104 protein-coding genes, 1 tRNA gene and 1 pseudogene are annotated in these 115,343 nt (G+C 42.5%); 73 read left to right on the plus strand and 33 right to left on the minus strand.

The features are described from left to right. Positions 1-73 precede the first annotated feature (73 nt). Positions 74-448 carry a type II toxin-antitoxin system RelE/ParE family toxin gene (locus OS173_RS02560; RefSeq protein WP_267182710.1) on the minus strand — a complete coding sequence of 125 codons (375 nt, stop codon included), beginning with the start codon at positions 446-448 and terminating at the stop codon, positions 74-76. A gap of 200 nt (positions 449-648) precedes the next feature. On the opposite strand from OS173_RS02560, the gene OS173_RS02565 reads away from it, so the two are divergent. Then, a complete protein-coding gene (locus OS173_RS02565) occupies positions 649-1,026 on the plus strand; it encodes a hypothetical protein (protein WP_267182711.1) in 378 nt (125 codons plus the stop codon). A gap of 89 nt (positions 1,027-1,115) precedes the next feature. Here the strand turns inward: OS173_RS02565 and metF are convergent, their stop codons facing one another. The 3 genes from metF to metK all read right to left on the minus strand — a co-directional run bounded on the left by metF (position 1,116) and on the right by metK (position 4,649). Then, positions 1,116-1,955, minus strand: coding sequence for a methylenetetrahydrofolate reductase [NAD(P)H] (gene metF, locus OS173_RS02570; protein ID WP_267182712.1), 840 nt, complete (start codon positions 1,953-1,955; stop codon positions 1,116-1,118). 85 nt (positions 1,956-2,040) lie between these two features. Continuing rightward, a complete protein-coding gene (gene ahcY, locus OS173_RS02575) occupies positions 2,041-3,462 on the minus strand; it encodes an adenosylhomocysteinase (RefSeq protein ID WP_267182713.1) in 1,422 nt (473 codons plus the stop codon). A 29-nt stretch (positions 3,463-3,491) separates the two neighbouring features. After that, the gene (gene metK / locus OS173_RS02580) at positions 3,492-4,649 is read right to left on the minus strand and encodes a methionine adenosyltransferase (protein ID WP_267182714.1); all 1,158 of its coding nucleotides are present in this window, start codon (positions 4,647-4,649) and stop codon (positions 3,492-3,494) included. Positions 4,650-4,829: 180 nt separating this feature from the next. Here metK and OS173_RS02585 point away from each other — a divergent pair, with 180 nt between their 5' ends. Beyond that, entirely contained in the window at positions 4,830-5,732 is a 903-nt protein-coding gene (locus OS173_RS02585) for an acyltransferase (RefSeq protein WP_267182715.1), read from the plus strand. Next, on the plus strand, positions 5,713-6,378 hold the full coding sequence (locus tag OS173_RS02590; protein ID WP_267182716.1) for a hypothetical protein: 666 nt from the start codon (positions 5,713-5,715) through the stop codon (positions 6,376-6,378). Before OS173_RS02585 ends, OS173_RS02590 begins: the two co-directional genes overlap by 20 nt. Before the next feature lie 6 nt (positions 6,379-6,384). Here OS173_RS02590 and OS173_RS02595 read toward each other — a convergent pair whose 3' ends face one another. Then, positions 6,385-7,110 (minus strand): sulfotransferase-like domain-containing protein, encoded by a 726-nt coding sequence (locus OS173_RS02595; protein ID WP_267182717.1) that lies wholly within the window; start codon positions 7,108-7,110, stop codon positions 6,385-6,387. Next, positions 7,107-8,033, minus strand: coding sequence for an aminotransferase class IV (locus OS173_RS02600; RefSeq protein WP_267182718.1), 927 nt, complete (start codon positions 8,031-8,033; stop codon positions 7,107-7,109). Before OS173_RS02600 ends, OS173_RS02595 begins: the two co-directional genes overlap by 4 nt. 170 nt (positions 8,034-8,203) lie before the next feature. Here OS173_RS02600 and OS173_RS02605 point away from each other — a divergent pair, with 170 nt between their 5' ends. Then, complete coding sequence (locus tag OS173_RS02605) at positions 8,204-8,776, plus strand: transposase (protein WP_267182719.1); 573 nt, start codon at positions 8,204-8,206, stop codon at positions 8,774-8,776. 92 nt (positions 8,777-8,868) lie between these two features. Beyond that, positions 8,869-9,477 carry a DUF2238 domain-containing protein gene (locus OS173_RS02610; protein WP_267182720.1) on the plus strand — a complete coding sequence of 203 codons (609 nt, stop codon included), beginning with the start codon at positions 8,869-8,871 and terminating at the stop codon, positions 9,475-9,477. On the opposite strand, the gene OS173_RS02615 is transcribed toward OS173_RS02610, so the two are convergent. Genes OS173_RS02615 through gshB form a run of 5 tightly spaced genes read right to left on the minus strand, consistent with a single transcriptional unit; the run spans position 9,466 to position 13,104 of the window. Beyond that, the gene (locus OS173_RS02615; protein ID WP_267182721.1) at positions 9,466-10,362 is read right to left on the minus strand and encodes an aspartate carbamoyltransferase catalytic subunit; all 897 of its coding nucleotides are present in this window, start codon (positions 10,360-10,362) and stop codon (positions 9,466-9,468) included. The two genes, OS173_RS02610 and OS173_RS02615, sit on opposite strands and share 12 nt — an antisense overlap. Position 10,363: 1 nt before the next feature. Continuing rightward, the gene (ruvX, locus tag OS173_RS02620) at positions 10,364-10,783 is read right to left on the minus strand and encodes a Holliday junction resolvase RuvX (protein WP_267182722.1); all 420 of its coding nucleotides are present in this window, start codon (positions 10,781-10,783) and stop codon (positions 10,364-10,366) included. Next, on the minus strand, positions 10,776-11,321 hold the full coding sequence (locus tag OS173_RS02625) for a YqgE/AlgH family protein (RefSeq protein ID WP_267182723.1): 546 nt from the start codon (positions 11,319-11,321) through the stop codon (positions 10,776-10,778). The genes ruvX and OS173_RS02625 overlap by 8 nt, the downstream gene beginning before the upstream one ends. Beyond that, positions 11,318-12,169 carry an energy transducer TonB family protein gene (locus OS173_RS02630; protein ID WP_267182724.1) on the minus strand — a complete coding sequence of 284 codons (852 nt, stop codon included), beginning with the start codon at positions 12,167-12,169 and terminating at the stop codon, positions 11,318-11,320. Before OS173_RS02630 ends, OS173_RS02625 begins: the two co-directional genes overlap by 4 nt. Continuing rightward, the gene (gene gshB / locus OS173_RS02635) at positions 12,166-13,104 is read right to left on the minus strand and encodes a glutathione synthase (protein WP_267182725.1); all 939 of its coding nucleotides are present in this window, start codon (positions 13,102-13,104) and stop codon (positions 12,166-12,168) included. The genes OS173_RS02630 and gshB overlap by 4 nt, the downstream gene beginning before the upstream one ends. 375 nt (positions 13,105-13,479) lie before the next feature. On the opposite strand from gshB, the gene pilG reads away from it, so the two are divergent. From pilG to OS173_RS02670, 7 genes and pseudogenes are all read left to right on the plus strand, one after another. Then, positions 13,480-13,860, plus strand: a complete 381-nt coding sequence (pilG, locus tag OS173_RS02640; RefSeq protein WP_267182726.1) for a twitching motility response regulator PilG — start codon at positions 13,480-13,482, stop codon at positions 13,858-13,860. A 5-nt stretch (positions 13,861-13,865) separates the two neighbouring features. After that, positions 13,866-14,408 (plus strand): chemotaxis protein CheW, encoded by a 543-nt coding sequence (locus OS173_RS02645; RefSeq protein ID WP_267182727.1) that lies wholly within the window; start codon positions 13,866-13,868, stop codon positions 14,406-14,408. A 1,023-nt stretch (positions 14,409-15,431) separates the two neighbouring features. Continuing rightward, a pseudogene (locus OS173_RS13380) lies at positions 15,432-16,448 on the plus strand (methyl-accepting chemotaxis protein); the annotation flags it as partial. A 53-nt stretch (positions 16,449-16,501) separates the two neighbouring features. Further along, positions 16,502-17,350 carry a CheR family methyltransferase gene (locus OS173_RS02655; RefSeq protein ID WP_267182729.1) on the plus strand — a complete coding sequence of 283 codons (849 nt, stop codon included), beginning with the start codon at positions 16,502-16,504 and terminating at the stop codon, positions 17,348-17,350. A gap of 2 nt (positions 17,351-17,352) precedes the next feature. Continuing rightward, a complete protein-coding gene (locus tag OS173_RS02660; RefSeq protein ID WP_267182730.1) occupies positions 17,353-23,601 on the plus strand; it encodes an Hpt domain-containing protein in 6,249 nt (2,082 codons plus the stop codon). Beyond that, complete coding sequence (locus OS173_RS02665; RefSeq protein ID WP_267182731.1) at positions 23,594-24,541, plus strand: chemotaxis protein CheB; 948 nt, start codon at positions 23,594-23,596, stop codon at positions 24,539-24,541. Before OS173_RS02660 ends, OS173_RS02665 begins: the two co-directional genes overlap by 8 nt. Then, positions 24,542-25,015 (plus strand): chemotaxis protein CheW, encoded by a 474-nt coding sequence (locus tag OS173_RS02670; protein ID WP_267182732.1) that lies wholly within the window; start codon positions 24,542-24,544, stop codon positions 25,013-25,015. A 37-nt stretch (positions 25,016-25,052) separates the two neighbouring features. On the opposite strand, the gene OS173_RS02675 is transcribed toward OS173_RS02670, so the two are convergent. Next, positions 25,053-25,805, minus strand: coding sequence for a 16S rRNA (uracil(1498)-N(3))-methyltransferase (locus OS173_RS02675; protein ID WP_267182733.1), 753 nt, complete (start codon positions 25,803-25,805; stop codon positions 25,053-25,055). A 70-nt stretch (positions 25,806-25,875) separates the two neighbouring features. Between OS173_RS02675 and gspG the strand changes: the two genes are divergently transcribed. From gspG to OS173_RS02715, 8 genes are read left to right on the plus strand one after another with little or no spacing between them, the layout of a single operon-like run. Further along, complete coding sequence (gene gspG, locus OS173_RS02680) at positions 25,876-26,322, plus strand: type II secretion system major pseudopilin GspG (RefSeq protein ID WP_323373165.1); 447 nt, start codon at positions 25,876-25,878, stop codon at positions 26,320-26,322. Further along, positions 26,316-26,822, plus strand: coding sequence for a type II secretion system protein (locus OS173_RS02685; RefSeq protein ID WP_267182734.1), 507 nt, complete (start codon positions 26,316-26,318; stop codon positions 26,820-26,822). Before gspG ends, OS173_RS02685 begins: the two co-directional genes overlap by 7 nt. After that, complete coding sequence (gene gspI, locus OS173_RS02690) at positions 26,815-27,174, plus strand: type II secretion system minor pseudopilin GspI (protein WP_267182735.1); 360 nt, start codon at positions 26,815-26,817, stop codon at positions 27,172-27,174. The genes OS173_RS02685 and gspI overlap by 8 nt, the downstream gene beginning before the upstream one ends. Continuing rightward, positions 27,167-27,796 carry a prepilin-type N-terminal cleavage/methylation domain-containing protein gene (locus OS173_RS02695; protein ID WP_267182736.1) on the plus strand — a complete coding sequence of 210 codons (630 nt, stop codon included), beginning with the start codon at positions 27,167-27,169 and terminating at the stop codon, positions 27,794-27,796. Before gspI ends, OS173_RS02695 begins: the two co-directional genes overlap by 8 nt. Continuing rightward, positions 27,790-28,767: a type II secretion system minor pseudopilin GspK gene (gene gspK, locus OS173_RS02700; RefSeq protein ID WP_267182737.1), complete on the plus strand. Its 978-nt coding sequence runs from the start codon at positions 27,790-27,792 to the stop codon at positions 28,765-28,767. Before OS173_RS02695 ends, gspK begins: the two co-directional genes overlap by 7 nt. A 4-nt stretch (positions 28,768-28,771) precedes the next feature. Beyond that, a complete protein-coding gene (locus tag OS173_RS02705) occupies positions 28,772-29,527 on the plus strand; it encodes an NAD kinase (protein ID WP_267182738.1) in 756 nt (251 codons plus the stop codon). Positions 29,528-29,530: 3 nt separating this feature from the next. Then, the gene (locus tag OS173_RS02710) at positions 29,531-30,445 is read left to right on the plus strand and encodes a 5'-nucleotidase (protein WP_267182739.1); all 915 of its coding nucleotides are present in this window, start codon (positions 29,531-29,533) and stop codon (positions 30,443-30,445) included. Continuing rightward, a complete protein-coding gene (locus OS173_RS02715; RefSeq protein ID WP_267182740.1) occupies positions 30,432-31,490 on the plus strand; it encodes a peptidylprolyl isomerase in 1,059 nt (352 codons plus the stop codon). Before OS173_RS02710 ends, OS173_RS02715 begins: the two co-directional genes overlap by 14 nt. Here OS173_RS02715 and gluQRS read toward each other — a convergent pair. From gluQRS to epmB, 3 genes are all read right to left on the minus strand, one after another. Continuing rightward, positions 31,472-32,368 (minus strand): tRNA glutamyl-Q(34) synthetase GluQRS, encoded by an 897-nt coding sequence (gluQRS, locus tag OS173_RS02720; protein WP_267182741.1) that lies wholly within the window; start codon positions 32,366-32,368, stop codon positions 31,472-31,474. The genes OS173_RS02715 and gluQRS overlap by 19 nt on opposite strands. After that, positions 32,358-34,415, minus strand: a complete 2,058-nt coding sequence (locus OS173_RS02725) for an EAL domain-containing response regulator (RefSeq protein WP_267182742.1) — start codon at positions 34,413-34,415, stop codon at positions 32,358-32,360. The genes gluQRS and OS173_RS02725 overlap by 11 nt, the downstream gene beginning before the upstream one ends. Positions 34,416-34,540: 125 nt before the next feature. After that, on the minus strand, positions 34,541-35,506 hold the full coding sequence (gene epmB, locus OS173_RS02730) for an EF-P beta-lysylation protein EpmB (protein ID WP_267182743.1): 966 nt from the start codon (positions 35,504-35,506) through the stop codon (positions 34,541-34,543). A 133-nt stretch (positions 35,507-35,639) separates the two neighbouring features. Between epmB and efp the strand changes: the two genes are divergently transcribed. From efp to gspN, 10 genes are all read left to right on the plus strand, one after another. Next, on the plus strand, positions 35,640-36,212 hold the full coding sequence (gene efp, locus OS173_RS02735; protein ID WP_267182744.1) for an elongation factor P: 573 nt from the start codon (positions 35,640-35,642) through the stop codon (positions 36,210-36,212). Between the two features lie 3 nt (positions 36,213-36,215). Then, a complete protein-coding gene (epmA, locus tag OS173_RS02740; protein ID WP_267182745.1) occupies positions 36,216-37,181 on the plus strand; it encodes an EF-P lysine aminoacylase EpmA in 966 nt (321 codons plus the stop codon). A 159-nt stretch (positions 37,182-37,340) separates the two neighbouring features. Continuing rightward, on the plus strand, positions 37,341-39,458 hold the full coding sequence (locus OS173_RS02745; protein ID WP_267182746.1) for an Ig-like domain-containing protein: 2,118 nt from the start codon (positions 37,341-37,343) through the stop codon (positions 39,456-39,458). A 45-nt stretch (positions 39,459-39,503) separates the two neighbouring features. Beyond that, positions 39,504-41,387: a DUF1302 domain-containing protein gene (locus tag OS173_RS02750; protein WP_267182747.1), complete on the plus strand. Its 1,884-nt coding sequence runs from the start codon at positions 39,504-39,506 to the stop codon at positions 41,385-41,387. 15 nt (positions 41,388-41,402) lie between these two features. Then, a complete protein-coding gene (locus OS173_RS02755) occupies positions 41,403-42,767 on the plus strand; it encodes a DUF1329 domain-containing protein (protein ID WP_267182748.1) in 1,365 nt (454 codons plus the stop codon). A gap of 87 nt (positions 42,768-42,854) precedes the next feature. Beyond that, a complete protein-coding gene (locus OS173_RS02760; RefSeq protein WP_267182749.1) occupies positions 42,855-43,805 on the plus strand; it encodes a WD40/YVTN/BNR-like repeat-containing protein in 951 nt (316 codons plus the stop codon). A gap of 12 nt (positions 43,806-43,817) precedes the next feature. Continuing rightward, a complete protein-coding gene (locus tag OS173_RS02765) occupies positions 43,818-46,187 on the plus strand; it encodes an efflux RND transporter permease subunit (protein ID WP_267182750.1) in 2,370 nt (789 codons plus the stop codon). Positions 46,188-46,263: 76 nt separating this feature from the next. Then, positions 46,264-47,433 carry a type II secretion system protein GspL gene (gene gspL / locus OS173_RS02770; RefSeq protein ID WP_267182751.1) on the plus strand — a complete coding sequence of 390 codons (1,170 nt, stop codon included), beginning with the start codon at positions 46,264-46,266 and terminating at the stop codon, positions 47,431-47,433. Continuing rightward, a complete protein-coding gene (gene gspM, locus OS173_RS02775) occupies positions 47,430-47,912 on the plus strand; it encodes a type II secretion system protein GspM (RefSeq protein WP_267182752.1) in 483 nt (160 codons plus the stop codon). Before gspL ends, gspM begins: the two co-directional genes overlap by 4 nt. Beyond that, the gene (gene gspN / locus OS173_RS02780) at positions 47,909-48,670 is read left to right on the plus strand and encodes a type II secretion system protein N (protein ID WP_267182753.1); all 762 of its coding nucleotides are present in this window, start codon (positions 47,909-47,911) and stop codon (positions 48,668-48,670) included. Before gspM ends, gspN begins: the two co-directional genes overlap by 4 nt. Here the strand turns inward: gspN and lgt are convergent. After that, on the minus strand, positions 48,667-49,560 hold the full coding sequence (lgt, locus tag OS173_RS02785; protein ID WP_267182754.1) for a prolipoprotein diacylglyceryl transferase: 894 nt from the start codon (positions 49,558-49,560) through the stop codon (positions 48,667-48,669). The two genes, gspN and lgt, sit on opposite strands and share 4 nt — an antisense overlap. A gap of 326 nt (positions 49,561-49,886) precedes the next feature. Between lgt and OS173_RS02790 the strand changes: the two genes are divergently transcribed. The 3 genes from OS173_RS02790 (at position 49,887) to OS173_RS02800 (ending at position 53,927) form a co-directional block, all read left to right on the plus strand. Then, on the plus strand, positions 49,887-51,932 hold the full coding sequence (locus OS173_RS02790) for a sodium-translocating pyrophosphatase (protein WP_267182755.1): 2,046 nt from the start codon (positions 49,887-49,889) through the stop codon (positions 51,930-51,932). 78 nt (positions 51,933-52,010) lie between these two features. Beyond that, the gene (locus tag OS173_RS02795) at positions 52,011-53,165 is read left to right on the plus strand and encodes an EAL domain-containing protein (RefSeq protein WP_267182756.1); all 1,155 of its coding nucleotides are present in this window, start codon (positions 52,011-52,013) and stop codon (positions 53,163-53,165) included. Between the two features lie 279 nt (positions 53,166-53,444). Further along, positions 53,445-53,927, plus strand: coding sequence for a glycine zipper 2TM domain-containing protein (locus tag OS173_RS02800; RefSeq protein ID WP_267182757.1), 483 nt, complete (start codon positions 53,445-53,447; stop codon positions 53,925-53,927). Between the two features lie 67 nt (positions 53,928-53,994). Here the strand turns inward: OS173_RS02800 and tkt are convergent, their stop codons facing one another. Together tkt and OS173_RS02810 are read right to left on the minus strand one after the other, a co-directional pair. After that, positions 53,995-55,992: a transketolase gene (tkt, locus tag OS173_RS02805; protein WP_267182758.1), complete on the minus strand. Its 1,998-nt coding sequence runs from the start codon at positions 55,990-55,992 to the stop codon at positions 53,995-53,997. A gap of 191 nt (positions 55,993-56,183) precedes the next feature. Continuing rightward, entirely contained in the window at positions 56,184-56,702 is a 519-nt protein-coding gene (locus OS173_RS02810) for a hypothetical protein (protein ID WP_267182759.1), read from the minus strand. A gap of 89 nt (positions 56,703-56,791) precedes the next feature. Between OS173_RS02810 and OS173_RS02815 the strand changes: the two genes are divergently transcribed. Both OS173_RS02815 and OS173_RS02820 read left to right on the plus strand, forming a co-directional pair. Further along, a complete protein-coding gene (locus OS173_RS02815) occupies positions 56,792-57,106 on the plus strand; it encodes a hypothetical protein (RefSeq protein ID WP_267182760.1) in 315 nt (104 codons plus the stop codon). Between the two features lie 120 nt (positions 57,107-57,226). Next, the gene (locus tag OS173_RS02820) at positions 57,227-57,859 is read left to right on the plus strand and encodes a phasin family protein (RefSeq protein WP_267182761.1); all 633 of its coding nucleotides are present in this window, start codon (positions 57,227-57,229) and stop codon (positions 57,857-57,859) included. A 31-nt stretch (positions 57,860-57,890) separates the two neighbouring features. Here the strand turns inward: OS173_RS02820 and OS173_RS02825 are convergent, their stop codons facing one another. Continuing rightward, the gene (locus OS173_RS02825) at positions 57,891-59,099 is read right to left on the minus strand and encodes a patatin-like phospholipase family protein (protein WP_267182762.1); all 1,209 of its coding nucleotides are present in this window, start codon (positions 59,097-59,099) and stop codon (positions 57,891-57,893) included. A 103-nt stretch (positions 59,100-59,202) separates the two neighbouring features. Between OS173_RS02825 and OS173_RS02830 the strand changes: the two genes are divergently transcribed. From OS173_RS02830 to dnaE, 23 genes are all read left to right on the plus strand, one after another. Then, on the plus strand, positions 59,203-59,865 hold the full coding sequence (locus tag OS173_RS02830) for a response regulator (RefSeq protein ID WP_267182763.1): 663 nt from the start codon (positions 59,203-59,205) through the stop codon (positions 59,863-59,865). Between the two features lie 341 nt (positions 59,866-60,206). Beyond that, on the plus strand, positions 60,207-60,455 hold the full coding sequence (gene rpsP / locus OS173_RS02835) for a 30S ribosomal protein S16 (RefSeq protein ID WP_267182764.1): 249 nt from the start codon (positions 60,207-60,209) through the stop codon (positions 60,453-60,455). Between the two features lie 3 nt (positions 60,456-60,458). Next, the gene (rimM, locus tag OS173_RS02840) at positions 60,459-60,965 is read left to right on the plus strand and encodes a ribosome maturation factor RimM (RefSeq protein WP_267182765.1); all 507 of its coding nucleotides are present in this window, start codon (positions 60,459-60,461) and stop codon (positions 60,963-60,965) included. After that, positions 60,965-61,657: a tRNA (guanosine(37)-N1)-methyltransferase TrmD gene (trmD, locus tag OS173_RS02845; RefSeq protein WP_267182766.1), complete on the plus strand. Its 693-nt coding sequence runs from the start codon at positions 60,965-60,967 to the stop codon at positions 61,655-61,657. The genes rimM and trmD overlap by 1 nt, the downstream gene beginning before the upstream one ends. 73 nt (positions 61,658-61,730) lie before the next feature. Then, complete coding sequence (rplS, locus tag OS173_RS02850; RefSeq protein ID WP_267182767.1) at positions 61,731-62,087, plus strand: 50S ribosomal protein L19; 357 nt, start codon at positions 61,731-61,733, stop codon at positions 62,085-62,087. A gap of 22 nt (positions 62,088-62,109) precedes the next feature. After that, positions 62,110-62,346 carry a 50S ribosomal protein L28 gene (gene rpmB, locus OS173_RS02855; RefSeq protein ID WP_267182768.1) on the plus strand — a complete coding sequence of 79 codons (237 nt, stop codon included), beginning with the start codon at positions 62,110-62,112 and terminating at the stop codon, positions 62,344-62,346. 2 nt (positions 62,347-62,348) lie between these two features. After that, positions 62,349-62,504 carry a 50S ribosomal protein L33 gene (gene rpmG / locus OS173_RS02860; protein WP_267182769.1) on the plus strand — a complete coding sequence of 52 codons (156 nt, stop codon included), beginning with the start codon at positions 62,349-62,351 and terminating at the stop codon, positions 62,502-62,504. Positions 62,505-62,665: 161 nt separating this feature from the next. Further along, positions 62,666-63,649: a 30S ribosomal protein S2 gene (gene rpsB / locus OS173_RS02865; RefSeq protein ID WP_407659806.1), complete on the plus strand. Its 984-nt coding sequence runs from the start codon at positions 62,666-62,668 to the stop codon at positions 63,647-63,649. Between the two features lie 103 nt (positions 63,650-63,752). Further along, a complete protein-coding gene (gene tsf, locus OS173_RS02870; protein WP_267182770.1) occupies positions 63,753-64,631 on the plus strand; it encodes a translation elongation factor Ts in 879 nt (292 codons plus the stop codon). Beyond that, a complete protein-coding gene (pyrH, locus tag OS173_RS02875) occupies positions 64,621-65,343 on the plus strand; it encodes a UMP kinase (protein ID WP_267182771.1) in 723 nt (240 codons plus the stop codon). The genes tsf and pyrH overlap by 11 nt, the downstream gene beginning before the upstream one ends. A 14-nt stretch (positions 65,344-65,357) precedes the next feature. Further along, complete coding sequence (frr, locus tag OS173_RS02880; RefSeq protein ID WP_267182772.1) at positions 65,358-65,915, plus strand: ribosome recycling factor; 558 nt, start codon at positions 65,358-65,360, stop codon at positions 65,913-65,915. A 25-nt stretch (positions 65,916-65,940) separates the two neighbouring features. Next, on the plus strand, positions 65,941-66,654 hold the full coding sequence (gene uppS, locus OS173_RS02885) for a polyprenyl diphosphate synthase (RefSeq protein WP_267182773.1): 714 nt from the start codon (positions 65,941-65,943) through the stop codon (positions 66,652-66,654). Continuing rightward, entirely contained in the window at positions 66,623-67,441 is an 819-nt protein-coding gene (locus OS173_RS02890) for a phosphatidate cytidylyltransferase (RefSeq protein ID WP_267182774.1), read from the plus strand. Before uppS ends, OS173_RS02890 begins: the two co-directional genes overlap by 32 nt. After that, positions 67,438-68,610 (plus strand): 1-deoxy-D-xylulose-5-phosphate reductoisomerase, encoded by a 1,173-nt coding sequence (gene dxr, locus OS173_RS02895; RefSeq protein WP_267182775.1) that lies wholly within the window; start codon positions 67,438-67,440, stop codon positions 68,608-68,610. Before OS173_RS02890 ends, dxr begins: the two co-directional genes overlap by 4 nt. Before the next feature lie 4 nt (positions 68,611-68,614). After that, on the plus strand, positions 68,615-69,979 hold the full coding sequence (gene rseP / locus OS173_RS02900) for an RIP metalloprotease RseP (RefSeq protein ID WP_267182776.1): 1,365 nt from the start codon (positions 68,615-68,617) through the stop codon (positions 69,977-69,979). Positions 69,980-69,996: 17 nt separating this feature from the next. Then, a complete protein-coding gene (bamA, locus tag OS173_RS02905) occupies positions 69,997-72,468 on the plus strand; it encodes an outer membrane protein assembly factor BamA (protein WP_267182777.1) in 2,472 nt (823 codons plus the stop codon). Between the two features lie 45 nt (positions 72,469-72,513). After that, positions 72,514-72,996: an OmpH family outer membrane protein gene (locus OS173_RS02910; protein ID WP_267182868.1), complete on the plus strand. Its 483-nt coding sequence runs from the start codon at positions 72,514-72,516 to the stop codon at positions 72,994-72,996. An 8-nt stretch (positions 72,997-73,004) separates the two neighbouring features. Then, entirely contained in the window at positions 73,005-74,018 is a 1,014-nt protein-coding gene (gene lpxD / locus OS173_RS02915) for a UDP-3-O-(3-hydroxymyristoyl)glucosamine N-acyltransferase (RefSeq protein ID WP_267182778.1), read from the plus strand. After that, entirely contained in the window at positions 74,011-74,469 is a 459-nt protein-coding gene (fabZ, locus tag OS173_RS02920; protein ID WP_267182779.1) for a 3-hydroxyacyl-ACP dehydratase FabZ, read from the plus strand. Before lpxD ends, fabZ begins: the two co-directional genes overlap by 8 nt. Further along, entirely contained in the window at positions 74,466-75,236 is a 771-nt protein-coding gene (gene lpxA / locus OS173_RS02925) for an acyl-ACP--UDP-N-acetylglucosamine O-acyltransferase (RefSeq protein ID WP_267182780.1), read from the plus strand. Before fabZ ends, lpxA begins: the two co-directional genes overlap by 4 nt. Further along, positions 75,236-76,375 carry a lipid-A-disaccharide synthase gene (gene lpxB / locus OS173_RS02930; RefSeq protein WP_267182781.1) on the plus strand — a complete coding sequence of 380 codons (1,140 nt, stop codon included), beginning with the start codon at positions 75,236-75,238 and terminating at the stop codon, positions 76,373-76,375. The genes lpxA and lpxB overlap by 1 nt, the downstream gene beginning before the upstream one ends. Further along, positions 76,372-76,938, plus strand: a complete 567-nt coding sequence (locus tag OS173_RS02935) for a ribonuclease HII (protein ID WP_267182782.1) — start codon at positions 76,372-76,374, stop codon at positions 76,936-76,938. Before lpxB ends, OS173_RS02935 begins: the two co-directional genes overlap by 4 nt. Beyond that, entirely contained in the window at positions 76,935-80,393 is a 3,459-nt protein-coding gene (dnaE, locus tag OS173_RS02940) for a DNA polymerase III subunit alpha (protein ID WP_267182783.1), read from the plus strand. The genes OS173_RS02935 and dnaE overlap by 4 nt, the downstream gene beginning before the upstream one ends. 1 nt (position 80,394) lies before the next feature. Here dnaE and OS173_RS02945 read toward each other — a convergent pair whose 3' ends face one another. Both OS173_RS02945 and hemH read right to left on the minus strand, forming a co-directional pair. Then, positions 80,395-80,973 (minus strand): hypothetical protein, encoded by a 579-nt coding sequence (locus OS173_RS02945; protein WP_267182784.1) that lies wholly within the window; start codon positions 80,971-80,973, stop codon positions 80,395-80,397. A gap of 3 nt (positions 80,974-80,976) precedes the next feature. Beyond that, complete coding sequence (gene hemH, locus OS173_RS02950; RefSeq protein ID WP_267182785.1) at positions 80,977-82,068, minus strand: ferrochelatase; 1,092 nt, start codon at positions 82,066-82,068, stop codon at positions 80,977-80,979. Positions 82,069-82,204: 136 nt separating this feature from the next. On the opposite strand from hemH, the gene OS173_RS02955 reads away from it, so the two are divergent. From OS173_RS02955 to OS173_RS02980, 6 genes are all read left to right on the plus strand, one after another. Continuing rightward, positions 82,205-82,882: an arylesterase gene (locus OS173_RS02955; protein ID WP_267182786.1), complete on the plus strand. Its 678-nt coding sequence runs from the start codon at positions 82,205-82,207 to the stop codon at positions 82,880-82,882. Continuing rightward, positions 82,879-83,553 carry an ABC transporter ATP-binding protein gene (locus tag OS173_RS02960; RefSeq protein ID WP_267182787.1) on the plus strand — a complete coding sequence of 225 codons (675 nt, stop codon included), beginning with the start codon at positions 82,879-82,881 and terminating at the stop codon, positions 83,551-83,553. Before OS173_RS02955 ends, OS173_RS02960 begins: the two co-directional genes overlap by 4 nt. Further along, the gene (locus OS173_RS02965; RefSeq protein ID WP_267182788.1) at positions 83,550-86,057 is read left to right on the plus strand and encodes an ABC transporter permease; all 2,508 of its coding nucleotides are present in this window, start codon (positions 83,550-83,552) and stop codon (positions 86,055-86,057) included. Before OS173_RS02960 ends, OS173_RS02965 begins: the two co-directional genes overlap by 4 nt. Positions 86,058-86,135: 78 nt before the next feature. Further along, entirely contained in the window at positions 86,136-87,128 is a 993-nt protein-coding gene (locus OS173_RS02970) for a branched-chain amino acid aminotransferase (RefSeq protein WP_267182789.1), read from the plus strand. A gap of 132 nt (positions 87,129-87,260) precedes the next feature. Further along, positions 87,261-90,473, plus strand: a complete 3,213-nt coding sequence (locus tag OS173_RS02975; RefSeq protein WP_267182790.1) for a TonB-dependent receptor domain-containing protein — start codon at positions 87,261-87,263, stop codon at positions 90,471-90,473. Between the two features lie 124 nt (positions 90,474-90,597). Continuing rightward, positions 90,598-92,556 carry an alpha/beta hydrolase family protein gene (locus tag OS173_RS02980; protein WP_267182791.1) on the plus strand — a complete coding sequence of 653 codons (1,959 nt, stop codon included), beginning with the start codon at positions 90,598-90,600 and terminating at the stop codon, positions 92,554-92,556. A gap of 60 nt (positions 92,557-92,616) precedes the next feature. Here the strand turns inward: OS173_RS02980 and OS173_RS02985 are convergent, their stop codons facing one another. Continuing rightward, positions 92,617-93,117 carry a fasciclin domain-containing protein gene (locus tag OS173_RS02985; protein WP_267182792.1) on the minus strand — a complete coding sequence of 167 codons (501 nt, stop codon included), beginning with the start codon at positions 93,115-93,117 and terminating at the stop codon, positions 92,617-92,619. 403 nt (positions 93,118-93,520) lie between these two features. Between OS173_RS02985 and OS173_RS02990 the strand changes: the two genes are divergently transcribed. After that, positions 93,521-94,006, plus strand: a complete 486-nt coding sequence (locus OS173_RS02990; RefSeq protein WP_267182793.1) for a CIA30 family protein — start codon at positions 93,521-93,523, stop codon at positions 94,004-94,006. On the opposite strand, the gene OS173_RS02995 is transcribed toward OS173_RS02990, so the two are convergent. Next, positions 94,003-94,539 (minus strand): hypothetical protein, encoded by a 537-nt coding sequence (locus OS173_RS02995; RefSeq protein WP_267182794.1) that lies wholly within the window; start codon positions 94,537-94,539, stop codon positions 94,003-94,005. The two genes, OS173_RS02990 and OS173_RS02995, sit on opposite strands and share 4 nt — an antisense overlap. A 33-nt stretch (positions 94,540-94,572) precedes the next feature. Continuing rightward, complete coding sequence (locus OS173_RS03000; protein ID WP_267182795.1) at positions 94,573-95,829, minus strand: MFS transporter; 1,257 nt, start codon at positions 95,827-95,829, stop codon at positions 94,573-94,575. 81 nt (positions 95,830-95,910) lie between these two features. Between OS173_RS03000 and OS173_RS03005 the strand changes: the two genes are divergently transcribed. Next, positions 95,911-96,807: a cation diffusion facilitator family transporter gene (locus tag OS173_RS03005; RefSeq protein WP_267182796.1), complete on the plus strand. Its 897-nt coding sequence runs from the start codon at positions 95,911-95,913 to the stop codon at positions 96,805-96,807. A 32-nt stretch (positions 96,808-96,839) separates the two neighbouring features. Here OS173_RS03005 and OS173_RS03010 read toward each other — a convergent pair whose 3' ends face one another. Then, positions 96,840-98,324, minus strand: a complete 1,485-nt coding sequence (locus OS173_RS03010) for a potassium/proton antiporter (RefSeq protein ID WP_267182797.1) — start codon at positions 98,322-98,324, stop codon at positions 96,840-96,842. A gap of 109 nt (positions 98,325-98,433) precedes the next feature. Continuing rightward, positions 98,434-99,882 carry a bifunctional 2-methylcitrate dehydratase/aconitate hydratase gene (locus OS173_RS03015; protein WP_267182798.1) on the minus strand — a complete coding sequence of 483 codons (1,449 nt, stop codon included), beginning with the start codon at positions 99,880-99,882 and terminating at the stop codon, positions 98,434-98,436. A 173-nt stretch (positions 99,883-100,055) separates the two neighbouring features. Between OS173_RS03015 and acnD the strand changes: the two genes are divergently transcribed. From acnD to prpF, 3 genes are all read left to right on the plus strand, one after another. Then, a complete protein-coding gene (gene acnD, locus OS173_RS03020; protein ID WP_267182869.1) occupies positions 100,056-102,647 on the plus strand; it encodes a Fe/S-dependent 2-methylisocitrate dehydratase AcnD in 2,592 nt (863 codons plus the stop codon). A 142-nt stretch (positions 102,648-102,789) separates the two neighbouring features. Continuing rightward, complete coding sequence (locus OS173_RS03025; RefSeq protein WP_267182799.1) at positions 102,790-103,629, plus strand: hypothetical protein; 840 nt, start codon at positions 102,790-102,792, stop codon at positions 103,627-103,629. 232 nt (positions 103,630-103,861) lie between these two features. Further along, the gene (gene prpF, locus OS173_RS03030; RefSeq protein ID WP_267182800.1) at positions 103,862-105,037 is read left to right on the plus strand and encodes a 2-methylaconitate cis-trans isomerase PrpF; all 1,176 of its coding nucleotides are present in this window, start codon (positions 103,862-103,864) and stop codon (positions 105,035-105,037) included. A gap of 272 nt (positions 105,038-105,309) precedes the next feature. On the opposite strand, the gene OS173_RS03035 is transcribed toward prpF, so the two are convergent. The 5 genes from OS173_RS03035 to OS173_RS03055 form a co-directional block, all read right to left on the minus strand. Then, positions 105,310-105,384, minus strand: a tRNA-Val gene (locus OS173_RS03035). A gap of 61 nt (positions 105,385-105,445) precedes the next feature. Continuing rightward, on the minus strand, positions 105,446-106,600 hold the full coding sequence (locus OS173_RS03040; protein WP_267182801.1) for a PDZ domain-containing protein: 1,155 nt from the start codon (positions 106,598-106,600) through the stop codon (positions 105,446-105,448). A 15-nt stretch (positions 106,601-106,615) separates the two neighbouring features. Continuing rightward, on the minus strand, positions 106,616-107,086 hold the full coding sequence (locus OS173_RS03045) for a hypothetical protein (protein ID WP_267182802.1): 471 nt from the start codon (positions 107,084-107,086) through the stop codon (positions 106,616-106,618). Next, positions 107,070-107,642 carry an RNA polymerase sigma factor gene (locus OS173_RS03050; RefSeq protein ID WP_267182803.1) on the minus strand — a complete coding sequence of 191 codons (573 nt, stop codon included), beginning with the start codon at positions 107,640-107,642 and terminating at the stop codon, positions 107,070-107,072. Before OS173_RS03050 ends, OS173_RS03045 begins: the two co-directional genes overlap by 17 nt. Positions 107,643-107,706: 64 nt before the next feature. Next, positions 107,707-108,786, minus strand: coding sequence for a glycosyltransferase (locus OS173_RS03055; protein ID WP_267182804.1), 1,080 nt, complete (start codon positions 108,784-108,786; stop codon positions 107,707-107,709). Positions 108,787-108,873: 87 nt separating this feature from the next. Between OS173_RS03055 and OS173_RS03060 the strand changes: the two genes are divergently transcribed. Genes OS173_RS03060 through OS173_RS03075 form a run of 4 tightly spaced genes read left to right on the plus strand, consistent with a single transcriptional unit; the run spans position 108,874 to position 112,786 of the window. Next, positions 108,874-109,554 carry a glycosyltransferase family 2 protein gene (locus tag OS173_RS03060; protein WP_267182805.1) on the plus strand — a complete coding sequence of 227 codons (681 nt, stop codon included), beginning with the start codon at positions 108,874-108,876 and terminating at the stop codon, positions 109,552-109,554. Next, positions 109,551-109,916, plus strand: coding sequence for a DUF2304 domain-containing protein (locus OS173_RS03065; protein ID WP_267182806.1), 366 nt, complete (start codon positions 109,551-109,553; stop codon positions 109,914-109,916). Before OS173_RS03060 ends, OS173_RS03065 begins: the two co-directional genes overlap by 4 nt. A 6-nt stretch (positions 109,917-109,922) precedes the next feature. Then, the gene (locus OS173_RS03070) at positions 109,923-111,062 is read left to right on the plus strand and encodes a glycosyltransferase (protein WP_267182807.1); all 1,140 of its coding nucleotides are present in this window, start codon (positions 109,923-109,925) and stop codon (positions 111,060-111,062) included. Then, positions 111,059-112,786: a dipeptidyl-peptidase 3 family protein gene (locus tag OS173_RS03075; RefSeq protein ID WP_267182808.1), complete on the plus strand. Its 1,728-nt coding sequence runs from the start codon at positions 111,059-111,061 to the stop codon at positions 112,784-112,786. Before OS173_RS03070 ends, OS173_RS03075 begins: the two co-directional genes overlap by 4 nt. A 9-nt stretch (positions 112,787-112,795) precedes the next feature. Here the strand turns inward: OS173_RS03075 and OS173_RS03080 are convergent, their stop codons facing one another. Both OS173_RS03080 and OS173_RS03085 read right to left on the minus strand, forming a co-directional pair. Beyond that, the gene (locus OS173_RS03080; RefSeq protein WP_267182809.1) at positions 112,796-114,208 is read right to left on the minus strand and encodes a hypothetical protein; all 1,413 of its coding nucleotides are present in this window, start codon (positions 114,206-114,208) and stop codon (positions 112,796-112,798) included. Further along, complete coding sequence (locus OS173_RS03085; RefSeq protein ID WP_267182810.1) at positions 114,205-115,227, minus strand: hypothetical protein; 1,023 nt, start codon at positions 115,225-115,227, stop codon at positions 114,205-114,207. Before OS173_RS03085 ends, OS173_RS03080 begins: the two co-directional genes overlap by 4 nt. Positions 115,228-115,343 lie beyond the last annotated feature (116 nt).

A 115,343-nucleotide genomic window follows, 5' to 3' on the forward strand; every position in this document is an offset into this window, starting at 1 on the left:
TGTAAATCTGATATCGTTCTGTTTCGGTTAACTGTTTATAGCTCATATTGCATTTTCCTTTTGGTGAGAAAAATCAGTAACTATACCAGTTAACCGACCTCCTCAGGAAATTGCACTTATTATCCGAATTGAGGATATATCTTTCTTTACAAAGGGCTATTATATTCTTTGGAGTCGACTGGGTTTTCTTTGCAAATACCTCAGCGATCACAATGGCGTCATCGTCAATCCGGTACATAATTCGCCAAGTCACATCCTCATCATTGATACGAAGCTCATGACAACGCTGACCAATCGTCTTCATTGGACGTGAGTGTGGCAGGCTTATTTTCTCACCTGTCTGAAGTCTGCAAAGCAAAAAACCCGCCTCCAATCTGGCTTCAGATGAAAACGGCGGTGTTTTCACTTCGCCATGCAACCAAACCAGTGACTTATCTTTTGGACTCATAACGGCTATTGTATGTCAGATATGACATATTATCAAGTGATTCTGCTTAACAGTCCTTGTTAAGATACCCACTAAATCCATTCAATTTGTCCCGTCGCGCAAGCGGTTCGTAACAACCTAAACCAGCAGACGTGGTCTATGCTAAAATTAAATTATTAACTCAGGCCAAGCTGTTTAACGTTTCCATTAGGTAGAAATATATGATTAATTGGCTAAAATCAGTTTTTTGCAATGTTGAAAACGCTAATGATTCAATAACAAAAATAAAGAAAACGACGAAAAAGATTGAGAAAGCCATTCATTCAGAAGTCGCAAAAGTAGCAAATGAGAAGTATTGGGTTTTTCATTATAGTGCAAACGACATTCATCCAAGGCACCTTGTATATTGGATCTGTGTAAATACAGACAAAGAAAAAGAAAGGTTATCTAAAAACCAAGAACTCTATAAAAAACTAAGAAATCTTCTCGTAGTTCACAAATATCCAATTTCGGGACGAGATGGTGTCTATATTGGATTTGAACCTCAGGAAACCGTTGATAGAGAAGCTGATGGAAATTGGTGGCAACACTGGAAGTAAAAAATTAGCAATTTTAGACAAGGTTGATCTCCTACCGTCACATACAATGCCCTTAATTTTTGATGGGCAGAGCCCATCCTACTAAAATCTCACTTATTCAAAGCACGCACCACATCCAAAGTCGCTTTAGCTCGATTCAGGGTGTAAAAATGAATGCCGGGGACGCCTTGGTCGAGGAGTTGTTGGCAGAGTCTAATGGTATATTCGGTGCCAAAGTCCTGGATGGCTTTGCGGTCGTCGCCGTAGCTTTCTAATTTATAGTGCAGCCATCTGGGCATGTCGGTGCCGCAGAAGCCACAGAAGCGTTTGATGTTACTGTAATTGGTGATGGGCATAATGCCCGGGGTGATGGGCACATCGATGCCGTTTTTCTGGCATAAATCCACGTATTGGAAATAGGCTTCGGGGTTGAAGAAAAACTGGGTGATGGCGCGGTCAACGCCGGCATCGACTTTTTGTTTAAAGTATTTGATTTCTGTGTCCAAAGACACTGACTCCGGGTGCACTTCAGGGTAGCAGCCGACTGTGATTGAAAAGGTGTCGGGGAATTCCTGGTGAATAAATTCAATCAGTTCGTTGGCATAACGGAAATAGCCCACCGATCCCATGCCTGAGGGCACATCGCCACGCAGTGCCAGGATATCGGTGATACCGTGTTCAAGGTATTTGTTGAGTAGGTTTCTGATGTCCTCAGGGGTGCCGCCCATGCAGGATAAATGCGGAATCACTTTCGGGGTGTCGTGCTGTTTTAGGCCAATCACGGTTTCGGTGGTGGCGGTTAAGGTGGAGCCACCGGCACCAAAAGTGACCGAGAAAAAATCCGGGTGGGTTTTGCGTAATTGTTTCTGGGTGTTTTCCAGGATAACTTTTTGCTCGGAACTTTTCGGCGGGAAAAATTCATAGCTCAGACCGAAATCAGGTTTATTCATGATTTATGCTCCAATAATACGGCAAAAAAAAGCCGAACAAAATGTCCGGCTCTTTTATTATCAGCTTGTAAAAAACAGGCCTGCATCAGTAGCGGTAGTGCTCAGGCTTGTATGGGCCTTCGACATCGACACCAATGTATTTGGCTTGTTTTTCAGTCAGTGTGGTGAGTTTGGCGCCAACACGCTCTAGGTGTAATTTGGCCACTTTTTCATCCAGGTGCTTCGGTAGGACGTACACTTGGTTGTCATACTTATCACCGTGACAATACAGTTCAATTTGCGCCAGCACTTGGTTAGTGAATGAATTGGACATCACGAAACTTGGGTGACCGGTACCACAGCCTAAGTTCACCAAGCGGCCTTTGGCCAATAAGATGATGCGCTTGCCGTCTTCGAAAATAACATGATCGACCTGGTCTTTGATGGACTCCCATTCGCAGTTTTTCTCTAAACCGGCGACATCAATTTCATTGTCAAAGTGACCAATATTACAAACGATGGCCTGATCTTTCATGGCTTTCATGTGATCGAAATTAATAATCTGGTAGTTACCGGTGGCGGTGACAAAAATGTCGGCTTTATCCACCACATCATTTAAGTCCACCACTTTAAATCCTTCCATGGCGGCTTGCAGGGCACAAATCGGATCGATTTCAGTGACCCAAACTATGGCACCCAAAGCACGCAGTGATTGCGCTGAGCCTTTACCGACATCACCAAAGCCACAAACCACGGCAGTTTTTCCGGCAATCATGACATCGGTGGCGCGTTTAATGGAATCCACCAAAGATTCACGACAACCATAGAGGTTATCGAATTTAGATTTGGTCACAGAATCGTTGACATTAATGGCCGGGAAGGGCAGTTCTTTGCCTTTGGCCATTTCGTATAAGCGTTTCACTCCGGTGGTGGTTTCTTCGGTGACACCTTGGATTGAGTCCAGGGTTTTTTGGTACCAGCCCGGCTTGGTTTGTAAGCGCTTTTTAATGGCGGCAAACATAAAGGTTTCTTCTTCTGATTCGGGGTTATCCAAAATAGAAGCATCTTTCTCGGCGCGGGCGCCTAAGATTAACAATAAAGTGGCATCACCACCGTCATCGAGAATCATATTCGGAGAACCACCGTCTGACCATTCCATGATTTTATGGGTGTATTCCCAGTATTGTTCCAAAGTTTCACCTTTAATGGCATAAACAGGAATGTCCTGATCCACCATGGCGGCTGCAGCGTGATCCTGGGTTGAGTAAATATTACAAGAGGCCCAGCGGACATCGGCACCTAAAGCGCGCAGGGTTTCAATCAATACCGCGGTTTGGATGGTCATGTGCAATGAACCGGCAATGCGGGCGCCTTTGAGAGGTTGCTCGCCTTTGAATTCTTCACGAATCGAGACCAAACCCGGCATTTCGGTTTCGGCAATACGGATTTCTTTGTGGCCCCAATCGGCTAAGCCTAAATCGGCAATGGCATAATCAGGTTGTAAGTTTTTTACGTTATCTGTAGTCATAATAATTTTTTGGTTGTGGTTATAAAAGTTTAAAGACCGGCGGCTGATTTTAACAGTTCGGCCTTGTCAGTGCGTTCCCAGGTTAAATCAATGTCCTCGCGACCCATGTGACCATAGATAGCGGTTTGCTGATAGATGGGCTTTAACAGGTCCAGTGAGGTGATGATGCCATAAGGACGCAGGTCAAAATGGTCTTTAATGAGTTGTTCAATAGTACTTTCGGGCACTTTACCGGTGCCGAATGTCGTGACGCTAATTGAAGTGGGTTCAGCCACACCGATGGCGTAGGACACTTGGATTTCACAACGATCAGCGAGTCCTGCAGCGACAATGTTTTTCGCCACATAACGACACGCATAGGCTGCAGAGCGATCCACTTTAGAGGGATCTTTACCGGAAAAGGCACCACCGCCATGACGGGCCATGCCACCATACGTATCGACAATAATCTTACGGCCGGTTAAGCCGCAATCACCCACCGGTCCGCCAATGACGAATTTTCCGGTTGGGTTAATATGGTATTTGGTGTCTTTGGTGAGCCATTCCGCCGGCAGGACCGGTTTGATGATGGTTTCCATGACTGCTTCACGCAGATCCGGTAAACGCACATCCTCATCATGTTGGGTGGACAACACTACGGCATCAATGGCCACCGGCTTGTCATTTTCATAACGGAAAGTGACCTGGGATTTGGCATCGGGGCGCAACCAGGGCACTTGTTTTGAGCGGCGCACATCGGATTGTTGTTTTACCAAACGATGGGCAAAGGTAATCGGTGCCGGCATCAGCACATCGGTTTCATTGGAGGCATAGCCAAACATCAGGCCCTGATCGCCGGCGCCTTGTTCTTCCGGAGATTTACGATCAACGCCGATATTAATGTCATAAGACTGTTTACCGATGAGTGACATCACGGCACAGGTTTTGCCATCAAATCCAACATCGGAGGAATCATAGCCGATACCGGTTATAACCTCACGAACCAGTTCATCCAGATCAATCCAGGTGTTGGTGGTGATTTCACCGGCAACAATGGCGGTGCCGGTTTTGACCATGGTTTCACAGGCCACACGGGCTTTGGGGTCGTCTTTAATGATGGCGTCGAGGACGGCATCGGAAATTTGATCGGCCACTTTATCCGGATGGCCTTCGGACACGGATTCCGAGGTAAACAGGTAGTTGCTCATGGCAATATATCTCTTAATGCGAATAAAGAGATATATTGTATTTTTTTTCCGGCTAATGTCCACCTTTAATGTCAACTTTTGGTTATTTTTCGTGATTATTCATAGGCTCAAAGGCACAAAACGGAATTAAACTTGCAAAAAATACACCAGCATATATATTAGTTAGTTCCAGAAGTTGAATTGAATTTAGAGATGGTTAAAAACCTGAAAGGTCTGTTGTCAGCGATTATTTTGATTGTAAATACCATTGTGATGGTGACTATTTTGCTGGTGTTTGCGGTGATTAAGTTAGTGATACCGATTGAATCCTTTCGGGTATTTATTTCAAAAATTTTAGTGGTTCTTGCCGAATTTTGGATTGCCGTGAATGCCAATGCTTTTCGTTGGGTGCATGGTGATAAAATCAAAGTCGAACCCTTGCCGGAATTGAGTCGCGATGAATGGTATCTGGTGGTGGCCAATCACCAAAGTGTCACCGACATTCCAATTTTACAGGCGGTATTTAATAAGCGTATTCCGTTTTTAAAGTTCTTTTTAAAACAAGAGCTCATTTGGGTACCGTTGTTAGGCTTGGCATGGTGGGCATTGGATTTCCCATTTATGAAACGTTACAGCCGAGAAACCTTAGAAAAAAAACCACATCTCAAAGGTAAAGACATTGAAGCCACCCGTAAATCATGTGAGCAGTTTAAATATTTTCCCACTTCAATTATCAATTTTGTTGAAGGTACACGGTTTACTCCTAAAAAACAGCAGCGGCAAGATTCTCCCTATCAACATTTGTTAAAGCCCAAAGCCGGTGGTGTGGGTTTTGTATTCGGTGCCATGGGTGAACAAGTGAAGACTTTGTTATTGGTGACTGTGGCTTATCAACCAAAACCGCCATCCATGTGGCAATATTTGAGTGGTGATTTTAAAAAAGCCCATGTTGTCGTCGAAAAAATTGCGATTCCTGACGCGCTTTTACACAAAAATTACATGACAGATGTTAAATTCAAACAAGAACTGTTTAACTGGCTACAACAATTGTGGTATAAACAGGACAGTAAGCTGACTGAGTACTATGGAAAATCAGACATTTAAAGTTGTTTTCAAAGGTAAGACCGTTCGTGATATCGACGCTGAAAAGGCGTGTGCGAATTTTGCTAAATTATTTAAGTTATCGCCTGAAAAAGCCAAATTGTTTTTTGACGGTAAAGCCAGGATTCTTAAAAAAGCGTTACCCATGGACAAGGCCAATCATTTTCGCAGTGTTTTGAAAAAAGCCGGCATCAAAGTATCCTTGGAAAAAAATGAAGTCACGGAGGATGCTAAATCCAACAAAGAATGGCAAGTCAGTGAACCCGGTGTGGTTATTTTACGGCCGATTGCTCCCCCACAGACCCACATTGAAACATCTCACATTAAATTATCAGTGGATTTGGGTCGGTTAACAGAAAAAGTTGAAATCGATCCGCCTGAAGTGGACATTGATCACATTCGAATTGATGAAAATGTGGATGATCCCATTGTTGAACCCAGAGAAGTTGAAGTACCGGATATCAATATTGATGATTTAACAACCGCCGAAGTGGGTGCCATAATGGTCGATGCCAAAAAGATAGAGCCACCTGATATTCCGGTTGATGACATAGCGTTTGATGATTCTGATGAACCTATTGTGAAAAAGGTCAAACAATTGGAACCCGAAGTCGATATTTCAGGTATTTCATTACAGGTTGATGAGTAATTTTTGTTAGATTTTAAAAGCTTTTAAAAATTCATAATCACTCCGACAAGCTTGGGCGACTTCATTTTCCCGTTTTGTTAATGGTTTATGTTTTTTCTGAAAGGGTTTAAAACCCGTGGATTCAATCACGCGGTTATACCAATGGCTGGCCCAGACGCCGTCTGATTCACGATAACCGGTTGGCCAACTCAACATCGCCTCATCAAATTTCACGTCTAAGGCATGACACAGTTTTTGTAAGGTCTCTTGCGGCTGATTGAGTACATCCACCGATTCAACCACCGGTGGGTTTTCACCGATGTGTTTTTTGACCAAATTAAAAATCTGCACCTGACGTTTATAACCCAGAGCCTCGGCCGTAATATTCGGATATTTGCGCACATAAGAACGCACCACGTCTTGAGGATTACGAATTAAAAAAGCATGGCTAAAAGGTGTAATCAAATGGTTTTCCACAAACGCGATATCCGGCATATGGTGGGCCATGTGCTTTTGATAAAAAATGTCTATATTGGCTGCTTGCGGTGCTAAAAGTTTTTTTAATACGGCATGGTAGTCGCTGCCTTGATCGGCAATAACCTGGTTCTTTAAGGGATGATTTTCGCCGCTGTGTGCTAAAAAGGGACCATAGAACGGCTCATCAATGACCACGGTATCGCTGCGATTTTCCCAGGATCGCATCATGGCGGTGGAGATATTGCGTGGCCCTGACCACATGGCGATGCGTTTCATGATTGTGATTGTTTTTTGACTTCAGCGGCAATTAAGTCACTGTATGCCTGTTGTAAAGATTTCATGACGCGGTAATTGTCCGACTGTCCAATGTCACGACCATCCACCGAAACCACCGGTGTGACACCGGCAAAGGTGCCGGTTATAAACACTTCATCGGCACTGTAGACATCGAACAGAGAAAAGTTCTTCTGCCGTATCGGGATATTCAAATCTCCGCATAAATCGATGATTTTACCGCGGGTGATACCACCCAAACAAAAATCACCGGTTGAAGTCCAAACTTCGCCATTCACCACAATAAAGAAGTGGGTTGAGTTACAGGTGGCCACAAATCCGTGCGGATCCAGCATTAAGGCCTCATCGGCACCGGCTGCGATGGCCTGAATACAGGCCTGAATGCAGTTATGCTTCGAATGTGAATTAATTTTATGGTCCTGAATATCCGGGTAACCGCGGCGTACATGGGCCGTGAACAGTTTAACTCCCTGGTTTTTCTTACGGTTTGAAGGGGTTTTATACTCCGGAATAATCACTACCGTGGTGCCGGGTTTGGTGGCTGCCGGTGATTGGTAGGGTGTGGTTTTTTCACCCCGGGTGACCATCATGCGTAAATGCACATGGTCATGCATGCCATTGGCTTTGACGGTTTGATAAAGCATTTGTTTAAAATCTTCGGCGTTGTATTCAAGGTCCATGGCCAAGGCTTTGGCGCCTTTAAACAAACGCTTTAAATGGTCATCAATAAATACCAGCACGCCGTTGTGTAAGCGCGCACTTTCCCAAATGCCGTCACCCATTAAAAAACCACTGTCAAACACCGAGATTTTGGCGTCTTTGCGCGGCACCATCTCACCGTTAACGTAAATAAGCACATCCTGGTTACGTGGGTCGTTCTCTGCTGCGTGGCTGCCTGTGGTCATGGTTTATTCAATGATTAAAAGGAATATGGTAGAATTTTTAGGTCAGATTGGCAAATGAATTTCTGGTCAGGAAGAAAACAACAAGGCATGCCTTGTCGCTACGATACAGATTAATTCCAATATGTAATGATTTCATGGAATAATAAATGAGGTGAAATAGGGAAATTAAAATGGAAGATCAATTTAAAAATAAATATCGTCGAGATTCAACCCGATTACAACATTGGGATTACGGTTCAAATGCAGCGTATTTTGTGACCCTATGTACAAAAAATAGAGTCTGTTCTCTGGGAGATGTAGTAGAGGGGGAGATACAATTATCTGAAACAGGGATTATAGCTAACATTCTGTGGTATGAAATAAAACACCATGCCATCAATATTGGATTGGATGCCTTTGTGGTGATGCCAAATCATGTTCATGGGATTATTTTTTTACACGGCAATATAGACACACAAATAAAAAAAGGTGCAGAGACAAGGCATGCCTTGTCTAAATCAGTACAAAAACAGACCACGGGACAGAATAGATTTCAGAACCAAGGTAAAAACACATTATCTTCGATTATGGGTGGTTATAAATCTGCTGTGACAAAGCATGCCAGAAGAATTGGATTTGAGCATAATTGGCAACCTCGGTTTTATGAACATATTATTCGGAATCAACAAGCTTTAGAAAAGATTCAGGCCTACATTATCGACAATCCTTTGAATTGGAAAGATGATCGTTTTTATCGAGGTTAATGATTTTAAAATATTTAAGACAGGATTGAAAAACGACAAGGCATGCCTTGTCGCTACGATAGCAATAATAATTAATAGGAGGAGGTTTGGTGATGTCAGTTCGGGTATTGTGGTTTTTATTGGCGGTATTTGTTGTTATTTTGGCCTGGTCAGCCTATCAGCCTTATGATTTGGCGACCTGGGCGCTGGAGGCGTTGCCGGCGATAGCGGCGGCTGTTTTGCTGTTGGTGACTTATCGGCGTTTTGAGTTGACCGGGGTTTTATATGTCCTGATATTTTTGCATGCCGTGGTTTTGGTGGTGGGCGCTCACTACACCTATGCCCGAGTGCCATATTTTGATGGCTTTATGTCGTTTATTTGGCCGGAGCGCAATAATTACGATAAGTTGGGCCATTTTATGCAAGGGTTGGTGCCTGCCATCGCGTGTCGCGAGATTGTACTGCGTTATGGCGTATTTAACTCACGGGCCTGGATGAACTTTTTTATTATCAGTTTTTGTTTGGGCTTTTCAGCCTTTTATGAGCTGATTGAATGGTGGGTGGCATTACTCAGTCGTGAGGCCAGTGAATCCTTTTTAGGTACCCAGGGTTATGTGTGGGATACCCAATCGGATATGTTTCTGGCTTTGATTGGTGCGGTGGTGGCTTTAGGGGTATTTTCGCGGTGGCATGATAGGCAGTTGGCAGCATTAAGACAATAAGGTGGCCATCACTGCCTGACGTATCAGGACACCATTACTGACTTGTTCTAAGATAACCGATTGGGGTCCGTCGGCCACCGCCGCGCTAATTTCGATGCCACGGTTCATGGGGCCGGGGTGCATAACGATGGCATCTTTTTGCGCCAGTTTTAATTTTTCGGAATTAAGACCATAATTTTGGTGCCATTGATTAACATTCAGAAATTCATTTTTTTCAAACCGTTCCTTTTGAATACGCAGCATCACCACCACATCGGCCTGATCCAGGGCTGCATTAATGGTCGGGGCTTTTTTGTCGCTGTATTGTTCGGGTATTAAATTATCCGGGCCAAATAGGCTAATGTCTGTTGTTTGCAGAATGTTTAAGCCATCGATGAGTGAGTTAGCCACCCGAGAATGTTTAATATCGCCGATAATGGTGACTTTTAAGTCTTTAAAATCAGGTTTATGCCGGCGGATGGTGTATAAGTCTAACAGCGCTTGTGTGGGGTGTTGGTTTTGTCCGTCGCCGGCATTGATTAAATGAATATTATCGGTGAGTAAATCTGCGATATTCCGATGGGCATAATCTTCCGGGTGGCGCATAATTACGGCATCCGGGGCCATGGCGGCGATGGTTTTTATGGTGTCATGAAAGCTTTCACCTTTTTGAACGGAAGAATGATCAACCGGCAAATTAAAAACTGAAGCACCGAGACCGGACGCAGCCAGCTGGAAAGATAACAAGGTGCGGGTGGAGTTTTCATAAAATAAACACACCACCTGACGCCCGATTAGATGCTTTAACCGTTCTGCTTTGGGCTGCGATTTAATGTTGTCAGCGCATTGAAATAGCTGTTCAATGCGGGTCTGGTTGAGGTCTTTGATGTCCAGTAGATGTTTCATATTACAGTTGTTGGTTGAACCAGGATTGCAGAATAATGGCAGCGGCTTCAGCATCCAGATTGTTTTTGTGTTTGGCTTTGCGGGTTTGCTGTTGCCGCTGTTGCTGAAAGCCGCGTTCGGCTTCATAGGAACTTAAGCGTTCGTCACTGAATGCCACAGGCAGTTGCGTTAAGTGGCGTAACTTTTTGGCAAAGTTTTTGACTTGGCGAGTAATCAGTTGTTCTTCACCATCCATGGTGAGTGGTAACCCCATAACGATGAGATCAATCTGCCATTCGTCGATAACTTGTTGTAACTGGTTGAGTGTGTCTTTGTTATTGCCGATAACTTTTAAGGGATTGGCGCTGGCGGTAAAGGTTTGTCCCACGGCCAATCCAATTCGTTTTTGACCATAATCAATGCCCAGTACCGTCTTAGGCATGGCCGTCGATATCGACCAGTTGATGGGGTTTAATACCGAGAAGTGCTAGGGCTTGAGACCATTTGTCTTCACTTAAATCAAACACCAGATTCTCATCCACAGGCCCTGATAACCAATCATTGTCAGCGATTTCTTGTTCTAATTGGCCGGCTTCCCAAGTGGCACAGCCTAAGGTCATAAACCATTCTCCTTTTAAGTTATTTTTTGCAATGGCCAATATGATGTCTTTAGATGTGGTTAATGCCAGTGATGGTGTCAACTGTAAGGAGCTGTCGTAGTTTTGCTTGCCACGGTGTAAGATAAAACCACATTCGGCATTGACCGGACCACCTGAAAAAATGGGTTGGTTATTGACACCATCGGCGGCTTCAATATCAAGGCCTTCTAATACTTCTTCAAAGTCAATGTCGCTCAGCTGATTAACACGGATACCCATGGCACCATGTTCGTTATGCTCGCAGATAAGAATCACCGCTTCGGTGAAGCGTTCATCGGGCATACCGGGTTGGGCGATCAGGAATTGATTGGTTAAATTCATTTTTGTCTCAATAAATGTCCGGGTAGGAACTGCCATGTGCGGGTAATATACAAAATATCAACCGGTTCTTTGGTTTCCGGTAAGGGTTCAAACGGTTGTGCTATCTCAACAATGTGTTTAGCCGCTTCATCTAAAAAACGGTATTTTGAAGGTTTAATGATTTTTATTTCATGGAGCGAGCCGTCTTTGTTAATACCAACGGTGAGCATCACTTCGCCTTTAAATGTTTTCTTTTTGGCTTTTTCAGGGTAGTTTAAATCACCGGTGCGTTCAATGGTTTTCACCCATTGATTAATATAAGGTGCATATTCGTAAGCTTTGGTGCTGCTGGAAATGTATTTGGTGCGTGGTTTTTTCGCATAACGTTGAATTTTTTTGGCGATTTCCTCCTTCATTTGCGCAAGTTTTTGCTGTTTAGAGTTACGTTGATTGTTTTGTTGGGTGTGTTGTTGAGTTTGTTGTTGCTTGGCGGATAATTGCTGTTGTTGGCTGGAAACAGATGTCAACACAGCAGTGTCCTGTTGTTGTCGGCTTTTTTGTTGTTTTTTGGTTTGTTGCTTAGAAACGCCGTCCGGTGTTACAGCCGGTCCACTGACTATGTCTGTAGGTCGACTTTTTTCTTCTAAATTGCCACCGCCCAATTGATTATTGGCTGCCAGATAATCGGCTTCTTCCGGGATTTCAGTGTGGGCTTTTTGTGTCAGTATCACGTCCATACTGTGAATAATTTTAGGAGATCGATCCTGATAAGAAAAAGACACACCTAAAATTATCATAGCCAGCACCAAAACTGCCAGCGTAAAAGTCATGACATTCTTATCTTTATTGGTGATGCGACGATCATTCATAGCATGGATTCAAGGGTCTCTATCAAATCACCGGCAATATCTAAACCATAAATTTGGTCCAGCTCACGAATACAAGTGGGACTCGTGACATTTATCTCAGTCAAATAGTCACCAATGACATCGATACCGGCAAATACAATGCCCATGGATTTTAATACCGGACCAACAGCTTCGCAAATGACGAAATCACGGTGACTGAGCGCCACCCCATGACCGGTACCACCTTTGGCTAAATTACCCCGAAAATCGTGATCGGAGGGTACCCGAGCCAAAGCATAGGGTACGGGTTCACCGTTAATCAATAAAATTCGTTTGTCGCCTTCACTGATTTCGGGAATAAATTTCTGCACAATGGTGGTTTGGGTGCCATTTTTCGTCACTGTTTCTAAAATTACATTTAAATTTTTATCATTCTTAGATGTTTTAAAAATAGATTGGCCGCCCATGCCATCCATGGGTTTGATGATAACCTCATCCAAATCATGAACTGCTTGACGGAGTAATTCAGGGTTGCGACTGATGCGATTAGGGGGAGTGAATTCAGTGAAGAATTCAGTAAAAAACTTTTCATTGGCATCTCGCAAAGCCTGTGGTTTATTGAACACCAGGACCCCTTGTTTTTCAGCCAATTCTAAAATGTAGGTATCCATGATGTATTCCATGTCAAAGGGCGGATCCTTACGCATTGCGATGCAATCAAAGTCTTTTAATAACTTGCTTTCACTGGAGCTTAAGGTGTAATAATTTTGGCTTTGGTCAACCACTTTAACTGATTGGCACATCGCGGCTGGCTGTCCGCCCGAAGTGTATAATCCTTCGGGTTTAATGTAGCTGATTTGGTGGCTGCGTTTTTGAGCCGCCAATATCATGGCAAATGTGGAGTCTTTTTTTGGATTAATGGATTCTATGGGATCCATGATGATGGCTATTTTCATTTTTTTTGTGGTTAATAATTTGTTAAATGAATCGAATTATAATATGCTAACGATGTGATTTTACCGTACCCGATAGAATCAGTCAGGAATTAAAGTCAAAAACAATGATGAAAAAAATTGTTTGTAACAGTTTACGCGCAAAATTGCCATAAGCGTGAACATTAATAATTATTGTCACTGTGGCTCGAACTTGTTTCGAATATGACCGCCATAATGTGAAAATAACAGATAAAATGGTTATTTTGGAAAAATTGTTTTGTAATCATAATAAGAATCGGTTATTTTCTTGAGAATGACATACTTAGAAGGTTTAGTTAACAATAAGTGTAAAATAACATCTACAAAAAAATTGTTGCTAATAAGCTTGGAGAGATTATGAATTTAGAAGGTCTAAAAGTGATGGTGATTGATGACAGCAAAACCATCCGTAGAACCGCCGAAACGCTCTTAAAAAAAGAAGGTTGTGACGTTATTTGTGTTGATAATGGTTATGAAGCCTTGTCACAGATTGCAGACCTGAATCCCGATATTATTTTTGTGGATATTATGATGCCTCGGTTGGATGGATATAAAACATGTGCGCTGATAAAAATGAATAGCGAGCACAAGTCAACACCCGTTATTATGTTATCCAGTAAAGATGGCTTGTTTGATAAGGCCAAAGGCCGTGTGGTCGGTGCCGAGGAATATTTGACCAAACCTTTTACCAAGGAAGAATTAATTGCCGCCATTGAAAACCATGTGAAACAGGATTAATCATCATGAGTAAACAAATCATTAAACCGTTTGAATTATTACTTCAGTATGAACAACGCAGTTTAGCCCATGCTTTAGGCGGTACCGTTGATGAGGGTGATCGTGGCGATTGGTCAGGCATTGGCTTTAGAGTCGGTGATTTTCATTTAGTGGCTGAAGTTGATGACGTTAATGAGGTGGTTATTTTACCTGAGTTAATTCGTATTCCCGGCATTGATAATTGGGTGTTGGGCTTGGTTAATATTCGCAGTAATTTAATTCCGGCCATTGATTTAAAGTATTTTTTAACCGGTGAACCCGCCAAAATTACTAAGCACAGCCGTATGATGGTCATTAATCAACCCGGTGGCCAAGCCGGATTGGTGGTGGATGAGGTATTTGGTCAGCGACATTTCAATGTCAGTGACCGGCAGGATGTCGAAGGTGACAACGACTCACGTGTGTATTTATATTGTGATAAGTATTTTAGTCACGAAGGGGTAACTTGGAATATGTTTGAAATTGAGCAATTGGTTTCAGATATTAAATTTCAAAACGCCGCCGTTTAGTTTAATAGAGGTAGTTGATTTATGAGCAGCACAACTGTAGATATGGACCAACGAACACGTACCCTGCCATTATGGCAGTTAATGGTGTTGGTTATTTTAGTCATGGCTTTCTTTGGCCATTCTGTGTGGTTGGCATCGGTTGAATCAAACCGGGCTGAGCAAATTCAAGAAGTTGATAAAATCAACATCAAGGCGCAGCAGTTATCACAATATGCCCAGCGAGCCAGTGGCGGAGATATCGATGCCTTTGATGTGTTAATCAACGAGCGAAGAATTATAAATGACACAGTAAGCTCTCTAAATAACGGTGGACCTAACTACCCGGCGTTGCCTGTTGATGTCAGTCCTCAGTTCAGTGCTTTAAAAGAGAATTGGCAAAGCATCAACAGCAATGCTTTGGTGATTATTGAGCAAAGAGATCGTATTGTTGAGCTGGCCACTATTTCTGATAAATTTGCCTCTGAAATTCCGATTCTACAAGCCAGTTCTGATGCGGTTGTTAAGCGTATTGTGGCCATCAATGGCGACCGGGATTTGATTTATTTAGCGTCACAGCAATTGGTTTTGGCCGATAGAATGCTGCGACGAATGAGTGAAATTTTAAAAGGTGGGGCAGCGTCCATTCAAGCGGCTGACAGTTTGGACCGAGATGCCAAACGGTTCCAAGAAGTCCTTAACATCATGTTTAACGGTTCAGATGACATAAATGCCATTACCGATGACCGTGCCATTGAGGCTTTAGGGGGTGTATTTAGTGCATTTAACAGTGTTCAGGAAGATATTTCTACGGTATTAGGTGCCATGGAACTTTTTGATGCCCAAACAGCGGCATCGGACATTGATATTGATACCGAATTATTTGTTACCAATGCGGAGCAATTGCGAAATGGTTTAGCCGGTATGAATCAAGCCGTGCCCTCTGACCTGATTGGTTGGGTGATTGCCGGTTTATCCTTCTTGTGGTTATTATGGATTTTCCGCACCTTGTCGCGAAATGATCGTGTTCGCGCGGTGGTGGCACAAGAACAAAACGAACGAAATCAACAAGCGATTCTGCGACTACTGGATGAGATGGGATCTCTGGCTGATGGTGACTTGACGGTGAATGCCACGGTTTCTGAGGACATTACCGGAGCCATTGCTGACTCTGTTAACTTCGCGATTGAAGCTTTACGTTCATTGGTAAAAACCATTAATGATGCATCCGTTGGTGTGACCTCAGCGGCACAAGAAGCGCAAGCAACAGCGATGCATTTAGCGGAAGCTTCTGAGCATCAAGCCACCCAGATCACCAATGCCTCAGCAGCCATTAACGAAATCGCAGTGTCCATTGATGAAGTATCTAAAAACTCTCTGGAATCTGCTGACGTGGCGCAACGTTCGGTACTGATTGCCCATAACGGCGCTGAAGTGGTACGTGACACCATTAAAGGTATGAATAATATTCGAACTCAGATTCAAGATACTTCGAAACGGATTAAACGACTGGGCGAAAGCTCACAAGAAATTGGTAGTATCGTTGAGTTGATTAACGACATTGCGGAGCAAACCAATATTTTGGCCTTAAACGCAGCGATTCAAGCCGCCTCATCCGGAGAATCGGGACGTGGCTTTGCGGTGGTTGCCGACGAGGTACAGCAACTAGCGGAACGCTCTTCAAGCGCCACCAGGCAGATTGAGGGTATTGTAAAAACCATTCAAACCGACACCAACGAGGCTGTTAAATCAATGGAACAAACCACCACCGAAGTGGTGGGTGGTGCCCGAAAAGCAGAGGATGCCGGTGAAGCCTTGACTGAAATTGAAACGGTATCCAATGATTTGGCGGAATTGATTCAAAATATTTCTGAAGCCGCGCGACAACAATCGGTGGCTGCGACCAATATTTCCGGCACCATGAACGTGATTCAAGAAATTACCACCCAAACATCAGCCGGTACTCAGCAAACTGCTGAGTCGATTGGTAACCTGGTGGAGCTGGCAACTGAATTAAGAAAATCAGTAGAAGACTTTAAGTTGCCGGATGATGAATTTTATTAATATTGAGACGCCAAAGAGCGTTTCTATACTGCCACTAAGTTGAAATGTACAAAATGTATAAACAACCGTTTGTTCAGATATCGCCACTGACCGAAGCCGAGTATCAGCGTTGGGCGGGTTTGTTGGCAGAGCGTTTGGGCATCATTGTGCCGAAAGAGCGCAAGATGTTTTTGCAATCCAAAATCTGGTCACGGATGCGTGAAATTGGTTATCAGCGCTACGATAAATACTGGGAATTTATCAACTCCGGTATTGAAGGCAACTTGGAATGGTCGCAGCTGGTGGATCGACTGACAGTTCACGAAACCTCCTTTTTTAGACACCAACCGTCTTTTGATTTGGTGGCAGAAGACATTAAGGCTCATCTTGAAGCGGCTGATGATGTTCTCAAATATAAAATGTGGTCAGTCAGTTGTGCCACCGGAGAAGAAGCGTATTCTTTGGCTATGGTGGCGCACCATTTATGTCAGCAGTCGGATAAAAAATGTTACTACGGCGTGACTGCCACGGATGTCAGTAGTCCCGCAATTGCCTTAGCAAAACAAGGCATATACGGTGTTGATAAAAAACCACAAATCAACGCCATGTATCATCCATACTTGGATGACTTGAATAAAGAAATGTTTACCATTTCAGCAGCGATAAAGCGGCGGTTGGCATTTGGGGTTTTTAATTTATTGGATGTTAAGCGACCTTCACAAGTTAAATATGATTTGATTTATTGTCAGCATGTTTTGATGTATTTTGAACGCCATGTTCGTCGACAAATATTAGACGGTTTGGTGACCTATTTAAATGGTGGTGGTTTATTGATTTTGGGTCAGACTGAAATTAATGCGTGGTCTCATCCGGCCATGCAACGGGTGGAAAAAGGGCGAACTTTGGCATTTAGGCTTAAATAATTATGAGTAATAAAGACAACATAGATTTCTCAACATTAACCTGGGTTAAATCAGAGTTAGATGAAACCTTAAATCGCGCCAAAGATGCGTTAATGGCGTACATTGATGAGCCTGAAGACAGTAATCAACTTCAGTTTTGCATCACCTATTTGCATCAAATCCAGGGCACCTTAAAAATGGTGGAGCTCTATGGTGCAGCAATGGTGGCTGAGGAAATGGAAGCAGTCGCCAAAGCGCTATTGGATGAAAAAATTGAAGACAAAGACCCCGCTTTTGATGTGTTGCTTCGCAGCATATTGCAATTACCCGATTATTTGGAGCGAATTGAATTAGGTCATAAGGATGTGCCCATTGTGCTGTTGCCTTTGGTTAATGACTTACGGGCGGTACGCAGCCAACGGTTGTTATCAGAAAGTGCTTTGTTTAATCCGGATTTAAACCTCGGTGTTCCAGAACATATTCAACAGCAAGACATCGCACTTCACGGTAATCAATTGAAAACAGCGTTAATGAAGTTAAGGTCAGCCTATCAAATGGCTTTGCTGAAATGGATTAAAAATGATCAAAACGACAAGGTCATTAAACAAATGCAACAAATCTTATCTAAGTTGCGTATGGTGCTGCCACAAACTGATTATAAACAGCTGTTTTGGGTGTACAGTGGTTTATTAGAGGGCTTGTCTGATGGTCGCGTTAAAGACAGTATTGCCATTAAATCGCTGGCAGCTAAAGTGGATTTATTTATTAAGGACTTAACAAATAAAGACAGCCAAACCAAATCCACTGGTCGTGCGCTCACCCGAAATTTTCTTTATTACATCGCTCTGGGTGAAGCCGGTTCCGAAAAAGTGGATGCCATTAAGGCCTATTTTCACTTGGATCAGTTTATGCCTGATGAGGCTGAAATTAAACATGCTCAGGGCAGCTTATCCGGCAAAAACAAGGAATTATTACAGACTGTTTCGGCAGCCATTAAAGATGATATTTTAGTTGTTCAAGAGTCTTTGGATTTATTTATTCGTAATAAATCTGCCCAATTAGAAGAGCTGTCGCCTTTATTAGGTAATTTACAGAAAATTGCAGATACCCTGGGTATTTTGGGTCTTGGCGTGGCGCGTGATGATGTATTAACACATCAAAGTGAGCTGAAACAGTTTATAGAAGATAACAACCGACCTAAAGATGGTGAGCTTTTAGAAGTGGCCCAAACTTTGTTGCGAGTTGAGTCTGATTTAGGTGATCATATTCAATCCTTAGGTATCACCTCAGAAAGGGATGCTGAGCAGGATCATAACATTCCACAATCAGAACAGAGAGAGATTGTTAAACAGCTGGCCAAAGAGTCAATTGTTAACTTGCAGCAAGTTAAAGCCAATTTCGTGGCCTTTATTGAAGCGCCTTGGGATAAGCATCAGGTGGAAGACAATCCATTGTTACTAAAACAAATTGCCGGTGCTTTAAATATTCTTGATTTAAAACAAGCCGGTGACCATATTCAGCAAATCATTACCTATGTAGATCAAGAGATACTGACTAAATCCGCGAAACCCTCGGCATCAGAATTGGAACAATTGGCGACGGTGGTGTCTTCGATTGAATATTATTTAGAAAACCTTGACCAAGGTCACCGCATTCGTGAAAACTTGATTAATGAAGTGGCGCGTCAAATTGATGCCTTGCAACAGCAAGTAAGTCAGGATGATCGAGCCGAAGAAACCGTTGCCGAAACTGATTTAGCGGAGCAGGAAAAACAAGCTGAATTGGCTAATGCCACCAAAGACGCAGAAGAAACTGATGCATCTGACACTGCAGAATCTGAGCGCGAAGAATCCGACGACCAAGACGCTCACAGGGAAGCGCAACAGGACTCCAAGGATCAGCCAAGTGCACATGAGCATCTCGCGGAAAGTGAGCTGGTCACGTTCGGTGAAGATGCGGATGATTTCATTAAAGAAGTGTTTATTGAAGAGTTTGAAGAAGAATTACCACATTTACAATCTCAGCATAAAACATGGCAATCTGACCCCGAAAATAGTGAACAAAACCTCGGTGAAATGCGTCGAATCTTTCATACCTTGAAAGGCAGTGGACGGTTAGTGGGTGCTGATGTCATTGGTGAGTTCGGCTGGAAATTAGAAAACATGTGTAATCGAGCCTTGGATGGCGCGATTGGTTATAACCAAAACTTTAAAACTGTTTTGGCTTCCGGTATCGAATTGGCTGAAGCGTTGTTAGAGGCACTGAAAAACCGAGGGCCGGTACCGGCGGCCTATCCGGTGGTGTTGCAAAATGCGGATAATGTTGCCAACGGCAGTGAACATTTGGTTGCCTTGGCTGAGGTTCAGCTTACTGAGGAAACACCGGATTTAGATGATCAAGATGTCGAAGACATGGCCATTGACAAAGACCTGATAATGGAAGATGCTGAGGATGATGCTGAAACCACGGAAAGTGTTGAAACGGCCGAAGTAGATGAGATTGAAACCACGGAAAGTGAACCTGAGTCTGAATCAGAGCAAGTCATGGATTTGTCAGAGGAAGACGCAGCAGAAGAAGATGTGGACGATATTGATAAGCCTCTTGAGTATGAACGGCCGTCAGAGTTATTAGATGATGTTGATTGGGGTGACTCAGAGGAACAAAAACTTGATAAAGATTCCGATGAAGATATTCTGGAACAAGATGAGGATGTGCCGCAAGAAGAGGAAGCGGTGGAACTGTCATGGGATGATGACGATGACATCACTGAAACTGAAGAGGATACCTTTGATTTTGCAGACAGTGAAGACTTAGAAGCGGTTTTGGCAAGTTTAGATGATGATTCTGAAGATGAGTCAGTGGATAGCGAAGATGTGGTGTCGATAGAATCTGAAGATAGTCAACAAGACCTTGAACAAGACCAAGATGACATGGTGACTGTCGGTAGTGACGAACAGGATCAGGATGGGGAATCTGATGATGATTGGGAACACGACACGGCATTTATCCAAATATTACAAAAAGAAGTGGGCGGTCATTTAGATGATATGGAAGAGCAGTTAAACCGCTATCGAAATGGTTCAACTGAAGCCGTCAACGATGACTTTGTACGCACTGTGCACACCCTGAACGGTGCGGCCAGTATGGCCAATGTAAAAGCCATCACAGATATGACCACACCACTGGAAAAGCTGGCATTGCATTTACATGATTCCGGTCAGCAATTTAATGACCAAGATATTGACAACATTGATGCCCTGATTCAGCACACCAAAGGCCAATTGGCCTCATTGGGTAACGGCGAAATGCCTAAGGATGATGAAATCAGTCACTATTTCAATGATCGGGTGGCAAATTTAAGTGACGAGCTTATGGAAACCGCAGCAGAGGACGCCCTGCTGGATGAGGCGTTGGCAGTGGAAGCTGACTCGGATGAATTTGATTTTGATTCCTTAGAGTTTGAAAGCGATACCACTGAACCCAATGAGCTTGAGACAGATGAGCTCGCAACCGATGATGTTGAAATAACTGAATCTGAATCGGACGATGAAGCTGTTATAAACGATGAGTCTGAATTGACCGCACTTGAGGATGAAAGTGAGGACAGCGATGAGGTTGAAATAAGTGAACTTGAGACGGACGAAGTCGATGAGGTCGAAACTGACGAATTTGATATGGTCTCACTTGAGGACATTACCGATGAGGGCGATGAACTTGAGACTGATGAGGTTGAGATAGACGCCGTTGAAACCGATGAGGATGAATTGTCTGCACTTGAGGATGATACTGATGACAGTGAAGAGCCTGAAGTCAGTGAAGTCGGGGAAGATAAACTTGAGACAGATGATTTTGAAGCCGGATATGCACTTAATAAAAAGGATGAAACACCAGTTGATGAGGTGGCCGCAGCCCAGGCTTATGAGTTAGAAGTTGATGAAGAGTTACTGGAAATATTTTCAGAAGAAGCATCAGAAATCTTTGATCGGGCTGAACATTTATTGGCAGAATTAGAGGATAATCCTGAAAAAGTTGATGCTGTTCAGGGCTTACAACGTGATTTGCATACCTTAAAAGGTGGTGCGCGGATGGCCGGATTGAATCAAATTGGTGATTTATCGCATCAGTTAGAGTCCTTGTTGGAGACCATAGCCGGCAAACAAGCCCAAGTGGACAGCCGACAGTTTCATGTGATTTCAACAACCATGGATCAATTGAATGACATGGTGAGTTCTGATGATTTCGGGCAGCTGACATCCATCGATGAAGCCACGCAAGTGATTGAACAGCTACTGACCTCTGAAGGCGGTGAGATTAAAGAACAGTCAGAGCTCGATCAAAGTTTCTTTGATCCGTTAACTCGCACTGACGATGAAAGCGATGAAGATGAAACTGAAGTCCTGGACAAAAAAGGCACAACACCAGCAAGAAGTAAAAAATCCAATGTCTTATCCGGTGGGCAAATTAAAGTTAACTCTGAATTACTGGATAAGTTGGTTAACTTTGCCGGTGAGGTGAGTATTTATCGCTCACGCATGGAGCAACAGTCGGTTGAGTTAAAGCTTAATATTGACGAATTGGAAAATACTGTAGAACGTTTAAGAAGACAGTTGCGTGATTTAGAGCATGAGACTGAAGCACAGATTATTTCTAATTATCAGTTACAAGAAGAGGAATTAGAGGAAGATTTTGATCCTTTAGAGCTTGATCAGTTTTCCACCATACAGCAACTATCACGATCATTATCAGAGTCTGTATCGGATTTGACCAACATTCAAAGTTATCTACAAGAATCGGTGCGGTCATCTGAAACATTGTTGATTCAGCAATCCCGGGTTAATACCGAATTGCAGGAAGGATTAATGGAAACCAGGCTGGTGACCTTTAATTCATTGGTACCGAGGTTAAGACGGGTATTGAGAACCGCTTCCCAAGAACTGGGTAAAAATGCCAAGTTGGTCATTCATGGTTCCGAAGGCGAGATGGATAAAACTGTACTGGAAGGTATTCAAGCGCCTTTAGAGCACATGATCAGAAATGCAGTGGTTCATGGGTTGGAATTAGACCGTGATGCGGTCAATAAACCGAAGCAAGGGGAAATTGAAATTGACATCTCACGTGAAGCAACAGAGGTGGTGATTACAGTTCAAGACGATGGGGCCGGTATTGATTTAGATGCGGTAAGAGCGAAGGCTTTAAAACGCGGTCTAATTAGTCAAGATGGTTCATATAATGACCATGACATTGCTCAATTAATCACCCACAGTGGTTTATCAGCGGCTGATACTGTCACGAAATTGGCTGGACGTGGTGTCGGTATGGACGTGGTCAATAACGAAATCAAACGTTTAGGTGGTAGTTTAGAAATTAGTTCAAAAAAAGGTGAAGGAACATTATTCACCATTCGCTTACCCTATACGTTGGCCTTAACCCAAGCATTAATCGTCCAAGTGGCCGATCACCGATACGCGATTCCCGCTTCTGGTGTTGAAGGCTTGGTTCGTATGTCAGTGGATGAATTTAAACGGCGAATTGATGACAATGATTTAGATTATGATTATGCCGGTGAGAAGTATCAGATTCAGGAGCTCAATAAGTTACTGAATGTGGATTCGGATATTATGGCAGAAGGCGACTTGGTACCGCTGGTGATGATTAAGTCTGGTGACCAAGGTGTTGCATTGCGTGTTGATCAAACCTTTGGCGGACGTGAGATTGTTGTTAAATCAGTGGGTATCCAAGTGGCATCAGTGCCCGGAATTTTTGGTGCCACCATTTTGGGTGATGGTGCGGTGGTATTGATTCTGGATATCATCCCAATGCAACGGGATTACATGCAAAAACTGGAACGCTTAAAAGCAGAAGGCGTTGAGGTGCAAGAGGTGCAAGAGGAAGAAGTTGCCACCACCATTATGGTTGTTGATGACTCCATCACCATGCGTCGAGCCGGAGAGCGTATATTGGCTCGGAATGACTTTGAGGTGATGACCGCTAAAGATGGTCTCGATGCCTTGAATAAATTGCAAGAACAGATCCCGGATTTAATGTTATTGGATATTGAAATGCCTCGAATGGATGGTTATGAGCTGGCAACCGCTATGAAGCAATCGGAAAAATTCAAAAATATACCAATTATTATGATTACTTCGCGGACCGGACAAAAACACAAAGACCGTGCTAAAGCCATAGGTGTTGATCGCTATTTAGGTAAGCCTTATCAGGAATTGGAATTGTTAGAAAACATTAAAGAGTTGCTGAATTTGGAAGATGTCTAATCACCCAATAATTGGTCTGGTTCATGTGGGAAAACCACAAGCATCCGCACTATATTTAGCTGATCAGTTAAAGACCAATAATTATCAGGTTATTGAAGTGGATGCTGAAGAATTCAGCATTGATGATGATGTTGATACGTATATTATTAATCTCAGTGATGATGATTTTAATATTGAGTCGGTGGTTGATAAGTTAACAGATGCGGGCATGAAAATTGTATTTAACGATACCCAGGTGGCCAATGATCTGGTGGGTTGGAATAAGAATCGCTGGTTACGACATATTCTTCACAAAATTGACGTTAAACATGATTTATTACCGGCGATAAATACAGAGCGTGATGTCGATAGTCTGGACCTGATTGACTTTGGGATTCAGCAAGTTTGGGTATTGGCCGCTTCAATTGGCGGTCCTGAAGCCATTGTTCGTTTTTTATCAGAGTTCGATGGCAAAGAGCCTGTGTTGTTTATTATTATCCAACACATGGACAGTGAATTTGTTGGTATGATGGTCAAGCAGTTAGAAAAAAACGGCCAAATCCCGGTTAAATTAGCCGGTTCAGGTGTTGCCGTTCAACCGGGAGAAGCTTTACTGGTTCCTGTGGATGAAAGTATTGTCTTTCAAAATAACGGACGCTTGGCTGTCAAAGATGTCAATCAAAATCGTGCGGCTACTCCATGTATAGACGATGTCTGTGCTGATTTAATCAGCCAGTTAAAGTTTATTAATTTAGCTGTATTTAGTGGTATGGCATCAGATGGGATTATGGGTGCCAGTAATGTTTTTGATAATGGCGGTACAATTATTACCCAAACTGCGGAAAGCAGCGTGGTGTCATCCATTTCTGACGAAGTGAGAAAAATGAAAATGTCTCGGTTTGACGGTACGCCGAATGAAATGGCACAATATATTAAAGAGAAATTAACGGTAGGTGATTAAATGGCCAACGAAATACGTGCGGTACTTATACCCATAGAAACCAACAGAAAATTGTTACTACCCAATGCCATGGTGGCGGAGGTAATGGCAATGCGGAGCATCGATGACATTGATGTGAATGAAGATTGGATACTTGGTACGGTTTCTTGGCGTGGTTGGGATATTCCGTTGATAGACTTCGGATTGTTAACCGGTTATCAAAGTGATGACGTGAAAGAAATGGCCACCACTGACAATATTGCGGTACTTAAATGCATTAATCACCCTGAAAATTTACCCTATTTTGCGGTTTTATCTCGCGGAATACCTAAATTACAGCTGGTGTCGCGTGGTGATATTCAGCTGCATGAAGAAAAAGAGGTGAATCATCATGCCATTGCTTCTCTGGTGTCCATTGAAGATGAAATGGCTGACATTCCCAACATGAATTATCTTGAAACACAACTAATCAGCCTAACCGGAGAGCCTGCTTAATCTGACTTTTGTGGTTGGTTGTTTTTTACCTAACTATTTATTGGCCAGTCATTTTTGGACTAAAGTCTCCGTATAAAGTATGCATGGCACTGAGTACCACCGGTGCCATGGTTTCTGTTCTCAACACCCGCTGCCCCATTTTGATACCGTAATGACCTTGCTGTTCAAATTGTGTTAATTCGGTTGGTGAAAAGCCACCTTCAGGCCCGATAAAAATATGACACTGTTGTTGTAAGGACTCGGGAATATCATGAATAAATTGATCTGCGGTGGGCTCTAAATAAATTCCTAAATGATTATTAGACATAATTTCAGTTAAGGATTTTATATCACTAACTTCCATAAGATCGGCGCGGCCAGATTGTTCACAGGCACTGATGGCCACAGCTTGCCAATGTTGTTGTTTTTTTTCGTATTTGTGAGACGCAATACGGTGTGAGCAAAACTCACTGAACACCGGTTGTATTTGTTTACAGCCCAATTCAGCCGCCTTTTGAATGGTGTAATCCATGCGATCGCTGCCGCTGATGGCTTGAACCAAGGTTATGTGTAAAGTGCTTTTTGGCGGCTCCTGTTGGCAAGCCACAATATCTTTAATCACCACCTCATGTTTGTTGACAGCTGCAATCACGGCATCATATTGTTGACCTGTTGCGGTAAAAAATTGCAGTGGGTGCCCCGGTTTGAGCCGCAATACATTACGAATATAGTGCGCTTTAGGCTGTTCAATAATCCAGGTGTCTTTCAAATTCAGGTGATTAATGGGTAAATAAATTCGTGAAACTCTCATAAAAATACGGGTTCTCTCTGGTCAATATTTTAAAATTGCCTATAATCAATAAAGTCTTCTTCGATATTAAATGATGAAACAACAAAAAATACAACAATCCATAAGTAATCAGTCGGGCTTCACTTTGATGGAAGTCTTGATTGTGGTGGTTATTTTAAGCATTTTAGCGGTGGCGGTGGTGCCACAGTTTCTAGATGCCCCTGATAAAGCCCGTCAAGCCCGTGCTCAGGCCGACGTTAAAAACATAGAAACGGCTTTAAGCATGTATAAACTGGATAATATTCAATACCCTTCAACTTCACAGGGGTTGCAGGCTCTGGTACAAAAACCCAGTGGCCGTCCGGAAGCAAAGAACTGGAAACCCGGTGGCTATTTAAAACAACTGCCAGATGATCCCTGGGGCAACCCTTATCAATATCTAAATCCCGGCAATCACAGTGATGTGGATATCTATTCATTGGGTGCAGATGGACAACCCGGTGGTGATGGGCTCAATAAAGACATTGGCAATTGGTAACTTTACAGCCTAACAAACGCATATCAGGTTTCACACTCATGGAAGTTTTGCTGGTGATTGTTATCATTGGCATTATGACAACCATAGGTGTGGGTTTAGTGACCAGTCAGTCAAGTGAACGCCAGTTACAACAACAAGGCCATCAATGGCAACAGATGCTGACTTATCTATGCCAACAAGCCGTACTTAATAACCAAGCCTATGGTGTTGAGTTATCACAAAAGGCCACTCAAGTACTGGTTTTTGAGCCACCACAATGGCAACCGCTCACGCAATTTACGGAGGCCTTACCAAATCAGGAATTATCATGGCTGGTGCAATTGGATGGTCGTGATATGCCGTTGGCGAATGACTTTGAAGCCTTGCCTCATATTGTCTGTTACAGTGATGGTCGCATCAACCCATTTAGTCTGAAACTTTGGTTAACCCAATTACCCGAGGTGACTTATGAAATTGCTTCTGAATCCCCTTGGCAAATAACCGGTCAATGGAATGAATAAGCGTTTATCTGGGTTTACATTGTTAGAGGTGTTGTTGGCCCTTTTAATCATTAGCGTGGCTTTGGTGGCAATGGTCGAAGCGGCCGGCTTTGCTCACAAACAGACCGTGGAACTGGATCAAAGACAACAAGCCTATCGCGTCGCCGATCAGGTTCTTATGCAACTCTATCAGCGTACAACTGTGGATGATGAGCAAGGCAGTCAACAACAAAAAGACCAAACCTATTATTGGTCAGTTGATGTTCAAAGTACTGATAATCCAAGAATTTTACGTCTCGATGTGCGGGTTGGACTTGATCGCAACTTAGAATACGCTTTGGCACAACTGACCGGTTTCAAAAGCAATGGTTAAGGTTGCTGATTCACATAAACAAAGTGGCATGACTTTATTGGAATTGTTGGTGGCGGTTGCGCTATTGTCTATCATCGCGGTGATGGCATTTGCCTCCATCAATACTTTGGTTGATGCAAAACAGCAAATGGATGATACGGCTCAGCGTTTAAATCAAGAAAATATGGTGTTGGAACTTTTTAGTGATGACATCCAAATGGCCACCAGTCAGACACTGATGACCGCAATCAGCAACAGCACTGATTTTACAGGGGAACCGCAAGCCATTCGTTTACAGCGTTTTAACCCATATCAAGCGGTGCCGAGACAAGGCTTGGTTAATCATTTAAAGGAACGAGTCGCCACCGTTTTAGATGTACGCTGGTTTGTGCGAGACAGTACCTGGTACCGAGCCACTCGTCCGGCTGTCAGCACCGAATATGCACCCTGGCAAGAACAAGCAATGTTGCCGATTCGACAAATACGTTGCCAATATCAGACAATCAGCGGCCAACTATTAGACCGTTGGCCACCAGATAGTCAACAGTTATCAGCCTTGCCGCGGTCGGTTCGTTGCCGACTCACTTCAGATTTAGATCGCCAGTCAGATTTGATCATTACGCCGTGGCAACAGATATGGTAAAACAACGACAACAAGGAATGGCTTTATTAATGGCTTTGGTGATGATGGCCATTGCGGTAACTTTGGTGGCCGGGATTTGGTACAGCAGTCGGTTAACACTGTTTCGAACCCATCATTTGCAACAAAAACTACAAGCTAAACATTTAAGCCAGGGTTTATTACTATGGGCCAGTGATTTGCTGGAAAAAGATTACACTGAATCTGATCAATTTTATGATAATAGTGCCGACCCTTGGCATCAGGGTATTCAAGGCATTATCGTCGAGCAGGCCGTGCTTTCAGGTGAATTAAACGGTATGAATCATTTATTTAACGTCAATAATTTAGTTATTAATGATGTGATTTCAGTAGAGCATGAGGCTTATTTCAGACGCTTATTAACAGCCCTTAATTTAGATGTCAATATAACCGATAAAATCATGGACTGGATAGACCAAGATCAAGAACCCCGGCAGGGTGGTGCTGAAGATTTTGCTTATGCGGCAGAAATCCCGCCTTATAAAACCGCCGGTGGCCCTTTTTCACACGTCAATGAATTACGTTTGATTGCCGGTATGGATGATTCACAATTTAATCAGTTATTACCTTATGTTACAGCTTTACCGGTCACTAATGGCGCCACACTCATGAACATCAATACCTTGCCGCCTGTCATGATTAAGGCGCTTGATAACAGCATTAGTGAGGAATTGGCCATAAGGATTTATCAACAATGCCAAGCCAGCTTTACAACAATGGAAGATTTCTATAAATTTGATACGATTCAATATCTAGACAATATTAAGCAAATAAAACCAATTTTGAACCAGCTCATCGGGGTGCAAACACGTTATATGCAAGCCCGTACTGAAGTGGCTTTTAAGGACAATCGCCAACATGGCTATGTTTTATTGTGGCGGCGTAATAATGGCGCATCGCAGGTGGTCATGCGATCACCGGTTCCTTTCTTACCGTCAAATTTGGTAAACTAGATTCATGAAAATTGCTTTTGTCGCCAGTCAATCAGAAAACGCCCAAAAATCACTTACTCAGTTGGTTAAACGTTATGGTCAAGTCGAGACTGATCAAGCTGATGTGATTGTGGTATTGGGTGGAGACGGCTTTATGCTGCACAGCTTGCATCAATACATGTACCAAAAAATACCTTTATTTGGATTACGCCGCGGCACAGTTGGCTTTCTAATGAATGACTACCAGAAAGATGATTTACCGAAACGAATCCAACAAGCGAAGAAAACCATTTTGCACCCACTGTCCATGACCGCAGAAAAGGTCAACGGCGAAGAATTTAATTCACTGGCCATTAATGAAGTGTCTTTATTGCGTCAAACCAAACAATCCGCTCATATAGAAGTTAAGATTAACGGTCAAACTAAAATTGAAAACTTAGTGGGTGATGGCATTATGGTGGCCACACCAGCCGGTAGTACGGCCTACAATTTATCAGCACACGGACCGGTGATACCTTTAGGAACACAAGTTCTGGCGGTGACACCCATCAGTCCATTTCGCCCTCGCCGTTGGCGCGGCGCGATTATTCCAAGCCATGCAGAGGTTTGTTTTAAAGTCAAAAGTCACCTGAAAAGACCCGTGGCTGCCACCGCGGATAATTTTGAAGTGCGGGATGTTAAACAAGTCAAAATTACCGAAGCCAGAGAGATTGAAATTGAAATGTTGTTTGATGAACATCATAATTTAGAAGACCGTATTATTAATGAGCAATTTGCTTAACAAATGCTAACACTTGCTATTTCATCACGAACTTTATTTGATTTGGATGAAGCCCATAAAATTTTTTTAACAGAAGGTTTAGCGGCATATCGTGCATATCAGTTGGCCCATGAAGATGAGCCTTTGGATCCGGGTGTGGCGTTTCCATTGGTACACAAATTACTCAATATAAAGCACCCGGAAAGTGGTGAAGATTTGGTGGAAGTGGTGTTGGTGTCGCGTAATAACGGTGACACCGGATTACGTATTTTTAATTCCATTGAACATCACGGCTTAAACATTTCTCGTGCTGTCTTCAGTAATGGGGGATCGCCCTATGATTATTTACCGGCATTAGGCGTTGAACTGTTTTTGTCGGCGCATAACTCTGATGTTATTGGCGCCTTAAAAGCCGGCTATGCGGCCGCTCATTTAATGACCCGAAAGTCGGTTAAAACAGAAGACAGTCAAGTCAGAATCGCTTTTGATGGTGATGCAGTGATTTTTTCTGATGAATCAGAGAAGGTTTTCCAGTCAGACGGGCTGGATGCTTTTCGTAAAAATGAGCATAACTTACAAAATCAGCCTTTGACACCGGGACCTTTCGGTGCTTTTTTGAAAAAATTACATGATCTTCAGAATATCTTTCCACCCGGTGAGTCACCCATCAGAACTGCGCTGGTAACCGCTCGCTCGGCGCCCTCGCATAAGCGTGTTATTTTAACTCTGCGTAGTTGGGGTTTACGTATTGATGAGGCGTTGTTTCTAGGGGGGCGAGATAAATCTGAATTTTTAAAATCATTCCGGGCTGATATTTTCTTTGAGGATCAGCTGACTTATGTTAAAACAGCATCGAGGCACACCGCAACCGGTCATGTACCTTACGGAATAACCAATAATCAACCTATAGATAACACAAAAAACCATGAAAAAAATTAACTTTACTTTAGTGCTTATCAGTTTACTTATCACTTTTAATGCACAATCCACCACGGTTCGCTTCGAAACCAATGTCGGAGATATTGACATCGAATTATATGATGACCAAGCCCCGGTCACTGTACAAAACTTTCTAAATTATGTGAATGATGGTGATTATGATGACACAGTTATTCATCGCTCAATTCCGGGTTTTGTTTTTCAAGGCGGTGGCTACCGTTATTCCGGAAATAATGTGTTTACCACGGTTGCAACTGATTCGCCCATCGTTCTTGAAGCCGGATTATCCAATGACGAAGGAACCATCGCCATGGCCAGAACCAGCTTCGCTGATAGTGCCACGAATCAATGGTTTATTAATTTAGTGGATAATGTTGGTTTAAATCCAAGTGGTTCTAATGAAGGTTATGCGGTGTTTGGAAAAGTTATCAGGGGCTTGGACATCGTTAAATTTATTGAATCATTTAAAATAGTTAATTTTGCTGGCAGTAATCTTGGACAAGCTACCAAGGATTTTCCAATTTATGGGTATTTAGCGGGTTCAGTTAAAAAAGAAAACACAGTTAAAATTAATCGTGCCTTTGTATTGTCTGATACATTTCAAATTAATGCGGGGTTATCGGGTGCTTGGTTTAACCCGGACACCAATGGCCAGGGTGTGTATTTAGAGGTATTACCCTCTGTCAATATGTTGATTTCCGCATGGTTTATATATGATTTATTACCGGGCGATACAGGGCAGAGTAATGGCATTGGTGCAACTGACCAACGCTGGTTGACCATGGAAGGAAATTATACGGAAGATTCCGTTGAGTCGTTGGTCTATTCCACAACCGGTGGTGTATTTGACAGTTCTGAATCAGTTAGCTACCAACAGATTGGAACGGTGACTATTCAGTTCAGTAGTTGTAACCGAGCGGTGATGACCTATGAATTAACGCAACCAAGCATTTCCGGCACCATTCCGTTGCACCGTCAATCAGATTCTAATGTGGATTTGTGTCAACAATTGGCAGCTGAAGCCAATCAAGGTGTTGCGCCATAAACAATCTGCTTCATGCCTTTAAACCGGTCAGGTTGCCAATGATCCACAGCCCATTGAATAAGTTGTTGTTGGGTCATTGGCTTTTTATCCGGTAAAGACTGATTCAGTAGTTGCAGTGCCAATCGAGTAACTGTCACAGGGTCTTCACGGTTAACGGCTGTGGCATGATTTTGTTTACTTAATTTGCGGCCATGTTGATTGGTTATTATTGGAAAATGCGCATACTGTGGTGTTGGTAACCCCAGCTTTTGTTGTAAAAAAATTTGTCTGGCAGTGGATTCTAAAATGTCAATACCACGCACCACGTGGGTGATACCGCTGTTAGCATCATCAACAACCACTGCCAGCTGATAACTAAATAAACCATCTTTTCGTTTAATGTTAAAGTCGCCACATTGCTTCGCTGGATTCTGTTTTTGAGGCCCCTGGAAGCCATCATCAAAACAAATATCAGTATCATCAACGATAACTCGAATTGAATGTGGTGCTGAATGATTGCCGGGCAGTAGTCGGCAGTGTCCTGGATAGGTGTCATGACCTGCCAGTTGTTTTCGGGTACAGCGGCACTGGTAGGTTAAGTTGAGTTCTTGTAGTTTTTGAAGGGCTTGTTGATAATGTTCTTGTTGCTGTTCGCTTGTTTGGTAAATAACATCACCGTCCCAGTGTAAAGCAAAAGCCTGTAAGGTTTTAAAAATACGTTCATCAGCACCGATTACGGTCCGGGTGCTGTCCACATCTTCAATACGCAAACGCCATAGACCTTGGTTACTACGTGCCTCACAATAACTAACCAGCGCCGCCAGCAGTGATCCAAAGTGCAAATCTCCACTTGGCGACGGCGCAAATCGGCCGGTATAAACAGCTGCTTTATTGTTCAACCGGCTCCATGGTTTCTGTGGGCTCACCGATAAAGTTACCTTGGATAAAGTTAATAGACATCTTCCACATAATGCTCATGGTATTGGCATCTTCAATAAACTCACAGATCACCTGTTTACCTTGATTGTGCGCTTTTTGAACAATGGATTTAACTTTTTCTTGGGTTTCAGGATTATCAACGAGATCAGTCATAAATGCTGAGTCTATTTTTAATAAATCCACCGGGAAGTGTTTCAAAATGCTGAATGAATTGAGCCCTGAACCGAATTTTTCCACCACTATTTTACAATTCAATGCTTTGATGGCTTTAATGATGGGTTTCATTTTTGTGGCATGGGTAACCAGTTCACTTTCCTTGATCTCTAATGCCAGCTTTTGACCGGAAACGCCGGCTTGTTTAAATTGATCGGCTAGCCAACTGGGAAAAGCAGAATCGGTTAAGGATTCGGATGATATTTTAACAAACAAAGTGACATCAAACTGAGCTTGTTTAATGGCTTGAATGGCTTTCGATAACACCAAACGATCGATGTCGTTGATGAAGCCGTATTTAATGGCCACCGGAATGAACTGCTGGGGATAAATAAGTTGATCATCGCCGGATTTCAGGCGCACCAGACATTCAAAAGATTGCACATCGTCACCGTCAATATTGACCACCGGCTGATAATGTAAAATAAATTGATCATTTTCCAAGCCTGTAGTGATGCGATCAATCCATGCCTGGGAGGCTGCTCTGGCTTGTTTTTCTTCTTCAGCCGGATCGAAAACAGCCACTTGGTTACCGCCATCTTTGGCTAAATTCTCAATCAGATCAGTAAGGGTTTTTATGACATTGTTGACCGACTCACTTTGTGGTGTTAGCTGTGTGACTGCAATGCTGACGGTGCAGTTGGTTGAAGTATCGCCGGCATTAAAAATCTGCTCGGTGATTAATCGACAAATCTTACTGGCCGCTTTTTCGGCTTTTTCAATATTGGTGTTTATTTTAAGTATAAACACTGCATCGTTGTAACGGCAATAAACCGTGTCGGATCCGAATTTACTTTGCAAGAATTCAGCCACATTAGCAATAAATAAATCAAAATTACCAATACCGAGTTCTTTTTCTAAACGTTGCTCCTCATCAATGGCAATCATGAGTAAACTATCACCGGGCTTGCTGCGGGCCTGATCTACATCGTCTGCTAACAATTCATGGAAATAACTGCGGTTATAAAATTTGGTTAACAAATCCTTGTTTTTAATTTCAAACAGTTCTTTTTCAACTTCCGGATCAACGGACGGTAAATTAATGATAAATTGCGCGCATTGCTCGCCTTTAAAAGTGGCTTTAGAAACATCAATTAAGCCATCGAATTTTTCACCTTGTGATGTCATCATCTGAAAGCTTAGTTGCTCATCAGGTAAGGTGTTTTTATTAAGATCGCGCAGTACACTTTTGGCTTTAGCCACATCGTCCTTGGCAATCATATTCAAAAATGGCGTGACTTCTAATTCCTCAAAATCATCATACTTAAATAACTCTTGGTAGGACTGGTTGGTGTAGGCGTGCATACCATCATGAATATAAGCAATTGCCTGTTTTGACGAATCCAATAAACTATTGACTCGCTTTTCAGTTTGTCGAAGTTCACGTGCCAGTCGGATGTTTTCACGGCGTTGTCGCAGATTTTTCATATCACGCAATATCACATGTCGCATGTGTTCAGGTAATTTAGGCGAGCAGTAAGAATTGGCACCGGCTTCTATGGCATCACTGATTTGGTCAATATCAAAATCGTCAATCAAAGCAATTAACGGTAAATCTTGTCCCATGCGTTTTATGTGATCAATCACCGTTTGTGCCGGAAGTTCTTGCTGCATTTGTTGGCACAAAACCAAATCTAATTGTTTCCTTTCTAATACACCGATTAAACTTTCTTCGTCAAAACAGCGCGTTGGACGAACGGCAATTTGGTAATTACGCAATAAAGATAATATACGCTCGGCTTCTTCTTCTGACTGATGAATAATCAAAAGATTAATGGATTTTTCTGTGGCCAAAAAACGACTCCTGTTACCTAATAGATTTAATTGAAGTTTACCATTATAGTCATTCGCAACGGATATGAGAAGCCGGTGAAATCGCTAATTTCAGTTATCCGCATGTCCAAGTCATTAAAAATCAATTAATTAACCGGGGTTTTCGCTGTTTGTCCGGCCACTTCTTGAACCATCTTAGGCAATAAATATCCCGGTAGTTTCCGGCGCATGCCCTCGTAAATAAGCTTTGCTTGGCTTATGTCCACTTCGAAATGGGCCGCATTTTGTACCCGATCGAATAAGTGTAAATAGTAAGGTAGTACACCATTGTTAAATAGGGCATAACTCAGTTTGATTAATGTGTCGACATCATCGTTAACAGATTTCAATAATACACTTTGATTTAGCAAGGTTACATTGTGTTGTTTTAATTTGTTAAGACTATTAATGGCGTTATCAGTTAATTCATCGGCATGGTTAATGTGTGTCACCAGGACTTTATGAAAACGCAATCGATCTAACCAATCCATTAGGGGTTTATCAATGCGATCCGGTAATACAGTGGGTATGCGACTATGAATTCGGAGGGTTTTTATATGGTTTAGTTTAGTCAGTTGATCTGTCAGTGATTGCAAACTACTGGTGGTTAATGTCAAAGGATCGCCACCGCTGAGTATCACCTCATGAACTTCAGTATGTGCACTCAAGTAATCAATGACGGCCTGCCAGTTGTGACGAGATGCCAAGTGTTTATGGTAAGGAAAATGACGGCGAAAACAGTAGCGACAGTTGACGGCACAGCTGCCTGATGCCACCAATAATACGCGGCCGTGGTATTTGTGAATAATGCCTTGATCGGCTAAAGCGTTGTGATCGCCCACCGGATCACTTGTGAAATCAGGATGATCTTCGGTTTCTGCAGATGTTGGCAGAAACTGATTGCTTAAAGCACCTGTGTAAGGCTGTTTTTGAATTGCGTTGATGACCTCGTCAGTGACCACAGGTCTAAATAGTTTGGCGGCTTGCTGACTGTAATCTTCTTGAGTTTGCAACGTTTTGCTGTGGTCTCCGCTTAAAGCATTTTTGAGTTGCTGTTGCCAAGATTTGGCCATAATAATTGAAGTATAAAAAATAGCGGTGATTTTAACATGTAATAACATCTGAGTGGATTCAGCCTCGTTATTCTCGTTTGCAGGTATGTTATAATCGCCAACTTCTTAAAATCATGTCCAAGGAGCCATTTAGATGTCTGGAGTATACAGTACCAATCAATTTAAAAGCGGTTTGAAAATAATGTTAGATGGTGATCCATGCAGCATTGTAGAAAATCAGGAGGTTAAGCCCGGAAAAGGTCAGGCTTTTAATCGTGTCAAAATTCGTAATTTGAAAACCGGCCGCATGATTGAGCGTACTTTTAAATCCGGAGAAAAAGTAGACGGTGCGGATGTTGTAGAAACCGAAATGCAGTATTTATACAGTGATGGTACTTTTTATCATTTTATGGATCCGGAAAGTTTTGAGCAAGTACAAGCTTCTGAAGAGGCTGTTGGTGACCAAAAAATCTGGTTAAAGGAACAAGATATGTGCATGATTACTCTGTGGGATAATGTGCCTATTTTAGTGACACCGCCTAATTTTGTGGAATTAACCATCACTGAAACCGATCCCGGTGTGCGTGGCGATACCTCAGGTGGCGGTAGTAAGCCGGCGACCTTAGAAACAGGTGCGGTGGTCAACGTGCCTTTATTTGTGCCTCAAGGTGAGGTCATAAAAGTGGATACCCGCAGTGGTGAGTACGTTAGTCGAGTCAAAAAATAAGGTATGACCTCTTGGCAATTCCAAAGCCCGTTGGTGCGTTTGCAACAGCGGGCTTTTTTACTGGCTGAAATCAGACAATTTTTTGGTGAGCGAGGCGTCATGGAGGTTGCCACACCGATTATTTCTTCAGCGGCTAATACCGATCAGCAGATTGAAGTGTTTGCCACCGATGCCATTCATCCCGATAAGCAACAAGCCTATTTGCGGACTTCGCCGGAATTTTTTCATAAGCGTTTATTGGCATCTGGTAGTGGTGATATTTTTGAAATTGCACCGGTGTTTCGTCGCGGGGAAGTGACGCGGCTACATAATCCTGAATTTACTTTGCTTGAATGGTATCGACTTGGTTTTGATATGTCGGATTTGATGGCTGAAATGGATGCCTTGTTTCAGTTATTGGCGCGTCGATTTAATTTGCTTGTCGATAAAACCCAATTGACCAGTTATCAATCCTTATTTAAGGATTATATTGAGATCGATCCTTTTAATGTTACAGATTCATGGCTTAATGAATTTTGTCATGGTCACGGTTACCGAGGTTCGAATTTATCGCGAACCGGCGCCTTAGATTTTATTTTTTCGATACTCATTCAGCCGCAATTGGTCGACTTGGATGGTTTGCTGGTATTTCACTTTCCGATTGAACAGGCCGCTTTGGCACAAACCAATCCTGATAACCCTAAAACGTGTTTGCGTTTTGAGTTCTTGTTCCGTGGCATTGAGTTGGCTAACGGTTATCAGGAGTTACAGGATGTTGAGCAACAGCGAAAACGCTTTGAGAATGATCTTAAATGGCGCCAACAGCATCACAAAAATGCATTGCCTTTAGATGAGCACTTGTTGTCTGCGCTTGATAGTGGCTTACCGGCTTGTTCCGGTGTCGCTGTCGGTATTGAACGATTGCACATGTGTTTGATTCAAGCCGAAGACATTAAAGAGGTCCTTGGTTTTCACGCGTTGAATAGCTAATTTGATCACTAAATTTTGACAGCGCAGATAGGGGGTTAAAATAAAACAATCGTTTTATTGAATTTGCATGCTAATTTAATGTTTTTTTAATAATTGTTCTTGTAATTTCAGGCAATAAATTCGTAAGATAATAGGCATTGATTTTTTTGGGGCAAATGAATGAAAGTTAGTTTACGATTTATTTTATTAACCGCTGTTTTGTTTATTCAAGCATGTAGCAGCAGTAGTAATGCACCGCGAGCAACCGATGCACCACCAGCCACCAATCCTGATGGCAGTGTGGTTACCGGAGTCATCACAGCGGTATTTGATCCGGCTTCCGGTGATCCCACCAAATTGCCGATTCCAACCAATTTGTTTTTAAGCGGTACCACTGATTTAACCTTAAACATACCGGTGGCAGACCCAACCGACTATTCCGACCCATTGGTGGCATTGAATGGTTTGGACGGTTTTAGTACAGTGGCACCCTGGGCCACTAATTTTTCAGTACCTGTTGCCCCTGCCAGTGTGAACCCAAACAGTATCAAGGTTTATCAAGTCAAGTTAACGGGCCCAGGTGGTGCCGTAACCGGCGTTGAAAAGCAGCTTGTGTTTGGTCAGGATTATGTGGCTGTTGGTAATGACAAGAGTGTCAATATTGTGCCATTAAAACCACTTCAGGAACTGACCTCCTATATGGCTGTTATCACCAACGGTGTGACAGACAGTGATGGCAATGCCGCCACCCCAAGTCAAACTTATTTTATTGCCAAGCGGACATCGCCTTTGATTGATGACAATGGTCAAAGTACCGATCCATTATTGGATGATGCCACGGCCAATGCTTTAGAGCCACTGCGACGATTGACCAATGCCCAAGAAGCGGCTGCCGCTTCGCAGGGCGTCAATCCCGATAACATTGTGTTGTCATGGACCATGACCACGCAATCTATCTCCAAGGCTTTATCAGCGGTACAAAGTATTTCCGGTAGTACCTCAACCACATTGGTTTCTACACAGCAAAACACCTCTGCACCGCCTATTAATGGTGCCGGTATTGCCGATATTTATATGGGTATTATGGCGACACCTTATTACTTAGGGGCGCCATCGCAAAGCAACCCAACGGCTCCTTTAAATACATTTTGGAAAGCTGCACCCGGTGGTTATGTGCCGCCTTTTGACGCTTTTGGTTTAGATCCGACATCACAACATGTGACATTAGCTAATCCGGTTCCAGTGGCCAATTCAATGCAGCAAATCCCTGTCTTAATGACTGTGCCTAATGCAAATTCTGGTATAAGTAAACCGGCAGCAGGTTGGCCGATAATGATATTTCAGCATGGCATCACCAGAAATCGGACCGATATGTTGGCGTTAGCGGATACCATGGCGTCCATCGGTTATGCTGTGGTGGCCATTGATTTACCGCTTCACGGTATTACTGATCCGGTTAATAATGGTTTTTATATTGGCAACACACCTTTTGGCACGTTAGCTTCTGAGCGAACATTTGATGTGGATTACACCGATAATGCGTCAGGTGCCCCGGGCGCTGACGGTATGATTGATTCTTCCGGTGCCCATTTTATTAACTTGCAGAATTTATTGGTGTCTCGGGATAATGTACGCCAAGGTGTGGCAGATTTATTTACCTTGACAGCCAACATACCTTTTATGGATATTGATGGTGATCAGGCTGGTGACTTCGACAGCAGTCAAGTGAGCTTTGCCGGACAATCTTTAGGCGCCATGACCGGTATTGATTACCTGGCCTTTAGCCCGAATGTTGACAGTGCGGTGTTATCAGCACCAGGTGGTGGTATTGCCAATCTGTTACTGGGCTCACCCACGTTTGGACCGAGAATTATTGCCGGTTTAGCTGCTGCCGGTGTCGAGCAGGGCACCACTTCATTTAACCTGTTTATGCTGGCTACTCAAACAGTCATTGATTCCGCTGACCCTATTAACCATGGTGCTAAAGCCAGTATGGAGAACAACATCTTATTGCACGAAATAATTGGTGATCAAGTCATTACCAACCGAGTTGCCGGCGCGCCATTGTCTGGTACCGAGCCTTTGATTTCGGTGATGGGATTAACTTCCTATTCTGAGTCAGCTTTTGATGCCGCCGGTATCGATGGCGTGGTTCGTTTTATTGAAGGTGATCATGGTAGCTTACTGTCACCGGCCGCATCACTTGCTGCGACCCGAGAAATGCAACGACAATTAGCTGCATTCCAAGCCACTGAAGGCACCACTGTCAATATTAATGACACCAGTGTGGTGCAATAGGAGGCCGGTATGACTAATCAAATTAAAAAGTGTGGAGCAACAAATATGACTCACAAAAAACAAATTCGCATTAAGCCGCTTAAAGCTGCGATGATGCTGGCTGCCTTAACTGCCTCGTCAGGAGTTATGGCAAAAACCTGGTATAAGGATGACTTAACCTTTAGTATCGATACCACCATTTCTTATGGTGCGTCGGTTCGGGTGCAAGAGCGGGATGACCGATTAATCGGAAAGTCGAACTTAAATCCATTTGTCGGTGTTAATCTGACAGAAGGCCGTTCAAGTACGTTGGAGGAGCGCATTGCGGCTCCCGGTCGTTGGTCCATCAACTCAGATGATGGTAATCTGAATTATGATGATGGTGATTTATTCTCAAATGCCATTAAATTAACCAGTGATATTGCCTTTTCATATAATTCCTGGGGTGGTTTTTTCCGTATTAATTATTTTTATGATTTTGAAAATGCGGACCGCGAAGATTTATCGCCGACCGCCAGAGAGTTTGTCGGTGAAAATTTCCGGTTACTCGATGCCTTTGTTTATAAAAATTTCGATATCGGTAACCAATTTGCCTCTGTACGATTAGGTCGTCAAGTGGTCAGTTGGGGTGAATCCACGTTTATTCAGCAAGGTATTAACGTTATTAACCCAATTGATGTCTCAAAAATTCGTGTCGCAGGTGCAGAATTAAAAGAAGCCTTCTTGCCCATTGATATGATTACGTTTTCAACAAGTTTGACTGACAATTTGTCGATGGAAGCGTTATATCTATTTGAATTTGAACAAACTGACCCGGATCCGGCAGGTACGTATTTCGGTACCAATGACTTCGCCACACCCGGCGGTGAATATGTGGCTTTAGGTTTTGGTATTATTCCGGAATATTCGTTGCTACCATATTTACAATCAATTCCTGGAGCGGAAGCTTTGGCAGCACAAACCAGAGACTTTTCAATTCAACGAAGAAATGTCGCTGGTGCAAGTGATGATGGTCAATACGGAATTTCTTTTAAATACTATTCCGAACCCCTTAATAACACGGAGTTTGGTTTTTATTATTTGAATTATCATTCAAGGTTACCGTTAATCAGTGGTATCGCTTTGGGTGATCCGAATCGTGGAACCAGTCCGTCAACACCAAACTCTGGGGCTTACTTCACTGAATACCCTGAAGACATTAATTTGTATGGCTTAAGTTTTAGTACCACCATTAATAGTATCGGCTGGGCTTTACAAGGTGAATTATCCTATCGGGATAATGTGCCGTTACAACTCGATGATGTGGAAGTACTGTTTGCGGCTTTATCGCCTTTAAACCCTTTGATTGAAGCACCTTACAACAGATTCCAATCGCAATTAGGTGATTACGAGCCTCAAGACTACATTCGTGGTTGGGAACGACATAAGGTGTCTCAACTTCAATTCACCGGTACCAAATTATTTGGTCCTAATAATTTCTTTAAAACCGACTCCATTGCATTTATTGCAGAAGTTGGTTTTACCAATGTTTGGGATTTACCGAATCAAGATGTTATGCGTTATAACGGTCCCGGTACTGATACCGGCGGCGGACCTTCAGAGGAATCCGGTGGTAATGGCCGAAACCCTGTGACGGAGCCATCTTCAGGCTTTGCCACAGCCTTTTCTTGGGGCTATCGCATGGCAGCAAGATTTGACTACTTAGGGGCCTTTGGATCATCTTGGAATATTTCACCACGTATTGCTTTTAATCATGATGTTAATGGCACCACGCCAGGACCTGGCGGGAACTTTATTGAAGGTGTTAAGTCTTTAACATTTGGTGTCAATGGTGTTTACTTAGAAAAATTAAGTGCAGATTTAAGCTATACTAATTTTTCAGGCGGTGGCATTCATAACCTCATTGGCGACAGAGACTTTGTGTCCTTTAACATTAAATATTCATTCTAAGATAGGTACTATTCTATGAAACGATTAACCAAAACAATCATTACCGGCTTAACCGGCTTGACCATGGCAATGTCTGTGGCTTATGCCGGACCTAAGCCGGATCAAATCGAGCGTTTATCTAACGATTTAACGCCAATGGGTTCTGTACGTGCCGGCAATGAAGCGGGAACGATTCCGGCCTGGACCGGTGGTATTACTGAACCACCTGCGGGTTATCAGCCGGGTGATCATCATCCTGATCCGTTTGCTGATGATAAGGTTTTATTCACCATTGACAGCAGCAATTATCAGGAGTATCGAGATCAGTTATCGGTGGGTCAAATCGCCATGTTCGAACGTTATCCTGAAACCTTTAAAATGCCGGTGTATACAACCCGACGAAGTGCTTCGTTTCCTGAACGTATCTATGAGAAAACCATCGAAAATGGTAAAACCGGTACTTTAGTGGCTAATGGTGAAGGGGTTGAAAATGTGGCTGAAGGATTTCCGTTCCCATTCCCTGAAAATGCCTATGAATTGATGTTCAATCATAAATTAAAGTATAAAGGCAGTGGCGGCGTTCGCTATAACAATCAAGCTGCGGTTACCACTTCAGGTAATTATACGTTGGTCAGATTAAGAGAAGAATTATTCGCTAAATATTATATGCCCGGCAAAACCATTGCTGACATTGATAATATCTTACTGTATTTCTATCAGGTGGTTGAAGCACCGGCTCGATTAGCTGGTGAGATTTTGTTGGTGTATGAAACCATGAACCAAACAGAATCACCACGTAAAGCCTGGATTTATAACCCCGGTCAGCGTCGTGTTAGACGTGCACCAAATGTGGCCTATGATAATCCGGGTACAGCATCTGATGGTTTAAGAACCAGTGACATGATTGACATGTTTAACGGTGCCATGGATCGTTTTACTTGGGAATTTGTGGGTACCAAAGAAATGTATGTGCCTTATAATTCATATAAAGCGCACAGCAGTGACTCAATCATTGGCGATATGATTAAACCTGGTCATTTAGATCCGGACTATATGCGCTATGAATTACACCGTGTGCATGTGGTTGATGCCAAATTACGTGATGGTTTCCGTCATATTAATAGCCGCAGAACGTTTTATTTAGATGAAGACAGTTATCAAATTCTGTTAATTGATCATTATGACAGTCGTGGTGATATCTGGCGCTTCTCTGAAGCTCATAGCATCAATTACTATGATGTGCCTACTTTTTGGTCAACAGTGGAATCTCATCATGATTTACAATCCGGCCGATACATTGCGGTTGGTTTAGATAACCAAGACCAAGTGAATACCTTTAATTCACCTTTGGATGAAAGTAATTATTCACCAAGTGCCTTACGTAAGCGTGGACGAAGATAACCCTCGTCAGCTAAAGGCTTAAAAAAAAGGCCATAGGCATTAGCCTTTGGCCTTTTTTCATTATAAACATACCTCATAGGGGACATTATGATTATAAAAAACACATGTAAACTTGTTGTCTTCGTGTTGTTGACAATGAGCCCGCTGTTGTCTGCACAAGAAGTCAGCAAAGTCATGCCATTAGCTGATGAAGTGCTGATACTTTCTGTGACAAACTTAGGCAATGAATTAGTGGCTGTTGGCGAACATGGTCATGTTTTAAAAAGTTCAGATCAGGGTGAAACATGGCGCCAAATTGAAAATGTACCTGTTAATATTTTATTGACCAAAGTGTTTTCCGTGAAGCAATTAGTATGGGCTGTCGGTCATGATGCCACCATCATTCACAGTAGCGACGGTGGTGAAACATGGACATTGCAATTTTATGACCCAGATCGTCAAATGCCCTTATTGTCTGTGTATTTTATAGATGCTGAAAATGGTTTTGCGATAGGTGCTTATGGCACCATTATGACCACCTATGATGGCGGTGAAAACTGGGAAGATGATTTAATTCATGATGAACTTGATTACCATCTGAATGATATAACCATGGCAAATGATGGTCATTTATATGTGGCGGGGGAGGCTGGTTACGGATTCATCAGTGCCGATTTAGGCGATACCTGGCAAGCCATTGAATTGCCTTACCCGGGATCAATGTTTGGTGTTCTGGGATTGCAGGATGAGGTTATTATGTTTGGGCTCAGGGGGCATGTGTTGTCGTCCATCGATCAAGGTCAGTCATGGCAAGAGATTCCCAATAAAAATTTAAGTAGTTTATTCGGTGGTGACCTGTTAGATGAAAATTCAGCGATAATGGTCGGTGCAAACGGCGCGCGTGTTATCTATAAGGACAGGCAATTAACCACCTTGTCGGGTAGTTCAGCGCTAGAAATTGGAGATGACTATGCTGATGTATTGATATTGGATAATGGCCAAAAATTATTGCTGTTCGGCGAAGAAGGCAGTGATATCCAATCCTTAGCAAAACCATAAATAGAGACAACTATGAACGATATGACGACTAAAACCACATTGACTGAACGATTGGCCAACGGTTTATTTGGTGCCAAAAAAGTATTATTAGGTTTGTTGTTTGTGGCCACCTTGGTCATGGCTTGGTTTGCTTCACAGTTACAAGTTGATGCTGGGTTTGAAAAACAATTACCTTTAAACCATGAATATATGCAGACATTCATGGAGCATACCGAGTTTCGTGGTGCAAACAGAATATTGGTCGCCCTGATTGATGACAGTGGTGATATGTTCAATGAGCCGTTTTTTAACAAATTCGAACAACTTACTGACGATGTTTATTACATCACCGGTGTTTATCGACCCAGTGTTAAATCAATTTTTACACCCAATGTGCGATTTGTGGAAGTGGTTGAAGATGGTTTTGCCGGTGGCAATGTGATTCCTTCGGACTATGTGCCCAATGAAGACATGTTTAAAACTATACGCGCAAATATAGTCAAAGCCGGCATTGTTGGACGTTTAGTGGCTGCGGATTTTAACGGCGCCATGATTTGGGCGGATTTACAAGAAATTAACCCTGAAACCGGTGATAAAATCGATTACCAGAAAGTGGCTGGAGAATTAGAAGCACTGCGCCAAAAGTATGAAGGTAACGGACAAACTGTACATATTATTGGTTTTGCTAAAGTTATTGGTGATGTAGCTGCCGGTGCTAAATCAGTGCTGTATTTCTTTGCGTTGGCAATTTTCATCACGGCACTATTATTGTTTTGGTATTCAAAAAACTGGAAACTGACACTGTTTCCGATTTTATGTTCTTTGGTGGCTGTCATTTGGCAAATGGGTGCCTTGAAAATGATGGGCATGGGTATCGACCCGATGAATATCTTAACGCCATTTTTAATCTTTGCCATTGGCGTTAGTCATGGGGTGCAAATGATTTCACGATGGACCAATGATCTGGTGCAACAATCGGGTACAAAAGACACGCAACATGCGGCCAAAGCGGCCTTTATGGCTTTATTGGTTCCCGGTATGATTGCCTTACTGTCAGATACCATCGGTTTTGCCACCATATACTTTATTAAAATTGAAATTATTCAAGAGTTAGCCATCACTGCCACTGTTGGTGTGGCCTTAATCATCATTACAAATTTGGTGTTATTGCCGCTGCTTTTGTACGGTATGAAGGTCAAAAATATGGATGCTTTTGTGTCTAAATTTGAAGCCAAGAACCACAAAACAAAAATTTGGGATGGCCTGTCTAAGTTTGCTAAAAATCCGTTGGCCACCACAGCTGTTGTGATCGCCATCGTGCTGTTTGTATTTGGTTACTTTAAAAGTGAACAAATGCAAATTGGCGACTCTGAAGCTGGTGTGCCTGAGTTGCGTGCTGACTCACGTTATAATCAAGATGCCATGACTATCAGTGATGAGTTTTCGTTGGGTGTTGATATGATCAATGTTATTGTTGAGACCCCACCATCTGCCTGTACTGAAAGCTATCAGGTGATGAGCACCATTGATGACTTTGCTTGGACCATGGAAAATATAACAGGCGTACAACAGGTCATTACTTTGGCAGATGTCAGTAAAATCATAACCGCAGGATGGAATGAAGGTAATCCGAAATGGCGGGAGATATCGCGAAATAACTACGTCATGCGCCAATCGTTATCAGGTGTTGACACGTCAACGGGATTACTTAATCGTGATTGCAGTGTCATGCCGGTAACGATATTTACCGAAGATCATAAAGCCAGCACCATCAACCGTGTGGTGGCTGCTGTTAAAGACTATCAGCAAGCTCACCCACCTGAGTTAGACGATAATGGCGAATTGATTGATGGCTCGGTTCGTTTCCGATTAGCCACCGGTAATGCCGGCGTTATGGCCGCCACCAATGACGTTGTTAAAAGCGCTCAAATGCCAATGCTTATCATGGTTTATGGTGCCGTTATTTTATTGTGCTTAATCACATTTCGATCGATAGCCGGCACTTTGAGTATTGTAATTCCACTGGCACTGGTGTCTTTACTGGCGTATGCGTTAATGGCCTTTTTAGGGATTGGTTTAAAAGTGAATACATTACCAGTGGTGGCCTTGGGTGTGGGAATTGGCGTTGATTATGGTATTTATATCTTCAGTCGACTACAAAATTTACTCAATAAAGGTTTGAATCTGGTCGATGCTTATCGTGAAACCCTTAGATTGACCGGTAAAGCGGTACTATTTACTGCACTGACTTTGGGTATTGGGGTGGGTACCTGGATATTTAGCGATTTACAGTTCCAAGCGGATATGGGTATTTTATTGGCCTTTATGTTTATTGTTAATATGATTGGTGCTTTGTTATTATTACCTGCTCTGGCATATTGGTTGATGCCCAAATCTCGCTAACGAAAAAACTGATTGTGGTCACTTGGAAAGGTGATTACAATCAGTTGTTTCCGAACTGAATAAAACGAATCTTACAATGGCTGATTTTTTGCTGATTCATATAGATAATCAATTCAATGTCACGCAAGTTATCACCTATGACACGACCCAAAATACCGCCCAGAAACTACCTAAGGAAGAATTCAGTTCAACCTTACCCAGTCAAGTTAATGTCACTATTCTGGTGCCGGCTTCATGGGTCTATTTGACCAGCACTCAAGTGGCCAGTCGTTCATCCGAAATTCTGCAAAAAACCATTCCATTTAGTATTGAAGATGAGTTGATCAATGAGGTGGATGACAATTACTATGCGTGGCAAGCACGGTCAGAGCATCTACAAAGTGTGGCTGTTATCAGCAAAGATAAGCGTCATCAGATTAATGATTTTATTAAAAAACATAATTTAACTGTTACTGGCATATACAGTGAGGCTGTCTTTTGTCCGGCTAAAGAAAATCATTTAAGTCTTTGGCAGGAAAATCAGCGAATATTATTACGTTTTGGTCCTGAGGCTTCTATGCAGTGTCAGGAACAACAAATGCCAGAATTAATTCAGGCATTTGGAAAAAATTGTACACATTTACTGACCAATAAACCGGATATCGCTGTTGCCAGTCAATTTGAAACAGTGACAAATTTATCATTAACTGACTGTTGTGCAAATTTACTGTCGGGTAATGAAGTTAATTTGTACCGGGGTGAGGACCAAGATAACGAACGCCAAACACAATCCATAACTTGGCTAAAGCCGTTGCTGGCGGCATCATTCTTAATCATTAGCTGGCTGATAATCAATGTCTACCAGTGGTGGCAGCTATCAACTGAAATCAAAGATTTAAGATCTCAACAGCAACAAATTTTAGCGGACAAATTTAATGATCTTTCAGCCACAGAGCAACGCGATCCTTTCGCGGCCATGCAGTCACGGCTGAAGCAAGTCAACAACGAAAATCAGCCGAACAGTATTTTACTCGACAGCTTGTATTTTTTAGGGGAAGCCAGGCAACAACACCAAGAAATAGAAATAAAAAATATTCGTCTATTTGACAATAATTTGGAAATTCAAGTGACTGCACCGAGCATTAGTCGTATTAACGACTATCGACAAGCGTTACAAAACCAAGCGGTTGATTACCGTGTTAATATTGGTGTTAACGAATTAACCGATGGTTATTATCAATCCATAATTACTATAAAGCCCCGATGAAGTCATTTATATCTCAATTAAGTGAACGTGAAAGAACGCTGCTGATGTATGGCGGCTTGATAGTCTTAGTGGTGTTACTCTGGCTGTTGATTTTTCAACCAGTATCCGATTATATTACACGTCAAGCAGCGCTGAGAATGGAGTTACAACAACAGCTGAACAGCATGCAACAAGCCAGTCAACGGCTCATTGGCCAACAAACACAAACAATTCAGTCACTGCCTGAGGATAAAACATTTTCAGCCTGGTTAGACAGTGAGCTTATACAGCTGAACTTACAACAATCAGTAAAACGTTCAGAGCCCGTAGATGAACAAACAGTTACTTTGTGGTTAGAGTCGGTGCCTTTCGATCAAATGGCTGATTGGTTACAGTTAATTTATCAGAATTTTGGTGTGGTGGTTGATCAAGCAGATATTAATGTCACTGATCGGACCACGGGGCTGGTCACCATTCGTATGCGGATAACAAAATCATGAAAAGTACCACAGATCGAATCATTGGATTAATTAAATGGCTGTTAATTTTAGCGGTCATCATTGTTTTACTATTGGCTGTATTGCCATTGCGTTGGTATTATGACTATGCCAGCGATTATTTTAAGCCTGTGGTGCTGCGCGATGTATCAGGTTCAGTCATTAAAGGTGAAGCCGGCGCTTTACGATATGATGTCATACCTCTTGGTCAAGCTGAATGGCTACTTTATCCCGGTTCCCTGAAGGGCATTGGCGGTCGTGTCAGGTTGCATGATGAGCAATATGATTTAACTTTTAAGCTCAAAGAGATTAATCAAAATCAAGCCAAGATTAAGCAAGTAACCGGCTATCTAAACTGGGCATATTTACAACCTTATTTACAGATTAAACAAGGTCGATTTGATGGTTACTGGCAGTTTGCTATAGATCAGTTGGTTTATAGTAAACAAACCGGAATTGAACGATTGAATGGTCAAGTTATCTTAAAAGATTTTCAACTTTTGGCGCCCAATCAAATGCCTTTGGGTGAGGTTAAAATAGATCTTGAAACAAAAAGTGCGGGTGTCATCGCCGGCACCATAAGTTCAAATTCAGATCGTTTGACGGTGTCCGGTGCTTTTTATATTCAGCCAAACCGATGGCAACTGAATGTTGATATTGTGCCGAAACCGGGCTTCTATCAACTTAATTCAGCTTTGCAGGGTGTCGGTGATCCGCGACCGGGTGGCGGTCGGCGACTTAATCGTGCCGGGTTTTATTAAGTTTTTATAGGTTGCTTATTTCTTTGTGACCATAAAATCCACAGACCGTAAGCGATAATCGGTAAAGTCAGAATATGACCCATGGTCATCCAATCAAAGGCAATAAAGCCCCGGTTGGCATCCGGCTCACGGAAAAATTCCACAAAAAAGCGACTAAAACCATAACTCAGTAAAAATACCGCTGACGCGGTACCGCGTTTACGCGCGAAATGAGCCGCAACCCAAACCACCACAAAAGTGACAATACCCTCTAAAAAGGCTTCGTATAAAGGTGAAGGGTGACGTGCAAACACATTTAGCTGACCTTGTTGATAAAGTTGTTGCCATGTGTCTTGGCCAATAATGTCAGGTTGTTTGCTGTATGGTAGGGATTGTGGAAAAATCATGGCCCAAGGCTGATCAGTTATTCGTCCCCACAATTCACCATTAATAAAGTTACCCATTCTAACTGAAGCAATCCCCAGAGGTGTTAAAGGCGCCACAAAGTCACTAACTTCATAAAAGGTTTTGTTGGTTTTGTTTTTAAAATAAACCAAAGCCAACAACACACCGGCCAATCCTCCGTGAAAGGACATACCGCCTTCCCATACCTTAAACAATAACAACGGGTCGCTGCTAAAACCTGTGTCATTATAAAATAAGTACCAGCCGATACGACCGCCTAACACCACCCCAAGTGCGCCATAAAAGATAACATCTGATAGTTGTTGTTTGTTCCAACCAGTGTGATATTTTCTGATGCGGTAACGACCCAATAGATAAAATAAACCAAAACCGACTAAATAAGTGATTCCGTACCAGTGGATGTCCAATGGGCCTAAATTGATAAAAATGGGGTCAAAATCCACCACATAAGGTAAATTTTGTTCAGCAGATACTGCAGATTGCATGGTTGTCTAATGGTGTCATTAAATGTGCCTATTTTGCCATGAAAGAATAATCAATTCAGGACTATTTGCAAATGTGGTACAGATTAAAAATAAGCGCGACTGTGGCGATAAATATCCCATCACGAATTAACGATGGTTTGTGTTAAAATCTTTAGTCAATCTGCATTTGGTTAAGTGGAGTAAAGTGTATCGTAGATACCATGATTATCAATCAGTACATGATGCTCATCGAAAGTAAGTGCAATTCGCAACGGTGAACCGGCAGCTATTTGTTAGCACATAAGCAGGCATTGTTTTTATAAGATTGTTCAAAAGAGGTTATTTATATGAATCAAGCATTTATCCCTTTGCTGGTCGGCGGTTTTGGTCTGCTGATGGCGTTAATTATATTTTTAAAAGTTCTCAAGTTACCGGCGGGCACCGGTAAAGTAAAAGAGATTGCAGATCAAATTCATGCCGGTGCCATGGTCTTTATGCGCCGTGAATACACGATTTTATTTTCATTTGTGGCCATTTTATTTATTGGGTTATACATCGGTTTTGGTACTTGGCAAACACCATTTTCCTTTATTGTGGGTGCGTTATGTTCAGCCATTGCCGGATATTTTGGCATGTTTTCAGCCACCAAAGCCAATGTCAGAACCACGGTGGCCGCCAATGAAAAAGGCCAGGCTGCGGCTTTATCTGTGGCCTTTTATGGTGGTTCCATTATGGGCTTAACCGTTGCCGCGATGGGTCTATTGGGATTAGGTTTGTTGTATTATTTATTTGGTACCGATCATGAAACTGTGCATGCCATTCACGGTTTTGGTATGGGGGCTTCTGTGGTGGCGCTGTTTTCACGTGTCGGTGGGGGAATATTTACCAAGAGTGCCGATGTTGGTGCAGATTTAGTGGGTAAAATAGAAGCAGGCATCCCCGAAGATGATCCCCGTAATCCGGGTGTTATTGCAGATAATGTGGGTGACAACGTGGGTGATGTGGCGGGTATGGGTTCTGATATTTTTGAATCGTACTGCGGTGCCATGATTGCTTGTATAGCGATTGCTTCGACCATGTCAGTGCCAATTTACCAGCAAATTGCAGAACGTCAACAGGATTTGATGTTTTTGCCATTGGCTTTAGCATCAGTGGGTCTGATTTGTTCGGTTTTGGGTATATTTATCGTCAAATTAGCCAGCGGCCAAAAACCCGATGTGGCTTTACGTATGGGGACCATAGGTGCCACCATTATATTTATTATCGCAGCCTACTTTTTAATGGCTTACTTGGCCATTAATAATCATGTCTGGCAGTGTGTTGTGTTGGGCGCGGCCGGTGGTATTTTGATTGGTTTAGTCACAGAATATTATACTGGCGGAAAACCGGTTCGTGATATTGCCAAAGACGGAGAAACTGGACCTGCCACAGTTTTGATTTCTGGTTTGGCTGTTGGTATGGAATCGGTGGTGGTTCCGGTGATAACCTTAGCTGCCATTATATTTGGTACCTCTTTATTGTTACCGGAGGGTGCCGGTGTATATGGTGTCGGTATTGCGGCTGTTGGGATGTTGGCAACAGTGGGTATTACCATGGCCATTGATGCCTACGGCCCTGTAGCTGATAATGCCGGCGGTATTGCTGAGATGGCTGAGATGGGGCCTGAAACGCGTGCCATAACAGACGGTTTAGACGAAGTTGGTAACACAACAGCTGCCATCGGAAAGGGTTTTGCCATAGGCGCAGCCGGTTTAGCCGCGTTAGCGATTATTGCCGCCTTTATTGAAGTTATCAGTAACAGTGTTCCCGGTTTTGCGCTTAATATTTCTGACCCAAGGGTCTTAATGGGTATGTTTTTAGGCGGTATTTTCCCATTCTTGGTATCGGCAATGACCATGCGCGCAGTGGGTGATGCCGCTTTTGACATGATTAAAGAAATCCGGCGTCAATTTAAAGAAATTCCCGGCTTAATGGAAGGCACAGCAAAACCTGATAGTGACAAGTGTGTGGATATTGCCACCACGGCGGCTTTAAAGCGCATGGTAGCGCCTGGTTTACTGGCTGTATTGTCACCGATAGTGGTGGGTTTTGTATTTGGAGCTGCTACATTAGGTGGCATGCTTGGTGGGGCTTTGATTACTTGTGTGCTACTGGCACTAACCATGGCTAATGCAGGTGGCGCTTGGGATAATGCCAAAAAATTTGTCGAAAAGGGTAACTTTGGCGGTAAAGGTTCAACCGCACATACTGCCACTGTGGTGGGTGATACTGTTGGTGATCCTTTCAAAGACACGTCAGGACCTGCGATGAACATTCTCATCAATGTGATGGCCATTGTTTCATTAGTGATTGCCCCATTGTTAGCTAAAATGCCCGGTGGTATTTTTGCATAAAGATAATCATCTGTTTGCGAGGATATTAAATATTTATCCTCGCAAACAAGGTTCTTCAAGTGAGTAAGCGGAGTTAGGGTGGGGTTTCACTTAAGTTTTTATAAGCCTGGACAATTCATCTTTCATAGTGGAGCCCGTTCTGACCGCGCTTATATTATAGAAAAAGGTACAGTGGAAATACTGACTGATCATAATGAAACCATCCATTCTTTGTCAGTGGGTGAGTTATTTGGGGAAATGGGGGTATTAGATCAATCGGTACGATCTACTGCGGCACGGGCTAAAACCCAAGTTACCTTATTAGAAATTAAACCCGGTCAAATTACTGATCGCTTGACAGAGACCGATCCCATAATACGTGCTTTAATCGGCGTTTTGTTAAAACGTTTGCGGGCTTTACTACCGAGAAATAATAACCAGACTGATGATCTGCTGTCTCATGTGGCTTCTGTTATTGAAAAAAGTGGATTATCAAAATTCAGACTGGAAAGTGAACTAAGAACGGCCATCAATGAAGGTAAAGTACTTACCGTGTTTCAGCCGATAGTGGATCTCACGAATCATCAAATCTATGGGTTTGAGGCCTTAAGTCGTTGGCAGCATCCAAAGCTTGGTGTTATGTCGCCATTTGAGTTTATTTCTTTGGCTGAAGAAACGGACATGATTATTGAGGTGGGGTCCTTGGTTTTTAATCGAGCCATTGATTTGCTGTCACAATTACCGGATTCGATTTTTATCAACATCAATGTATCGGCAAAACAGTTGAATGATAAACAATTTTTACCCGGATTATCACGACAATTAAAAGCCAGTGATATTCAGCCGAATCGGTTGAAGTTGGAAATCACAGAGACCATGATGGTTGACACCGTAATGGCTCAGCACTGGATTACACAATGTCATCAGTCGGGATTTCGTGTCTGCGCTGATGATTTTGGTACCGGTTATTCAGGCTTACAACAATTGCTTTCGTTGCCTTTCGACGTGTTAAAAATAGATCAGGTATTCATTCAGGGATTATTATCTGAACAGGTTAACCAAATATTGGTAGAAGCCATGGTCTCGTTGGCAAAAAAATTAGGTATGAAATTGGTGGCAGAGGGCGTTGAAGATGAACAACAACATAAATTACTCAAGCAATTGGAAGTCGATTTTGGCCAAGGTTATTATTACGGCAAAGCCATGTCAAAATCGGAGATTTTGACCCGTTCTGATAGACTTTTTAGTGATTAGCTCATATTCTCTTTGCTTTTTAAGTCGATTTTCATAAAATATTCACCGTGGGTAAGTGTCGCTACTTTAACGAAGCCTGGTCAAAGCTTCTGTAGCGACCATGGACAATTTATGTGCGTACGCATATAAATTGTCGTTGTTGACCGGATATTTTATCCGGTCAACCTTTTCTGTGCCTGTATTGTCTAAATATCTCACTTATCTGAATGAACGCCAACGGTTCATCATCGATTCATTTAAAACCGATAAACTGATACTTATTTAACGGGAAATAATGTCATGAAATATCAGATTCTTATTATTGGTTTATTGTTCAGCGGTCTTTCCATGGCGCAACGTTATGATAACAATGTCGCTTATGGTAAAGTGATAGAAGTTCGTCCTGTTTATGAACGCGTTTCTATTCCTGAACGCCAACGGGTTTGTGAACGTCCACAATATCGTGAACCACGCGCCAACACCGGTGGTGCCATTTTAGGTGGTATTATTGGTGGTGTTTTAGGCAATCAGATTGGTGGCGGTTCCGGCCGTGATGCGGCCACTGCGGTGGGGGTGATTGCCGGTGCAACTGTTGGTGCTAACCAGCCATCACATCGTCAACAACGTCCACGTTGTTACACTGACACCCGTTACCGAGAAGAGCGTCAATTAAGTGGTTATGATGTGACTTATGAATACCAAGGTCAATGGTATGATACCTTTATGACCCGCCATCCTGGTGACCGTGTTCGCTTGGCGGTGGATGTTCAAGTCATCGAATAAGCTGTTATTTAACACCTTAGGAAACCCCAGCGACCTTGAGTCGCTGGGGTTTTTTTGGGTCATTGTGTTACTTCAATAAGGCTTTAGCCCGTTTTAATACCGCTTCGGCGGTGATATTAAAGTAATCAAACAATTCCTTACCCGGTGCTGATTCACCAAAGGTATCTTGACCGATAACTGCACCATCCAGGCCGACAAACTGATACCAGGCATCAGTTTTAGCTGCTTCCACGGCTAATCGACGTCGACAATGACGTGGTAGAACGGTGTTTTGATAGTCCGGTGACTGTTGTAAGAATACCTCAATACACGGCATCGACACCAGGCGAACCTGATGACCTTTATGTTGTAGTTCTTCGGTGGCCTGAGCGGCAATCCCCACCTCTGAACCGGTGGCAATAATAATCAATTCAGGATCCTGGTTACAATCATTGAGAATATAGCCACCCTTATGAATCAAACTCAACTGATCGTCACGACGTTGTTGATGCGGTACACCCTGACGGGTAAATAATAAACTGGTGGGTCCATCGTTGCGTTTGATGGCTGCATGCCAGGCCGCCACTGATTCCACCGCATCACAAGGTCGCCAGACATGCATATTCGGAATCATGCGCAAAGCCGGCAATTGTTCCACCGGCTGGTGTGTGGGTCCGTCTTCACCGACGCCGATGGAATCATGGGTATAAACAAAGATATTTCTTACTTTCATCAGGGCCGCCATGCGTAACGCATTTTTGGCATAATCAGAAAACATCAGAAAAGTGCCCGTGTAAGGAATAATGCCGCCATGCAAACTCATGCCGGTGGTGATGGCGCTCATACCAAATTCCCGCACCCCAAAAGACAAATAGTTACCGGTAAAATCACCACCATTGATGTGCTTCGAGCCGGACCAAAACGTATTATTAGATGGTGTTAAGTCAGCTGAACCACCAAACAGTTCCGGTAACATAGGGCCGACACCTTCTAAAGCCAATTTAGAGGCTTTACGGGTGGCCATTTCAGGGGCATCTTTAGCAACTTGTTTTAAGTAGGCATCCATTTTGGTATCAAAATCAGCCGGTAATTCATTGTTTATGCGACGCGACAAATCAGCCGCCAATTCAGGGTATGCTTTTTGGTAAGCATGAAAAGTATTTTGCCAGGTTTGCTCACGTTCCGCACCTTTGCTTTCCGCATTCCAGCCTCGGTAAATTTCATCCGGAATCTCAAAAGGTGCATAAGACCAATTTAAGGCTTTGCGGGTGGCGGCAATTTCATCTTTACCCAAAGGCGCGCCATGGGTTTCATGGGAACCGGCTTTGTTCGGAGCACCGGCGCCAATGGTGGTTTTGCAACAAATAAGCGTGGGTTGTTCGGTATTGTCTTTGGCTGCCTTAATGGCCGCATCAACAGCCGCCGCATCATGCCCGTCCACCGCTTCAATGACATGCCATCCGTAGGCTTTAAAACGTTGTGGCGTGTTATCGGTAAACCAGCCATCGACTTCACCGTCAATGGAGATATTATTATCATCATATAAAGCAATCAGTTTTCCTAAGCCCAAGGTGCCAGCCAGGGAACACACTTCATGAGAAATGCCTTCCATTAAGCAGCCATCGCCCAGAAAGACATAACTGTAATGATCAATAATGTTATGACCATCGCGGTTAAACTGTGTGGCCAGCATTTTTTCGGCCAAAGCCATACCCACGGCATTAGCCAATCCTTGTCCCAACGGTCCGGTGGTGGTTTCCACCCCGGGTGTATAGCCATATTCCGGGTGTCCCGGGGTTTTCGAATGTAACTGTCTGAAATCTTTTAATTCCGACATGCTCAAATCATAACCCGATAAATGTAAAGCCGCATATACCAGCATCGAACCATGGCCGTTGGACATGACAAAACGGTCGCGATTAAACCATTTGGGATTTTTCGGATTATGCCGCAGGTGATGATTAAACAGGACTTCAGCGATATCCGCCATGCCCATGGGTGCCCCCGGATGGCCCGAATTGGCTTGTTGAACGGCATCCATGGCCAGAAATCGGATGGCATTGGCTAACAAAGTTTGATTTGACATGTGATTTTAATTTATAGGTTTGGATTAAAAAAAGCCCAAGCGAGCCAGTAGGCGCTTATTTTATGGATAAACCCCATGATAAACAACTGACAATCGCAGAGACTGTCGGTTTTTGTGTTGTTAAGTTAAATTTACTTCCTCCTTTGAGAGGGAACTGAAAAATGTGTTCGACCAGTTTGTAGATGGTTTTATCATTCAGGCACAGTTTTCTTCCATAGCCAGTGGTCTTCAATCATGTCACTTATGCGTTTTTTTGAAACCAGGCAGCCTAAGACTTGATAAACTGATTGTTGGCTGTTGGAAAAGTAGGGCTCAATTTCATTAAACAAAGGAGAGTTGATTGTTTGTAAGCCTTTCATGGCATAAACTTTTGTGACTTTATTTTTATCATTGAGCAAATGTTTAAAAATCTGCTCTGCTTCTTTTGCTGCCAATATGGTTTGATAGGCTTGAAATATTTCAGAGGGACTACCGGCTACTCCGACTTTCGGTGACTCTATTCTTTGGGCACGTTTTAGAATCTGAATCTCGTAACTTAAAAGCATGGGAAGCTCATCTTCTAAAACTTTTTCAGCTTGAAATGTCTCAATGGAATCAGGTAATTTCTGCCAGGAAAAATCAGCCAAACCCACCCACGAAAAAGTCACGAGTAAAACGATTACAATAAACAAATGGACTAAAGCAGTTGTGGTTTGGTTATTCATCATCATTTTTTTTACTCTATAGGTATTAGTCCCTTTATTATTTTAAAAGTTTATTTAATGTATAAGAAAGGCCAAGAATCAGTAATAATGTTCAAATGATAAAAACAAACACAAATAAGAGTTTACGTGCAAGTTCTCTAACGGCATTAGAAAGGTTGCTGGTCAGTGTTTTGCTGTTGGCTTTGACATCGTCTGCGTTGGCGGCTAATAAAGGCGATATTCCGGCAGCCATAACGGTCTGGATTATCGGTGCGGTTCTGGCGGTGTTGATTTCACTGGCTTTTTCATTTAAGAAAAATGAAGCGGGCTCTTTTGTGGGATTAAAGAAAGCCAAATTCTTTTTACTGCTGTCTATTCTGTTATTGATTGTTTTTGTGGCAGGGACGGCCGCATTTTTTATTTTTATGTAAACTGAATGCTGTTGAGTGACTTAAAGGGAATTAATTTTCTGAGAAAATTAGGCAGCTTAGTGTGAATGCTCTATAATAATTCGAGATAATGACGATATTCATAGATAAGCAGAGGATATTATGGCGAAGAAAAAAACATTGAAACAAGCATCAGAAGAAAAGAAGTCACCGCAGTTGGCGGAAAATTTAATGGGTTCGGCCAATGAGATTTGGCTGGCGGGTTTGGGCGCTTTCTCTAAAGCACAAACCGAAGGTAAAAAGATTTTTGATAAATTAATCGAACAAGGTAAAGACTTTGAGCAGGCTTTTAAATCACAATCCCAAAAAGCCGGTAAAGACATTAAATCATCTGTTTCCGGAACTGTGGATTCTGCTAAAAAGAAAGCCAGCGAAAGTTGGGATAAGCTTGAAAGTGTATTCGAAACAAGAGTTGAGAAATCTTTGCATCGATTGGGTGTGCCGACCAATGACGAATTACATAAATTGGTGGATCGGATTGAAAAGTTAACTGCGCAGGTCAGTGAATTAACAGCTGAAAAAAGTGGTGTCGACGATAAAAAATCGGGTGCTCAGACGACTAAAAAAGTAGCGAAAAAAACCAGTAAAAAGAAAACAACTAAAAAGAAAGCCGTTACTAAAAAATCTGCATCAAAGAAAGAAGACGGCGCGTCTAAATCAACGTCCGCAAAATCCAAAGCGACCAAGAAAGCAACCACAAAGAAAACCGCGAAGAAAAAAGCTTCTAAAAAGTAATGAGTATTTGATGAAGCTTAAAAGCCGGTATTTAGCCGGTTTTTAAGCTTTGCTCCAACTGCGACAAGGAATCATCCAGTCGCTCGCGCCAACTGTAGGTTGGTTGGCTGTTGGTGATGTAATCCTGCAAACAGCGATGTTTGGCATTAAGTTTGTGCGAATCGAAGTGTAATCCGTGTCGATTCAGTATAGGAATTAATTCCTGTTGCTGCTGTTGTAAATGTTTGCGGGTCACTTGATAAGCATAATCACAAAGTTCGTCACGATGAGAATAGCTAAACAAATTAGAGTTAAATAAACGCTCATCATCGGCATCAGGTTCTGCCAAAACAATATCTGCTGTTGGGTATAACGACTCATATTTATCTAAGCCTGACTTTAATCGCGATTGCACGATGGAGCGAAACGTTTGAGATAAAACCATGGGTAAGCCACCTGATTCCAGACCTTTTTTAGTGGACTCAGGTGCCCGTGAAAAGGGCACAATTGGGTTCACGGCAAATAAAAGTTGAGTGTCTTGTTTTAATGCTGCGGAGGCATTCATGGTGCGCCGCAGAGCGCCGTCTACATAATATTTACCATTAATATTTACCGGTGCATAGAGGCCGGGTAATGCGGATGAAGCTTGTACGGCTTTAGAAATAGGCACATCTTCATTAACACCATTACCAAAACCGGCAATTTTACCGGTATTTAACTCACAGGCCACAATATACAGTTGTTTGTCCAGTTCTCTGAAGTCGTTACTTTTGCCATGTTTAATCAATATAGACTGTAAGAACTGTTCCAGTTTTTTGTTATTGAAGACGCCGGTAGGTAGCGCGGTTCCTAAATTTTCCAACAAATCCACGATGCCCATTTTCATGGGATTTTTAGCCCACTCCAAAAGTGTTTTTGTTAACAGCTTAGGCGATTTGGCTAAATTAACAATATAATCACGATAAGCTGGTTGTAAAAAATGGTCGGGATTAAAGGGCGTTAATGATTGATTATCAAAGATAAAAATCTGCACCATTTGCCTTAGGCTGATACCGTTCGCTAAACCGGCGGCTAAAAATGCCCCCGAACTGACGCCAACGTACATGTCTAAGTCATTCATGGAGACATCTTCAATGTGGTCTTCCAAAGCACACAAAGCCCCCAATTCATAAAATCCGCCCAACGGGCCTCCACCGGCTAACGCCAGGCCAAACTTATGGTTACTGCTGATCGGATCAGCTGCAGGTTTAATGGTTATCATGGCGTTATTATAATCAAAATCTCACCAAGACACCATCATCGGTGTCATTATGACGACAGTTAAAGTTATGATAAGATAACCATAAAAGAGTAGGTAGAAACACATGATTATCAAGGTTTTATTGGTCGACGACCATGATATTGTCAGAACCGGCATCAAGATGGTGATCGAAAAAATGGCCGGCATTAAAATTGTCGGTGAAGCCACCAATGGACAGCAGGCTATCGAGCAGGCAATGGAATTGAAGCCTGATGTGGTGTTAATGGATATTAACATGCCGCGGATTAGTGGTCTACAAGCCACGCGCCAAATTACAGAAGCTGATCCATATATTCGTATAATTATTTTGACCATTCATGCGCAAAACCCATATCCCAAACAATTATTGGATGCCGGTGCCACCGGGTATTTGACCAAAGGTTGTGCAGCCGATGAATTAGAAAGTGCCATCCGACAAGTCTATGCCGGAAAACGATATGTGGGTACAGATATTGCACAACAAATGGCGCTGTCTATGTTGCCCGGCGGTAAAAATGATTCCCCTTTTGATGTCTTGGCAAAACGAGAGATTGATGTGGCAATGTTATTGGTGCGTGGTAAAAAAGCCAAACAAATTGGACATATTCTGGGACTGAAAGAAAAAACTGTGGCCACTTATAAGTACCGCATTTTAGAAAGGTTGGAGGTTAATAATGAGGTGCAACTGACTCATTTGGCCATCCGTCATGGATTGTTAGATGCCGATGAAATCAATCAAGATGATTGATAATGATGGTGTTTAAGATTTTTTGCTTGGGGCGCCCACTCCATTCATTGGTATTTTTTGAAGTTTTAACGATGCTTCCTGTTCTAAATCCTTGGTTTTGCATGATTTAGAAAACGATAATTATTTAAAATAGCTACGTCTGAGTAAGCAGATAAAGAATGTCATTTGAACTTGGATTGTTGTACAATGCGCATCAATTTAAGGTCTGTGATGTTTTTTACGCAAAACAGGCTGATTGTGGCAATAATTCACTAAAAAAGCCAAGAAAAAACTATTATCTTTGGGTAATTTCCTATAAAATTGCCCGTCTTTTTTAGTGCCCTGAATTTTTTGAGGTAAATATGGTTAAAATTAAAATGGTTAGGCATGGTTCTAAACGCGCGCCTTTCTACAAAGTTGTGGCCACTGATTCGCGTAATGCCGGTGACGGTAAAGCGCTACAGCGACTGGGGTTTTATAACCCGATGGCCCGTGGACAGGAAGTTAAGTTAAACCTTGATATAGAAGGTATTGAGTCTTGGGTTGCCAAAGGTGCTCAAGTATCGGATCGTATCAACACATTAATGAAGCAAGCACGTCAATCTGCTTAAATCATGAGCGATGACTTGTTAACCGTTGGTAAGATAACGGGTCATTTTGGTGTGCAAGGCGGGCTTAAGGTTTTTTCCTATACCCAGCCAATGGACAATATAACAGCTTACCAGCAATGGTATATTGGTGAGCGGTTGTACAAAGGAATTAAAGCCAAAAAACACGGTAAAACCATTATCGCACAGCTACCCGACATTAACAGTCGAGAAGCTGCGGAAGCGCTAATTGGACAAACGGTATCAGTGAATGTGTCACAGTTAAGTGCGTTGCCGGAAGATGATTTTTATTGGCATCAATTAATAGGCTTGACTGTTATCAATCAGGATGATCAAACTCTGGGATGCATTGATTCTTTATTTGAGACCGGTGCCAATGATGTAATGGTTGTTAAATCTGATCAGGGTGACATGCTGATTCCTTATTTATATGGACAGACTGTTGAGCGTGTGGATTTGGTTGCCTCAGAGATACGGGTTAATTGGACTGAGATAGATCAACCGGAGGGCTGATGAAATTTAATGTCATCACCTTATTTCCTGAAGCGGTTAAGAATATGCTGTCTTTCGGAGTGATTGGTCGAGCGGTAGAAGCGGGCAAAATACAGATACAATATTTTAACCCCAGAGACTGGTCTGATAATAAGCATCGACGGGTTGATGATCGGCCTTTTGGTGGCGGTGCGGGTATGCTGATGATGTATGACCCATTGTATCGGACATTGATGGCCATAAAAGAACAAGATGCTGATACGCGGGTGGTGTATTTGTCACCACAGGGACAACCTTTAAAGCAGGTTGATTGTAATTATTTGGCCACAGTTAACAGCTTAACTTTGTTATGTGGTCGTTATGAAGGTGTTGATCAACGCTTTATTGATCGTCATGTGGACATGGAGTTGTCGATTGGGGATTATGTGATTAGTGGCGGTGAATTAGCAGCTGCCGTTATGGTTGACGCAGTGTCAAGACAATTGACAGGTGTCTTGGGCGATGAGTCCTCGGCACAAAGTGATTCTTTCATGACCGGTAAATTGGGTTATCCGCAATATACACGGTCAGAAATACTGGGACAATCAGGTGTCCCAACGGTTTTGTTAAGTGGTGATCATAAAAAAATTGCCAGTTGGCGTGCGGCGCAAGCACTTGCTAAAACAAAACAGCAAAGACCTGATTTAATGGCAGGCACCTCTGAGGGTAAATAATGACCGCTCAAGTGCCCATAAAGTAATGAAAGGCTGGAATGAAAGGTCTTGTAATGATTAAAGAGTATAAATCATGAGTGACATTATAAAAGAATTAGACGCGGCGCAATTACGCAGTGACTTACCTAAGTTTAGCCCCGGTGACACCGTTGAAGTTGGTGTTAAGGTGGTTGATGGAAGTCGTGAGCGCGTGCAAAATTTTGAAGGTGTGGTTATTGCGGTTAAAAATCGTGGTATCAACTCAGCCTTTACGGTAAGAAAAATATCCTATGGCGAAGGTGTTGAACGTGTGTTTCAAACCCATAGTCCGATGATAGCCAGCATTAACGTGAAACGTAAAGGTAAAGTACGTCGCGCCAAATTGTACTACTTACGTGGACTTGAAGGTAAAGCAGCACGTATTAAAGAAAAGCTGGGCACTAAAAAATAACACGAGCTAAGAGAGAATAGTTATGTCAAGAGTATGCCAGGTTACTGGGAAAAAAACAGTCATGGGAAATAACGTTTCTCATGCCATGAATAAAACTCGCAGACGTTTTCTGCCTAACATTCAGACCCATCGTTTTTGGGTTGACAGTGAAGATCGTTGGGTTAGATTGCGCGTCTCTGCAAAAGGTATGCGAGTGATTGATAAGAAAGGAATTGATGCTGTATTGGCAGAAATTCGTCATCGCGGAGAAAAGGTGTAATTATGCGAGATTTAATTAAATTGGTGTCAAGTGCCGGAACCGGTCACTATTACACCACCGATAAAAATAAAAAGAACACGCCTGATAAGATAGCCATGAAAAAATATGATCCGGTTGTCAGAAAGCATGTGATTTATAACGAGAAGAAAATTAAGTAAGCTCAATTCAGAGTGCGCTTATTGAACGGTAATAATGATTAGTCTGTTATTACTCAATGTCTATAAAAACCAGTATTCATAACTGGGTGCCCGTAGAAATAGCGGGTTGTTATGATGGGTTTTTATATTGAAAACAACCCTTACAATAGGAAAATAGAATTATGGCAAACGTAACTGTCAAACAGCTGCTGGAAGCTGGTGCTCACTTTGGGCATAATACCAGATATTGGAATCCTAAAATGGCCCCATACATCTTTGGCGCCCGAAATAAAATTCATATTATCGATTTACGTGAAACCCAAGCGTTGTTCAATGACGCTTTGAATTTCATGGGTACCATTGCTTCACGTCGAGGCAAAATCTTATTTGTTGGCACTAAACGTGCTGCCAGTAAAGCTATTCGTGAAGAAGCCATCCGTTGTGGTATGCCTTTTGTTTCACACCGTTGGTTAGGTGGCATGTTAACTAACTATAAAACAGTTAAAGCGTCCATCAATCGATTAAAAGACATTGAAGCCATGCAAGAAGATGGTCGTATGGAACGATTTGTGAAAAGAGAGCAATTAGCGATGGATCGTGAACGTGCTAAATTGGAAAAAACCTTAGGCGGTATTAAGGACATGAAGGGTTTACCTGATGCCATATTCATCGTAGATACAAAGTTTGAAACAATTGCCATTAATGAAGCAAAAACCTTAGGAATTCCGGTGGTTGCTATCGTTGATACCAACAACTATTATAAAGATGTTGAGTATATGATTCCGGCCAATGATGACTCGATGAAAGCCATCCGCTTATATGCCGCTACTGTTGCTGATGCCATTTTAGAAGGTAAGGCATCGATGCAAATCAGCACCGATGACAGCGCTGAAAAGGAAGACAAACCGGCAGAGAAAAAAGCTAAAACGGCTAAGAAAACGTCTGCTAAAAAAGAATCAGCTCAGTCGGATGACAAACAAGTAGTTGAAGAAAAGTCTGATGATTCTAAAGAGCCTGCTGTTAAATCCAAAGACACGGAAGTGGCTGATGAAGCAGATGATAAAGAAGCAGCAGCTAAAACCACTAAAAAGAAAGTGGCTAAAAAGAAAGTAGCCAAAAAGAAAACCACCAAGAAAAAAGTTGCTAAAAAAGAAAGCGACGAATAATTTAAGGTGATAGATTGGTTTGATGTTCAATCAAACCAATCTTTTGATTAATATGTCACCATAAATTTTACTAGGTGTGGTGATTAAATAACGAGGTAATGATATGAGTATTACAGCAGCAATGGTTAAAGAGTTGCGTGAAATCACCGGTGCCGGCATGATGGAATGTAAAAAGGCTCTGGTTGAGACTGAGGGCAACATTGAAGTGGCCGTTGAAAACTTAAGAAAATCGGGTGCTGCCAAAGCGGCTAAGAAATCAGGCCGAGTGGCTGCAGATGGTATAATTAAAGTTATCACATCTGATGACAACAAAACTGCTTATATTGCTGAAATCAACAGTGAAACTGATTTTGTGGCAAAAGACAGTAACTTTTTAAAATTTGCTGATACCCTAATTCAAGCTGCCATGGATAACAATGTGGGTTCAGTCGAGTCTTTAATGGCTTGTGAAGTGGATGGCAAAAGTATCGAACAAGCCAGAACTGATTTAGTGGCAAAAATTGGTGAAAATATCCAGTTACGCCGTATTCAAAAAATCACCCTGGATGAAGGTCAGGTTGGTTGTTATTTACATGGTAAAAATATTGGTGTCGTGGTTGCAGCGACCGGTGCTGATGAAGAGTTGATTAAAGACATTGCCATGCACGTGGCAGCTTCTAATCCACAATTTATTGATGCCGATGAAGTGCCTGCGGAAATCTTGGATAAAGAAAAAGAGATTTTGGTGGCGCAAGCACAAGATTCTGGTAAGCCCGCAGAAATCATTGAAAAAATGGTAGAAGGCCGTGTTCGCAAATATTTGGCTGAAATTACTTTAAAAGGGCAAAACTTTGTCAAAGATCCAGACGTAACAGTTGCTAAGTTATTAAAAAATAACAATGCAGATGTGTTAAGTTTTGTTCGCTTTGAAGTTGGTGAAGGTATCGAAAAAGCAGAAGATAATTTTGCCGAAGAGGTCATGTCACAAGCACGTGGAAACTGAGTCTTTAAAATACAGTCGCATTCTCCTGAAATTATCAGGAGAAGCGCTGTTAGGCGCTGAGGATTACGGTATAGATCCTGAGGTCATTAACCGCTTATCCGCTGAAATTTCTCGCGTTCATCAATTGGGTGTTGAAATAGGCATTGTTATTGGTGGTGGTAATATTTTTCGCGGTGAAGGTTTAAGCAAATCGGGTATTGATCGTGTCACCGGTGATCACATGGGTATGTTGGCGACTGTAATGAATGCCCTGGCTTTACAAAATGCCTTAGAAAAACAAGGCAATAAAGTACGCGTTATGTCAGCCATTGGTATTCACGAAGTATGTGAAGACTATATTCGCAGACGTGCCATTCGGCATTTGGCTAAAGGAAATATCGCTGTATTTGCCGCTGGTATAGGTAATCCTTTTTTCACCACTGATTCAGCTGCCAGCTTACGCGCCATTGAAATTAACGCAGATATTGTGCTTAAGGCCACCAAAGTTGATGGTGTTTATTCGGCTGATCCCGTAAAAGATCCCAATGCGGTTAAATACGATCATCTGACATATGATGAGGTGATTGAAAAGAAATTGGCCGTCATGGACACGTCAGCTGTGGTGTTGTGTCGAGATCGTAACATGCCCATTCGAATTTTTGATATTAACCGTAAAAACGCCCTCATGGACATAGTTAAAGGCGCCAGTATCGGAACCATTGTAACAGCTTGAATTTTGGAGTAATTATGATTAATGATGTTGTCAATGAAGCAAAGCAGCGAATGACTAAAACCATTGAAGCGTTGCGTAATGAATTAAAAGGCGTCCGCACCGGTCGTGCTAACACTAACCTCTTAGATGGTATCATGGTAGATTACTATGGTGCCTCGTCAGCACTCAATCAGGTCGCTAATGTTGCAGTTCAAGATGCCCGAACGCTGACTGTTACGCCTTGGGAAAAGACCATGATTGAGCCCATTGAAAAAGCCATTATGGCATCAAATTTGGGTTTAAATCCAATCAGTGCCGGTATGGTTATTCGAATTCCATTACCGCCATTAACTGAAGAACGCCGTAAAGAAATGGTGAAGATGGTTGGTCAAATCGCAGAAAACTCTAAAATCAGTATTCGCAATATACGGCGAGACGCCAATAGCCAATTAAAAGCCATGGAAAGTGCTAAAGAGATTACTGAAGATGACTTGCGTGGTGGTGAAAAGCAGGTTCAAGAAGTTACCGATAAATTCGTCACTCAAGTTGATGAAGTGGTGGCTGAAAAAGAACATGAGTTGATGGACATCTAAGGTCTGTCCAGATTGGGAGCCATGTATGAATGTTCAGCACATCGCCATTATCATGGACGGCAATGGTCGGTGGGCTGCGCAAAGAAAAAGACCTCGCACCTGGGGTCATAAGGCCGGTGTTAAGGCAGTAAAATCCACCCTCAAAGCCTGTGTTCAATCAGGTATAAGTCACCTGACTTTATTTGCCTTCAGCAGCGAAAATTGGCGTCGCCCTCAATCTGAGGTGAAGCGCTTAATGACCTTGTTTTTGCAATCTTTAGAAAAAGAATCACCGGAATTATTACAACAAGGTGTTGCCATTCGATTTATCGGCGATTTATCGGCATTTTCTGAAAAGTTACAAATTAAAATGCAGGAAGTTTCTGCTTTACAACCTGAAGACAAACGGCTAACTTTACATGTTGCAGTCAATTATGGTGGTCGTTGGGACATCGTGCAAGCGGCTAAACAATTAGCGTCTATGCATCAGCAAGGAACGCTTGACCTAAGCGATATAGATGAGTCGCTTTTTAATCGACACACTTGTTTAAGCCAACAACCGCCAATCGATTTGTTGATACGCACCGGTGGAGAGCAACGTATATCAAATTTTTTATTGTGGCAATGTGCTTATACGGAATTGTTTTTTATCGATACGCTGTGGCCAGATTTTGATGAAAAAGTGTTACAATCTGTATTGGTGGATTATAACAAACGAGAACGCCGATTTGGCCAAACCAGCGATCAACTCAATGCTTAAACAACGCATCATAACAGCTTTAATCTTAGCCCCTTTATTTTTACTCATCGTAATCTACGGTCAAAATATAGGGTTTGCCGCCATGGTTTTACTAATCGGTGCTGTGGCCATTTTTGAGTGGTTGAAGATAAATCAGCTACCCATTGCTATAGTGGCATTAAATGCAGTTAGTATAACCCTGCTGTGTGGCTACTTAATGCGTTGGTTACCGCAACCACTCGAATATTATTGGCTACTTAGTGCTTTGATCTGGTTACCGGCTTTATTGTGGTTAAAGAACCACCAATGGGGATATCAACAAAAAGGCTTACAAATTATGATTAAGACGCTGTATGGTGTCTTGGCCATTATGTTGTTTATGCTGAGTATGCAGCAACTTCATGATCATGAGATGGGTGTTTTCAGGGTTTTGAGTTTGGTTTTTTTAATTTGGGTGGCGGACATTGGTGCTTACTTCAGTGGTAAGAACTTTGGTCGTCACAAGTTGGCTGTCAATATTTCACCCGGTAAAACTTGGGAAGGTGTCATCGGTGCACAGCTTTTTGTGGCTATTTATGCCATGATATTAGCCATCGTTTTTCAGTTAAGTATGTTCATTCTGATACCAATTATGATGGTGGTGGCTTTATTTTCAGTGGTGGGTGACTTGGTTGCCAGCTTAGGTAAACGTCAAGCAAAGGTTAAAGACAGTTCACAAATCTTACCTGGACATGGTGGCATATTAGATCGTTTCGATAGTATGATTATTGCAGCACCTTTGTATTTGATTCTTTTGGACGCTTTATGAAGCAGGTTGCAGTATTGGGTGCCACGGGATCTATTGGTGATTCTACTTTGGCGGTAATGCGGTGTCACCCAGGAAAATTCAAAGTTCATACCTTATCAGCCCACAAAAACAGTGATAAATTACTCACGCTTATTAAAGAGTTTACTCCGCGTCATGTCGTCATCACGGATAAGACTGCATATAAAGCCGTCAAGTCGACTTGTACAGTCAGCCGTGTTGATATTCACTATGGAGCAGAGGCTTTAAACGCGGCTGTTAAAGCGTCGGAGATAGATTTGGTGGTGGCCGGGATTGTCGGCAATGCCGGGATGTCTTCTGTCATGGCAGCAATCGAAGCCGGCAAAACCTTGTTATTGGCTAATAAGGAATCCATCGTGACGGCAGGTTCTTTGGTGATGCCTTTAGCACTTAAAACCGGCGCACGTATAATTCCACTGGACAGCGAACATAATGCCATTTATCAGTGCTTGCCTGAAACTTACCAAATTGGAAACCGACCTGAATCAGTGGCTCATCTAACCTTAACCGCCTCCGGTGGTCCTTTTTGGAATACCCCCAAATCTGATTTTCCACAAATCACTCCGGCACAAGCCGTGGCTCATCCGCAGTGGGATATGGGCGCTAAGATATCAGTCGATTCAGCAACATTGATGAACAAAGGTTTAGAAGTGATTGAGGCGCATTGGTTGTTTAATATGCCGGTTGATGAAATTCGTGTGGCCATACATCCACAAAGTATTATTCACTCCATGGTGAACTATATAGACGGTTCAATTTTGGCACAAATGGGTGTTCCTGATATGCAAATCCCTATCTCACACGGGTTGGGGCTGGGTCAACGGTTAACCAATAATGCGGCCTTGTTAGACATTACTGAGATTGGCCAATTACAATTTTATCCTGCAGATTATGAGAAGTTTCCTAATTTAAAATTAGCTCGATTGTCGATTGAAATCGGTGGTATAGCACCGGCTATTTTGAACGCGGCCAATGAGGAAGCAGTAACGGCTTTTTTAAACAATGAAATCGCCTTTACGAAAATTTCCGATATCAATGATAGAATGCTGAATTCATTTACTGTAGAAAAGGTTGAGTCTGTGCAACAACTCATTGAATTAGATCAGTTAGTAAGGCGACAAACAAAAGCCTGTATAGCCTCTTTGAGATAATGTCATGATGACTGTGTTGGCAAGTATATTCTGGTTAATAATCACTTTAGGGGTGTTGGTTACTTTTCATGAATTGGGCCATTTTTTATTGGCGCGGTTGTTTGGTGTAAAAGTTTTGCGATTTAGTGTGGGCTTCGGTAAGCCAATATGGTCTCGTTTTGACCGTTATGGTACTGAAATTGCGGTGGCGCCCATTCCTTTGGGTGGTTATGTCAAACTACTGGATGAACGTAATTGTGACGTCAGTGCGTCTGAAAAACATAACGCCTACAATCATAAACCTGCATGGCAAAAATTCCTCATTATGTTCGCCGGTCCGGCCTTTAATTTTATTTTGGCGTTTCTCCTATATTGGATGATGTTTGTTGTCGGAAAACCGGAAATCAAACCCACCATTGGAGAGCCCACCAAACTCATGGAACAGGCAGGCTTTAGTGCCAAAGATCAAATTATTGAAGTAGACGGTGAAAAAGTTAACACCTGGTCTGATGTGTCCATGTATCTTATTACCGCGGGTTTGGACCGCAGAGACATTCAGGTCACCATTAAAAACAATGCCGGCTCGGTTCAGGAAAAAAACCTTAAACTTTCACAATTACCCAGCGGCATAAAAGAATCAAAGATGATGTCCGCCATTGGCTTAAAAGCCTGGCAAATGCCAGTGCCGGCTGTTATGGGTGAATTGTCAGAAGGTTTACCTGCGGCAAAAGCCGGGTTACGAAAAGGTGACGAAATTGTTGCCATCAATGGTGAAACGGTTGAGGACTGGTATCAATTAAGCCAACAGATAAGTGAACTCTCGCCGCCGTTAACACTCACCTATGTGCGCAACGGTCAAGAGTTTGAAGCGCGAATTAATCAATATGTAACAGATCCGGACAATCCAAAACGTCAAGTTATCGGGATTCGACCGATTCAACCGGATGAGCAAGTGGTTGATTATGCTAAAAGCCTTTACTACGAACTGTCTTATGGTCCTTTACAAGCCATGCCGATGGCATGGCAAGAAATGCTGAAAATAACTGGCAAATCCTTGGAGATGATAGGTAAACTATTGGTCGGAAAAGCATCCTTAGAAAATTTATCAGGTCCGATAACCATAGCCCAGGTGGCCAATGATTCAGCGGCCAGAGGATTTTCTTGGTATTTGTCATTTTTGGCATTAATAAGCTTAAGTTTAGGTATCATTAATTTGCTGCCGGTACCAATGCTTGACGGCGGTCAGATTTTATTTTTACTGTTTGAGAAAGTAAAAGGTGCGCCGCTAAGTGAGCGATTTGAAATACGTGCACAATTACTGGGTATGTTGATGTTAGTTTCTTTAATGACCTTGGCAATTTATAACGACATTTTAAGAACCCTGTCATAAATATAAAAAATTTTAATATGAAAAAAATAGTTTTACTTTTGTTAATACTGGTAACTGCCGGCGCTTCTGCGTTTGAGCCATTTGTAATTGACGACATCCGAATTATTGGGGCTGATCGAATTTCTCAAGGCACCATATTCTCGCATTTACCCATGGAGCGAGGTGATGAGATTGATGCACAAATGGTCAGAAATGGTATTCAACGGCTATTTGCCACCGGCTATTTTAATGACATTAAAATGACTAAAGACGGACGGGTTCTTATTATTACAGTAGAAGAACGTCCAGCCATTGCCACCATAAGCATTACCGGTAATAAAAGTATTAAAACCGAGGAGTTATTAGCCGGTCTGGAAAATATCGGTTTATCTGAAGGTGAAGTGTTTAATGAATTAGAACTGGAGCGGGTAAAAAGTGAACTGGTTCAACAGTTTTTTTCACGGGGCAAATACAACGTTAAAGTTGATACCAGTCACAGAGAATTGGACCGTAATCGGGTCATGGTGACAATTACCATTGATGAAGGGAAGTCAGCCAAGATCCAGCACATTAAAATTGTTGGCAACACCGTTTTTAGTGATGAAGAGCTGATTGATACTTTTGAGTCAGATACAACCAATTGGTTATCGTGGTATTCTCAGGATAACCAATATTCCAAAGAGAAACTCAATGGTGATTTGGAAAAGCTCAAGTCGTATTACATGGACCGTGGCTATGTCAACACTGACATAGAGTCAGTTCAAGTCACCATCAGTCCTAATAAAAAAGAAATATACATCACCATCAACATTCAAGAAGGTGATCAGTATTTATTTGGTGAACAAAAATTAACTGGTGAATTAATTTATGATAAAGAGGTTATGGAAAATTACCTGTTTACCAAAGAAGGTAATACCTTTGCCCAAAACTTAATTGAAATTACGGTTAATAATTTTAAAGGCCTGTTATCTAACCGCGGTTATGCATTTGCTGAAGTGGAGCCGGTGACACAAATTAATGAAGATGATAAAACTGTGGATTTAACGTATTACGTTAAACCGGGTAAACGGGTGTATGTTAGACGGATTAATTTTATCGGAAATACCAAAACCAAAGATGAAGTGTTGCGTCGCGAGATGCGTCAGTTTGAAGGGGCTTGGTTCTCACAGGCATTGGTCGACCGTTCTAAATTAAGATTACAGCAAAAGCCCTATATTGAAGAAATTGAAATAGAAACGCCGCAAGTCCCGGGTAGTGAAGACCAAGTTGACGTCAATGTCAAAGTTAAAGAAAGAAACTCAGGACAATTCCAGTTTGGTTTAGGTTATTCACAAGTCAGTGGTCTAAACTTATCGGGTAGTGTGTCACTGGCTAATTTTTTAGGTAGTGGTAATTCAGTATCGGTGGCAGTTAATACCAGTGACTATTACAATCGCATTAACCTGTACTATGAAAATCCCTATTTTACCGACGATGGTATTTCATTGGGTTATAGTTTGAATTTTACTGACATTGACCAGGGAGAAGCCAATATTGCCCAATATAATTCATCTAATGGTAGTTTAGGCGTAAATATGTCTTTCCCGTTAACCGAATACGATCGTTTATATACATCATTTGCCTATGAGCGGGTGTCACTACGCGCGACACAAGGCAGAACTGCGGATGCCATTGTTGATGAGTTGTTGGATTTAGGTGGTTATGCCTATTTCTGTCTGCCTTCAGTGCGGCCGGATGACGATGATGATTTACTGCCTTTGACGAATCAATGTTTTGCTGACGGTGTCATTCCGCCGGCCACCGGTGCGGATGGGGAAACCATTCTCAGCCCTTATCAGTATCGGCGTGCGTTTACTTTATATAAAACCACTGCCAGATGGGCGCGCGATAGCCGTAACCGTTTTTTCAACCCAACCCGTGGTGCCTATCACTCCATCGGTTTTGAAGCCAGTTTACCCAACAGTACTGCTGAGTTTTATAAAATTAATCTCAAAGAAAATATTTTATTCCCTTTAACTAAAAACCTAACATTATCACTGCGTGGTGAAATTGGCTATGGCGAAGGTTACGGTGATACCAACAGCTTGCCTTTCTTTGAACATTTCTTTGCCGGGGGTGTGAATTCGGTTCGGGGTTATGATGATAATACCTTAGGACCTAAATCATTGGTTGCTGAAATTCCCGGGACCTACGATCATTTACCATTGACATCACGTCCTGGAGATCCGGTCGGTGGTCAGTTTAAAGTGATTGGTTCTGCTGAAGTGATATTCCCAACGCCTTTTGCAAAAGATTCAAATGCAGCCCGGCTGGCATGGTTTATCGATGCCGGTAATGTGTTTGATAGTTACGATGATTTTGAGGCCAGAGAATTGCGATTATCTACTGGGGTTGCTTTAAAATGGCAAGCACCCGTTGGTCCGATTGTGATTAGTTATGCGTATCCGTTTAATTCGGATAAATATGACCGTAAGGAACGATTACAATTCACCTTTGGTAATACTTTCTAAGCAATGCAAAAGGTGAGCTCACAACTTATTCTGTTTATGTGCATAATGTTGCTTCAGTCAGGTGCCCGAGCCGCTGATAAAATCGGCTATGTAGACATGAATATTTTGATTAATAACTCACCGCAAATTCTGGCTGCTAACCAAACACTCACTCGAGAATTTGAAGAACAGAATAATGAAATATCTCAGCAGGAAGCTGATTTGCAGGTTATGGAAGACAGCATCCGTCAAGAGGGTAATTTTATGACACCCGATGAGCTCGCCAAATTACAGGAACGGGCACGGATTTTAGAGCGTCAAGTACGGCGTGCCAAAGAAGATTTGAAAGACGCCATCACCATTCGAAATTCACAGCTGGTGGATGAAGTACAAAATGAAATTAAACGTGTGGTATCAGAATATGCCAAAACCAACGGTTATGATGTGATATTGATTAATGCCATTTTGTATGCCAACGAACGCATTGATATTACGGATGAAATTCTGTCGCAATTGCGAGAAGAATACAATACAGCCACCAGTCAATAGATAAGCGTATGACCACTTTGTCACAACTGGCGTCTCATTTTGGTTTACAGTATGAAGGTGATGGTGATGTTGAAATAACCCATGTAGGTACCTTATCAAGCGCTGCAACCGGCGCTATCAGCTTTCTCAGTAATTCCACTTATATTAAAGACCTTGCCAGCACCGCGGCATCTGCGGTGATTATGTCTTCAGATTTGGCCTCACAGTATTCGGGCAATAAATTAATCAGTGATCAGCCTTATGTCACTTTTGCCCGGGTGGCATCATTTTTCGCACCCAGGCAACCAGTACAATCGGGTATTCATCCCAAAACAGACATTGATGCCACTGCTGAAGTGGCAGACAATGTGGGTATTGGCGCTTATTCAGTGATTGGTGCCAATGTCAAGATAGCTGCCGATTGCCGTATTGCTGATCGTGTTAGTATTGGCTCAAATTGTATCATCGAGTCAGGGTGTGAGATTAAATCTGGCGTCATAATTGAACATAACTGTCATATTGGCAAGAATGTGATCATTCATCCCGGTGCCATTATTGGTGCTGATGGTTTTGGTTTGGCTCGGGCCTCTGATGGTTGGCTTAAAATACCACAAACAGGGCGAGTTATTATTGGTAATGGTTGTAGCATTGGTGCCAACACCACCATTGACCGAGGTGCCATTGATGACACAATTTTAGGGGATGACGTGCACTTGGATAATCAGATTCAAATCGGCCATAATGTCCAGATTGGTGCGCACACGGTGATTGCCGGATGTGCAGCCGTGGCGGGTTCTGCAAAGATTGGTGCCAATTGTTTGATTGGTGGTGGTGCCGGTGTGGTTGGTCATATAACAGTTTGTGATGCGGTGACAATTCAAGCCATGGCATTGGTCACCGGGCACATTAAAAAACCCGGTGTTTATGGCTCGGTGGCACCGTTACAAGAAAATGCACAATGGCGCAAAACAGCTGTCAGGATAAAGCAATTGGATGACCTGGCAAAGCGGCTTAAAAAATTAGAGAGAAAAATAGATGACTGAACAAAGAACTCCAAACACCATAAATGTTGAGCAAATAATGGACTTAATACCCCACCGTTATCCTTTTTTGTTGGTGGATCGGGTATTGGATTATGAGGCCGGTGAATGGATTAAAGCCATAAAAAATATCAGCTTTAACGAGCCACAATTTAACGGTCATTTTCCCGGTCATCCGGTGATGCCAGGTGTTATGGTGATTGAAGCCATGGCTCAAGCCTCCGGTGTGCTAACCCAATTAAGTCGCTCCGGACGTAGCGATGATGCCTTGTTTTACTTGGTGAAAGTGGACAATGCAAAATTCACCCAAATAGTTGTGCCCGGTGATACCTTGGTATTTGAGTGCCACATTAAAAAGGTTATTAAAAATATGACACTTTATCATTGCAAAGCCACGGTTGAAGGTCGTTTGGTGGCCAAAGCAGATTTGTTATGTGCTGAGAAATCAAAATGATTCATGAAACTGCCATCATCGATGACAGCGCTGACATTGCCGATGATGTTAAAATCGGCCCTTATTGTATTGTGGCTGAAGATGTCAAAATTGCATCCGGTTGTGAACTCAAATCTCACGTCGTCATCGGCCCACATACTGAGTTGGGTGAACATAATGTGGTTTATCCATTTGCTTGTTTGGGCGAAGCGCCACAGGATAAAAAATTTAACAAAGAGCAAACCCGTTTAAGCATTGGTCATAACAACACCATCCGAGAGTATGTCACCATTAATCGTGGTACCACCGATGACCGTTTAGTGACTGAAGTGGGTGATAATAATTGGATTATGGCGTATGTTCACATTGCCCATGATTGTGTGGTGGGAAATCACACCATTATGGCAAACGGCAGTACGCTAGCCGGTCACGTACATATTGGTGATTATGTTATTTTAGGTGGTTTTACTAAAATTCATCAGTTTTGTCGGGTGGGTGACCATGCGTTTACCGCCATGGATACTGCTTTTCAGAAAGATGTGCCGCCTTTTGTTATGGCCCATGGCAGCCCGGCAAAGCCCCGAGCCATAAATTTTGAAGGTTTAAAACGACGTGATTTTACAAAACAACGCATTCGAGACATAAAACAAGCTTATAAATTTTTGTATCAGTCTGATTTAGGCCTATCTGATGCCTTGGCTGCCATGGCTGACTTAATGGCAAGGTCTGAGGATGTGAAATTGATGTACGACTTTATCAAAGCCTCGCAGCGCAGTATTATTCGCTGATGTCAAAAAAGAGTAAGACAATTGCGGTGGTGGCCGGTGAAGCTTCCGGCGAGTTACTGGCTGTGGATTTAATCAAACAGTTGAAGCTATTACAGCCGGAGATTCGTATCTTAGTGGTTGGTGGTGCAAAGCTGTCAGCCCTGGATGTTGAACTCATTGCCGATAATGAAATTTTTCAGGTCATGGGCTTGGTGGAAATAGTGGCTGATTTACCGGCCTTATTAAAAGCCAAAAATCAGCTGGTTAAAACCTTATTAGACAGACAGGTTGATTTATATATTGGCGTAGATGCACCAGAACTAAATTTTGCCATCGCCAAAAAACTACACAAACAACAGGTACCTGTGATGCACTATGTCAGCCCATCGGTCTGGGCTTGGCGGCCGAAAAGGGTTTATAAAATGGCCCGTTATATTGATTATTTATTGACTTTATTTCCGTTCGAACCGGCTTTATATGCTGACACCACGATAAAGACCTTTTTTGTTGGCCATCCGATGGCGCAACAAATTCCAATTGAAGTGAATAAATCACAACAAAAAGCAATCATTGGCTTGGAACCAGAATGCTTCACACTAGCCCTGTTGCCCGGTAGTCGTAGCCGTGAGATAAACACATTAATGCCTCTGTTTGCAGCAGCGGCAAACCAATTAGCCAACTCTGACTGGCAATTGATTAGCAGTGCTGTGAGTCCTGAAAAGCAGAAAACAGCGAATCAAATCGCCAAGCAGTATGGTCTTAAAATTCACTGGTTTGATGACAGTCAAGCCGTATTAAAAGCTGCCGATTTTGCCATTGTCGGTTCAGGAACTGTGGCCTTGGAGGCCATGTTGTGTAAAACACCGATGGTGGTGGCCTATAAAATTGCCGCGATGAGTTACGGTATTGTGCGATTATTTAAACTGATGAAATTGCCCTATTATTCTTTGCCTAATGTTTTGCATGGTGATTTTTTAGTGCCCGAAGTGATGCAAAATGATTTAACTGTGCCGCAATTGGTACTGACCACACAACAAAGCCTACAAAGTAACAGACGACTTTCGGTGGTGGCTGAATTTACCCGATTACATCGTCAATTGTTACCACCCGAAAATCAGCAGGCAGGGCAGATTGTCTCAGATATAATGGAGGCGTTATGATCGCTGGTGTTGATGAAGCCGGACGTGGCCCGTTAGCCGGACCGGTGACTGTGGCTGCGGTCATTTTAAAAACCATACCAGACGGCTTAAATGATTCTAAAAAACTCAGTGAAAAAAAACGTACGGCATTATTACCATTGATTAAATCTATGTCAGTGGCTTGGAGTGTGGTGCATGTTTCGCCTGAAGAGATTGATGACATGAATATTTTGCAAGCGACTCTATGGGGAATGCAACAGGCAGTGCAGCAATTAGAAGTTCAACCAATTGAAGTTCTGGTGGATGGTAATCAAGTGCCTAAGATGACACTGCCATGTCGTGCACTGGTGGGCGGGGATGGTCTAGAGGCCTGTATTTCTGCAGCCTCTATAATTGCTAAATGTCATCGAGACAGTTTAATGCTGGAAGCACATCAGAAATTTCCTGAGTATGGTTTTAATCAACACAAAGGTTACCCAACGAAAGCACATATGGAGGCGTTAAGCAAATGGGGGCCATGTGCCATCCACAGACGTAGTTTTGCGCCGGTTCGTGCAGCTGAACAACAAGGTTTATTTGTATGACAGCAAAGCAATTTGTTCATTTGAATGTACACAGTGAATACGCGATAACGGACTCAACCATTCGTATAGCACAGTTGGTAAAAACAGTGCGGGATATGGGAATGCCTGCGGTGGCTTTGACTGATACCAATAATCTATTTGCTGCCTTAAAATTCTACAATGCCGCTAAGTCAGCAGGTATTAAGCCAATTTTCGGAGCCGATATCAGTGTCCATAATCCGGCGCTTGAGATTGGCACTTTTGAAATGACATTGTTATGCCAAAATCGCACAGGTTACCTTAATTTAAGTCGAATTATTTCCCAATCACAGCGACAAAGTGATGATCGCGGGCAAGTGTACGTGGAAAAATCATTTTTATTGGCGCACAGTGAAGGTTTATTGCTATTGGCCGACTCCATGGTCAGTGATTTTGGGCGTTTAATTCAACAGCGCCAATTAGAAGCGGCATTGCAGGCCATGCTTGATTGGAAAGCGGTTTTTGGTGATCGGTTTTATGTGGCTTTGGCGGCCATTAAACGGGCCGGGGAACAAGCCTGTCACGATGCGTCTTTGTATATGGCGGCTAATCAGGATATTCCTCTGGTGGCTACTGGTCGCTGTCGCTTCTTACAAGCGGATGATTTTGAAGCCCATGAAGCACGGGTATGTATCAACAGCGGCCACATTGTGGCTGACAATAATCGTCCTCACGATTACACCGAACAGCAATATTTGAAATCACCGGATGAAATGGCTGATTTATTCAGCGATTATCCAAGTTTATTGTCAAACACCTACCACATTGCACAACGCTGTAGTTTTGATTTTGATACCAAAGATTATTATTTACCAGATTTTCCGGTTCCTGAAGGCGAAACCATTGACAGTTATTTTGCCAATTTGTGTCGATCCAACTTAACGGCCTTTCTGCAATCGGATGTGCGTGATCAAGATTACAGTGATGAAGATTATAAAGCACGCTTAGAACTAGAAATTAAAGTCATTTTGGATATGGGTTTTCCGGGGTATTTTTTGATTGTATCGGATTTTATACGCTGGTCAAAAGATAACAAAATTCCTGTGGGTCCCGGGCGAGGTTCCGGTGCTGGCTCATTGGTGGCTTATATGCTTAAGATTACCGCCTTAGATCCACTGACTTATGAGCTGCTGTTTGAACGGTTTTTAAACCCCGAACGGATCTCCATGCCCGACTTTGACGTGGATTTTTGTATGGATCGTCGCGATGAGGTGATAGCCTACGTGGCGGATAAATATGGCAAGGAAAAAGTCAGTCAGATCATTACTTTTGGTGCCATGAATGCCAAAGCGGTGGTGCGTGATGCCGGTCGGGTACTGGGTTATCCGTATCCGGTAACCGATGGCATTGCCAAACTGATCCCCAATGATTTGGGCATGACCCTGAAAAAAGCCATGAAAGCGGCACCGGACTTGTTGGCACTCTATGAAGACGATGATGAAGCCAAAGAAATCATCGATTTGTCGTATAAATTAGAAGGTTTAAAACGTAACGTTGGTAAACACGCTGGTGGGGTGGTGATTGCGCCCAGTGCCATCAGTGATTTTTGCCCCATCTATATTGAGCAACAATCGCAAAGTGTGGTCTGTCAATTTGATAAAGATGATGTGGAAAGCATCGGTTTGGTTAAGTTTGACTTTTTAGGGTTACGGACATTAACCATTATTGATTGGGCGGTACAAGCCATAGCTGCGGATACCGGCAAACAATTGGACATTGAAAAACTACCCTTAGATGACGCCAAAACTTTTCAACTCATGCGTACCGGTAACACCACCTCGGTGTTTCAGTTGGAATCACCGGGTATGCAGTCACTGATTGGGCGCTTAAAACCGGACAGTTTTGAGGACATTATTGCTTTGGTGGCTTTGTATCGACCAGGTCCTTTGGACTCAGGCATGGTGGATACCTTTGTGAAATGTAAACATGGGCTTGAGAAACCCAACTACATGCATGATGATTTAACTGAAATTCTTGAGCCCACTTATGGCGTTATTTTATACCAAGAGCAGGTGATGCAAATTGCCCAAGTTTTGGCTAACTTCACTTTAGGTGGCGCTGATATTCTTAGAAAAGCCATGGGTAAAAAAATCCATGAGGTCATGGAACAGCAAAAACAGGTATTTATTGATGGTGCCGTTGAGCGGGGAGTTGATGGGGCATTGGCGGCACATATTTTCTCGCAAATAGAAACCTTTGCGGGATATGGTTTTAACAAATCTCATTCAGCCGCTTACGCACTGGTGGCTTATCAAACTGCTTATTTAAAAGCCCATTATCCGGTGCACTTTATGGCTGCGGTGCTGTCAGCTGACCTAAATAATACCGATAAAATTGTCAAGCAGTTATACGACATTAGATCCTTGGGAATCTGTCTTAATCAGCCTGATGTTAATAAATCTTTTTATCGTTTCAAAGCCATCAAAGGTGCAATTCAATATGGTTTGGGTGCCATAAAAGGTGTTGGTGAAGGTGCCATTGAAGACATTGTCCATGCCAGAGAACAGGGTGGGCCTTTCAAATCCTTTAGTGATTTATGTGGCCGTGTGAGTCTTAACAAAGTAAATAAACGCAGTTTAGAAGCCTTGATTAAAGCCGGTGCGTTCGATAGTCTACATGACAATCGCAGCCAACTCTTAGATGGCATGGAGCAGGTGGTTAAAGCTTCAGAGCAACAGAATAAAGACAAACAGTCGGGGCAATTTGATCTCTTTGGCGGTAGCCAAGACAACAGTACCTATGCGGATATCCAATTGCCGCCGGCTAAGAAAGAATTAAAGTTAGACCGCTTATTGGCAGAAAAGTCGGTGTTGGGTTTGTTTTTAAGTGGTCACCCGATTGATGTTGCATGGGAATGTTTACAACATGTGCTGAGTTTTCCTTTAGGTCATTTTCATCAGATGAAAATAAACAGCGAGCAACCCAGAGAGTTTCGGGTGCTTGGTATGGTTTCAGGTGTTCGTCCCGGTTTTAGACAGAAAATGAAATTATTGCTGAATGATAACACCGGCGATTTTGATTTTACCTTATCGCCTCAGTTATTCAGTGAATATGAAGCGCATCTATCACAACATGAAATTGTTATGGTGAGTGGTGAAGCGGGGTTAAAAAGTTTTAAAGGCCGTGACGGTGAACCTGATAATGAAGTATTTGTGGTGTCTGTTAAAGAACTGCTGACCTTGGATCAGGCATTGGCAATGTATTGTAACCACATATGTTTGGTGTCTTTGCATCATGGCGAACAATTGGTCGATGACATCAGTGACTTATGTCAGGCATATGGTCCTGGCAAGACCCGGTTATATGTGCATTATCGCAATCAGGGTGAGCAGTATAATCTTGAATTGGGTGAAGAATATGGCATACGCATTAACAATCAATTTATTGAGGAGGCCTTAAGCCGGCCCTCAATCCAAAAAGTTTTGGCCAAAAAATAAACTATTCATGATCAATTAAAGATGCTGTTTGAGCTTGTTGTCGGTGATAATTTAAACCACTGTCATCAATGGTTACCACGAATGTCATGTTCTTACCCATTCGTTTGACTAAATGTTGGATATTTAACGCATGTTTTTGGGTTGTTTTATCCGGATACTTGATACCTATATCGGGATTTGATTTTAAAACACCAATAACAACGTTCTCTGATCTCTGTGGCTTTAGTTTAGTGGTGAATTTCTTATCACCGTTATTGATGACTATTTGAATGTTCTTTTGTTGGCCGATGTAATTTAATTGCAAAGTAATTTTTGGCTGACTAAAGCGATAAGCATGTTGACCTAACCACCAAATGGTAGCGGTATGAGGTATCCACCTGCTGATAATATCCACCCCAAAAAAACGAATAAATAACATAATTAGGGCAAACAAAAAAGCGCTGAAGGAAAACAGTAGTAATAAGCCTCGCAAAAAATCAGTAAAGCTTAATTGACCCGGTGTGGCGTCGGGAATATAGACCCATAACAGCACCCAAAATAACGACACTAAAATAAAAAAGGAGACAGATTTTCGAAACATGGCTTAGGTCTTTTGGTTGTAAGGATGTTGTTGAAAACGCTCGGCGGTTTTATTGGGTGACTGTGGTACGGGTATGTCCAATCCCTGACTCTGTTGCTTGATGAGTTCAGCCAATAAATGAATATGTGCCCGGCTATCATTCAGCGCCGGGATATAGCTAAATGTCTCACCACCGGCATTAATAAAATAATCACGGTTTTCAATGGCGATTTCTTCCAGTGTTTCCAGGCAATCAGCAGCAAAACCGGGACAAATCACCTGAACCTGTTTCACGGACTTGTCCGGCAGCGCTTTTAAAGTGGCATCGGTGTATGGCTTTAACCAGGGCTCACGACCAAATATGGATTGAAAACTGACTTGGTATTCATCCTCACGTAACTGTAGACGCTCTGCTAATAAACGTCCGGTTTTATGACATTCACAGTGATAAGGATCGCCATTATGCAAATAACGCAATGGAATGCCGTGAAAAGACATCAGTAAAAACTGTTTGCCATGTTGTTTTTGATGCGCAATAACACTTTGTGCGAGCGCTTCAATATATAGATTATGGTCGTGATAATGGCTGATAAACCGTATATCCGGCAGCCAGCGACGCTGTTGATATACGCGACTGACGTCATCAAAAATGGACGCCACCGTGGACGCAGAATATTGCGGATAGAGCGGTAAAATCACCACCGATTGTGCGCCCTGCTGTTGTAACTTATCAAGACCGGCTTCAATGCTCGGTTCACCATAGCGCATCGCCAATTCAACGAGGGTGTCATCACCCAATTCTTGTCGCAAGGCCTGATGTTGCAATTGACTGATATGCATCAATGGTGAGCCGGTACCGCGACCCAATTCATCCCAAATGCCGGCGTAAGCGGCTGCTGATTTTTTGGGCCGAATATTTAAAATAACGGCATTTAAGATCAGCAACCACAACCATCGTGGTCCTTGAAACTCCACAACCCGCGGATCCGACAAAAAGGTTCTCAGGTATTTTTTTAACGCAGCTTTGGTGGGTGCCTCCGGTGTACCTAAATTGACCATTAAAACACCTTTTTTTCGTGAATCACCGTGTTGATAATTTGGGCTTTTATATTCCATTCGTTAAAATATGTGAAAAAACATCTATTGTAACGGCTGATTGCGAAAAAAACGTCAATATTGACAAATCATTAACACCAGTTATTGATAATAAGATTTTCTTGTTAAAACTAAAATCGTCGCCACATAGAGGAATATGAACAATTTAAAATATGGACTGTGGGTTATCATGCTGTTTGGTCTGATGGCTTGTCAGGATACAGCGCCACCAAATAATGTCAACAACACAGCAACTGAAGCAGCACAGAATGATTTTGTTATTTTGGCTTTGGGAGACTCCCTGACTGAGGGTTTGGGGGTTGATGAAACACACAATTATCCTGCCATTTTGCAGCAACAATTACACAACACAGGTTTTGTTGATGTGAAGGTGGTGAATGCCGGCTTAAGTGGTGAAACCAGCACCGGTTTATTAAATCGCCTCGATTGGGTGATGCAGTTACAACCGGATTTGACCATTTTAACCATCGGTGCCAATGATGCCATGCGTGGTTTGGATTTAGAGCGAACAGACGATAATATTCGCACCATAATTAAAATCCTGCAACAAAAAAACAGCGATGTTATTTTGGCCGGAATGGAAATCTACGATAATTTAGGCCGTGAGTATGTCTCTGGTTTTAAAGACATCTATCCACGTATCGCTAAAGATTTGGATTTGCCATTTATTCCTTTTTTTCTACAAGGCGTGGCCGGTGACCCCGAATTAAATCAACAAGATGGTATTCATCCCAATCACTCAGGTTATCAAGTGATTGTGGAAAACAATATTTTACCCGCCGTGACTCAATACTTGAACAATAATAAACCATGACAAATCAACAATCTGCGGTCCTTGTGGCCGAGCATTTAAGTAAATCTTTTCAAATCGACGAAATTGGCATCAGCGTTATTAAAGACGTGTCTTTGCAGGTTAAGGCCGGTGAATTTGTGGTGATTATGGGTAAATCCGGTTCCGGAAAGTCCACATTATTGAGTTTATTGGCGGGTTTAGACTATCCCGACAGTGGCCGCATCATGTTAAATCAAGATGATTTAACGGTTATGGATGAAGAACAACTGGCGTTGAAACGTCAACGCGATATGGGTTTTGTGTTTCAATCATTTCATTTAATTCCGACCTTGACGGTGGCTGAGAATGTGGCTTTCCCATTACAAATTGCTGGCAAGCCGGATTCTGAACGGGTTGAAGAATTATTACAGGCGGTTGATTTGAATCACCGCCGTGACAGTATGCCGCATCAGTTATCCGGTGGTGAAAAACAACGCACCGCTTTGGCCAGAGCCTTGGTGTCGAAGCCGAGCATCGTTTTTGCGGATGAGCCCACCGGTAATTTGGATCAAAAAAACGCCAATCAAGTGATGGATTTATTGATTAATTTACAACAAAGCTTTGGCAGTGCCTTGGTGGTGGTTACCCATGATCAAGCAGTGGCCGATCGTGCCGATCGGGTCATTACCATCGTTGATGGGCACACCGTATGACCTCCGGTTTATCTCGAAAAATGTTGAACCGTGCCTGGTTTGGTAAGCCGGTTTATCCGTTACTATTCGGTTTAAGTTTGTGGGTGTCATTAGCCGCTTATCTGACTTTAGATTCCCTGCAACAGTCCGTAGATGATTACATTGACAGCAATCAATTGGCCATGGTTGGTGGGGATCTGATTATGACCACGCGGCAACAGTGGCCTGAAGATATTCAACAAAAAGTGGCAGAACTACCCCAGACTGATGTGGTTTATGATTATCAGTTCAATGCCATGTTATACGCCAATGAACAATCTTTGTTGGCACGTATCAAAGCGGTGACACCCAATTATCCCTTGTACGGAGAAGCCACGGTGGCATCAAACCAAAATTTGTGGCAAGCCGTGCAACCCGGAACGGTGGCGGTGGAAGCCCAGGTACTCAGTGGTTTGGATCTGACCGTTGGTGACTCGGTGCAATTGGGCGAAGCCAGTTTTGTGATTGCCGATGAATTAACCGCTGAACCGGATCGGCCATTGACCGCTTTTGGCTTTGGTGCGCGGGTTTTAATGCATGCCGATGATTTACCACAAACTCAACTAATGGGACAACGCAGTCGCATCGGTTATCGCATTGAAATGGCACTTGGGCCGTCACAATTGGAAAACTGGAAAAACGAACTCACAATATTGATTGGCAGCCAAGAAATCAATATTGAAACAGCTGCTGAATCAGATACCGCCTTAGCCAATGTATCGGCTAACTTTTTGGTGTTTTTAAAATTATTGGTGGTGGCGGTGGTGGTGCTGTCCGGTGTCGGATTATTCAGTGTCATGAAGGCATTTATCCGAGGACAACAAAACAGCAATGCCATCCGTCGGGCTTTGGGTGAACAAATGCGACCCATCAAACAGTCCTATTATCGACTGTTTATATTGATGGCCTTATTATCTGCAGTGGTGGCTTATGGCCTCAGTGTTTTATTTTTGATGTTTTCACAAAACTACTTTAGTCAATTTTTACCCGCTGATATTGATATTCAAATTGTCTGGCAAAGTGTGATTAAAATAACTGTTATTGCCGTGGCGATGACCTTGCTGGTGAGTTATCAAGGTCTGCGCTTATTGGCTTTGGTTAAACCTGTGGCCGTGTTACAACAGCAAAAAATTCCTCGCAATCGACAAACCCGCGCATGGGGTTGGTCACTGACGGTGGTTTTGGCAGTTTTCCTGTTAATGGTTATCGAATTGGATAATCTGTGGCGCGCGGTGCAAATAACCGGTGGCCTTATCGCGGTGTTATTGGTTTTTTGGTTGTTAAGTGTACTCTTGTTGAAGGCGCTAAAATGGTTGGTCAATCATCACTGGGTTAAACATTGGTTGAGTCGCTTAGCGATTCAAAATGTATTCCGCAAAGGTAACCATTCGGTGTTGTTTTTCACCACTTTGTCTTTGGCAGTGATGGTAATGGTGATGGTGGCTTTATTAAACCACAGCATTGATCGGCAATTAATCAGCACCTATCCGGAAGATGCGCCGAATATGTTTTTGCTGGATGTGCAATCCGAGCAACATGAAAAACTCAATGACATGATCAAAGCACCGGTCACTTACTATCCGGTGGTACGTGCCCGTATTAAAACAGTTAACGGTGTCAGCGCAGACGTACTCAAGGAACAGCTGGGTACCTATGACGACATCAGTCGCGTTTTTAATCTCAGTTATGCCGAAGATTTACTGGACACTGAATATTTAAAAAGCAGCCGGGACAACAAACAATTATTCACCGATTGGGATGATGATGTCGTGGTCCCCATGTCAATATTGGCGAGCATCGCCGACTACTTACAAGTGAATATCGGTGATGAGATTACTTTCAATATACAGGGCATTAACCTGACCGGTCGCATCAGCAGCATCAGAGCTCGCTATGAACGCGGACCCAATCCGTTCTTTTATTTTATTTTTCCGCCTGAAGTACTGGCAAAGGCACCACAAATTCAATTTGCCACCACTCGGGTGGATGATCAACGTGTGGTTGGTTTACAAACCGCCATCGCGCAGACTTTTCCGGGCATCACTACTTTGGATGGTGCCGCCATTGCCCGCCAGATAAAATCATTTGTCGGTCAATTGAGCCAATTGGTAACTTTATTCACCGGTTTAGCGGTGGTGGCCGGGTTTATGGTTTTGCTGACTTCGTTACTATCCACCTCACAAGACCGCTTACAAGACAGCGCCTATTTTCGACTATTGGGGATGCGCACCCGGCATTTGTATGCCATTAATGTGATTGAACTTTCCGTTCTTGGTCTTTTAGCCGGCTTGGTCGGTACCTTGTTAGCCATGACTGTGAGTTATTTTATGGTTACTGAATGGTTTAATTTACAGTTTAGTCTACCTTTTTATACCTTATTTCTGGGTGCTTTAATGTTATGGTTTGTGTTGGCAGGCATTGCTCTTTTATATGGTCGAATGGTGATTGGTCGTCAAGTGATGCAACGCATCAGACAGATGGTTTAGTGCAAGGCTAAATTTCTAAAAGCACAAAAAGTGGCTATGCGTTAAAATACCTTTCTTTTTTATAATCGAGATAAAGATATGGCCGCTTTTGGACAAGAATTTACTTCTTTGATGGCGTTTTGTCGTTACCAGGATGATCAATGGCAGAAACCAAGCCTAACCACATTGGATGATTTTAAACTAACACCGCAATCACATGTGTTGCATTATGCCAGTACGTGTTTTGAAGGTTTAAAAGCCTACCGTTGGGCGGACGGCGGTATTCGCTTATTTCGTTATCAAGACAACATCAAAAGGTTACGCGCCAGTGCCAAAGCATTATGTTTGCCGATTCCTGATGAAGCTTTATTGGATGACATGATTAAACAAGCGGTTCTGTCAGTGAGTGATGAAATCCCGGACTTGCCGGAATCTTTGTATATCAGACCCACCTTGATTGGCACTGAAAACAACATCGGTGCAGCCGGCAAAGCCTCTAAAGAAGCTTACTTATATATTTTAACCTCACCGGTGGGTGATTATTTTAGTGGTGGTATCCGGCCGTTAAAACTATTGATTGATGAGGTCAATATGCGCTCCACACCGACTTTTGGGCAGGTCAAAACCGGTGGCAATTACGCCGCAGCCTTGTCTTCCGTGATGCGTGCCCGTGAGCAATACGGTGCCGATCAAGTACTCTATTGTCCTCAAGCTAATGTTCAGGAAACAGGTGCTGCCAACTTCTTTGTTTTACACAAAAACCGCCTCATTACCAAAAAACTCGATGGCAGCATTTTGCCGGGCATCACCCGTGACTCGATTATGCAACTGGCTAAAAATCAGGGTTTTGAAGTGATTGAATGCGATTTCACTGTGGATGAATTAATTAGTTGGTTACCGGACAGTGAAGCCTTTTTATCAGGAACTGCTGCTGTTATTTCACCTGTGGGTGAATTTATTTACAACAATAAAATCCATGCAGCGGGTAACGGTGAAATCGGTCAACAAACTTTGGCTTTCCGCGAACAGCTCACTGCCATCCAACAAGGCCAACAATCGGATAATTTTAACTGGGTGTCACAAATACAGTAACAATGTTAAAAAAACGTAAAAATAACTTGAATAACATTTTATTACAGGTAATATTTAGCTAAGTGCCCAAAAATGTCTATAAAAAGCATTGGGTTAATTATTAATTAAACGTTTTAAAAGAGGACATATCTAATGACTACTCATGAAAAACCAACCGGTTCGTTGTCGTTTAGTCTGATTTTGTTACTGATTTTGATGTTTGGCAGTGCTCAGGTTTGGGCACAAGATGAAGCCGACGATCAAGATCAAACAGATTCAGCCCAAGTGGATGACGAAGATGTAGAAGAATTGGCACCGGTCGTAACCACCGGTTCACGACTTCTACGTCAAACGTACGACAGTATTTCACCAATGCAAGTAATTACCGCCGAGGAATCTCGTGAAGTGGGAAAAATTAATGCCGGTGATATTATTCAAGGCGCCACAGCATCAGGAGGTCAGCAGATTGATTTAACATTTGCCGGGTTCGTTTTGGATAATGGTCCTGGTTCTGTGACTGCTAATTTACGTGGTTTAGGTGCTGATCGGACTTTGGTATTGGTCAATGGCCGTCGCTTGGGTGGTTCCGGTGTTGAAGGTGCGCCTTCTTCCGCTGACTTAAATACCATTCCAGGTGGTTTGGTGCAGCAGTATGATATTTTATTGGATGGTGCTTCATCGATTTATGGGTCTGATGCAGTAGCCGGTGTGGTCAATGCAGTCTTAAGAAAAGATTTTAATGGTTGGGAAGTCAATTTTGACACCACCGTTCCAGAACAGTCAAATGGTATTCAAAACTCCTTAAGCTTAACCTGGGGTAAAAATTATGACCGCGGTTTTATTGGTTTCGGTGCTGAATTAAATGATTATGAAGAAATTAAATTTAAGGACCGTGAATGGACCAATAAATGTTATCAGCATTATGAGGTGACTGAAAGCGGCGAAGTCAGACAACAAGATATTTACAACATTGACTTTAATCTGCGTGATCAAGGTTCTTGTTTTTCAAATGCAACAGTAGGACGTTTACAATTCCCATTAGCAGGCTTTGGTTACTACACCGGTGATTCTAACGGTGGCTGGCCTGGATTTACCATTGCTGGTAATCCTTTTGGTGGTCCAATGGACACCAATGGTGATGGCGTTGCAGATTTACCAAGTTATATTCCTTATTCATTATATGACCATCAGACAGGCGCCAGTTTATCTGCTGAAGTGAAAATTCAAAATGTCATGGCCTATGGTGAATATACTTTTGAAGGTGACAGTAATATTACGCCATTTTTCGAAGCCAGTTATAACAGAAGAGATACCTTCCAGGATTCCGGGCAACCTCAGTTTTTCCCGTGGGTGCCGGCTAATAATCCCTACAATCTATGTAACCCAGATGGTTTAAATGGCGTTGACTGTGGATTGGCATGGGATGAGCTTATGAACAACCCTGGGTTTTCTGATTTGATTTTTAATAACTTTGGTTGTGATCCAAGTGCGGGTGGTAGTTGTGATCAAACTGTTGGTCCTCTCGGTCCACAAAGAACACGTCCGGTTATTGCCATTAATGGTGATCGTGATAATACCAGTAGTACCGTTGAGTTAACACGTTTTATTGCCGGTGTTCGGGGTGATATGCCTTTTATGAATTTTGGCAGTCTGGATAATTGGAACTTTGAAACCTCTATTTCTTATCATGAATCTGATGGTACCTCATCACGTCGCGGTATTCGTGAAGATCATTTAATGTACTCATTGAATACTTCACGTATTGATCCTGCAACCGGTGAAGTGGTCTGTGGTAATAACGATGGTTGTGTGCCCATTAATTTATTTTCACCTTCTTTATATTCACCCATCGTCAGTGATTTTGGCACTGCAGCAGAGCGTGCTTACTTATTTGATTCACGTGACTTTAGAACCAAAGTGGAACAAACGATTTTCTCAGGTTTTACTTCCGGTTACCTGGCTGATTTACCTGCTGGTCCTTTAGTCGGTGGTATTGGTTTTGAGATTCGTAAAGATGAAATTCGTTCCATTCCTGATGATGTCGCTCGTGATGGTTTGTTCTTTGGTTTCTTTGCAGATGGTGGTGCCACCGGTTCTAAATTTACCCGGGAAGCATTTGCCGAGTTTGAAATTCCATTGTTAGCTAATATGACAATGGCGGAGGAACTAACTTTAAACATCTCTGGTCGATACACCAAAGATGAGTTTTTCCCAAGTGCCAATACCTATTCTGCTAAATTAGGCTGGCGACCCGTTTCTCAGTTATTAATTCGGGCCACTAAAGGTACTTCTTATCGAGCGCCGAATTTACGTGAAAACTTTTTACAAGGTCAAACCGGTTTCCAAAATGTATTTGACCCCTGTCACATTCCTGATGAAGCATGGGATGCCATTAATGGTGTCTATCTACCAAATCAAGATCCCAGAAGACCTGAGGTCTTAGAAAACTGTTCGCGTCAAGGTGTCGATCCGACCGCTTTATATAATAATGGTTTTAACACCTTTAGTACTGAAATTCAAAGAGGTGGTGCGACTGATATTACTGAAGAAGAATCTGATTCCTTTACCTATGGTTTTGCCTGGGATGTTCCTTTTGATAGTTTTAATTTAACAGTGGGTGCCACTTATTACGAAATTGAAATTAACAACACCATTGTTGAGCCAAGTCCTCAATTTATTGTCAATGATTGTTATACAAATCCGCAATTTGACTCAACGTTCTGTAATCGCATAACACGTGATGCTGATGGTGTCTTTGATATCATCGACTCAGGCTTCCTTAACCGAGATAACCGCACAGCGCGCGGCATAGACGTTAACGTCAGCTACGATCAAACCTTTAATATGTTTGATCGAGGTGTTGATTTTGGTGTTGATTTGCGTCTTAACCACACCAAAGAAAACTCTGAACTGTTTACCAATGAAGACGGTGACATTGCCTTTGATGATGATGCGGGCGAATATGGCAACCCTGATTGGCGCGGCACACTTAACCTGAGAGCCGATATTGGTAAATATCGATTTGCATGGGAAACACGTTATATTGGAAAACAGCATCATGATGTCGATACTTTAAATGAATTTGATGACTACAATGGTAATATGTATACCTGTGCCGGCCCAGATAATGGTGATGAGCTCTGTAAGTTTATTTGGGATTTAGGTTCTTATACTAATCACACCGCTTCTGTAAGTTATCGCGGTGATGCATGGACATTACGATTTGGTGTTGTTAATGTCTTTGATAAAGAGCCACCACAACTTGATTATACCGCGCCTGTTACTTTGGCCGCCAACACACCCATTGGTTATGGGTATGACTTAAACGGACGTCGCTATTTCCTCAATGTCGGTTACCGTTTCTAAGTAGTGAACTTTCTTAGCCAAAACAATATAGTTTTGGCTAAATGTTATTTAAAGAAAAAACCGGTCATCTGACCGGTTTTTTTTTGCTAAGATATTTGTTGATTAAGATTTACAGGAAAAACCAATGAGAAAATCCCGTTTTTTACTTACTGTATTGGGTTTAATTCTGCTTGCCTCAAGCCATGCCCAATCCAAGAACGAACCTTATCCTCTGGAGTATTTCGCTCTAAGGGATATTATTAGCCAAGTTAATGTTTCACCCGATGGTAAAAGGTTGGCCATGATGAAAATTGCTACCAAAGAGGGTGATCCGGTATTAGAGATATATGAGACGAATGACCTCTCCAAAGAGCCGTTCAGGGTTAATGCCGATCCCATGGAAATAATCAATTATTCATGGATTGGTAATAAAGATGTTTTATTATCATTACGCCAAAAGGTACGCGATAAAATTGAAGGTTTTAATCAGGGTGTCTATGAGGGTAAGTTAGCCAAGTTGGATTTGCAAAAACAAAAAATTAAAGAGTTTCGTGAGGTTAATGCACGGATAGTCAATTTATTACCATTTGATCCTAACAAAGTTATCTTGTCATTTAACGCTGATAGCGGATCTAATTTAAAAGCGCCCACTCAGTTAAGACCTCTTCAATATTACGAGCTTGATTTAAAAAGTGGACGAAAAAAATTATTAATAAATGGCAAACTATCCATGGGAAGAATCATCTTTGATGGTCATGGTAATCCGCGAATTGGTTTAGGTTTTGACCAGAATTCAGGTGAGTCAGTATTTTATTATCGGGGCCTTAAAGAAGATAAGTGGCACGAAATTCAACGTCTAAGTATTGACAGCTTTGAAAATTTTCAAATTGTAGGTATTGACCAAGCTGAGGCTGATACATTGTTTGTAATAGCCCATAATGGCAAGGACAAACAGGGTTTATGGACATTTGATGCCCGTAAAAAACAATTTGGAGAATTGATCTACGCCCGTAATGATGTTGATGTTACAGGTGTTCTAGGGCACAGTGATGAATGGAACAAGCCAGATAGTAAAGCAGCTGTAGTTTACGCCACTGATAAATACCATTTTGAATACTTTGATGCCGATGAAGCGAAATTGTATGCTCAATTAGAAAAAAGCATTCCGTATAGTCACCAAATTCAAATTGCCAGTCGTTCAAAAAATAACGAAGCCATTGTGGCTTTTAATAGCGGTCCCCAGGATCCTGGCACCTATTATTTGTTGCAAGACGGTAAATTAAAGGAGATTGGTAGTCGACAACCTTCTTTTGAGCATGATCAATTAGCAGAAGTTAAATACATAAAATACAAAGCTCGAGATGGAAAAACCATTCCGGCTTATATCACTATGCCTAAAGGTGACGCGCCATTCCCGACCATTGTCATGCCCCATGGTGGACCTTTCGTGCAAGAAGTGGTTGGTTATGATAAATGGGCGCAATTATTGGCCAGTCGAGGTTATTTGGTACTACAGCCTCAATACCGTGGTTCAAAAGGTTATGGTTTGGAATTTTATAAGTCTGCATTCATTAAAGGTGGTCAAGGTGGTAAAGCCATGCAAGATGATAAGGACGATGGTGTTAAGTATCTGATTGAAGAAGGCTTAAGCGATAAAGACCGGGTTGCTATGTTTGGTTGGTCCTATGGTGGCTATGCCGCTTTAATCGCAGCCTCAAGAACGCCACAACTGTATCAATGTGTGGTGGCCGGTGCAGCCGTGACTGATAATATGCTGCAAGTTAATTTTTACCGGGATCGTATGCGTGGTGCCAGTAAAATTGAACAAGAAAATATGTGGGTGGATAGTTTATCACCCATTAAAGAAGTGGATAAGGTTAATGTGCCGGTGTTACTGATTCACGGCAGTGTTGATCAACGGGTACCTCCTCGTCACGCTGAAGACTATTTGAAAGTGATTGAAAAGGCTGGTAAACCCTACAAATATGTAGAGCTTGATGGTGCCGATCATTTTTACAGTACTTTATTTTATCGCCATCAAATTAAGTTTTTTGAAGCGATGATTGATTATCTTAAAAATGATTGCGGACCAGACGGTCTGTAATATATAAACAAAAAACCCGCCAATTGGCGGGTTTTTTTGTGGGTAAAAGGGCGATTATTTTTATGGCATTAAAACAGTGTCGATAACATGAATCACACCATTAGATGCTTTGATATCGGTTTTAATCACTGTGCTGTTACCGTCTAAAATCACATTACCGTCTTTAACTTCAATGGCAATATCACTGCCTTCAACGGTGGTGGCTGAACTTAAATCAACCACTTGTTTGGCATACACTTTTCCGGCCACGACGTGATAGGTTAAGATAGCTGTTAATTTGTCTTTGTTCTCAGGTTTCAGTAAACTTTCCACTGTACCTTCGGGTAATTTTGCAAACGCCTCATCAGTGGGAGCAAACACGGTAAATGGACCGTCACCTTTCAGGGTATCAATCAATCCCGCAGCTTCTAAAGCGGTTGCCAGGGTACTAAAACTGCCTGCAGCTACAGCGGTATCAACGATGTCTTTTTTGTCGCTTTTATAGCTTCCACCGGCAACAGCCATGGTCGTCATCAATGTCAATGTAACTAAAGATAATAATGTTGTTTTAAATAATTTCATAATAAGCCTCTGTAAGTTAGAAAAAGAAATCGCTTAGCCCGAACATTTGATGTAAGAATGGAATTTAGGGATAAAATGGCAAAATAGATTGTATAAATATCGCTTCAAACAGAGTTATTCATATGTTGTCAGCGATTTTATGCAAGATTTGAAGCCATTTTTTTCATAAAGCCATTCAAGTAAAAGTTGTCATAAATCAAACCAAAATCATGTCTCTGGTATATCTACTAAATATGTCTATTTTGTACCGGTTACATGAATTATTCGGGTTTATGCGATGTCAAGACAAATGATAACTATAGCTGTGTTGAAGGCGTGTGAGTAAAACGCTCAATACTGTTCACAGTTTTTTCACCGAATGATAGTCACAATTATTAATTTACAGTATTAAGGAAAATCAGTTATGACGCCTCCATTACCACATCAGATAAGATCCATTAATGACACCGTGATGGGTGGTCTTTCAAACAGCCGTGTTATTATGACTGAACAGGGCATTGGTTTTTGTGGCGAAGTGTCCCTAGCCAATAATGGCGGTTTTGCCTCAATGCGTGGTCGCTGGCTTTTAAATGGTGATGATCAATCCAAAAAAAACATCGCAGCGATTCAATTAACTGTTGTCGGTGATGGTAAGCGCTATCAATTCCGTCTGTTCACTGCTGATAACCATGATGGCTCAGCGTATGTGTATAATTTTGATACCCAAGCCGGTGAAGCCATCACCATCACAGCTCCCGTATCGGCATTCTCCGCCAGTTTCCGGGGTCGAGTCATTCAAAAGCCTCCCCTAAAATTGGAAAATATTTTGGAATACGGTTTATTGATTGGCGATAAGCAGGAGGGCGCTTTTAGTTTGTTGTTGAAATCAATTGAACTACTTGAAAACTAATTGTTCGTATGAGGCTCAAGCTCTTGATTCATTCTGCGAATTAAACTTTTCATCTTTCCCATGTTAATCTCTGGAACAGCGACACATTGCTGGTTTAGGCAAACAGATTGGTAGTTATGGAATGGTGTTTCAGGGCAACGTATTTTTCGCGGTTTTCTTTGTGTTGGCATAAAACAATTAAAAGATACACTTTGATATAAGATGTTTAGTTTTTCTAGCCCTTCTGTGTTTACAGAAATAGGACTATCGCATGTCATTTTGCCTGCAAAAACATTACAGTCAACATCTTTTTGACAGCTTATGGCTGGCTGTTCGTAATACTGTTTGTATCTTTCATGGACAGTATTACATATTTGGCTGTCAGCAAACTGTTGAATACCATAAAACTCTATTTCAGTTTTTTGTTCATACGCAAGAACGGATACCGGTTGAATAAAGACATGGTACATAAGTAATGCAGCGATGGCCACAGAGAGCAAGCTGGCAATCGTAAAAAGAATGAAACGCATATTTAAGAGACTTGAATCCATCATGCTATGACCCACATTTCTCTGGTAAGTTTATATTTATCCATTAGTATTTTGATGTTTTGCGGTGTTATAGAATCGGATAAAGGTCATAATCGCTAAAATAATGACAAAGGGAATACCGGTCATGACGATACCGTGCCATTGGTATCGATACACCACCCAGCCGGCCATCAGTGAGGAGCCGGCCTGAAAACTAAACACCATAAAATCGTTGAGTGCTTGAGCTTTATGTCGCTCCTGGGGTCGATAACTTTGTGGTAACAGCGTAGTACCGGTATAGAATAGGAAATTCCAGCCAATACCTAATATCACCAAAGTCAGCCAATAATGCATCACTGCGACACCGCTCATGGCAATAATCAATACCAAAATATACAGTAGGGTACCACTGAGCAAAAAGTATTTGGTGGGGATTTTTGAGCCCAGCCACAGCGTTAAAAAAGAAGGTAGATACATCGCCGCCACATGTGATTGGATGACCCATTTAGTGTCTTCTAAAGAGTGTAAATGAATTTGATGCATGCTTAAAGGTGTGGCGGTCATCATAAAACTCATTAATCCATAACCAAGCGCACCTGAAATCACCGCAACCCATAATACCGGTTGTTTTATTATGAGACTAAGCGGACGCTCGGGGCGATGGTCGGTTTGTATCACCACTGGTGGTAATTGTAGCCGTGAAATAATCAGCATGGCCATCAGCGCCATACTGATTAAGCCCACATACGTGGCAAAATAAGGAGCTTGTTGTGGCCATAAGTCTTTGCTGAACACGGCCAATTCAGGACCAATTAATGCAGAAAACAGTCCGGTCAACATTAATAAGGCCACAGCTTTGGGGATATCTTTGTCATGATTCAAATTCTCAATGGCGGCGAATCGCAGTTGTTGTGCAAAGGCGCCGGCGTTACCCATAAAAAAAGCGGCAACCACAAACAACCAAAACCACTGGTTATTGATTGCCAGTAACACAGTTAAGCCACCAATCACGCTCATTGAAAATCCCAATATAGTGGCTGTTTTTCGTCCCAAGCGACGTGCTAACATGGCCGCCGGTACGGTGGCAGCGGCGGTTCCTAAAACCATCATGGTAACCGGTAAAGTCACCCAATCCTTATGTTCTGTCATCGGTTCCGCGATAAAGCCGCCGACAAATACCATCACTGGCGCCATTGAAATAATCAGTGGTTGTGCTAAAAATAACAAACTGATATTGGTCGGCAGTCTGGCATAGCGGTGAATCAGAAGCGTTGTTAACACCAGTAGAAAAATATAAAACAATAAAGTCAGCATTAATTAACGAGGCCCTTTCAGAACAGAACCCACATATTCTAACGGATACGTTAAAATAAGCGGGTATGAATAGGTATAAAGATGAATAAAGATAAAAAAGTTCAACAGATTATTACCATTGAAGGTATTTATAACTTTATTGTTTTAATTTTAAAGACCATCGTTGGCTTTACCACAGGTTCTTTGGCTGTATTAAGTGATGCGGTTCACTCATTAACTGATGTACTCAACAATGTGGTGATTTGGATGGTGATGCGTGTCGCCAGCAAGCCACCGGATTATGATCACCCCTACGGTCACCGTAAATTTGAGACCATCGCTGTGTTTGCCTTGGCATCCTTATTGGTGGTATTGGCTGTGGAACTGATTATTCGGGCTTTTTCTGCAGAATCAGAAGTACCCGTTACCGAACCTTGGGCGCTGGGTTTAATGCTGGTGGTTCTTTTAATGAACATTACGGTCACCATTTGGGAGCGGTATTGGGCAAAAAAGCTTGATTCTGCTATTTTATTGGCTGATGCGCAACATACTTTGGTGGATGTACTAACCACAATCATGGTGATTGCCAGTTGGCAGTTGGCGGCTTTGGGTTGGGGCTGGATTGATAAATTGGCGGGAATAGGCGTTGCTGCGATGGTGCTTTATTTTGCCTATGGACTTTATCAAAAAGTGTTTCCGATACTGGTGGACGGTTATGCCATTGATCCCGATGAGCTGAGTAAAACCGCAGCTGAAGTACCTGGTGTTTTGGAGGTTCGGCAAGTAAGGTCCCGTTGGATTGGCTCCAAAAAAGCGGTGGACATGCGTATCGCAGTGGCGGCTGATTTACCAACGGTTGATGCCCATGATTTAGCGCATCGGGTCGAGGACCATATTTGTGAACGTTTTAATATTGTTGACACGTCTATTCATGTTGAACCGTATTTAGGAAAAGAAAACAAATCCACAAACGAAAAAAATAAAGTCAAAAAACGTTGAAATAATAGCGACTAATTCAAAAACCTCGATTGTTATGTGGTTTTTTGTCCTTCCAAAGGGTGACGTAAACAGTCTTCCGCTTTAATTAAATCTTCTTGATTGTTTGAAATGACGACTAAAGTGTCGTTGGCTTTAATGACAGTAAAGCCTGTGGGTGTTAAGTATTCATTTTTACGTATTATCATGGTAATAAACGCATTTTTAGGGAAGCTCAAATCAACCAGTTTTTTGTTAACGGCATAAAAATCTGATGATATTTCAATTTCTCGGATGGCTGATTTAGGGAGGTCAGGCCGCCATTTTTCGATGTCTGAATAAGGGTTAATTTCTTCTCGAGCGCCAACATTTAGCCATTTAGCGACAACACTTAAGGTGGTGCCCTGAACGAGTACCGATGTCACTGAGATAAAAAATACAATGTTAAAAATCATATCAGCTTTATCAATCCCGGCTAATAAAGGGTAAGTGGCAAATACAATCGGTACAGCGCCCCGTAAACCGGCCCAGGAAATATAAAAGCGTCTTCTTAACCGCATTTTAAAAAACATGAGACTGATAAAAACGCTTATCGGCCGGGCAACAACAATCAGAAACAAAGAAATAATCAGGCCAATGCCGATAACAGGCACAATATGTGAGGGAAATACCAGTAAGCCTAAAGTTAAGAACAACACAATTTGCATCAGCCAGGCCAATCCGTCATACATTTGTAAAATGGTGTTTTTGTGAATTAAATCCTGATTACCCAGATAGACTGCGCTGATATAAATGGCCAAAAAACCATTACCGCCAAAAAAGTCTGTGGTGGAAAATGTGATAAACATAATGGCAATCACCAATACCGGGTAAAGCCCTTCAAAACCCAGCTTGATTCGGTTAATTAATTTCTTGCTGAGTTTGCCAAAGACATAACCAAAAATGCCGCCCAAAATCATTTGTTGAAGAAACATCGGAATAATTGAAGCAATACCCTGGTCCTGGTGAATAACCAACGTTAAAAAAGCCAGGGTTAGCACGTAGGCCATGGGGTCGTTACTGCCGCTTTCGAGTTCTAAGGTTGGTCTTAAATTTTTTCGTAGAACCAGGTTGTTTGAGCGTAATATTGAAAAAACTGCGGCTGCATCGGTGGATGACACAATCGAGCCCAGCAACATACTTTCATAGATGGTGAAGTCGGTCACCAGCCAAACAAAATAACCCAGTGAAATTGCGGTTAATAAAACACCGAGCGTCGACAACACAAACCCTTCTTTAAGTATGGGTTTGACTGCAGTCCATTGAGTGCTCAGTCCACCTGAGAATAAAATAAAGTTAAGCGAGACGATGCCGATAAATTGGGCTGCTTTTGGGTCATCAAAGTGGATGCCGCCGATGCCCTCAGAACCTGCCAGCATACCAATACCCAAGAATAACAGCAGTGTCGGCACCCCAAAACGGTAAGAAGTTTTACCGGCGATAATGCTGATGAATAACAATAGTGAACCGACTAATAAGATATTTTCAATTGTTAAATTCATCGATATAAAATCCTCTAAAAAAAATAGCCAACTCAAATTATGAGTTGGCTATTTTAGCCGTGTTAATAAATTGTGTCCGTAAAATTAATCGTATTAATTTAGCAGTGCACTATAGATACCATAAGTCCATGAATTCATTCACTGACATGGCAGCCATCTGTTCTTTGTTTTGAGCGACTGCTTTGATTTTGGTGGCTTGTTTATGTGAGAAATGATCGTCTAAAGCCCGTTCGAATTTATTGATGAGCACCGGAATGCCCTCTTCACGGCGATTGCGATGGCCGATGGGGTAATCGACGGAAATTTTTTCAGTGCTGGAACCATCTTTAAAATAAATCTGGATGCTGTTGCCAATCGCGCGTTTATCGGGATCAAAGTAATCTTTGGTAAATTGCGGATTTTCTTTCACCGTCATTTTATCGCGAAGTTGATCTATGATGGGCAGTTGCGCGATATCGTCTTCATAATCATCAGCGGTTAAACGCCCAAAAGCCAAAGGCACAGCCACCATATACTGTAAACAATGATCGCGGTCCGCCGGATTATCCAAGGCGCCGGTTTTATCAATGATACGTACCCCGGCTTCCTGAGTTTCGATGGCAATGCGTTCAATGTCATCCAATCTGTCTTTAACACTGTCATGCAATGTCATGGCGCATTCCACCGCGGTTTGGGCATGAAATTCAGCCGGAAAAGACAGTTTAAACAGAATATTCTCCATCACATAGGCGCCATATTCTCTTTGAAAGCTGAAGGCTTGGCCTTTAAAAAGTACATCATAAAACCCCCAGGTTTTCGCCGTTAAAGCCGATGGGTAACCCATCTCACCGGTTTTGGCCATTAGCGCCAATTGCACAGCCCGCCGACAGGCATCACCGGCAGCCCATGATTTGCGGGATCCGGTATTGGGCGCATGGCGATAGGTTCGCAAAGCTCCGCCATCAATCCAGGCATTGGATACGGCATTTTTTATTTCCTGACGATTACAGCCGAGCATCTGTGCCGCCACCGCTGTGGAAGCGATGCGCACTAAAATAACGTGATCTATGCCGACTCGATTAAATGGATTTTCCAGTGCCAGCACGCCTTGAATTTCATGGGCTTTAACCATGGCCATTAAAACATCTTTAATGCGCAAAGGTGGCTGGTTATTCATTAGTCGCTGTCGGGAGAGATAATCTGCCACCGATAATATGGCCCCTAAGTTATCAGAAGGATGTCCCCATTCGGCCGCTAACCAGGTGTCGTTAAAATCCAGCCAGCGAATCAATGCACCGATATTAAAAGCCGCTTGAACCGGCTCTAATTGATGGGAAGTGCCGGGGATTTTGGCACCTGTGTTTAATGTGGCGCCGGGTACCACCGGACCTAAATGTTTAACACATTCAGGAAAATCTAACGCCAGTAAAGCACAGGCTAAACTGTCTAAAAGACAATAATGGGCAGTGTCCATGGCTTCGTCAGATTGCACCTCATAATCCAGGACATAATCGACGATATCTTTAATAACTTGATCGAATTCAGGACGCTCCGCAGAGCGAATATCTACTGTGCTCATATTTTTCTCGTTTTTTGATTTAAAGATGTATTAATCAGTCTAAACCTTCAGTGCCCAAAAGTAAAATGTATGCCATTGAAAGCTTGTCACTATCAACTGTCATTGGTGGCACTGGCTGTTTGTCATGCAAAACGTTAAAATAACGCCTTTTTGCCTTAATCCGGATGAAAAACATGAACCAACAGTTTCGTAAACCCTTAGCCAATAGTGATTTAGATTTTTTTGATACCCGTGAAGCTGTGGAGGCGATACGGCCAGGGGCTTACGATGGCCTGCCTTATACGTCCAAAGTGTTGGCAGAAAATCTGGTGCGTCGCTGCCCGTCGCAAGATTTAACGGCTTCGTTGGAGCAAATTATCGAACGCAAACAGGATTTGGATTTTCCCTGGTACCCGGCGCGGGTGGTGTGTCATGATATTTTGGGACAAACGGCATTTGTGGATTTAGCCGGTTTGCGCGAAGCAATTGCCAAAAAAGGTGGTGATCCGAAACAAGTCAATCCTGTGGTGCCGACGCAGTTAATTGTGGATCATTCATTGGCGGTGGAACATGCCGGTTTTGAAAAGGATGCCTTTGAAAAAAACCGCGCCATAGAAGAACATCGAAACAAAGACCGATTTCATTTTATTAACTGGTGTAAAACCGCCTTCGAGAATGTCAATGTGGTGCCGCCGGGTAATGGCATTATGCACCAAATAAACTTAGAACGGATGTCGCCGGTGATTCAAGCCCAGGACGGTGTGGCGTTTCCCGATACCCTGGTCGGTACCGACAGTCACACACCCATGGTTGATGCCTTAGGCGTCATTGCTGTGGGTGTCGGTGGCTTAGAGGCGGAAAGTGTGATGTTGGGGCGCCCGTCTTATGTGCGTTTACCGGATATTGTTGGTGTGCATTTAACCGGTAAGCCACAACCGGGCATCACCAGTACAGATATCGTTCTGGCCATCACTGAGTTTCTGCGTAATGAACGCGTAGTCGGGGCTTATATTGAATTTTATGGCGAAGGTGCTGACAGTTTAACCCTGGGTGACCGCGCCACCATTTCTAATATGACACCGGAATTCGGCGCCACTGCCGCCATGTTTTATATTGACCAACAGACCATCGATTATTTACGTCTCACCGGTCGAGAGGAAGCGCAAATAAAATTGGTTGAAAACTACGCCAGACAAACCGGCTTATGGTCTGATGGCATGAAAAATGCACAATATGAACGGGTTCTGACCTTTGATTTATCGTCAGTGGGTCGTAATATTGCCGGACCATCGAATCCTCATGCCCGGGTTTCAGTCAATGACCTGGCGGAGCAGGGAATCACCGGTGATTATTCAGCTGAAGGTGATGAGATGCCCGATGGTGCTTGTATCATTGCTGCCATTACCAGTTGTACCAACACCAGTAACCCCCGCAATATGATTGCTGCCGGATTGATTGCCAGAAATGCCAATAAACTCGGTTTAACGCGAAAACCCTGGGTGAAAACCTCCCTGGCGCCTGGTTCCAAAGCCGTGACTTTGTATTTAGAAGAATCCAAATTATTACCTGAATTAGAAAACTTAGGCTTCGGTGTCGTTGGCTATGCCTGTACCTCCTGTAACGGCATGAGTGGTGCCTTAGATCCGGAAATCAACAGGGAAATAGAAGAGAGAAATCTCTATTCGACCGCGGTGTTATCGGGTAACCGAAACTTTGATGGTCGTATTCATCCTCAGGCTGATCAGGCCTTCCTGGCGTCACCACCCCTGGTGGTGGCTTATGCCATTGCCGGTTCAATCCGTTTTGACATTGAAAAAGATGTTTTAGGCTATGATGCGTATGGTAATGCCATTAAGCTCAAAGACATTTGGCCGGATGATGCAGAAATTGATGCGGTGATTAAACAAAGTGTGAAACCTGAGCATTTTACAAAAGTGTATGAGCCGATGTTTAACATCGAAGACATCCTGCGTAAACACACGGAACCTTTATATGCCTGGAACCCCAAATCCACGTATATTCAATGTCCGCCCTATTGGGAAGGTGCCCTGGCGGCAAAACGTACCATGACCGGCATGCGGCCATTGGCGGTTTTGGGTGATAACATCACCACCGATCATTTATCACCATCGAATGCCATTCAAATGAACAGTGCTGCCGGTGAATATTTGCACAAAATGGGTCTGCCCGAGGAAGACTTTAATTCCTATGCCACCCACCGCGGTGATCACTTAACAGCGCAACGTGCCACCTTTGCCAATCCCAAATTATTGAATGAAATGGTGCGAGACGAACAGGGCGAGGTTAAACAAGGTTCACTGGCGCGGTTAGAACCCGAAGGTCAAGAAATGCGCATGTGGGAAACCATTGAAACCTACATGGAACGCAAACAGCCCCTCATTATTATTGCCGGTAAAGACTATGGTCAGGGCTCTTCCCGTGACTGGGCCGCCAAAGGTGTACGTCTGGCCGGTGTCGAAGTCATTGTCGCCGAAGGCTTTGAGCGCATTCACCGTACCAACCTGATTGGTATGGGTGTATTACCGTTGCAGTTTGTCGACGGTGAATCGCGTCAAATCTACGACATTGACGGCAGTGAAACCTATGATGTCAAAGGTGAAATTGCTGCCGGCGGTCAATTAACCGTAATCATGCATCGTAAAAATGGCGAGCAGGTTGCAATACCTGTGATTTGTCGTTTAGACACCGCCGACGAAGTCATTACCTACAATGAAGGTGGTCTGTTACAGCGTTTTGCCAATGATTTTATGCGTGACGATCGTTGAGCATTTGTGGGTTTTTTATAATGTGACCTAGTTCTCAATATGAAGAGATTTCGGGAGAATTAATTAAAAAACTTCTTTTCAGGGCCCTTAATTGCGCATAAAATTAAATACCTCAAATAATCAATATTCAAAAGGGGAATTTATGCGTTTTAATTTGTTTACATATATATTTGTGGTTTTTGGACTGTTTGCTCACGTAGAAACGGCTCAAGCTGATTGTGCTGTCACCGGCGCCACTGGTTCAGGCGGTGAAATTGTTATGTGTACAGGCACAGATACCGATGGTTATGATGGGACCCTTTTCATTGATGATTTAACCATCCCGAGTGGTGCCGTAGTCAGTCGAGCATCGGGTGATACCATTAATTTAAGTGACGGTAATGATGTGGTTTTAATATCTGGAGGCACGGTTACAAGTAATTCTGATCCGATAGAAACAGAAGATGGGGATGATTATGTGACCATGACATCTGGAAGTCTTATTGGTGATTCAGATGGTATTCGTCTGAATGATGGGAATGACACAATTATCATAACCGGTGGCGTGATAACAGGAAATGGTGATGATGGTGTCGAAGGTGATGGTGGTAATGATACCATTATTATCAGTGGTGCCGTTATTACCGGAAGTGATGCAGCTATCGAGGCCGATAGTGGTGATGATCTTGTTGAAATTGGTGATAACACCACCATTAACGGCATGATGGATGGTGGGACAGATGTTGATACTCTGCGTTTTTCTATGACCGTTCCTCCAGGAGATTTAGCGTCTTTACAGTCGGCCTTATCGGCAGCAAATCCAGCGGCTGACAGTATTGTTATTAATGGTGAAAATTATCAATGGGTAAACTTTGAAAGTATTGAAGATAATTTACGTGGTGCACAAGCGACCAGTGTACCGTCATTGCAAATATGGGGCCTGTTAATGCTGATGGGCTTAGTGTTGTTAGTTACAAAAACATCAATCCGAAAAGTACGTTAAATGTAAGTTTATTCTGGGTTATGTTAAACCCGGTTAGCTAATACAGAAAGCCGTTACTATTAACGGCTTTTTGTGGTTTAAAACTCAATTTATTTTAAATCTGAGTAGTGATAAAAGTATTTCTCGGATTGCGTTAAATCAAAAACAACAGTGTGTTATGAATGTTTATTTATGAGAAGATAGGCTGTCAAATATTTGACAGTAGAACCACGTAAAGTAAACAAAATAAATTATGAATCAAAAACCCCAAATCACCATTCCGGCCACTTATATGCGGGGTGGTACCTCTAAAGGCGTTTTTTTTAATCTCACTGATTTGCCCAAAGCGACACAAGTACCGGGTGAAGCCCGCGATCGTTTATTGCTGAGGGTAATCGGCAGCCCCGATCCCTATGGCAAGCACACCGATGGCATGGGCGGTGCGACATCGAGCACCAGTAAAACCGTTATTTTATCGAAAAGCAGTCAGCCTGATCACGATGTGGATTATTTGTTTGGCCAGGTGTCGATTGATAAACCGTTTGTGGACTGGAGCGGTAATTGCGGCAATTTAACCGCTGCGGTGGGGGCGTTTGCCATTAAATCCGGCTTGCTTGATAGTGACAAGGTTCCTGCTAATGGCGTCGCGGTGGTGCGGATTTGGCAGGCCAATATCAAACAAACCATTATCGCTCATGTGCCAATGACCGACGGACAGGTCCAAGAAACCGGTGATTTTGAATTGGATGGTGTGACTTTTCCGGCCGCTGAGGTGAAGGTTGAGTTTGTTAATCCGGTGGGTGATGCGGAACTATTCCCAACCGGTCAATTGGTGGATACATTGGATGTGCCGGGAATTGGGACATTTGACGCCACCTTTATCAATGCCGGTATTCCGACGATATTTCTGAATGCCGATGCCATTGATTATCTGGGCACCGAATTACAGGGCGATATTAATGGCGATGATGACGCCCTGACAATGTTCGAAACCATTCGGGCTTATGGCGCGGTACAAATGGGCTTAATCAAAGACATTAAAGAAGCCGAAAGCCGTCAGCACACCCCTAAAGTGGCGTTTGTGGCGCCGCCCAAGGGCTATATCTCATCCAGTGGTAAAGCCATTGCCATTGGTGACATTGATCTCAATGTTCGGGCTTTATCCATGGGTCTATTGCATCATGCCATGATGGGCACGGCCGCCGTCGCCATAGCCACGGCTTCCGCCATACCCGGCACCCTGGTTAATTTAGCCGCCGGTGGCGGGAATCGTACAGAAGTGCGTTTTGGACATCCTTCAGGGACCTTAAAAGTGGGTGCCGAAGTAACTGAACAAGCCGGGCAATGGAAAGTAGAGAAAGTTATTATGAGCCGCAGTGCTCGAGTGCTGATGTCAGGGCATGTGCATGTGCCGGATGTCAATGCATAGAGTTTAGAGTACAGCAGATAGGGCGACTGCAAGGGTCGCAGCTACAGAAACAATATTCGCATATTCGGAATGATATTAAAGTTTATCAGAATTGAATGTAGTCGTAGCGTTTTTCTTTCCATACACCATTCAATGGATTATACGGAATTCAGCAGGCAGATTTAGGTGCTTATGGTTTTGTGACGTTCATAGACAACGTTCGGACTAAAGACGCTGGATGCCGGCCTTCGCCGGCAAAAATTCATGGTTTGTTTTGGTAATATAGAAATCAGTGGTGGGCACGACTGGGATTGAACCAGTGACCCCTTCGATGTCAACGAAGTGCTCTCCCGCTGAGCTACGCGCCCTCTGACCTGGGATGTGAGCGATGCCGCTCACCAAAGAAGCGGTATTCTATCGCAAGATGATTTAGGATGCGATAGATATTTTTTCTTTTTTGCGCATCACTTCGATATTAAATCCATCGGTTAATTTAAGTGCTGATAGGGCTTTAACAGCTTGTTTGGGTGTGTTAACGGGGTCACCATTGATGGATAAGATTACATCACCTTCAGCCAAAGCCAGTTTATTGTTTTTATCGACATTGACAATCAAAACCCCTTTGTCAGTACCAAAGTAGGTTTTCAAGCCCGGGTTAACGGCAATCAGTTGGTGTTTATCACCCAACCAATCTTGTAATTTTTGATGACGCATAATGACATGAGGCGTCATTGAATTGTCCCCATCCATGGTGATGATATTGTATGAATTAACAGTAGGCGGCATCGGTGGAATCGGCGGTAATACGGCATCACTTAAGCTGCGTTTCTGGGCAGTTATATTTAGTGTCCTGTTTTTTCCATTTCGGACAATTTTAAAGGTAGATTTTTGTCCGGCTTTGGCTTCTTTAGTGAGATTTTTGAGCTCAATGCCGCCTTTGGTTGTTTTTTGATTATCTACTGCAACAATGAGATCACCTTGTTGCAAACCGGCTTGATCAGCACCACTATTTGGAATGACGGTAATAACCTGCCAGCCCTTATCTTCAACAGATGCCATAAAACCAAAGTATGCGCCCTCTATGTCTATGCTACTAAAATAGTTGCGGTCAATTTGTATAACCTGACGATTGGCATTTTGGTCAACTTCGATGTCGTGTTTTTTCATGACTTCCTCAATCAATTTGTTGATGTCATCCGTGTCATCAATTTTGAACGTTTCTTCAATGAGCTTGACTGAACCATTATTATCCTGTTTGATGGTTATTGTTACCATATTATCGATGACTTCAACGTCGACATTATCTAGTTGCTGAGTCCAGTTATGTTGTGGTGGAGCAGGTGGTTTAGGCGGTATATCAATATGATGCTTTTTTAAAGCATCAGAAACTACTTGATCAACATCGGTTTCGTTGGTGACATCAAATGATTCTTCAATTTTATTTTGCTTGCCGTCTTTATTATGAATGATAATAACTTTACCTTGCCCATCCTGAATTTGGGTGTGTATATCAAGGTGTTCATTGTCAGCAGCCCAAAGTGTGCTTGAGATGAATATTAATATAATGACGTTTAAATATTTCATGGTGTTCTCCTGCGTTTAAATTAGTTGAATAGTCTGATTTTGATTGCTCAGATTCTGTAATATCGTTAATTTTGCTTGTAATAAGTTTTGTCGATTTTCAGGGCTGTGACTGTCAGCTAAATGCTTATTTAAGTGATCCAGCCATTGTTCTAGCATGATTTCATTTTCTAATTGGGTCGAGCCCGGGTTGCTAACGATGGCTGAATCGCTTGTTAGTAATTGCTGTTCGAGTTGACTTACTTGTTGTTGTAATTGGATGATGGCTGTTTCGTTATGTGACTTCTCAGATACTGGTGTATAGCGATAAAAGAAGCTGACTCCAATGGCCATTAGGGCGATTCCGGCGGCAAAAGACCATGTATAAACCATCTTTTTTAATGTTTTGGGTTTATCGAGTTGCTGATATATGGCTGCAAAGTCATCTTTTGGCGGTGACATCGGTGGCTGGCTTTTGAGCCACTGATTGATATTAGAGGGTTTTTTCATAGCTGCTGACCTCTTGCTTTTGTTTGTTTAGTAATTGTTTCAGTTGTTGTTTGGCACGCGCCAAACGTGATTTTGAGAAACTTTCGCTGCAATCGAAAAACGCACCAATTTCCTGATGGGTAAAGCCCTCGACTTCGTAAAGCCAGATAATGGTTCTCATGGCTGGTGATAAATTTTTTAAGTAATGGTTGGCATCATGGCTATGATCGTATGTTATTGAAGTTTCACCCGCTATCATGGCAATTATTTGATTACCATCGTCAATTAATAATTGTGGTGTTCTTTTTCTTAGTAAATCAAGGGATTGATTGATGACGATGCGTCGCAGCCAAAAACCAAAAGCAACCGCTTGTGACCATTGTTCAATTTTATTAAAAGCCGTTATAAAACTAACTTGACTGATGTCTTGTGCATCTTCCGGGCTTTGCAGCATCCGGTATGCCAGGTTATAAACCGGCGCTGAGAACTGTTGGTAAATTTGATGACAAGCACGTTGTTGCCGTCGCTTAAGTCGGCGATATGTTTTGGCATCAATGGTTTGCTTAAATGGGCTCAAAATAAAGTTAGTGTTTTCACATCAGATACTAACTAAGACGGATAATGTTCGCAAAGAGTCACGATTATTTTAAATATTTTTTTATACCGTCAATAAACTGTTGTTGATTAAAATCTTCGGCACGGGCTTCACAAGCCTCACGCATGGCAGCGGCTTTGTTTGCTGACAAAGACTTTACTATTTGAATGAGCTTATTTTTTAGTTGATCACCGCCAATAAATAAACCGGTTTCTTGATCAATGACGGTTTCTTTGATACCGCCCTGGTGGCTGGCAATCACCGGTTTGCCGGCGGCCATGGATTCCACCGGTGTCATGCCAAAGTCTTCATCTTCAGGGATATAAATCGTGGCTAAACAGTTTCCCAAGAGGTCCAGTAATTTGGGCTCTTCTAACCAACCGGTAAAATAAATGTTGCTGTGACCGGCAGCTGATTTTTTTAGTTTATGGGTCTCACTGCCACCGGAAGCCACAACCAATTTTTTATTTGGCAAGCTTTTGAAAGCTTCAATAATGACGTCGATGCGCTTCAATGGATCATGTCGCCCTACGGATAAATAATAATCACCTTGCGATTGCCAATTAAAGTAATGAGTGTCACAAGGCGGATAAACAACATGGGAGTCTTGATTGAGGTGAGTTTTAATGCGTTGTTGAATGTGCTTTGAGTTAGCAATAATGGCATCCATGTTGTTAATAGCTGCTTCGTATTGTGGTTGAAACCATCGAATCAGAGCTTTTAATGCCGGCTTTTGCCAAGCTGATAAACCATTGAGGTAGTGTTGTTTTTTATCATAGATAAAGCGGGGTGGTGTGTGGCAATAAAAAATATTTTGGGCTTTTTCAAAGTGGCGATTGGCTAAAGGAGCAGCCACGCCACTGTAGATGACATTGTTATAGTGATGAACAGTGGGGGGTGTTTTTTTAAAAGCCCGCGCCAGTTGCCAAGTTTTAATGCCCGGCAAAGTACCTAAAGCGTTTAAATTAAATAATTCTCCCGGCAAATCGTCTAAGCTAAAACTATCAATACTGACGGCAGCGGTTAGTAAGTCACTGCGTAATTGCTGACACAAGGTCATAATTAAACGTTCTCCACCGCCTTTGATGAAAAACAGGTCATGAACGGTTAAAATGTCGTTTGTCATATTAATTGGTTAAAAAATGCATAATAAATCCCTGTCATCAAATACTTGGCGCATAATAGTCTGCCATTGTAACGTAAGCCATTAAATATGAAGACATTGATTGTTATTCCGGCTTTTAATGAAGCGGATAATTTAGCACAATTATTGCCACAGTTGTGTGCTGCTGTGACGGCTGATATTTTGGTGGTGGATGATTTTAGTTCTGATGGTACGGTTGAAACTGTTCGCAATCAGGGATTAACTTGTTTGCGGTTACCTTTGCAATTAGGTGCTTGGGGCGCCACCCAAACCGGGATTCGCTATGCCAAGCGTCATGACTATGATTTTGTGTTAACCATGGATGCTGATGGTCAACATGTGCCGCATGAAATTGCCGGTTTATTAAAGGCAGCAAACAATCACCAGTATGATGTGATTATTGGGACTTGTCCGCAACGGGTTAGTCGCTTAAAAAAGATTGCGTGGCGTTTTTTTAAAATTATTTCACAGATACGCATTGAAGATTTGACTTCCGGTTTCCGTGTTTATAATAAAAAAGCCATCGATGTATTGGCTGATAAAACCGCAAGCTTATTAGATTATCAAGATGTTGGGGTGTTGCTGCTATTATTGCGAGCTGACTTAAAAATTACCGAAATCCCTGTTAAAATGGACATTCGAAAGGACGGCAAATCCCGTGTTTTTAGTTCATGGTTGGTGGTTTTTAAATACATGTTACAAACCACAACCTTGTGCATTGCCAATATTGGAGCCAAAAAATCACAATGACCACCCTCACCATATTTATTATCGGCGCAGTGCTATCTGTCAGTATTTTATACCTGGTGCGTAAAGGTAAACTGCACGGTCCGTATGCCACTTGGTGGCTGATGGTGGCTGTGTTTGCCATTGTATTGTCTTCTTTTCCTAAAATAATTGATTGGGTGGCGATAAAAGTGGGTATCACTTATCCGCCAACCTTACTATTGGTGGTGTCGGTTAGTTTTATCTTAATTCGCATGTTGACCATGGACTTGGCGCTGTCTCGCAAAGAACAAAAAATCCGCCGCTTAACACAACGTCTTGCCATACTGGAAAATGATTTAAATAAATCTGATTCAGTGCATACAGATCACAACGTTCCTGACTGATTTTTCATGAACATACTGCATATTGGTAAATTCTATCCGCCTTATTATGGTGGCATGGAAACTTATTTGCAGGATTTAGCTGAAGCCCAGGTAAAACAAGGGCATCATGTGACGGTTTTGGTTCACAATCATGATTGGCACGATTTAAGATCCAAGACTTTGGTGGAACAAGTGCTGCCTAATTTAACATTAATCAGACAAGCCTGTTGGCGGCCGATTATGTTTACGCCTTTAATGTCGGGACTCAACAAACAGGTTATTGACATCATAAAAAACCAACCCATCGATGTTATTCACCTACATGTGCCAAATCCCAGCCTATTCGCACTGTTACGCAATCGAGCCGCTAAAAATATTCCTTGGGTGATTCGTTGGCATTCGGATATGGTCACAGAATCATCTTCACGACTTCTGCGTTTGGTGTATGCTTGCATTAAGCCCATTGAATCATCTTTGATTAAAAGAGCAACCGGTATTTTAATCAGCAGCCCCGAATATCAAAAAAAATCACCGCTGCTGCAGCAACATGAAAATCGCGTTGCCGTAATTCCCCTGGGGCTGAATACCGATAAGATCACCATTCCTGACAGCACAGCAATAACCGACAAACCATTTAAGATATTAACCTTGGGTCGACTGAGCTATTACAAGAATCACCGCTTATTGATTGATGCCATGAAACAGTTGCCTGACATGCATTTAACCATTGCCGGTGGTGGTGATTTGTATGCTGAATTAGAGCGTTATATTAAGACTAACCAGCTAACCGATCGTGTCACTTTAGCCGGTTCGGTCACTGACGAAGTAAAGCAAACCTTGTTTAACGAATGCCATGTGTTTTGTTTGGCTTCTAATGACCGTGCCGAATCTTATGGCATGGTGTTATTAGAAGCCATGGCGCGACAGAAAATAATATTGGCCGCTGACACTGAAGGATCGGGAATGCGCTGGTTAGCCACCCGTTACGCCAGAGGTTTCACCTTTGGCAATCATCAACTGATGGATTTGGTGGCGAAATTAAACCACATTCGGCATAATTATTCCCATATTATTAAGCAACAGGTGGATTTTGATTTGACCATTGATCAAACTGCCGCAAAAATAACCGACTATTATCAACATATGTTAGCCACGGAGTCACCATGAAGAAATGTATTGTATTGTTAGCCATATTTTTATTGACGGCTTGTCAATCCCAAACCAGTGACGAGACCACACAAGAACAAGTCGTGCCCCAGGCCCAGGCGACTGAAACAAACGGCCGTGAAGTGGCCTACCAACAAGACCCAAAGCCGGAAAATATAAAAACCAAGGCTCAAAAAAGTGTCGGTGAACAATTATTGTCTAATTATGCATCTTTCACCCTGACTTCTGATTTAAGCGGTTTAAATGAAAATCAAAAACAAATGATTGGCTATTTAATAGAAGCGGCAAAAATCATGGATGATTTGTTTTGGTTGCAAAGTTACGGCGATAAAAATGATTTGCTTGAGGGTATTAAAGATCCGGCATTAAAACGCTATGCCGCCATTAATTACGGTCCATGGGATCGACTGCAAGGTGATGAGCCTTTCCTTGAAGGTTATGGAGAGAAACCCTTGGGCGCGCGTTTTTACCCCCCTGAGATGACCAAACAAGAATTTAATGAACAAGCGACCGATGCGCTGCGTGATTTATATACCTTGGTCAGAACCGACGAGCAAGGTCAATTGCAAGCCATTCCCTATCATGTTGCTTACGAACAAGCTTTGCTACAGGCTGCTGAGTGGCTTAATAAAGCCGCGGAATTGGCAGAAGATCAAGGTTTTAAAAACTATCTGCAGCTACGCGCCAAAGCCATTTTAGAAGATGACTATCAGGCTTCAGATTTGGCCTGGTTAGACATGAAAAATAATACCGTTGATGTCATTATCGGTCCCATTGAAACCTATGAAGATCAATTATTTGGTTATAAGGCTGCCTATGAAGCGTTTGTGTTAATCAAAGATCAGGCGTGGAGTCAAAAACTGGCTAAATTTGCCCAATTTTTGCCACAATTACAAGCAGAGTTGCCGGTGGCAGATGCCTATAAACGAGAAAAGCCCGGCACTGATTCTGATTTAAATGCATATGATGCCCTGTATTATGCCGGTAGCTCAAATGCAGGAAGTAAAACCATTGCCATTAATTTACCCAATGATGAGCAAGTGCAATTACTAAAAGGCACCCGTCGGCTGCAATTAAAAAATGCCATGCATGCAAAATTTGAAAAAATCTTATTGCCAATCGCACATGAGTTGGTGGTTCCTGAACAACGCAAACATGTCACTTTTGATGCATTTTTTGCCAACACCATGTTTCATGAAGTGGCGCATGGATTAGGCATCAAAAATACCCTTAATGGCGGGGGCACTGTTCGTGAAGCGTTGCAAGAATATGCCAGCGCCTTGGAAGAAGGTAAAGCAGATATTTTGGGATTATATATGGTTGAAAAGCTGCACCATATGGGTGAATTAGACGGTGGTGAATTAATGGATTATTACACCACTTTTATGGCCGGCATTTTTCGCTCGGTCCGGTTTGGTTCCAGTTCAGCGCATGGCGTGGCAAACTTACTGCGTTTTAATTATTTTGCTGAGCATGATGCCTTTAATTACGATGCTGACAGCGGTCATTATTCGGTTAACCCTGAAAAAATGTCTGCTGCCATTGCATCTTTATCCGAAAAAATCCTGACGCTCCAGGGTGACGGGAATTATCAGGCTGTTAAAGACTGGTTTGATAAAGGCGGTCAACAAAGCCCACAACTAAAAACGGCGTTGCGTACCATTAATGCCGCCGGTATCCCAGTGGATATCGTTTTTGAACAAGGTGGTGCTCAGTTAAAATGATAAAGTGTCTTAGTCACGGTTTACTATGGGCGGTGACTTTGTCTGGTTTGCGACGGTGGCTAACATATTGAATAACAGTAAAATGTAACAGGGCATCAGCTGTAAAAATATACGGTTTATGGCGGTATAATCCTGGGCATATTTGGCCGCGGGTGTCAGATAAAACAATAATAATATTAGAGAAAATGCCAGCGTAAAAAACAGGTGGCTAACTTGCTGTGCTTTATTGTGGTGATAACGCACCATAAAGAGGAGCAAAAAAGGTAAACCAAACCACAGCAGTGACCAATTAAGCTGCCAAAACAGGCTGTTAAAAACTGCCTCAGTAACGTTGGTAAATCCAAATGCAATATAGGCCTTATTAAATAAATTAATCTCTTCAGGCGAGATAATCAGCGGTCCAAACGGGGTTTTTACAGTGATGCCCCCCCATAAAAACCACAGCAGAAAAGTAGCGGCCATAATAGCCATGATAATGAGTCTTTGTTTTTGATTAAACCACATAATAAAGCTATGGCTGAAAAGCGCCACAAGAAGCCAAACCCAGCCTTCTAATTTTATCAGCGGTAACATCAGCGCATAGCAGATAATAAGCAATCGTAAAGCCGGTTTGGGTTGGTCGTTATAATCAAGGAGCCCCAGCATGATTAGCAAAATGTAAGCGGCCATCATTAAGTCAGCATATCCGGGCAACAATAAATGGTTAACCATTAAAGGTGTTGTGTACATAACCACTATTAAGAATAGCCGCAGATAAAAAGGGGTGTTGGCTTTTTGTAAGCGGTTACACATGAGTAACACTAAAAATCCGTACATCATTAAATATAACCCCAATACCATGGGTTTTGCGGTATCGCTAAAAAATAGCATGGGATAGAAGATAAGAGAAACACCATCAGGATAGTGTGATGATAAATTCAGTAAACTACTGCTTGAATCTAACCATTCATTGGGTTGCGTAAATGACACGCCGAGGCCATGGTAGTACCATTGCTTGGCACGGGCAACCCAAACAGTCCACGTATCCCAAGCTAAGTTCGGAAGTTGGTAACTGTTCCATATAACCAATAAAGATGCCAGGGCAATTAGGCTTATGGTGATGACTTGTTGTCGGCTGATTTCTGATGGCTTGTGAATACCGTCACCAACCAGTGCAGTGTGAACGATTAAACCCAAGCAAGATATAAATAGCACCATGACAATGACTAAAGCCATGCCATTGTGATTGCCGAACAGTTGTAAGCCGTTTAACAATAAAACATGAATAAACATACCCATAAAAAGACCATGGGCTAAAAGACTGGATAGCCGCCGTTTATTGGTCTCTAGCTTCATTAGTTTGAGTACGGCAATTCGTGAGCCAATTCCTAAACCCATGAAGTACAGCACATAGCCAATGCTAAATAAAATGGTTTTCATCATTGCAGCAAGCAGAATTGAGTCGTTTGAACTAAGATGTTGAGCGTTGGCGTTTCCTGAGATGGCTCCTGCGGTTCGCAAATCGAATTAAATGGCGGCAGTAGAGCTGCATAACTGTTGTCTCGGTTCAAGGTTTTTAAGACATCTTCGTAACGACCAATAACGCCCACATTATATTGAAGCAAATGATATTTAAGTCGTTTATTATTGAAACTTTCACCGCCTAAGATAAAAATTTTAATATCTGATGAATGGTTGTTTTGTTCAGTAATTGTTTGATCAATGAGTTGCGCCATGTCATAAAGTTTTTCATCCATGTGATTAAGGTGGTTATTATGTTGAGCGAATCGATTTTGATTAAATTGGCCCTGTAAGGTGAAGTTATGGGCAAATACTATAGTAACCATAAACCATGCTAATATGATGCCGACTATGAAGTGAATCGGAGCGGGCTTGATAACAATAAATATAACGAAGTTAATAGCAAGCCAAATACCTAGCCACATCAAAAAAGCTTTATAAATATTAACAAAATCATTGCTGTAAAAATTTATCGAGGAAAAACTCAGCGGCACAAAAGTGGATAATCCTGTGTAAACTTTTTGAGTCTGATTGATAAGACCATGATGGGTAAGTTGAATCGATTGCCAGCTTATTCGGTTGTCAAAATTATCACCAAATCCAAAAGAAATTTCTGACTCAACAACCAGAGCCACGTCACTAATCTTAGCAGCAGTTTGCCAGCCATAATCCAATTCATTGATTGATAACTGATTATTGATGAGTTTTTGTTTATAAGCAAAGGGTGTCTGCGTGTCTCGGTTGGTAAGTTGAGCTGTTAAGTAGAGGTTGACGGCCTGGTTACTGTCAAGGTTATTGATCACTAGAGTATCAAGTGCAGACATGTTTTCAAGCCCCTTTTTTATGGGCAATACCAATTGAGTGGTGCCGGTCATATCTAAATGGTAAAGACCATTTGTTTGGTAGTAGCGGCCGGGAGGTACTTCAATGGCAGTGGTCACATCAAACGGCTGCAACGAGTTAAGTGGGTGGTCTGACAAATGGTGGCTTTTGAGTAAAAAAAGAGCTGTTAACAGTAAAAAGCAGCCTGATAGCGTCCAATATAAAAAATGTTGAT

The sequence above is a fragment of the Marinicella gelatinilytica genome, assembly GCF_026410405.1.
GTDB lineage: Bacteria > Pseudomonadota > Gammaproteobacteria > Xanthomonadales > Marinicellaceae > Marinicella > Marinicella gelatinilytica.

Excerpts from the sequence above, each read along its gene's own strand:
- OS173_RS02590 (WP_267182716.1), top strand. The coding sequence starts at position 5,713 with ATGGAAAATCAGACATTTAAAGTTGTTTTCAAAGGTAAGACCGTTCGT.
- OS173_RS02800 (WP_267182757.1), top strand. The coding sequence starts at position 53,445 with ATGAAATATCAGATTCTTATTATTGGTTTATTGTTCAGCGGTCTTTCC.
- OS173_RS02755 (WP_267182748.1), top strand. The coding sequence starts at position 41,403 with ATGAAACGATTAACCAAAACAATCATTACCGGCTTAACCGGCTTGACC.
- acnD (WP_267182869.1), top strand. The coding sequence starts at position 100,056 with ATGAACCAACAGTTTCGTAAACCCTTAGCCAATAGTGATTTAGATTTT.
- OS173_RS03045 (WP_267182802.1), bottom strand. The coding sequence starts at position 107,086 with ATGAAAAAACCCTCTAATATCAATCAGTGGCTCAAAAGCCAGCCACCG.
- gspG (WP_323373165.1), top strand. The coding sequence starts at position 25,876 with ATGATGAAACAACAAAAAATACAACAATCCATAAGTAATCAGTCGGGC.
- uppS (WP_267182773.1), top strand. The coding sequence starts at position 65,941 with ATGAATGTTCAGCACATCGCCATTATCATGGACGGCAATGGTCGGTGG.
- OS173_RS02610 (WP_267182720.1), top strand. The coding sequence starts at position 8,869 with ATGTCAGTTCGGGTATTGTGGTTTTTATTGGCGGTATTTGTTGTTATT.
- OS173_RS03075 (WP_267182808.1), top strand. The coding sequence starts at position 111,059 with ATGAAGAAATGTATTGTATTGTTAGCCATATTTTTATTGACGGCTTGT.
- OS173_RS02825 (WP_267182762.1), bottom strand. The coding sequence starts at position 59,099 with ATGATAACCATTAAACCTGCAGCTGATCCGATCAGCAGTAACCATAAG.
- OS173_RS02765 (WP_267182750.1), top strand. The coding sequence starts at position 43,818 with ATGAACGATATGACGACTAAAACCACATTGACTGAACGATTGGCCAAC.
- frr (WP_267182772.1), top strand. The coding sequence starts at position 65,358 with ATGATTAATGATGTTGTCAATGAAGCAAAGCAGCGAATGACTAAAACC.
- OS173_RS02595 (WP_267182717.1), bottom strand. The coding sequence starts at position 7,110 with ATGAAACGCATCGCCATGTGGTCAGGGCCACGCAATATCTCCACCGCC.
- OS173_RS03040 (WP_267182801.1), bottom strand. The coding sequence starts at position 106,600 with ATGAAATATTTAAACGTCATTATATTAATATTCATCTCAAGCACACTT.
- ahcY (WP_267182713.1), bottom strand. The coding sequence starts at position 3,462 with ATGACTACAGATAACGTAAAAAACTTACAACCTGATTATGCCATTGCC.
- tsf (WP_267182770.1), top strand. The coding sequence starts at position 63,753 with ATGAGTATTACAGCAGCAATGGTTAAAGAGTTGCGTGAAATCACCGGT.
- OS173_RS02675 (WP_267182733.1), bottom strand. The coding sequence starts at position 25,805 with ATGAGAGTTTCACGAATTTATTTACCCATTAATCACCTGAATTTGAAA.
- OS173_RS02760 (WP_267182749.1), top strand. The coding sequence starts at position 42,855 with ATGATTATAAAAAACACATGTAAACTTGTTGTCTTCGTGTTGTTGACA.
- OS173_RS02625 (WP_267182723.1), bottom strand. The coding sequence starts at position 11,321 with ATGAATTTAACCAATCAATTCCTGATCGCCCAACCCGGTATGCCCGAT.
- OS173_RS03005 (WP_267182796.1), top strand. The coding sequence starts at position 95,911 with ATGAATAAAGATAAAAAAGTTCAACAGATTATTACCATTGAAGGTATT.
- OS173_RS02815 (WP_267182760.1), top strand. The coding sequence starts at position 56,792 with ATGATAAAAACAAACACAAATAAGAGTTTACGTGCAAGTTCTCTAACG.
- OS173_RS02810 (WP_267182759.1), bottom strand. The coding sequence starts at position 56,702 with ATGATGATGAATAACCAAACCACAACTGCTTTAGTCCATTTGTTTATT.
- OS173_RS03065 (WP_267182806.1), top strand. The coding sequence starts at position 109,551 with ATGACCACCCTCACCATATTTATTATCGGCGCAGTGCTATCTGTCAGT.
- OS173_RS02790 (WP_267182755.1), top strand. The coding sequence starts at position 49,887 with ATGAATCAAGCATTTATCCCTTTGCTGGTCGGCGGTTTTGGTCTGCTG.
- rpmG (WP_267182769.1), top strand. The coding sequence starts at position 62,349 with ATGCGAGATTTAATTAAATTGGTGTCAAGTGCCGGAACCGGTCACTAT.
- OS173_RS02990 (WP_267182793.1), top strand. The coding sequence starts at position 93,521 with ATGACGCCTCCATTACCACATCAGATAAGATCCATTAATGACACCGTG.
- OS173_RS03025 (WP_267182799.1), top strand. The coding sequence starts at position 102,790 with ATGCGTTTTAATTTGTTTACATATATATTTGTGGTTTTTGGACTGTTT.
- OS173_RS02965 (WP_267182788.1), top strand. The coding sequence starts at position 83,550 with ATGACCTCCGGTTTATCTCGAAAAATGTTGAACCGTGCCTGGTTTGGT.
- ruvX (WP_267182722.1), bottom strand. The coding sequence starts at position 10,783 with ATGCCTAAGACGGTACTGGGCATTGATTATGGTCAAAAACGAATTGGA.
- hemH (WP_267182785.1), bottom strand. The coding sequence starts at position 82,068 with ATGGAATATAAAAGCCCAAATTATCAACACGGTGATTCACGAAAAAAA.
- OS173_RS02830 (WP_267182763.1), top strand. The coding sequence starts at position 59,203 with ATGATTATCAAGGTTTTATTGGTCGACGACCATGATATTGTCAGAACC.
- OS173_RS03070 (WP_267182807.1), top strand. The coding sequence starts at position 109,923 with ATGAACATACTGCATATTGGTAAATTCTATCCGCCTTATTATGGTGGC.
- dnaE (WP_267182783.1), top strand. The coding sequence starts at position 76,935 with ATGACAGCAAAGCAATTTGTTCATTTGAATGTACACAGTGAATACGCG.
- gspN (WP_267182753.1), top strand. The coding sequence starts at position 47,909 with ATGAAAAGTACCACAGATCGAATCATTGGATTAATTAAATGGCTGTTA.
- gshB (WP_267182725.1), bottom strand. The coding sequence starts at position 13,104 with ATGAAAATAGCCATCATCATGGATCCCATAGAATCCATTAATCCAAAA.
- rpmB (WP_267182768.1), top strand. The coding sequence starts at position 62,110 with ATGTCAAGAGTATGCCAGGTTACTGGGAAAAAAACAGTCATGGGAAAT.
- pilG (WP_267182726.1), top strand. The coding sequence starts at position 13,480 with ATGAATTTAGAAGGTCTAAAAGTGATGGTGATTGATGACAGCAAAACC.
- OS173_RS02980 (WP_267182791.1), top strand. The coding sequence starts at position 90,598 with ATGAGAAAATCCCGTTTTTTACTTACTGTATTGGGTTTAATTCTGCTT.
- metK (WP_267182714.1), bottom strand. The coding sequence starts at position 4,649 with ATGAGCAACTACCTGTTTACCTCGGAATCCGTGTCCGAAGGCCATCCG.
- OS173_RS02560 (WP_267182710.1), bottom strand. The coding sequence starts at position 448 with ATGAGTCCAAAAGATAAGTCACTGGTTTGGTTGCATGGCGAAGTGAAA.
- rseP (WP_267182776.1), top strand. The coding sequence starts at position 68,615 with ATGATGACTGTGTTGGCAAGTATATTCTGGTTAATAATCACTTTAGGG.
- OS173_RS02705 (WP_267182738.1), top strand. The coding sequence starts at position 28,772 with ATGAAAATTGCTTTTGTCGCCAGTCAATCAGAAAACGCCCAAAAATCA.
- OS173_RS02970 (WP_267182789.1), top strand. The coding sequence starts at position 86,136 with ATGGCCGCTTTTGGACAAGAATTTACTTCTTTGATGGCGTTTTGTCGT.
- OS173_RS02745 (WP_267182746.1), top strand. The coding sequence starts at position 37,341 with ATGAAAGTTAGTTTACGATTTATTTTATTAACCGCTGTTTTGTTTATT.
- OS173_RS03055 (WP_267182804.1), bottom strand. The coding sequence starts at position 108,786 with ATGACAAACGACATTTTAACCGTTCATGACCTGTTTTTCATCAAAGGC.
- OS173_RS02960 (WP_267182787.1), top strand. The coding sequence starts at position 82,879 with ATGACAAATCAACAATCTGCGGTCCTTGTGGCCGAGCATTTAAGTAAA.
- OS173_RS02955 (WP_267182786.1), top strand. The coding sequence starts at position 82,205 with ATGAACAATTTAAAATATGGACTGTGGGTTATCATGCTGTTTGGTCTG.
- lgt (WP_267182754.1), bottom strand. The coding sequence starts at position 49,560 with ATGCAATCTGCAGTATCTGCTGAACAAAATTTACCTTATGTGGTGGAT.
- OS173_RS02750 (WP_267182747.1), top strand. The coding sequence starts at position 39,504 with ATGACTCACAAAAAACAAATTCGCATTAAGCCGCTTAAAGCTGCGATG.
- OS173_RS03000 (WP_267182795.1), bottom strand. The coding sequence starts at position 95,829 with ATGCTGACTTTATTGTTTTATATTTTTCTACTGGTGTTAACAACGCTT.
- tkt (WP_267182758.1), bottom strand. The coding sequence starts at position 55,992 with ATGTCAAATCAAACTTTGTTAGCCAATGCCATCCGATTTCTGGCCATG.
- OS173_RS02565 (WP_267182711.1), top strand. The coding sequence starts at position 649 with ATGATTAATTGGCTAAAATCAGTTTTTTGCAATGTTGAAAACGCTAAT.
- OS173_RS02995 (WP_267182794.1), bottom strand. The coding sequence starts at position 94,539 with ATGATGGATTCAAGTCTCTTAAATATGCGTTTCATTCTTTTTACGATT.
- prpF (WP_267182800.1), top strand. The coding sequence starts at position 103,862 with ATGAATCAAAAACCCCAAATCACCATTCCGGCCACTTATATGCGGGGT.
- OS173_RS02600 (WP_267182718.1), bottom strand. The coding sequence starts at position 8,033 with ATGACCACAGGCAGCCACGCAGCAGAGAACGACCCACGTAACCAGGAT.
- lpxB (WP_267182781.1), top strand. The coding sequence starts at position 75,236 with ATGTCAAAAAAGAGTAAGACAATTGCGGTGGTGGCCGGTGAAGCTTCC.
- metF (WP_267182712.1), bottom strand. The coding sequence starts at position 1,955 with ATGAATAAACCTGATTTCGGTCTGAGCTATGAATTTTTCCCGCCGAAA.
- OS173_RS02655 (WP_267182729.1), top strand. The coding sequence starts at position 16,502 with ATGTATAAACAACCGTTTGTTCAGATATCGCCACTGACCGAAGCCGAG.
- OS173_RS02710 (WP_267182739.1), top strand. The coding sequence starts at position 29,531 with ATGCTAACACTTGCTATTTCATCACGAACTTTATTTGATTTGGATGAA.
- rimM (WP_267182765.1), top strand. The coding sequence starts at position 60,459 with ATGAGCGATGACTTGTTAACCGTTGGTAAGATAACGGGTCATTTTGGT.
- rpsB (WP_407659806.1), top strand. The coding sequence starts at position 62,666 with ATGGCAAACGTAACTGTCAAACAGCTGCTGGAAGCTGGTGCTCACTTT.
- OS173_RS02975 (WP_267182790.1), top strand. The coding sequence starts at position 87,261 with ATGACTACTCATGAAAAACCAACCGGTTCGTTGTCGTTTAGTCTGATT.
- fabZ (WP_267182779.1), top strand. The coding sequence starts at position 74,011 with ATGACTGAACAAAGAACTCCAAACACCATAAATGTTGAGCAAATAATG.
- OS173_RS03060 (WP_267182805.1), top strand. The coding sequence starts at position 108,874 with ATGAAGACATTGATTGTTATTCCGGCTTTTAATGAAGCGGATAATTTA.
- rplS (WP_267182767.1), top strand. The coding sequence starts at position 61,731 with ATGAGTGACATTATAAAAGAATTAGACGCGGCGCAATTACGCAGTGAC.
- bamA (WP_267182777.1), top strand. The coding sequence starts at position 69,997 with ATGAAAAAAATAGTTTTACTTTTGTTAATACTGGTAACTGCCGGCGCT.
- OS173_RS02665 (WP_267182731.1), top strand. The coding sequence starts at position 23,594 with ATGTCTAATCACCCAATAATTGGTCTGGTTCATGTGGGAAAACCACAA.
- lpxA (WP_267182780.1), top strand. The coding sequence starts at position 74,466 with ATGATTCATGAAACTGCCATCATCGATGACAGCGCTGACATTGCCGAT.
- OS173_RS02945 (WP_267182784.1), bottom strand. The coding sequence starts at position 80,973 with ATGTTTCGAAAATCTGTCTCCTTTTTTATTTTAGTGTCGTTATTTTGG.
- rpsP (WP_267182764.1), top strand. The coding sequence starts at position 60,207 with ATGGTTAAAATTAAAATGGTTAGGCATGGTTCTAAACGCGCGCCTTTC.
- epmB (WP_267182743.1), bottom strand. The coding sequence starts at position 35,506 with ATGGCCAAATCTTGGCAACAGCAACTCAAAAATGCTTTAAGCGGAGAC.
- gspL (WP_267182751.1), top strand. The coding sequence starts at position 46,264 with ATGGCTGATTTTTTGCTGATTCATATAGATAATCAATTCAATGTCACG.
- OS173_RS02715 (WP_267182740.1), top strand. The coding sequence starts at position 30,432 with ATGAAAAAAATTAACTTTACTTTAGTGCTTATCAGTTTACTTATCACT.
- OS173_RS02935 (WP_267182782.1), top strand. The coding sequence starts at position 76,372 with ATGATCGCTGGTGTTGATGAAGCCGGACGTGGCCCGTTAGCCGGACCG.
- OS173_RS02985 (WP_267182792.1), bottom strand. The coding sequence starts at position 93,117 with ATGAAATTATTTAAAACAACATTATTATCTTTAGTTACATTGACATTG.
- OS173_RS02615 (WP_267182721.1), bottom strand. The coding sequence starts at position 10,362 with ATGAAACATCTACTGGACATCAAAGACCTCAACCAGACCCGCATTGAA.
- OS173_RS03010 (WP_267182797.1), bottom strand. The coding sequence starts at position 98,324 with ATGAATTTAACAATTGAAAATATCTTATTAGTCGGTTCACTATTGTTA.
- OS173_RS02645 (WP_267182727.1), top strand. The coding sequence starts at position 13,866 with ATGAGTAAACAAATCATTAAACCGTTTGAATTATTACTTCAGTATGAA.
- OS173_RS02910 (WP_267182868.1), top strand. The coding sequence starts at position 72,514 with ATGTTGCTTCAGTCAGGTGCCCGAGCCGCTGATAAAATCGGCTATGTA.
- OS173_RS02670 (WP_267182732.1), top strand. The coding sequence starts at position 24,542 with ATGGCCAACGAAATACGTGCGGTACTTATACCCATAGAAACCAACAGA.
- lpxD (WP_267182778.1), top strand. The coding sequence starts at position 73,005 with ATGACCACTTTGTCACAACTGGCGTCTCATTTTGGTTTACAGTATGAA.
- OS173_RS03015 (WP_267182798.1), bottom strand. The coding sequence starts at position 99,882 with ATGAGCACAGTAGATATTCGCTCTGCGGAGCGTCCTGAATTCGATCAA.
- gspI (WP_267182735.1), top strand. The coding sequence starts at position 26,815 with ATGAATAAGCGTTTATCTGGGTTTACATTGTTAGAGGTGTTGTTGGCC.
- epmA (WP_267182745.1), top strand. The coding sequence starts at position 36,216 with ATGACCTCTTGGCAATTCCAAAGCCCGTTGGTGCGTTTGCAACAGCGG.
- trmD (WP_267182766.1), top strand. The coding sequence starts at position 60,965 with ATGAAATTTAATGTCATCACCTTATTTCCTGAAGCGGTTAAGAATATG.
- OS173_RS02630 (WP_267182724.1), bottom strand. The coding sequence starts at position 12,169 with ATGAATGATCGTCGCATCACCAATAAAGATAAGAATGTCATGACTTTT.
- gspM (WP_267182752.1), top strand. The coding sequence starts at position 47,430 with ATGAAGTCATTTATATCTCAATTAAGTGAACGTGAAAGAACGCTGCTG.
- OS173_RS02695 (WP_267182736.1), top strand. The coding sequence starts at position 27,167 with ATGGTTAAGGTTGCTGATTCACATAAACAAAGTGGCATGACTTTATTG.
- efp (WP_267182744.1), top strand. The coding sequence starts at position 35,640 with ATGTCTGGAGTATACAGTACCAATCAATTTAAAAGCGGTTTGAAAATA.
- OS173_RS02660 (WP_267182730.1), top strand. The coding sequence starts at position 17,353 with ATGAGTAATAAAGACAACATAGATTTCTCAACATTAACCTGGGTTAAA.
- gspK (WP_267182737.1), top strand. The coding sequence starts at position 27,790 with ATGGTAAAACAACGACAACAAGGAATGGCTTTATTAATGGCTTTGGTG.
- OS173_RS02605 (WP_267182719.1), top strand. The coding sequence starts at position 8,204 with ATGGAAGATCAATTTAAAAATAAATATCGTCGAGATTCAACCCGATTA.
- OS173_RS02820 (WP_267182761.1), top strand. The coding sequence starts at position 57,227 with ATGGCGAAGAAAAAAACATTGAAACAAGCATCAGAAGAAAAGAAGTCA.
- OS173_RS03080 (WP_267182809.1), bottom strand. The coding sequence starts at position 114,208 with ATGATGAAAACCATTTTATTTAGCATTGGCTATGTGCTGTACTTCATG.
- dxr (WP_267182775.1), top strand. The coding sequence starts at position 67,438 with ATGAAGCAGGTTGCAGTATTGGGTGCCACGGGATCTATTGGTGATTCT.